General features: G+C 50.4%; 82 protein-coding genes. 36 read left to right on the top strand and 46 right to left on the bottom strand.

Annotated features, from left to right (window positions below; genetic code table 11):
• Window positions 1–546: 546 nt before the first annotated feature.
• The gene (locus H6G21_RS09885) at window positions 547–876 is read left to right on the top strand and encodes a hypothetical protein (RefSeq protein WP_190573226.1); all 330 of its coding nucleotides are present in this window, start codon (window positions 547–549) and stop codon (window positions 874–876) included.
• Window positions 877–951: 75 nt separating this feature from the next.
• Here H6G21_RS09885 and H6G21_RS09880 read toward each other — a convergent pair whose 3' ends face one another.
• A complete protein-coding gene (locus H6G21_RS09880) occupies window positions 952–2,718 on the bottom strand; it encodes a family 10 glycosylhydrolase (RefSeq protein ID WP_190573225.1) in 1,767 nt (588 codons plus the stop codon).
• A 274-nt stretch (window positions 2,719–2,992) separates the two neighbouring features.
• Window positions 2,993–4,543: an AAA family ATPase gene (locus H6G21_RS09875; protein WP_190573242.1), complete on the bottom strand. Its 1,551-nt coding sequence runs from the start codon at window positions 4,541–4,543 to the stop codon at window positions 2,993–2,995.
• Window positions 4,544–5,028: 485 nt separating this feature from the next.
• Between H6G21_RS09875 and H6G21_RS09870 the strand changes: the two genes are divergently transcribed.
• Window positions 5,029–6,093: an Hpt domain-containing protein gene (locus H6G21_RS09870; RefSeq protein ID WP_347278002.1), complete on the top strand. Its 1,065-nt coding sequence runs from the start codon at window positions 5,029–5,031 to the stop codon at window positions 6,091–6,093.
• A 57-nt stretch (window positions 6,094–6,150) separates the two neighbouring features.
• Here the strand turns inward: H6G21_RS09870 and H6G21_RS09865 are convergent, their stop codons facing one another.
• Window positions 6,151–8,187, bottom strand: a complete 2,037-nt coding sequence (locus H6G21_RS09865; RefSeq protein ID WP_190573224.1) for a plasmid pRiA4b ORF-3 family protein — start codon at window positions 8,185–8,187, stop codon at window positions 6,151–6,153.
• A gap of 135 nt (window positions 8,188–8,322) precedes the next feature.
• On the opposite strand from H6G21_RS09865, the gene H6G21_RS09860 reads away from it, so the two are divergent.
• Together H6G21_RS09860 and H6G21_RS09855 are read left to right on the top strand one after the other, a co-directional pair.
• Window positions 8,323–9,657 carry an aromatic amino acid transport family protein gene (locus H6G21_RS09860; RefSeq protein ID WP_190573223.1) on the top strand — a complete coding sequence of 445 codons (1,335 nt, stop codon included), beginning with the start codon at window positions 8,323–8,325 and terminating at the stop codon, window positions 9,655–9,657.
• Window positions 9,658–9,795: 138 nt separating this feature from the next.
• Complete coding sequence (locus H6G21_RS09855; protein ID WP_190573222.1) at window positions 9,796–10,815, top strand: glycosyltransferase; 1,020 nt, start codon at window positions 9,796–9,798, stop codon at window positions 10,813–10,815.
• A gap of 246 nt (window positions 10,816–11,061) precedes the next feature.
• Here the strand turns inward: H6G21_RS09855 and H6G21_RS09850 are convergent, their stop codons facing one another.
• Together H6G21_RS09850 and H6G21_RS09845 are read right to left on the bottom strand one after the other, a co-directional pair.
• A complete protein-coding gene (locus H6G21_RS09850; RefSeq protein WP_190573221.1) occupies window positions 11,062–11,502 on the bottom strand; it encodes a hypothetical protein in 441 nt (146 codons plus the stop codon).
• Window positions 11,503–12,146: 644 nt separating this feature from the next.
• Window positions 12,147–13,379 carry a glycosyltransferase gene (locus tag H6G21_RS09845; protein ID WP_190573219.1) on the bottom strand — a complete coding sequence of 411 codons (1,233 nt, stop codon included), beginning with the start codon at window positions 13,377–13,379 and terminating at the stop codon, window positions 12,147–12,149.
• Between the two features lie 162 nt (window positions 13,380–13,541).
• On the opposite strand from H6G21_RS09845, the gene leuD reads away from it, so the two are divergent.
• A complete protein-coding gene (gene leuD, locus H6G21_RS09840; RefSeq protein ID WP_190573217.1) occupies window positions 13,542–14,141 on the top strand; it encodes a 3-isopropylmalate dehydratase small subunit in 600 nt (199 codons plus the stop codon).
• A gap of 62 nt (window positions 14,142–14,203) precedes the next feature.
• On the opposite strand, the gene H6G21_RS09835 is transcribed toward leuD, so the two are convergent.
• From H6G21_RS09835 to H6G21_RS09825, 3 genes are all read right to left on the bottom strand, one after another.
• A complete protein-coding gene (locus H6G21_RS09835) occupies window positions 14,204–14,884 on the bottom strand; it encodes a CYTH domain-containing protein (RefSeq protein WP_242041742.1) in 681 nt (226 codons plus the stop codon).
• Window positions 14,868–15,866 (bottom strand): carbohydrate kinase, encoded by a 999-nt coding sequence (locus H6G21_RS09830; protein ID WP_190573215.1) that lies wholly within the window; start codon window positions 15,864–15,866, stop codon window positions 14,868–14,870. The genes H6G21_RS09835 and H6G21_RS09830 overlap by 17 nt, the downstream gene beginning before the upstream one ends.
• A 763-nt stretch (window positions 15,867–16,629) precedes the next feature.
• Entirely contained in the window at window positions 16,630–17,019 is a 390-nt protein-coding gene (locus H6G21_RS09825) for an AbrB family transcriptional regulator (RefSeq protein ID WP_190573212.1), read from the bottom strand.
• A gap of 1,082 nt (window positions 17,020–18,101) precedes the next feature.
• Between H6G21_RS09825 and mtnA the strand changes: the two genes are divergently transcribed.
• Window positions 18,102–19,157, top strand: coding sequence for an S-methyl-5-thioribose-1-phosphate isomerase (mtnA, locus tag H6G21_RS09820; RefSeq protein ID WP_190573210.1), 1,056 nt, complete (start codon window positions 18,102–18,104; stop codon window positions 19,155–19,157).
• A 110-nt stretch (window positions 19,158–19,267) separates the two neighbouring features.
• Here the strand turns inward: mtnA and H6G21_RS09815 are convergent, their stop codons facing one another.
• The 3 genes from H6G21_RS09815 to H6G21_RS09805 form a co-directional block, all read right to left on the bottom strand.
• Entirely contained in the window at window positions 19,268–19,714 is a 447-nt protein-coding gene (locus H6G21_RS09815; protein WP_190573208.1) for a CopD family protein, read from the bottom strand.
• A gap of 14 nt (window positions 19,715–19,728) precedes the next feature.
• Entirely contained in the window at window positions 19,729–20,481 is a 753-nt protein-coding gene (locus H6G21_RS09810; protein WP_277875272.1) for a response regulator transcription factor, read from the bottom strand.
• Window positions 20,482–20,639: 158 nt separating this feature from the next.
• A complete protein-coding gene (locus H6G21_RS09805; RefSeq protein WP_190573206.1) occupies window positions 20,640–21,101 on the bottom strand; it encodes a peroxiredoxin in 462 nt (153 codons plus the stop codon).
• A 162-nt stretch (window positions 21,102–21,263) separates the two neighbouring features.
• On the opposite strand from H6G21_RS09805, the gene H6G21_RS09800 reads away from it, so the two are divergent.
• Window positions 21,264–22,028, top strand: a complete 765-nt coding sequence (locus H6G21_RS09800) for a DUF2993 domain-containing protein (RefSeq protein WP_190573204.1) — start codon at window positions 21,264–21,266, stop codon at window positions 22,026–22,028.
• On the opposite strand, the gene H6G21_RS09795 is transcribed toward H6G21_RS09800, so the two are convergent.
• Together H6G21_RS09795 and H6G21_RS09790 are read right to left on the bottom strand one after the other, a co-directional pair.
• Complete coding sequence (locus tag H6G21_RS09795) at window positions 22,025–23,494, bottom strand: PAS domain-containing sensor histidine kinase (RefSeq protein WP_190573202.1); 1,470 nt, start codon at window positions 23,492–23,494, stop codon at window positions 22,025–22,027. The genes H6G21_RS09800 and H6G21_RS09795 overlap by 4 nt on opposite strands.
• 99 nt (window positions 23,495–23,593) lie before the next feature.
• Window positions 23,594–24,088, bottom strand: coding sequence for a hypothetical protein (locus H6G21_RS09790; protein ID WP_190573200.1), 495 nt, complete (start codon window positions 24,086–24,088; stop codon window positions 23,594–23,596).
• 797 nt (window positions 24,089–24,885) lie between these two features.
• On the opposite strand from H6G21_RS09790, the gene H6G21_RS09785 reads away from it, so the two are divergent.
• Window positions 24,886–26,121 (top strand): S-layer homology domain-containing protein, encoded by a 1,236-nt coding sequence (locus H6G21_RS09785; protein ID WP_190573198.1) that lies wholly within the window; start codon window positions 24,886–24,888, stop codon window positions 26,119–26,121.
• A gap of 32 nt (window positions 26,122–26,153) precedes the next feature.
• Here H6G21_RS09785 and H6G21_RS09780 read toward each other — a convergent pair whose 3' ends face one another.
• On the bottom strand, window positions 26,154–27,515 hold the full coding sequence (locus H6G21_RS09780; RefSeq protein ID WP_190573196.1) for a sensor histidine kinase: 1,362 nt from the start codon (window positions 27,513–27,515) through the stop codon (window positions 26,154–26,156).
• 305 nt (window positions 27,516–27,820) lie between these two features.
• Here H6G21_RS09780 and H6G21_RS09775 point away from each other — a divergent pair, with 305 nt between their 5' ends.
• Window positions 27,821–28,135: a DUF3155 domain-containing protein gene (locus tag H6G21_RS09775; RefSeq protein WP_190573193.1), complete on the top strand. Its 315-nt coding sequence runs from the start codon at window positions 27,821–27,823 to the stop codon at window positions 28,133–28,135.
• Window positions 28,136–28,405: 270 nt separating this feature from the next.
• Here the strand turns inward: H6G21_RS09775 and H6G21_RS09770 are convergent, their stop codons facing one another.
• The 3 genes from H6G21_RS09770 to H6G21_RS09760 all read right to left on the bottom strand — a co-directional run bounded on the left by H6G21_RS09770 (window position 28,406) and on the right by H6G21_RS09760 (window position 30,596).
• Window positions 28,406–28,936 (bottom strand): cofactor assembly of complex C subunit B, encoded by a 531-nt coding sequence (locus tag H6G21_RS09770; RefSeq protein ID WP_190573191.1) that lies wholly within the window; start codon window positions 28,934–28,936, stop codon window positions 28,406–28,408.
• 78 nt (window positions 28,937–29,014) lie between these two features.
• A complete protein-coding gene (locus tag H6G21_RS09765; protein ID WP_190573189.1) occupies window positions 29,015–29,377 on the bottom strand; it encodes a PadR family transcriptional regulator in 363 nt (120 codons plus the stop codon).
• A 568-nt stretch (window positions 29,378–29,945) separates the two neighbouring features.
• A complete protein-coding gene (locus tag H6G21_RS09760; protein ID WP_190573187.1) occupies window positions 29,946–30,596 on the bottom strand; it encodes a response regulator transcription factor in 651 nt (216 codons plus the stop codon).
• Window positions 30,597–30,856: 260 nt separating this feature from the next.
• Here H6G21_RS09760 and H6G21_RS09755 point away from each other — a divergent pair, with 260 nt between their 5' ends.
• Window positions 30,857–31,450 (top strand): DUF3611 family protein, encoded by a 594-nt coding sequence (locus tag H6G21_RS09755; protein WP_190573184.1) that lies wholly within the window; start codon window positions 30,857–30,859, stop codon window positions 31,448–31,450.
• 62 nt (window positions 31,451–31,512) lie between these two features.
• Here H6G21_RS09755 and H6G21_RS09750 read toward each other — a convergent pair whose 3' ends face one another.
• A complete protein-coding gene (locus tag H6G21_RS09750; RefSeq protein WP_190573182.1) occupies window positions 31,513–32,736 on the bottom strand; it encodes a glycosyltransferase family 87 protein in 1,224 nt (407 codons plus the stop codon).
• A gap of 411 nt (window positions 32,737–33,147) precedes the next feature.
• Between H6G21_RS09750 and ilvC the strand changes: the two genes are divergently transcribed.
• Complete coding sequence (gene ilvC, locus H6G21_RS09745; RefSeq protein ID WP_190573179.1) at window positions 33,148–34,143, top strand: ketol-acid reductoisomerase; 996 nt, start codon at window positions 33,148–33,150, stop codon at window positions 34,141–34,143.
• 229 nt (window positions 34,144–34,372) lie between these two features.
• Here ilvC and H6G21_RS09740 read toward each other — a convergent pair whose 3' ends face one another.
• The gene (locus tag H6G21_RS09740; RefSeq protein WP_190573177.1) at window positions 34,373–34,585 is read right to left on the bottom strand and encodes a hypothetical protein; all 213 of its coding nucleotides are present in this window, start codon (window positions 34,583–34,585) and stop codon (window positions 34,373–34,375) included.
• Window positions 34,586–34,881: 296 nt separating this feature from the next.
• On the opposite strand from H6G21_RS09740, the gene H6G21_RS09735 reads away from it, so the two are divergent.
• Both H6G21_RS09735 and H6G21_RS09730 read left to right on the top strand, forming a co-directional pair.
• Window positions 34,882–35,385 carry a CGLD27 family protein gene (locus tag H6G21_RS09735; protein WP_190573175.1) on the top strand — a complete coding sequence of 168 codons (504 nt, stop codon included), beginning with the start codon at window positions 34,882–34,884 and terminating at the stop codon, window positions 35,383–35,385.
• Window positions 35,386–35,546: 161 nt separating this feature from the next.
• Window positions 35,547–36,500 (top strand): asparaginase, encoded by a 954-nt coding sequence (locus H6G21_RS09730; RefSeq protein WP_190573173.1) that lies wholly within the window; start codon window positions 35,547–35,549, stop codon window positions 36,498–36,500.
• Between the two features lie 142 nt (window positions 36,501–36,642).
• Here H6G21_RS09730 and H6G21_RS09725 read toward each other — a convergent pair whose 3' ends face one another.
• Both H6G21_RS09725 and H6G21_RS09720 read right to left on the bottom strand, forming a co-directional pair.
• Window positions 36,643–37,422 carry a hypothetical protein gene (locus tag H6G21_RS09725; RefSeq protein ID WP_190573171.1) on the bottom strand — a complete coding sequence of 260 codons (780 nt, stop codon included), beginning with the start codon at window positions 37,420–37,422 and terminating at the stop codon, window positions 36,643–36,645.
• Between the two features lie 135 nt (window positions 37,423–37,557).
• Entirely contained in the window at window positions 37,558–41,217 is a 3,660-nt protein-coding gene (locus H6G21_RS09720) for an NACHT domain-containing protein (protein ID WP_190573169.1), read from the bottom strand.
• Window positions 41,218–41,698: 481 nt separating this feature from the next.
• Here H6G21_RS09720 and H6G21_RS09715 point away from each other — a divergent pair, with 481 nt between their 5' ends.
• The 3 genes from H6G21_RS09715 (at window position 41,699) to H6G21_RS09705 (ending at window position 43,458) form a co-directional block, all read left to right on the top strand.
• A complete protein-coding gene (locus H6G21_RS09715; RefSeq protein ID WP_190573167.1) occupies window positions 41,699–41,917 on the top strand; it encodes a hypothetical protein in 219 nt (72 codons plus the stop codon).
• A 143-nt stretch (window positions 41,918–42,060) separates the two neighbouring features.
• A complete protein-coding gene (locus H6G21_RS09710) occupies window positions 42,061–42,966 on the top strand; it encodes a lysophospholipase (RefSeq protein WP_190573165.1) in 906 nt (301 codons plus the stop codon).
• A gap of 264 nt (window positions 42,967–43,230) precedes the next feature.
• Window positions 43,231–43,458, top strand: coding sequence for an AbrB/MazE/SpoVT family DNA-binding domain-containing protein (locus tag H6G21_RS09705; RefSeq protein ID WP_190573162.1), 228 nt, complete (start codon window positions 43,231–43,233; stop codon window positions 43,456–43,458).
• A gap of 86 nt (window positions 43,459–43,544) precedes the next feature.
• Here H6G21_RS09705 and H6G21_RS09700 read toward each other — a convergent pair whose 3' ends face one another.
• Both H6G21_RS09700 and H6G21_RS09695 read right to left on the bottom strand, forming a co-directional pair.
• A complete protein-coding gene (locus H6G21_RS09700) occupies window positions 43,545–44,276 on the bottom strand; it encodes a phosphoadenylyl-sulfate reductase (RefSeq protein ID WP_190573160.1) in 732 nt (243 codons plus the stop codon).
• Between the two features lie 154 nt (window positions 44,277–44,430).
• Complete coding sequence (locus H6G21_RS09695) at window positions 44,431–45,909, bottom strand: serine hydrolase (RefSeq protein ID WP_190573157.1); 1,479 nt, start codon at window positions 45,907–45,909, stop codon at window positions 44,431–44,433.
• Here H6G21_RS09695 and H6G21_RS09690 point away from each other — a divergent pair.
• On the top strand, window positions 45,908–46,108 hold the full coding sequence (locus tag H6G21_RS09690; protein WP_190573155.1) for a hypothetical protein: 201 nt from the start codon (window positions 45,908–45,910) through the stop codon (window positions 46,106–46,108). The two genes, H6G21_RS09695 and H6G21_RS09690, sit on opposite strands and share 2 nt — an antisense overlap.
• Window positions 46,109–46,398: 290 nt before the next feature.
• Here H6G21_RS09690 and H6G21_RS09685 read toward each other — a convergent pair whose 3' ends face one another.
• Window positions 46,399–47,277 (bottom strand): RNA methyltransferase, encoded by an 879-nt coding sequence (locus H6G21_RS09685; RefSeq protein WP_190573153.1) that lies wholly within the window; start codon window positions 47,275–47,277, stop codon window positions 46,399–46,401.
• A gap of 72 nt (window positions 47,278–47,349) precedes the next feature.
• Between H6G21_RS09685 and H6G21_RS09680 the strand changes: the two genes are divergently transcribed.
• The gene (locus H6G21_RS09680) at window positions 47,350–47,514 is read left to right on the top strand and encodes a DUF2256 domain-containing protein (RefSeq protein WP_190573150.1); all 165 of its coding nucleotides are present in this window, start codon (window positions 47,350–47,352) and stop codon (window positions 47,512–47,514) included.
• Between the two features lie 88 nt (window positions 47,515–47,602).
• Here the strand turns inward: H6G21_RS09680 and glmU are convergent, their stop codons facing one another.
• The 3 genes from glmU to H6G21_RS09665 all read right to left on the bottom strand — a co-directional run bounded on the left by glmU (window position 47,603) and on the right by H6G21_RS09665 (window position 53,412).
• Window positions 47,603–48,976 carry a bifunctional UDP-N-acetylglucosamine diphosphorylase/glucosamine-1-phosphate N-acetyltransferase GlmU gene (gene glmU / locus H6G21_RS09675; protein ID WP_190573147.1) on the bottom strand — a complete coding sequence of 458 codons (1,374 nt, stop codon included), beginning with the start codon at window positions 48,974–48,976 and terminating at the stop codon, window positions 47,603–47,605.
• 114 nt (window positions 48,977–49,090) lie between these two features.
• The gene (locus H6G21_RS09670; protein WP_190573145.1) at window positions 49,091–50,131 is read right to left on the bottom strand and encodes an HD domain-containing phosphohydrolase; all 1,041 of its coding nucleotides are present in this window, start codon (window positions 50,129–50,131) and stop codon (window positions 49,091–49,093) included.
• Window positions 50,132–50,733: 602 nt separating this feature from the next.
• The gene (locus H6G21_RS09665; protein ID WP_190573142.1) at window positions 50,734–53,412 is read right to left on the bottom strand and encodes a DEAD/DEAH box helicase; all 2,679 of its coding nucleotides are present in this window, start codon (window positions 53,410–53,412) and stop codon (window positions 50,734–50,736) included.
• Window positions 53,413–53,618: 206 nt separating this feature from the next.
• Between H6G21_RS09665 and dnaA the strand changes: the two genes are divergently transcribed.
• Window positions 53,619–55,031: a chromosomal replication initiator protein DnaA gene (gene dnaA / locus H6G21_RS09660; RefSeq protein ID WP_190573140.1), complete on the top strand. Its 1,413-nt coding sequence runs from the start codon at window positions 53,619–53,621 to the stop codon at window positions 55,029–55,031.
• Window positions 55,032–55,492: 461 nt separating this feature from the next.
• Window positions 55,493–56,638, top strand: a complete 1,146-nt coding sequence (gene dnaN / locus H6G21_RS09655; protein ID WP_190573138.1) for a DNA polymerase III subunit beta — start codon at window positions 55,493–55,495, stop codon at window positions 56,636–56,638.
• Between the two features lie 216 nt (window positions 56,639–56,854).
• On the opposite strand, the gene H6G21_RS09650 is transcribed toward dnaN, so the two are convergent.
• Complete coding sequence (locus tag H6G21_RS09650) at window positions 56,855–58,732, bottom strand: hypothetical protein (protein WP_190573136.1); 1,878 nt, start codon at window positions 58,730–58,732, stop codon at window positions 56,855–56,857.
• A gap of 217 nt (window positions 58,733–58,949) precedes the next feature.
• Window positions 58,950–60,410 carry a hypothetical protein gene (locus tag H6G21_RS09645; protein WP_190573134.1) on the bottom strand — a complete coding sequence of 487 codons (1,461 nt, stop codon included), beginning with the start codon at window positions 60,408–60,410 and terminating at the stop codon, window positions 58,950–58,952.
• Between the two features lie 354 nt (window positions 60,411–60,764).
• Between H6G21_RS09645 and H6G21_RS09640 the strand changes: the two genes are divergently transcribed.
• On the top strand, window positions 60,765–61,961 hold the full coding sequence (locus tag H6G21_RS09640; protein WP_190573132.1) for a hypothetical protein: 1,197 nt from the start codon (window positions 60,765–60,767) through the stop codon (window positions 61,959–61,961).
• Between the two features lie 115 nt (window positions 61,962–62,076).
• Window positions 62,077–62,445, top strand: a complete 369-nt coding sequence (locus H6G21_RS09635) for a hypothetical protein (RefSeq protein ID WP_190573129.1) — start codon at window positions 62,077–62,079, stop codon at window positions 62,443–62,445.
• Here H6G21_RS09635 and H6G21_RS09630 read toward each other — a convergent pair.
• The gene (locus H6G21_RS09630) at window positions 62,382–63,572 is read right to left on the bottom strand and encodes an ABC transporter substrate-binding protein (RefSeq protein ID WP_347278001.1); all 1,191 of its coding nucleotides are present in this window, start codon (window positions 63,570–63,572) and stop codon (window positions 62,382–62,384) included. The genes H6G21_RS09635 and H6G21_RS09630 overlap by 64 nt on opposite strands.
• Window positions 63,573–64,226: 654 nt before the next feature.
• Between H6G21_RS09630 and H6G21_RS09620 the strand changes: the two genes are divergently transcribed.
• Window positions 64,227–64,409 (top strand): hypothetical protein, encoded by a 183-nt coding sequence (locus tag H6G21_RS09620; protein WP_190573125.1) that lies wholly within the window; start codon window positions 64,227–64,229, stop codon window positions 64,407–64,409.
• A 174-nt stretch (window positions 64,410–64,583) separates the two neighbouring features.
• Here the strand turns inward: H6G21_RS09620 and H6G21_RS09615 are convergent, their stop codons facing one another.
• From H6G21_RS09615 to H6G21_RS09600, 4 genes are all read right to left on the bottom strand, one after another.
• Complete coding sequence (locus H6G21_RS09615; RefSeq protein ID WP_190573123.1) at window positions 64,584–71,423, bottom strand: LamG domain-containing protein; 6,840 nt, start codon at window positions 71,421–71,423, stop codon at window positions 64,584–64,586.
• Window positions 71,424–71,544: 121 nt separating this feature from the next.
• On the bottom strand, window positions 71,545–72,459 hold the full coding sequence (locus H6G21_RS09610) for an HAD-IIB family hydrolase (RefSeq protein WP_190573120.1): 915 nt from the start codon (window positions 72,457–72,459) through the stop codon (window positions 71,545–71,547).
• Window positions 72,460–72,652: 193 nt separating this feature from the next.
• Window positions 72,653–74,794 (bottom strand): HAD-IIB family hydrolase, encoded by a 2,142-nt coding sequence (locus tag H6G21_RS09605; protein ID WP_190573118.1) that lies wholly within the window; start codon window positions 74,792–74,794, stop codon window positions 72,653–72,655.
• A 717-nt stretch (window positions 74,795–75,511) separates the two neighbouring features.
• Entirely contained in the window at window positions 75,512–76,618 is a 1,107-nt protein-coding gene (locus tag H6G21_RS09600) for a two-component regulator propeller domain-containing protein (RefSeq protein WP_190573115.1), read from the bottom strand.
• A gap of 262 nt (window positions 76,619–76,880) precedes the next feature.
• Here H6G21_RS09600 and H6G21_RS09595 point away from each other — a divergent pair, with 262 nt between their 5' ends.
• The 5 genes from H6G21_RS09595 (at window position 76,881) to H6G21_RS09580 (ending at window position 80,524) form a co-directional block, all read left to right on the top strand.
• On the top strand, window positions 76,881–77,471 hold the full coding sequence (locus H6G21_RS09595; protein ID WP_190573113.1) for a Uma2 family endonuclease: 591 nt from the start codon (window positions 76,881–76,883) through the stop codon (window positions 77,469–77,471).
• A gap of 476 nt (window positions 77,472–77,947) precedes the next feature.
• The gene (locus tag H6G21_RS09590; RefSeq protein WP_190573110.1) at window positions 77,948–78,163 is read left to right on the top strand and encodes a hypothetical protein; all 216 of its coding nucleotides are present in this window, start codon (window positions 77,948–77,950) and stop codon (window positions 78,161–78,163) included.
• Window positions 78,164–78,263: 100 nt separating this feature from the next.
• On the top strand, window positions 78,264–78,599 hold the full coding sequence (locus H6G21_RS26185) for a phosphotyrosine protein phosphatase (RefSeq protein ID WP_347278000.1): 336 nt from the start codon (window positions 78,264–78,266) through the stop codon (window positions 78,597–78,599).
• 559 nt (window positions 78,600–79,158) lie between these two features.
• The gene (locus tag H6G21_RS09585; RefSeq protein ID WP_190573108.1) at window positions 79,159–79,749 is read left to right on the top strand and encodes an HXXEE domain-containing protein; all 591 of its coding nucleotides are present in this window, start codon (window positions 79,159–79,161) and stop codon (window positions 79,747–79,749) included.
• A gap of 115 nt (window positions 79,750–79,864) precedes the next feature.
• Window positions 79,865–80,524: a hypothetical protein gene (locus tag H6G21_RS09580; protein WP_190573106.1), complete on the top strand. Its 660-nt coding sequence runs from the start codon at window positions 79,865–79,867 to the stop codon at window positions 80,522–80,524.
• Window positions 80,525–80,583: 59 nt separating this feature from the next.
• Here H6G21_RS09580 and H6G21_RS26180 read toward each other — a convergent pair whose 3' ends face one another.
• Window positions 80,584–80,745 (bottom strand): aldo/keto reductase, encoded by a 162-nt coding sequence (locus H6G21_RS26180; protein ID WP_347278003.1) that lies wholly within the window; start codon window positions 80,743–80,745, stop codon window positions 80,584–80,586.
• A gap of 1 nt (window position 80,746) precedes the next feature.
• On the opposite strand from H6G21_RS26180, the gene H6G21_RS09570 reads away from it, so the two are divergent.
• The 3 genes from H6G21_RS09570 to H6G21_RS09560 are packed head-to-tail and all read left to right on the top strand — an operon-like array spanning window position 80,747 to window position 83,088.
• The gene (locus H6G21_RS09570) at window positions 80,747–81,322 is read left to right on the top strand and encodes a hypothetical protein (RefSeq protein ID WP_190573101.1); all 576 of its coding nucleotides are present in this window, start codon (window positions 80,747–80,749) and stop codon (window positions 81,320–81,322) included.
• 59 nt (window positions 81,323–81,381) lie between these two features.
• Window positions 81,382–82,290 (top strand): nucleotidyltransferase domain-containing protein, encoded by a 909-nt coding sequence (locus H6G21_RS09565; protein ID WP_190573099.1) that lies wholly within the window; start codon window positions 81,382–81,384, stop codon window positions 82,288–82,290.
• A gap of 36 nt (window positions 82,291–82,326) precedes the next feature.
• On the top strand, window positions 82,327–83,088 hold the full coding sequence (locus tag H6G21_RS09560; RefSeq protein WP_190573097.1) for a nucleotidyltransferase domain-containing protein: 762 nt from the start codon (window positions 82,327–82,329) through the stop codon (window positions 83,086–83,088).
• A 109-nt stretch (window positions 83,089–83,197) separates the two neighbouring features.
• Here H6G21_RS09560 and H6G21_RS09555 read toward each other — a convergent pair whose 3' ends face one another.
• The 6 genes from H6G21_RS09555 to acsA form a co-directional block, all read right to left on the bottom strand.
• Complete coding sequence (locus H6G21_RS09555; RefSeq protein ID WP_190573095.1) at window positions 83,198–83,938, bottom strand: Uma2 family endonuclease; 741 nt, start codon at window positions 83,936–83,938, stop codon at window positions 83,198–83,200.
• 179 nt (window positions 83,939–84,117) lie between these two features.
• Complete coding sequence (locus H6G21_RS09550) at window positions 84,118–84,372, bottom strand: acyl carrier protein (protein ID WP_190573093.1); 255 nt, start codon at window positions 84,370–84,372, stop codon at window positions 84,118–84,120.
• 42 nt (window positions 84,373–84,414) lie between these two features.
• Window positions 84,415–85,635, bottom strand: a complete 1,221-nt coding sequence (locus H6G21_RS09545) for a dihydrolipoamide acetyltransferase family protein (RefSeq protein WP_190573091.1) — start codon at window positions 85,633–85,635, stop codon at window positions 84,415–84,417.
• The gene (locus tag H6G21_RS09540; protein WP_190573089.1) at window positions 85,628–86,653 is read right to left on the bottom strand and encodes an alpha-ketoacid dehydrogenase subunit beta; all 1,026 of its coding nucleotides are present in this window, start codon (window positions 86,651–86,653) and stop codon (window positions 85,628–85,630) included. Before H6G21_RS09540 ends, H6G21_RS09545 begins: the two co-directional genes overlap by 8 nt.
• Window positions 86,654–86,662: 9 nt before the next feature.
• Window positions 86,663–87,670, bottom strand: a complete 1,008-nt coding sequence (gene pdhA / locus H6G21_RS09535; protein ID WP_190573087.1) for a pyruvate dehydrogenase (acetyl-transferring) E1 component subunit alpha — start codon at window positions 87,668–87,670, stop codon at window positions 86,663–86,665.
• Window positions 87,670–89,421 carry an acetate--CoA ligase gene (gene acsA, locus H6G21_RS09530; RefSeq protein WP_190573085.1) on the bottom strand — a complete coding sequence of 584 codons (1,752 nt, stop codon included), beginning with the start codon at window positions 89,419–89,421 and terminating at the stop codon, window positions 87,670–87,672. The genes pdhA and acsA overlap by 1 nt, the downstream gene beginning before the upstream one ends.
• Before the next feature lie 213 nt (window positions 89,422–89,634).
• On the opposite strand from acsA, the gene H6G21_RS25665 reads away from it, so the two are divergent.
• The 4 genes from H6G21_RS25665 to H6G21_RS09510 all read left to right on the top strand — a co-directional run bounded on the left by H6G21_RS25665 (window position 89,635) and on the right by H6G21_RS09510 (window position 93,522).
• Complete coding sequence (locus H6G21_RS25665; protein ID WP_190573237.1) at window positions 89,635–89,961, top strand: carboxymuconolactone decarboxylase family protein; 327 nt, start codon at window positions 89,635–89,637, stop codon at window positions 89,959–89,961.
• A 463-nt stretch (window positions 89,962–90,424) separates the two neighbouring features.
• A complete protein-coding gene (locus H6G21_RS09520; RefSeq protein ID WP_190573083.1) occupies window positions 90,425–91,150 on the top strand; it encodes a hypothetical protein in 726 nt (241 codons plus the stop codon).
• Between the two features lie 265 nt (window positions 91,151–91,415).
• Complete coding sequence (locus H6G21_RS09515) at window positions 91,416–91,616, top strand: hypothetical protein (RefSeq protein ID WP_190573081.1); 201 nt, start codon at window positions 91,416–91,418, stop codon at window positions 91,614–91,616.
• Between the two features lie 472 nt (window positions 91,617–92,088).
• The gene (locus H6G21_RS09510; RefSeq protein ID WP_190573236.1) at window positions 92,089–93,522 is read left to right on the top strand and encodes a hypothetical protein; all 1,434 of its coding nucleotides are present in this window, start codon (window positions 92,089–92,091) and stop codon (window positions 93,520–93,522) included.
• A 109-nt stretch (window positions 93,523–93,631) separates the two neighbouring features.
• Here the strand turns inward: H6G21_RS09510 and H6G21_RS09505 are convergent, their stop codons facing one another.
• The 5 genes from H6G21_RS09505 to trxA all read right to left on the bottom strand — a co-directional run bounded on the left by H6G21_RS09505 (window position 93,632) and on the right by trxA (window position 98,389).
• On the bottom strand, window positions 93,632–96,289 hold the full coding sequence (locus tag H6G21_RS09505) for a CHAT domain-containing tetratricopeptide repeat protein (protein WP_190573079.1): 2,658 nt from the start codon (window positions 96,287–96,289) through the stop codon (window positions 93,632–93,634).
• Window positions 96,290–96,585: 296 nt separating this feature from the next.
• The gene (locus H6G21_RS09500) at window positions 96,586–97,041 is read right to left on the bottom strand and encodes a CBS domain-containing protein (protein WP_190573077.1); all 456 of its coding nucleotides are present in this window, start codon (window positions 97,039–97,041) and stop codon (window positions 96,586–96,588) included.
• Between the two features lie 59 nt (window positions 97,042–97,100).
• Window positions 97,101–97,337 (bottom strand): hypothetical protein, encoded by a 237-nt coding sequence (locus H6G21_RS09495; protein WP_190573075.1) that lies wholly within the window; start codon window positions 97,335–97,337, stop codon window positions 97,101–97,103.
• 90 nt (window positions 97,338–97,427) lie between these two features.
• A complete protein-coding gene (locus tag H6G21_RS09490) occupies window positions 97,428–97,985 on the bottom strand; it encodes a CBS domain-containing protein (RefSeq protein WP_190573072.1) in 558 nt (185 codons plus the stop codon).
• 80 nt (window positions 97,986–98,065) lie between these two features.
• Window positions 98,066–98,389 carry a thioredoxin gene (gene trxA, locus H6G21_RS09485; protein ID WP_190573069.1) on the bottom strand — a complete coding sequence of 108 codons (324 nt, stop codon included), beginning with the start codon at window positions 98,387–98,389 and terminating at the stop codon, window positions 98,066–98,068.
• Window positions 98,390–98,919: 530 nt separating this feature from the next.
• Between trxA and H6G21_RS09480 the strand changes: the two genes are divergently transcribed.
• Window positions 98,920–100,080, top strand: a complete 1,161-nt coding sequence (locus H6G21_RS09480) for a CBS domain-containing protein (RefSeq protein ID WP_190573066.1) — start codon at window positions 98,920–98,922, stop codon at window positions 100,078–100,080.
• Window positions 100,081–100,097 lie beyond the last annotated feature (17 nt).

The raw sequence follows: 100,097 nt of genomic DNA, 5'->3' as shown, positions 1-100,097 counted from the left end.
CTCTAGTCCCTAATAGAATGCTAAATTAACTGCTTTTTCTGGATTCTTGTAAAAACTCTCTATTTTTTTAAGCCTGAGTAGTTACGCTTTTTCCTAGTTTATTCCGACTTGTGTGTACACGGTAGCCTGCGGGAGAAGGGCCGGGGATGAGAACGGAAGAAAGCCCAAAAATTTAGAGCCACCCCGTTTGACATCACAAACAAGAGTGGCTCGGTCAGATGCTAAAATCCTCATCAAGCCTCCTTGCTGGTTAGAACAGCGCGGGGGAATAGCTACCCGGAGTTGTTCGCCGCAACAAAGGGTAGTGCCCTAAATTTTTGGATCCCAGCGACCCCATGCTTCATACCAACCCATTGAAAGAAGGATGTCCATGGCGATCGCTCTGAAAAACTACACTACGGACAAAACCACCCCAAGTCAACCGTATAGTGTCAAAAAATATTAACCTTGTTTCCTGGAAGAAAAATAGCCCAGTTTGAAGAACAGTCTGTTAGCTAAGCTAGAGAAACCGACGAATCCTGCAAACTCACGATCGAACTTGTAACCATGGCTGATATCCCTATCCAAGAACTCACCACCCAAATCGGGCAAGCCTTGACGCAATTGGCTGCAACAAAGATTACTAAAAAATACTGGGTGGATTATTACGGAGCCAATGACATTCATCCTGCCAATTTAGTGTTCTGGATTTGCGTGCAAACAGATGCTGAAAAACAGAAACTAATCAACGATCGGGAATTTATGCAGCAACTGCGCAGTATATTGGATGATTACAATTATCCAATAGCAGGCAGAAACCAGGTGGTAATTGGGTTTGAATCCCAGGAAACGGTGAATCGAGAATCTGCTGGCAACTGGTGGCACCACTGGCGCTAAAGCATCACGCTATTGATGGAAAGGCTATAGAATTGTTGTCCACTCCTGCAATCATTTAAAAGCAAATTGAAAATATTAATTACAATTGATTGGTGGGATTTCTAGCAATTCTTTAAAATCAGCTTTACGTTGACTGGCCGATTCTCCAGTCATGTTCCATAGCGTTTCATAGAAAAAGAACGAAACCCCGCCATAGCCCCGATCGCGCGTTGCTTTCACCTGCTGCTGAATTTGCGTCATAGGCACCTTCTTGCCCCGCAATCCTGATAGAATGCCAACCCCAGTAGGAATATGCTTCTGGGCCGCTACGAATTCGGGTTGAGTCAGTTCCCGATCGAACCCTGCAAAACTATCCTTGTAGACCTGCACAATTAACTCTTCAATCAACCCCTGCCGTTCCCAACTACGCCAATCCTGAAGCGACTTGTTGTAGGCAAAACTGTAGGGATTCGGTGAGAGGGAGATTTTGGCTTTGGGATTCTTCGCCTTCACCGCTTTGAAAACCTTCGTCATCACCTGGGTCATTTTATCAGCTCGCCAACGCACCCAGCCAGCATCATTCACAGCTTTGGGCGGTTGCTTGCCACCATTCTCCTTCTGATATAACGCCACCGTCGCAGCCTCATAGCCAAACTCTACAGGTAAACCAAAATGATCATCAAACTGAATCCCATCCACATCGTAACGACCCACAATCTCGGTCACCAGATCAAGAATGAATTGCTGAACCTCCGATCGAAAGGGACTGAGCCAAACCCGCACATCCGAACCTTCCAACCACGTGGTTTCTCCCGTTTGAGTTTGCGCCAGCCAATCCTTCGCCTTTGCCGCCAGTTCCGAATCCGCTGGAGCCATAAAGCCAAATTCAAACCAGGGAACAACCGTCATCCCCAGCCGATGGGCTTCGGTAATCATTTCCTGCAAGACGTCCCGCCCCTGTAATCCTGCGGGACGCGGGTCGATCGCCAAGCCGATTTTGCGCTGCATGACTTCACTGGGATAGAGCGTGTAGCCCCAATTCCACACGGCAGGATAAATCGTATTAAACCCCTGAGCATGCAGTGTTTGAATCGCAAGTTTTAAGCGATCGGCATCAAAAAAAACATCACTATCAATATTCGTCAGCCACACGCTCCGAATTTCTTTGCATTGGGCAGGAGATGAATTCGGAATCGCTGGCAGATAGGTTTTGGCAATCAGTCCGTTCGTGCTGGGTAGTGCTTGGCAGAGAAAGGCAGCGAGTTCTGCACGGGTGGCAACGCGATCGGCGTTGAGCTTCTGGGCTTCGGGATAATTAACAACAACACCTTTCTCCAGCGCAGCAGCGATCGCACCTTCGGCGTAACTGGGAATGGTTTGGGCATCTTTCAGGCTGGCCAGGGTCGCTTTGACCGATCGCTGGGCCTTCCATTGGGAGCCACTGGCTAAGGCTGTTAAGGCTTGGGCACGGGTAATGGCCGCATTGGGCCGAAAGGTACCGTCGGGAAAACCTGAGAAAAATCCGGCGCGGTAGGCTTGCTGGATGGCGGCGGCCCCCCAAAAGGCGGCGGGTACATCGCGAAAGGTTTGGGCCGATCGCACGGGGGCCATCTGGGGAAAGGCTTTGGTCACCATGGCGGCAAAGGCAGCACGGCTCACCTCGGTATCTGGGCGAAAGGTGCGATCGGGATAGCCGCTGATGATGCCCGTTTCGTTGAGGTTGGTAATGCAGGCAGCGGCCCAATGGCCGGAGAGATCGCTGAAGGCGGGGCTTTGGGCGAGGCTGGAGGGACTGAGGAAGAGGCTCAGGCTCAGTTCGCAGGCCATGATTGAGCCCGTGATTGAGCCCGTGATTGAGCCCATGGGTTTGCAGATTCGGCGCAATCTAACCATAGTCCCCTGAATGCTCCTATCCGATCAGCCAAGCATTGACGATTGATGCTGTCTATTGTCAGGGAGAGGTCAGGAGATGCCAAAATTTTGTAATGAAATTCAATGTGAACCTTCGATCGGGTAATCCTGAAGTGAAAGTCCAGCAACGCTTCGTTCAACAATTTTGATTCAATTCGATTCGATTCCAATTACATTCGCCATTGCACTAATGCATATATACATACGATAGATACATTAATCATAGTTATGCATGAATCACAGTAATGACCCGACCTGATTCTGTCCGTTGTTCCTCCGATCTCAACCGCTGTTCGATCGGTAATACTTCCTTGCGTCGATCGAAAATGACCAACCAGCCAAACTCCAACCCTAACCGGGCCAAATATCCCTCAATCTGCGTCAAGCCCCGCGCTAGTTGATCTCGACCATCATCCCGCTGTACTTTAATTTCAATGCCTAAAACAACAGCCCCATAACGCAAACACAAGTCCATCCGATCGCGCCCAATCGCATATTCCCGCTCTAACGTACCACCACCATTGACCACCCGATGTAAAAACGCCATCAGCACCAAATGGGGTGCAATTTCATGGTAGGCCGCACTGTTTAATAACGGTTCTCCATGCTGCAACCAGAAAGCCATAAACGCTTCTCGCAACGCATCCAAATTTAATTCCCCCGTGGTCGTTAGCCAAGTCGGCGAAATTTTGGGTAAGCTGTCCTGTGCACCCTGTGCCAAGACTCGCGGTAGAATCTCCTGATAAATGGGATTTGCAATCACTAATCCCCCCTGATCCTCCCGGCGTAGTAACCCTAAATCCACAAGAAAATCCCGATCGTCGTCATGGGTCAAGGCCAATTCCTGCCCTGCCATGATTGGTTCCAAAATCACCCGCACCCGTTCTTCGCGTAGTCGCTCCGCGAGACTATCCAGGTGTGTATCTTTCCGCCGAATGAGGGTTTCTTTCGCGATTTGCAAATGTTCGATCGTAATTGCCGTTGCTGGGTCAGGAGCAATGACTTCAACAATTTCCTTGGCTAAGGCATTGACGAGCCAAGGCTGGCCCTGGGTCAAGTCAAATGCAAGCTGAATGGCCTCGGGTGTGAATATCTGTCCCGTTGCGACAGTGTGTTGGGCGTAGAGTTCTGCAACTTCTGCCGGATTGAAATTGCGGAGGGTGAATGAACCAACTTTAATATTAAATGGGCTGGAGGTCTGTAAATGATCCCGTCCTCCATTGGAAATTTTGTAGTCCCGGACATCCCGTAAACCAATCAAGCCGATCGACTGGGGGAAGTTCTTGGGCCGATCGGGAAATCCATCCCGCAGTTGCCGCAGCATGGACAACAACGCCTGATCGCGTAATGCATCAATCTCATCAATCAAAATCACAAGGGGGCGGGGGGATGCCTTCGCCCAGGCTCTCAGGGCAGCTTGAATACGTTGTCCGGGGTCTGCCTGTGGCCAAGCGGGTGGGTGCAGTTCCTCGGGTAGGCGATCTTCCGCTGCCCGTCGCCAGGAACCTAGGATGGCCCGTTCTGCTTTGTCGGTGTCCTGGGAAAACGGTTGTCCCACTTCAGCGGACACCATCACGGCGGTAAATTTCCCCGCTGCCGTTAACTGTTCTGCCAGGGCTAACATTGCGGTTGATTTTCCAGTTTGACGGGGCGCATGGATGACAAAATAATTAGCCTGTTCAATCAACCGCACCAAATTTGGCAACCGTACGATCGGCGGTAGCATGTAGTGAAATTCAGGTTTGCAAGGCCCGGTGGTGTTGAAATGACGCGGTATCACAGTGCAGTCCTCGTCTTGCTTTGCAGCTTTTCTACTCTACCGAGTTTTAGGGTACTTGGGGATTAACTTGTAGGTTGTAGGCGACGCGATCGTTCAAAATAGAGACAGCCCACTCCCACGACTTTAAGTTGCCAAACCGCACGGCAAATCTGAATCTGGGACAGTCCATGGTGCTAGATTCAATCCTCCTCAGCAGCGGCTCTAGAGTTATCAAGGGACAACCCGATCGCCTAGCTCCACCAAACGTGATAGGATGCTGCGGATCTGTTTCAGTCAACTGGCTGAAAACCCTACGCAGATCGTGAGTTCCCTAGGGCGCTGGGCATACTCAGCATAAGAGAAGGTTCATCCTCCCAAAGTTATCTCATGCTGGGCTTCTAATTGTTCTCCAATGGTTTGAAGTCACAGCGGTTTCTAAATTTCTGGGATACCTTGGGGTTCAAACGTCGTCACCGTCTACTGATAAACTTGGGAGCCAAGCTGTGGTGCAATCAACCAAACAGCAGCAAATTTTAGGATATTTTATCGAAGAAGCTAAAGAGCACCTCGACACGATCGAACAGGGGTTGCTCAACCTTCAAGCTACGATGGCGGATGCTGAAGAAATGAATCAGCTGTTTCGGGCAGCGCACTCAGTCAAAGGTGGCGCGGCCATGCTGGGGTTCGACAGCATTCAAAAAATCTCTCACCATCTGGAAGATTATTTCAAAATCCTCAAAGAAAATCCGGTCAAAATCGATCGCAAACTTGAAGACCACTTTCTGAAAGGATTTGACGCCCTAAAAGCACTGGTAGAAGCCCTGCAAAGTCCCTTTGGCCTACGGCAGGAAGACGCCGATCGGGCATTGCGCGATTCCGCACCTGCCTTTGCAGCACTGGGTAAACACTTAAATGGCTTGATCTCATCGGAAGCAGCAGCGGCACCTACTAGCACCTTGCCTGCCAATGCAGCCGCTCAGGTGAATCAAATTCTGAAGTTGATGCTGCAACTGTTCAAGCAGGGGGATTCCCCCAAGGGGCGACAACAGTTGATGACGCTCTGTGTCAAGTTAGCGCAGCTCGATAAAACTTCGCAGCCTTGGGTGTTAACCGTACAGACCGCACAACGGGCGATCGCCAATCCCAATGCTAGTTTTGCCCACTTAGCTCCCCTGATCATCAAAGAACTGAAGCAGGCCAGCGACCTCCTCCTGACCGGACGAGCCAGCGAAATTCTGCCCAGCCACGCCTTACAAAAATTTGTGGGTACAGGCGGCCCAACCACGGCCCCCGCTGCAAAGGCTACACCCGCGCCTGCAAGCACCCCAACCCCGGTTCCCGAAACCGTGGCTCCCATGGTAAGTGGCAATGGGGTCGCCAACGGCAATGGAGTTTCTAATGGCAATGGCCCCTCGAACGGCAACGGAGCCTCGGCCCCCGTTGCAACCCGCCAGCGCCAAGTGGCAATTCCCGCCGACCCCAAAGGCGCAGCCCGTGCGCTATTGGATCACTTTAACAAAGGTGAGTTGATCCAAATTGCTGAATTCCTCATGAAGGCCATTCAATAAACTGGCACCTTGTTGCCCCGTTCAAAGCCCTACAGCCCATCACCCTGGACGAATTGCTCACCAAGTTTCATCGTAATCCGGGTACTGCTGTGGGGCTGTTCCTTTTTGTGCGCGAAGTTCTATATAGTTTTCTCCATCTGTAGCGGGTTCGATCGCCTCTAGCAAGATCTGAAATTCCCACCAGTCACCAAAGTCAAAGATGTACTTCATCAATTGCCCTACCCGTAAAGGCAGAGTTCCGATCGCAACCTTCGTGGTCTTGGGACGACCTTCAGCGTAGGGATGGTGCACTCGCTCAGTCATCCCGTAGGGCGTTACGTATTCAAACATGTCTAAATGCATCGTATCGTCAAAATCAAAGGCAGATAGAATAGCCCTGCCTAACTGATATAAAGGCAACCGGCTATCGATCGCCAGCTTGCGCCAAACTTTATCTAGGGAGACCTTGAAAACGTAGACTCCGTCAGAAAATTCGGGTTTATCCACCCACAAAGTTTGTTGCCAGTGAGGGAAATAGCTCTGAAAAGTTGGCTGAAGTTCACCCATTGGCATGTAAGGATCTTGCTCGAACTGCCAGATAAAATCATGGTTGAGCATAGCTTGACCGTAGAGTTGTAAGATACTGTGACCCCAGGGTTGTTGTTCAACTTTTTTGAGGTTCCAACCTTTGCCCTTAGCGGGTTTATCAGAGGTCAGGGTTACGAAGCCAAACAGGGCCATTAGGCTCAAATTATGTAGCCCTAAGTAGTATTTCAACAGAATGGATTCTGCTAAAGGTTCTTGTCTTTTCGTCGTTTTTCTCGTTGTCTGTGGGAGGTTCGGACTGAGGTGTGGCCAGTGGCAAAACACCTTTGCACCTTCGTTGAGAGGCGATCGTGCCTGAGGATCGAGCATCGCTTCGTGGCTACGGACGAGCCAAGCTTCCAGCAACGTGCAGTACTTTTCCGTAGGATTCAGCGTTTGCCAGGATTCCAGAACTTTAGTATTAATCTGTAAGAAGGATTTGCTGCCTTGACTCGCGATCACGGCTAATCCAGTGGCCTTCAGCAACAGATAGAGCCCTTGGATGTTGGGATAGGATTTCTGTTGGGGTCGCGCCAAATCCAATTGCAACGGGGTGGTTAAACGATCGTTGAGGTCTGCCAGGAACTTGAGGGGGAGTTGTTTCTGAGCGGCACTGACCACAATTCCTTGCCCGATCTCATCTAGTAGAGTTTGGAAATCTTGGAGGATCGAACCAGGGTGAGTTGCGTCAATCACTTGAGCCTTGAGTTGTACGATCGAGGCTTCTGAAAAAGGTTGAAATTGACTAATGGTCTCCTCAAAGTTGCGTTGGCGAATTTGTCGCTCAAAGGCTAATTCGTTCGCTACTGCCTCATCCTCATCCTCGCCCCCATTAAACCAATCATCAAGGGGAAATTCTTCGATTTCATCCTCGTCGTCTAAATCGTTCTCAAACTCTTCCTCTAAGTCGGAATCACTCATTAGGATGAGAAGCTGACCGAGCATTGGGGCGATCGAGGGGGGTTGGCCTGCTAGGTGGTTAGCTTGCAACGTTTGATTGAACTCAGTTTGGAACGCTTGTACAGCTTCAGGATCCTCCAGATCTACACCCGCAGCAAATCCCGCTTGCACAAAGGCTTTCGCTGACCCAAATTTACTGGAATCGTTGATGATAGATTTAAAATCTGGCTGTATTTTTTTAAGTGCATTCAGAATCGCACTTGCTTGGCGCAGTTTGTATTGCCGCTGCAGAAATTGCCAAAATGCGATTAATTCTGGAATCGTGGAATCCGCTTCATCGGGATGATGGAGGGACACCTTCTGAGGAAAGAGTTCGGTCAGAAGCGTTTTGACGCTTGTGGTGTTCATTTTAGTCAAGGGCCGTTGGCCGTAGACAAAGCCAAAATACAGAAAATTGTCCACCCAACTCCCCACAGAGTCTTCAGGCATCATGCCTAATTTAATCCAGTCCTGTCCTTCTGGTGAGGCCCGAAATTGCTCAATCAGTTCAATCGTGTAATTTTCCAGCAAGGTCTCTGCTGCGGGATCAGTAGGGCGGAGGCGATCGAGTTGATGAAGATTGAAGGTCATAATAGGACAGGGAAAAAACGATGCTTGTTGTAATGATTCCTAGAAATACCCCCAGAAGACAAGAAGCAAAAGCTTAAAAACAACTAAAACATAACCACAGTAGTCCCCTTTGAGTCCCCATTCCCGTTGATTTACATGGCCCAAACCCGTTTATTTTCCAATTTAGAGCTGACTGAAGGCCGATTGCACCACCAACCCGGCAGCGTTTTGGGAGCCACCGCCTTAGTGGCAGGCACCACGATCGGAGCTGGGATTTTGGCCCTCCCATCCGTAACCTTGCCTGCCGGGGTCATTCCTTCTACGATCGCGCTGCTGTTGGCATGGCTGTATGCCGTCGTTTCGGGGCTGCTCATTGCGGAAGTCAACTTGCACATGATGCGCCAATCGGGGGTGCCAACCCTAGGCTTTTTGTCCATGATTGAATTGACACTGGGCAAAGGGGGATCACGGTTAGCAGGGGCAGCTTACTTATTTCTGCACTATGCGCTACTCGTGGCTTACATTGCCCAGGGTGGTGAGATTTTATTATCCGCGATCGCGAAATTGAGTGCATTCATTCCCATCCCCCCTGTGGCAACCATGGCGACCCACCTAGCCGCAATTCCCTGGGTCGGGACGGCTCTGTTTACGGGACTCTTCGGAGGCATTCTGTATTGGGGACGATCGCAGTTAATCGAACGCTTCAATAACGGTTTAGTCGCGATCGTGGTGATGTCGTTTCTGGGATTACTCATCCTAGCGATCGGTCAAGTCCAGATTGAACAAGCGATTTTCCAGGATTGGACAGCCCTGCCCCCCGCCATTTCAGTAATGTTGGTGGCATTGTTTTTTCACAACGTCATCCCCGTCATTACCACCCAACTGGAAGGAGATGTACAAAAAATCAAGCGCGCAATCGTCGTAGGCTCGGGTCTTCCCCTCCTGATGTTCCTGTTGTGGAACGCGGTCATCCTCTGTAGCCTTTCACCGGACATTCGATTGCATATCCACGATATCCAAGGTCATTTTGATCCCTTAAAACTATTGCGAGAGGGCAGTTCTGGTAATGTCCTAGGAGTCATGGTTGCTATCTTTTCAGAATTTGCGATCGTTACGTCCTTTATTGGATTTGTCTATGGATTAATTGACTTCTTTCAGGATGCTTTCCAGATTCGCACCCATGATTCTAAACAACGACTTTCTCTATATTCCCTAGTGTTGTTTCCTTCCTTGGGCATTTCAACCTTTAATCCTGGCATTTTCCTAACCGCCTTGGACTATACCGGAACGTTCAGCATTTCCGTTTTGGGGGGAATTTTACCGGCGGTAATGGCCTGGAAGCAGCGATCGCTCTCTGTACCACCCCTCGTTCCGGGGGGAACTGCGACCCTGATTGCCATGATGGGAATTGCAGGAATCATTTTCCTGAGACAATGCGTCCAACAACTCCTGCCTGCCATCCTGATTGATACATTAAGCCTCGGATGGTGACGCGCTCAGATCGGGCTGGGAAAAGCAAAACACTATATATCTACATAGCGATAAGCCGGTTATCCATCAACGAGAATTTTGTGGGAAACTACTTCTGTGGTTGCACATGTGCAAGTGTAGGTAGAGGAGTGATCGGCGATGAATGGCAGTACAAAAGCTGAGGATTGGCCCACGTTTTCGATGATCTTGGAAACGGAAAATTTGGCCACGGCTGACCCACAGGGTTTAATGAAGTCCTTGGCATCCCTCGCAGCCCAGCAGCCTTCCCCCAGCTTGGCCAATGAAGTCTTACTGATCGACAGCGGAGATACGCCCCCGGAATTATTGGAAAGCCTGCAACAGCAGCACCCTTGGTTATTGGTAAAAACCGCACCGCCACAGACCGAATACTATGCGGCCAAGATGCTGGGGGCAGAGTGGGCGACGGGGGACATCGTCGTTTACTATGATTCCGATTGTATTTACGATCGCCATTGGTTACGCACATTGCTCCAGAGTTTTCGTCAGCCAGACGTGCAAGTCGTGGCCGGAGAAACCACAACCAACGGGGTTGGCCTCTATGGTACAGCCATGGCTCTCACCTACATTTTTCCCCAATATTCAGGGGAATCAGACCTACAACCAACTTCCCAATACTTTCTAAATAACGTCGCATTTCGCCGATCGTTTCTCCTGCAAAATCCCATTCCGACCGATTTACCGCTCTACCGAGGCAATTGTGTCCTCCATGCCCAAAATTTGTTGGCGGCAGGCCATCAGATTTGGCGACAACCCCAAGCCCGATCGCTCCATGCCCCGCCCAATGGCTGGAACCACTTCTTCTGGCGATTTCTGCTGATTGGGCACGATTTGTATTGGCAAAAGCGTTTATTAGCCAAGACGCCAAAATCACCGATGCCAAAATCGCCACAAGGTCAGCAGAACCCTACACTCACCCATGCCGAGGATCCGACCATTGGCGATCGGGGAAAGTTAGCAATTTTCCGAGACCGAGTCAGCAAAATGGTGCAGCGCGATCGTCGCCATGCCTTTTATTTACCCTTTTGTCTACCGATCGTGATTTTCTCTGCACTACTCATTTATGTCGGCTATCTGATTACCTTGCGGCGGCCCCACTATCTGCTACAAACCTTTGACCGCGTAGCAGAAACCCAGTAACCTCTCCCATCCGATGGGGCTAGATGGAAGACCACCCCCATAGGCTCCAAGTTACGACTTAACTTTTGTTAAATTGGGGAGCTTTCACGCTTAAGTTGCAGATTGATAACTTCTTCTCTGCAACTTGTGGATTTTTGATATGATAAATCCATTCAACTCAAAGTTCCTTTTGATCTCCATGAGCTCATTGATCTGAACAACCTAAAGTAGGTTTTCTCAACCTAAAGTGGGTTCTCTCAACCTAGCTTAAGCAGCGGTTAGGCTACAAATTTTGCACTTGATACGTTGTTTGAGTAAGAGTTCCAGAGGTAACGTTGGCACTTCGTCCAAAGTCACTACTTCCATGTTGTGGAGCAGTCGTGAATGGTAATTGGAGCACTCCTCAACAACATGAAGCTTGATGCTGTATCCAGTGCGAATATCCCAAAAGAGATGGGAATCTACATCAACGATCGTCAGTCGCTGATTGAGCAAGATCTTCTGAATCCGTTGTAAGCCGTCAGGCGTGACCAAAAGATCAATCATCTGCACCCGCTGGCTATAGCCGTAGAGTGCGAGGGCCGCAGCACCAGTTACAACATGATGAATTTCCATCCGGGTGAGGGTTCTGGACAGGAAAATTAAGGCATCCAGTAGATTGCCCTGCTGAACATAGACACTGCGAGGCATCGACAAAAATGCTGTCATGGGCAAAGCCTCCATACTCTAGGTTGGATTGTATAAGGGGAGGGACAAAATGTATCTGAGGGGTTGAACCCCGTAGGTTTACTAATCTAATTCACTAACAATAAACAAAGGTCCTGCAACATCCATCTGGGCGAATGTCAAATCGCAGCGATGCCATGGGGATGCTGTGCAGCTGAATATCGCTCAACGAAGCCATTTCAACTTTCCAGTGAGCAATATCCGCTTGAAAATCTAGTTTTTATCACAAACGTTTTAGGGACGGTGACAAACAAAGATTACTAAATAGATATAGAGATGTATCTAAATTATATTTTAATGTTTTTTTAAACTTTTTGTCTGTATTAGAAAGAACAACCTAGTTTTCCGTAGATATTTTATTAATTTACAGAATAATTTTGAGTCTAATCAAGACTGCCGCCAACTTTAGGTTTGGTCAAAGAAAGATTGAAAACACTAGCGGTGTTTGAATCTAATTTTAATCCTCAACCTATAGTGTATTAAATAGTGTATTAATAGGATATTGTTACAATTTAAAACCAAGCTCCTTCAAACCAAGCTGCAAAACTCAGTAAGCCCCGGAGCTGCGTAAATCAGGATTTAAACAGGCCAGAATTTAGGCAGGCCAGGATTTAAACAGACCAGAATTAGAGTTCACTAATTAAGCCGTCCTTCCGAATTTGTAACTTACGACCTCGCCAAAAGACCTGCTGGCCAAAGCAGCCAGCCAACCAGATGCCGAAGCTCATACAATCTCGTAAGGGCAAAACCCACAGCCAAGGCAATAGCCTGGGGGCTCCCATGGATAACATCGCAATTGCAGCTTGTCCATAGCGCAAAATGAGTGTAGCGATGCTCACTATTATCCCCCAATGGGGTGATCCCGACAATAGTAGGAGTGGGATACAGTAAACGATTCCGTAACAAAAAGCAATTGTGTAATAAATATTACCGCGATTGAAGCGAATTGTCCGTGACCACCGCAGCTCTCGTTGGTAAACCGCCTGCAAAGGTTCGTTGCCAGTATCGGATTCCATAATCAAGTGGGAGAGTTCCACGCGATAGCCTGCTGCTGCGACCCGTTTGCCCAAGTTGTAGTCGGAACCAATTCGGTTAAGGTGTAGTCCGCCCGCTGCTTCCAGCGTCGATCGGTGGAGGGCCATGGTCATCCCGATCGCGAACCGCAGGCCGCCATCCATGGCGCGGGCAATCAGGGCACTGGGAATAAAGTCACAGCAACGGCCCAGGGAGGCGATCGCTGAACCTAAGTGTTGCGGCGATCGGGCAATAAAGGCACAGGTAATCATGCCAATCTGGCCGTTGATTAAAGGCGAAATCACAGTTTGGATATAGTCTGGAGCCACCTGAATGTCGCTGTCTGCCAGAATCAGCCAATCGTATTGGGCTTGTTCGAGGAGATAGCTGAGGGTGCTGTCTTTGTGATTGACACCTCGGGGGGTGAGTCCAGTGAAGATGCGCACGCGATCGGGATAGTGTTTTTGTAATTCGTAAAGTAACGGAACTGCGGGATCATCGGAGTCAACTGCGCCGAACAGAATTTCGTAGCGATCGCACTGTTGATGACAAAGGGAAGTCCAATTCTCCCAGGCTCCGGCATCTAAGCCACAAATGGGAACTAAAATAGAAACTTGATTAGCAACGGAATCGACATGGTGAGAACTATTACTCGCAGCTTTGCGAAAGAAGTTCCAGGTAACTGCAATGCAAGCAAGATAGAAAACAATCGATCCTAAAATCAGAAGCAATAAAATTGCCTGTAGTCCTAACACGACGAGTGTTTCCAGTGGGACAGAACCCAGTGTGACCAATCCCAGTGTGACCAATCCCAGTGTGATAAATCCCAGTGCAACAGAGGCCATGGCCGATCGATTCCCCCCAGAAAACGCCCTTCACTCTACCAAATTTTGGCGTCTCCTTGAGTAGGAAGGCAGCGTTTCAGCCAGTCCCGTGAGCCGATATACTAGAACTTCTGAGAGTTTAAATACTTCTGAGAGTTTAAATCACGTTTGCGGAGAGGTGCTATGGTCAGCGAAGTGAAGTCGGTTACGGGACGAGGCGTTCCGTTGGTGGGCAATGATGTGGACACCGATCGGATTATTCCGGCTCGATTTCTCAAATGTGTCACCTTCGATGGCCTCGGGGAACATGCCTTCGCAGACGATCGGACGCAGTTAAACAGGCAGCATCCCTTTGATTTACCCCAGTACCAAGGAGCCAACATTCTGGTGGTAAATGGCAACTTCGGTTGTGGTTCGTCGCGGGAACACGCACCGCAGGCAATTTCCAAGTGGGGCATTCAGGCGATCGTCGGGGAGAGCTTTGCTGAAATCTTCTTTGGCAACTGTATTGCGTTGGGGGTTCCCTGTGTGACGGTAACACCAGAGGTGGCAAAAACCTTGCAAGCGCAACTACAAGCCGATCCGCAAAGGGCATTGACGGTGAATCTAGAGACGATGCAAGTAACCTGTGGAGATTTGGTTGCACCGATCTCGATGGGAGACGGGCCTCGGCAAATGTTTGTCACAGGCCAGTGGGATGCGACTGGACAACTGGTCGCCCAGGCAGACAGCACCCGTCAAGTGGCCGATCGCCTTCCCTACATTGCTTGGCAGGCCAGTTAATATCGGTCAAGTGCACGGGGCGGATTGTAGCTGGAAGATTGGCTGACCCTTTACCTGCCCTTTTACCAAGTTGTAAAGGGATTTTTGACGAGGTAGGAGTTGTAGTAGCGCCGATCGCCGGAAACTTCAGCCCCAACCCAGTCCGGAAGAACAACCTGCTGAGCTTCATCCTGCAATTCAACTTCCGCCAAAATTAACCCTTGGTTTTCTGCCAGAAATTCATCCACTTCCCAGATCACCTCACCTTGGGGAATTTTGTAGCGGATTTTTTCAATTTGGGGGTGCTCACAGACTCGATCGAGGAGTGCCTTCGCCCGATCGCTGGGAATTTCAAATTCAAACTCCGTCCGAGACAAGCCAACGGTTTTGGTTTTAATCGTCAAGAATCCCCGGTGGCCTGCAAGGCGAAACCGAATTGTATGATCAGCCTCCGTGCTTAAAAAGCCCTCCCGGTAGGTGATCCCTGCCTGCTCCCATTGGCGCGAGTGGATGCAGAGGGTCTCTAGCATCGCGATCGCATCCTGAATGGGAATGGTAAATTCATCCCGCACTTCCGGTAACTCTGCCGGGGCCGATGTGATGGCAATAAAGCCACTGGTACGGGCCGGGGTTCCCATGGTATGAACCCGAACCCCATGGCCCCGCTCACTCCGGAGGTACCCTTGGCGATACAGCACCCCCTCCGCCAAGCCCCGCCAACCTTCATTGCGGGTGAGAAATTTCCGTTCAATCTCCTGTGCCATGGCCGTTCATACGTTCCGTAAGGTGTAAAAAGGCATCGACTTCTGCGGCGGTAGGTTGGGCCGCGATCGCCCCCGCACGGGTCGTGGTTAAGGCTCCCACAGCGGAAGCGTAGACCACCATCTGATGGGCGATCTCCGCATTATCCAAAACCGCATCCCCCAGTTGGCAAAGCTGATGCAGAAATCCTGCCGTAAAACTATCGCCTGCGCCCGTGGTATCCATGACCTCGATTGCAAAGGCGGGAACCTGTCCTGCATGGCCGCGAATCCAGTAGGTACACCCTTTTTCCCCCGCCGTCATCAGAATGGCTTGCAAGTTGGGAAAGCGATCGGCAATCACCTGTAAATCCTGGGTTTGCAATAGCCAGTCCGCTTCCTCGTCGGTGAGCTTGAGGTAATCCGCACGATCGATCAAGTCTACAATCAAGGTGGGGGCAAAGCTGTCATCCTTCCAAAAGACAGGCCGCCAATTCACATCAACAAAAATCCGACGGTTAGCTTGCTGCATGGCTTCGACCGCATGGATAATCGCCGCTGCACTATTCGGTTCTGCGAGGCCCAATGTTCCAGTCACCAGATAATCAGCCGTTGTCAGCCAGTCTAAGGGAATGGCCGTGGCATTTAACTGCGCATCGGCAAACGTGCTGGTGTCAATGTTGTCTCGGAAGGCCGCGAATTGGCGATCTCCGGACTGGGAACGTACAACCATCACCGATCGGGTCGGTGCAGTTGCATGGCGCTGAACAGCGGTGGTATCCACCCCGATCGAATCTAAAAGTTGAACCAAAAGACTGCCTGCATCATCCTGTCCAACACAGCCAATAAATCCAGCCGGGGTTCCTAATTTGACTAACGCGCAGGCAACGTTGGCCGGAGCCCCGCCGGGATAGGATGTCCAGGATTCCACCCGATCGAGGGGCAGACCCGCTTGATCGGCAATGCAGTCCAATAGAATTTCTCCCAGGCAGCAAACACTCGCCATAGACAATTCACCCGAAACTCACAACGTACTGAAGACTCATAATTGACTGAAGACTCACCAAACTAACACTAGCAACCCGTTAATGGCGATCTCGTTCGATCGTCCTGTCACCCAGAAAATGCCAACTAGAAAACGAAATATGCATGTCAAGATCAAACCTGAGTTCGACTTTCAAAAAGTTTCATCAGTAATAGTGTTTTCTCAAACCTTCTGGAAAGTCGCCTGTTTCTAAGCCAGATTTCTAGTTCATGTTTCCAATTCATGTTTCCAATTCACTGGGTAAACGTCAAATGAATGCACCCAGTGAATGGGCTAAGTGAATGAGCTAAGTGAATGCGTCCAGATCAACTGACATTTATGCGGGGTCTACCGGCCTCGCTGAGTCCAGATCCCACTAAACATCATTAACATCCCTCCTAAAAAAATCGCGATCGCAAGTCCTACGGGTAAAGCGATCGACCAATCAATATTTTCCATGGATAACTACTACTATGTTAATCGCGGTACAAATTCTAATGGCGGGACAAAAGAGATACAAAACTGCATGACGAATCCGAAGTTCCTCAGTTGGTTACCTAATTTTAGTTACCTAGCCAATTAATCAAAGGTGGAGCTTGACTTGGATTAACTCATACCACACTGGATTAGGCACAACTAAGGTGAAACCGTAGTAGGTAATAGCCTTTTCATCCTGACTCTTACCTACTACTCCTGGTCACATCATTTCATCACATCATTTAAAACCTTTAGACATCAAACCAGATTACTCTTCGTCTTCCGCATCCACTTGGTGTAGCTTGATGTGCTTCCGTCCCAGGGTGATTTCAAATTCGTCTCCTGGCTTGAGTTGCATCTGTCGGGTGTAAGCCGCACCAATCAGTAAGTTCCCATTGGATTGAACGCTAATGCGATAACTTGCATTGCGGCCACTGCGTCCCGAATTACCCTGTTTACTATCCAAAATAATTCCAGATGCTTCAATCACAGCATTCTGAAATTTCATTAAATTCACCCGTTCCGCACCAGCCTTCGTCAATGTGACATAACCACATTCGCGAGCTTTTTCCTCTTTGCTCAGATTCTCTAACTCCCGCACCCGCTTTAGCAAAGCTTCTCCAGTTAGCGGTTCAGTGTTTTTTTTCTTTCTAACCATTCAATCTCATCTAACCTCACAATACAATTGATCTCAAGTTTGACCTGCCTATTCTGAAGCGTTTTTGATTTCAGAACTTAACAGGAATCAAGATAGAGCAAACATTGATGTCAATCAAAACGAATAGAGAACCTGAAAGTTGAAAACTACAGCTTGTAGAATAGAACTCTCTAGTCTGCTATTAACCCTTGAATAATATTACATTTTCACCCATTCGACACAGAATCAGTAAATTAGGTCAAAAAAATCCTAATCTTCTTAAAATTCTCACTAAAGGAGAATTCAAGCATTCTGGGAGCGGGATGTCAGCTAACTTGGACATAGGGGCTTGCATTGGTCAAGCTTTCGATCGAGTACTCAGATAAGCCAATTCTAACCAAAAAATTCAAGTAGCTTTAGTGGGTTCTTGATGATTCGGCTAACAGGATCTAATGAGTCAGAACTGACCCACGATCGGGGTATTTCAGATAAACGGATACCGACTTTGATTTCTATCACCAATGAAAACGAACTTCTCTGACTACGGTGCCATCTTCTAGGACAGGGCCAATCACGGCACTCATCACAGCGCCAATGAAATCACCAAAAATAGACTGGGAGAACGTTCAGTCAATTGATGCAGGTAGTCAACATGCATAGGGTAGATTCATAGGTAGCTGCTTTGGGGGAGGGGGATGACTCAGGTAGCTTGAAACCATAGGGCAATGCCGGAAGCAGGTTCAATGAGCCATTCTTCAAGTTAACAGGATGCTAAATCTGTGACTCAATTTACTAAATCTGTGGCTCAATTTAATCGTTGTAAGCAGGTTGAGATCCGCTATTGAAAACAGTCTCGTCAATGGGTGATGCTAAAGGTTCACCCCCTTGATTCTGATAGCAATGCGCATCAAGAGATTGGGTTGGATATTGTTTTGCTCAGCTGATGAGCACAATGATTTCTTCTATCGAGTTGCCTATCAACGATCGCGCAATGGGGTTGTATTATCTGAGCAAGCTAGCTTTGATAGCACTGTCGCAAACGTTCGATCTCGCTTCCGATCTTGTAAGATAATTGCCCTGACCTTCTATCGAGCTTGTTTGCTATGGCTGCCCACCCAGTTTATCCCGTGCTTTGGAATGGCGATCGGGTCACCCTGATCGACCAAACCCGTATTCCCAACGAATTTAGCGTCGTTGAAATTAGCCGCTCCGATGACATGGCCCAAGCCATTAAAACCATGATTGTGCGGGGGGCTCCAGCGATCGGCGTGGCGGCGGCCTTTGGCATTTGTTTAGGGGCACGGGAAATTCAAACCCAGGATCGCGATCGCTTTTTGCAAGACCTAGAACAGATTGCGGACACCCTGCGAGCCACGCGACCAACGGCTGTTAACCTGTTTTGGGCGATCGATCGCATGATGAAAACCGCTCGACAAACCTTGGGTTCCGTCGAACATTTGCGGCAAGTTTTGGTGGAAACGGCCCAAGCCATCAACCAAGAAGATTTGGCGACCTGCCAAGCGATCGGTGACCACGGCCTTGCTGTACTGCCCCAAACGCCCCAGAAATTACGCCTGCTCACCCACTGCAATGCGGGAGCCTTGGCGACGGCAGGGTATGGAACGGCCTTAGGGGTTGTGCGATCTGCGTGGCGTGATGGGCGATTGGAACGCTTATATGCTGACGAAACCCGCCCCCGCCTCCAAGGGGCCAAGTTAACAGCTTGGGAATGCGTGCAGGAAGGAATTCCCGTAACTGTGATTACCGATAGTATGGCGGCCCATTGCATGCAGCGGGGCATGATCGATGCCGTCGTGGTTGGAGCCGATCGCATTGCAGCCAATGGCGATGCCGCCAACAAAATTGGCACCTATAGCTTGGCGTTAATTGCCCAAGCCCACCAAGTGCCGTTCTACGTTGCCGCGCCGTTGTCTACCATCGATTTCAAAATTGCCAGTGGCGAAGAAATCCCGATCGAAGAACGGGACCCCAGCGAAATCTATCAGATCGGTGAAACGATCATTTGCACTTCAGGGGTGGAGTATTACAACCCTGCCTTTGATGTGACGCCTGCTCGACTGATTGCGGGCATCATGACCGAATTTGGGGTCTTCGCTCCCGCTGAACTCAAGGATGCCTTACATCAGCGATCGCTGTGAGGATCTGTGTGAGTGTCTATGGGAGGATCTGTGTGAGTGTCTATGGGAGAAGCTGTGTAAGCGTCTTTATGAATGTCTGCTAAGCTCCCGTTGAGGGTCTGACAGGGACGTTAGAGGAGTCCGCCTAGGCGGATTCCTGCACCTAAAACGACAAATAACACCGCTAAGGTTGTGATGCCAACAATGTGGTAGGCAAGGGCATTCAGCGTTGCTTGAGTCAGTTTGGGAATGATGAAAAAGCGGGCATGAATGGCCAAACCTAGTGTTGCCACTAGCAATCCCAATTTTATGGCAATATATTGGGACAAGAATGAATTGAAAGCTCCAAAGTTCTGGAATCCTGGAAAATAGATCCAGGTCAACCACAAACCAGTTAGGACTTGGAGGAACAGTGCGGCGAGTCCAAACCCTTCAAAGTGCGCCTCAAACTGATGGATGCGATCGGGATCTTGATGTTTTAAGGCTTGGGGTAAAACGGTCACCGCGAGAACGAGATGGCCACCGACCCAGACGGTAGCCCCCAAGGTATGCAAAATCACTAAAAGCTTGAATAGCATGGCAGTTGCTAGATTTACCCAAAGCGATAGCCAAAGCCCCGAACCGTTACGAGATACTCGGGATTACTAGGGTCATTTTCCAGTTTTTCTCTCAGCCAGCGAATATGAACATCAACGGTTTTACTATCGCCAATAAAATCATGGCTCCAAATGCGCTCTAACAGTTGATCACGCGACCAAACCCGCTTGGGATGGCGCATAAATAATTCCAACAGCTTAAATTCCTTGGGGGATAAATTGACCTCGTTGCCCTTGACCAAAACGCGGCATTCCTGGGGATACATGACGATGTTCTGAAAGACCAGCGTGGAATCGGGGAGGGCTGGCTGAAATTGCTGTTGCCGCCGCAGTAATGCCCGACACCGCGCCACGAGTTCCCGCATCCCAAAGGGTTTCGTCATGTAGTCATCGGCTCCAATCTCTAGACCGACGACCCGATCGGTTTCCGTGCCCTTTGCGCTCAGCATCAAAATTGGCACACTACTCCCCTGCCGCCGAATCAGCCGACACAAATCCAAGCCACTGATATTAGGCAACATCAAATCTAGGATGATCAAATCCGGCTGTTCGCGGGGAGCGGTTTGGTTAACATTGCTGTAGGCAGAACTCCCACCTGCACCCACTAAGGCTGAAGCCTGAAGAATTTCCAATGCCGCACGGCCATCCGCAGCTACCGTGACTTCATAGCCTTCTTCCGTCAATGCCAGGGCGACGGTCTCACGAATGAGTTCTTCGTCTTCGATAATTAGAACTCGACCCAAACTCATGGGATCACTTCAGCTTAACGCCAGCACAATCCTATCACTCATTTTGGTGGATATTCTGAATTGATAGAGCCCAGCGAGGTAGGATGTTCACGGTCTCAGTCCTACCTCTTGGGGGGCTACCTTAGGGGTTCCTGCTTCAGGGGTTCCTGAGCGGTGCCCTAGGCTTTGGCTAAATCTTGAACGATGGATAATGATTCATCAATGTGACCTTGGAAGTTGAGTTGGGAATTAAAAATGTGCCGCACAATTCCCTGGCGATCGATGACATAGGTCACCCGTCCCGGCAGGAGTCCCAGGGTTGAGGGCACCCCAAAGGCTTTGCGAACCCCATTGCCTTCGTCGCTGAGGAGGGTAAAGGGCAACTGATATTTGTTAGCAAATTGCTGGTGGGAACTGACGCTATCTCCACTAATGCCAATCACCTCGGCTCCAGCCTCTTGGAAGGCGGTATAGCTATCACGAAAGCCGCAGGATTCTTTGGTGCAGCCGGGAGTGTCATCCTTGGGATAGAAGTAGAGCACCACACACTTTTGGCCGATGAAACTTTTGAGATTAACGGTTTCTCCCGTTTGAGCCTTTAAGGTCACGTCGGGAATCGCATCGCCAACTTTGATTGTCATAGGATACTTGAATGCAGAATTTGAATTGCTAAGCTTGAATAGCAGAACTTGCATGAGATAGGTCTTACCTCGCCAAGCATGCTCGCTGTTAATGCTATAGCAATTTGGTAAACCCAACAATTTCGGCAAACCCACCCACCGATCGGGAAGGAGATGAAGCCCATGGAACCTTTTACGATTGTGCTGTCAATTCTGTTAGGGTTGGTGTCCCCGGTGGGGGTCGTGGGCGATCGCTTGGCAGCGCAACAAATTCGTAAACAGTTTAAACAGGTGGAACAGTTGGAAGTGCGGATTGATAATGCACCTAACCACCAAATTTTGCAGGGCAAGGTGAATAAAGTGCGCCTTGCAGGCCGGGGGTTGTTTCCGATCGAGGGTCTGCGCCTGGATACCCTAGAAGTAGAAACGGATCCAATTGTCCTAAAGGGGCTGAAAACGCAATTAGCAAAACCCCTACAAGCGGGTGTCTATTTATTTTTGACGGAGGCGGATTTAAATCGGGCCTTACAATCGCCAACGGTGACCGATCGCATTAAAAACCTCAGTTTTCGCTTTTTGCAACCGGAAGAAGCCGATCAAGTAGCTCGTTACGACTTGGTCAATCCGCAGGTTGATTTCCTACCCAATAGCCGCGTACGGTTGCAAACGGAACTGACAGAACAAGGCTATCCCGATCGCCTCGCCATTGTGGCAGAAACGAAACTCCAAGTCATCGCGGGTAAAAAGCTACAACTGACGCAAATGACCCTGACCCTCAACGGTCAACCGGCTCCTAAGGCCGTGGTTGAGGCGATCGCCCAGGGTATTAGTCAACGCTTGGATCTGCAACGCTTAGAGCAGTCCAACACCACCGCCCGGATTTTGCAACTGCAAACGGACGATCGGGGCTTAGGGCTAACCACTTTTGTGCAAGTGCGCCCCCGTTAACTCTGCTTTTGCGGCAATTTAATCTGAATCCAGGCCCCTCCGTCGGGATGGTTTTGGGCGGTAACCGTGCCATGGTGCATTTCTACAATTTGCCGCACGATCGCGAGGCCGAGGCCGCTGCCACTGCTGGGCTGAAACGGTTGAACCTCCAGCCTGGACGGGGAGGAATAGGACGGGGTGTTCGAAGATTGGCCAAGGGTGGGTGCAATCGCTTCCGAGGCGGAGCTCAGTGAACTGGGAGTACTGGGTTGGAGGGTACTGGGTTGGAGGGTACTGGGCTGGGCGGAATATAGCCCGTGGGGGCCAACGGACTGGCGGGTGCGCGAAGGGTCAGCGCGATAAAACCGTTCAAACACGACCGAGAGATCGATCTCCGCCGGAAACCCTAAGCCCCCATCAATAATGTCAACTTGAACCCAGGGCATTGTTGTGGCGTTAGCGGGGCCCCAGGTCGGGGTGGGAACAGGGTTTTGGATCACATTCACGGTGATGCGAATGGGTCGATCGGGAATTGTGTATTTAATACCGTTGTCTAAAAGATTAATCAAAACACGGTGGAGCCGATTTTCATCGCCTTCTAGAATCAGGCGCTCTGGCCCTTGGTAGCGGAGGTCAATACCTTTAGTCCGGGAAATGGGTTCTAAACTCAGCCAAGCGGATTGAATCAGTTGGGGCAGATCAATACGACTGAGCTTGAGGGGACGATTTTTGCTGGCTTCCAGTTGGCTCAGATCGAGAATTTCTTGAACTAGGGTACTCAGGCGGATCACTTCCTTGAGCAGGCGATCGACCCATTGGCGCGAATCCTCATCGACTCGGTATTGCAGCATTTCCGCGACGAGACGAATTGAAGTCAGTGGGGTGCGTAACTCGTGGGCCACATCCGATGTCCAGCGATCGCGCTGCTGGGCTAAGAGGGTTGCTTCTTCTCGGTTTTCTAAAATCACCGCGACACAATCTTCCTGTAACGGAAATGCATAGCCCCGTAAAGGCCGACTCTGCTTCACTTGCACATTGGCGACATCCACCGATACGGGATTAAACACCCATTCCCGCATACAACTTTTCTGTTTATGTCTGGCCCGATCGATCAAGGCATCCAAATCGTAGGATCGTACAATTTCCAGCAATAGCCGGGGGCTGGAGCTGTCAAAATTTTCAATTTCCAGCAATTGCAACGCTTGGGGATTACACCACGTCAGTTGATTTTCATCGTCTACTTGTAGATATCCAATGGGAAGGGCATCAATAATATGTTGGAGATCTGTGACATTTTGTCGCAGACGATCGCACCGCACATGGGAGCGCTGCATCATTCGAGTGATCTGCGACGTGAGGGATAAGTTGAGATTAGGATCACTTAACTGGTATGCCCGAGTCAACTGAGCCAGCTTGGCCATGAGCCGTGCCCGATAGAGGAGAAGTGCCAGCAGGCCGATCGACAGCCCCAGAAAGAATAAAAACACGTGCAGCAAAGAGGATTAAGAGCAACGAACCAGAATCTAGCCCTCAGTGTAGCTCAGGATGTCCAAGGAACCTAGATGGCTAGAATACCTTCTGGGGGGTCATACCTCGGCTCGCGACGGGAAGGAACTCGGCTGGCTGATCAGCCCTAGTTGCACAGGCATACAGCCCGACAGCCAAGCATCTAACCAAATTGAGGGCAGACGATCGCTAATGACAACGACCTGTTTGGCCGTTAAGTTCATGCAAGCGACGGCCTCCCGTAAGATCCACAACAAAGCACGATTAGCCACATAGACAATTGGCAAATTCAGGGATTGACTCCAATGATCGGTGGTGTCCCCTTCATTCACTAGGACGAACATTTGGAGTCCTGCGGATTGGGCTTTGAGTAACCAGTTTTTGACTTGGGGGGTAAGCTTGCGATCGCTGGGGATAGCTCGATCGCAATCCAGGATTAAGCCCCGAATCCCCAAGGCTTCCAAAACTTCTATATCTAACTCCGCAAGCGTTTCTAGCCGGGTTGGGAGGGGATTAAAGCAGTGACGATCGCTGCCAGAGAGATGAGCGGCGACAGAGCGTGCAGGGTAAAGCATGGGTCTAGCCTAAAAACTGGATGGGGGGAACTCCAAAATGCATCACACAGAAGATGAAGCACAAAACATAAATCACACAACCTCAAAGAACAAAACATAAATCACACAACTCAAGGTGTCATGAACAGCAAAGCACTGATGCTGAATCACTCCCATGGTAAGCACGAAGAACAATTATTTATGCAAGTTAGTTCGAGCCAATTACATGAGTTAATTACATGGATTAACGGTCTGTACAAATTACAGCCAATGGAAAGTATGTGATTTATGGGTGTGGAAGTTCAAATAAAGTGTGACTACAGGATTGTGAACAGATTTGAGTGTAGAAAGTTTTGCGTTGAAATAAATCTGAGTGTAGATCAAGGTCAATTTAAGTGGATAAACAGCTAGTGCTCATTCATCCACGCCCTGACATGAAGAGAACACAAGTCAGAAGCATCTAATTTCGGAGACAGCACTGTCACTCACTCACACTTTTCTCTAAGTAGATCCAGTATAAAGTGACCCGTTCAGGGCGATATCCGTATTTTCATCATCTTTATTAGAGCTTTAATCTATCCTTAACACAGCAACCGGATAACGCTATGTAAACCCTAGGTTGAAGCAACTACGGGATCGTACCCTAGCAGATTGGCAACCATCCAGCCATCTCCTGGAAAACACGTAGATACTGCGGTCATTTTTACACCTCCCAATTGGCCGACTGAACCAGTTGGAAAAGTGGCCTAGGCTGAGCAACCTGGCCAGAGCCCACCCGTCCTAGGGAGTAAATGCAGTGTTCAATGAGTTAACAAAATATGCTTCGCTCTCTTCAATCCGGTATTTCCCTCTCTCTAGCTCTCGGTCTCGTGGCTGGCGCAGCCGCTCCCATGGTTCAGGTTCAGCCAGCCCACGCCCAAAATTCCATTGCATTTTCCGATGTTTCTAGTGATTATTGGGCTTCTGGCTTTATTCAAGAACTGTCTGCCAGAAATGTCATTAAGGGCTTTCCCGATGGGTCTTTCCGTCCCAACGAGCCCGTGACTCGGGCACAATTTGCGGCCATGATTCGCAACGCCTTCAACGCACCTTCTGTACGGGGCACAACCTCCTTTACGGATGTTTCAACCTCCTATTGGGGCTACCAAGCCATTCAAAATGCCTATACAACGGGTTTCTTGGCGGGCTATCCCAGTGGGGAATTCCGTCCGAATGAAAATATTCCCCGGGCCCAAGCGATCGTGTCTCTGTCCAACGGTTTACGCTACACCAGCTCTGAGAACCCTGACACGATTCTAGCAACCTATCGAGATGGCGATAATATTCCTAACTACGCACGATCGAGCGTTGCAGCAGCCACTACCCGGAACATGGTGGTTAACTATCCCGATATCAATCAGCTCAATCCTAACCGCGTTGCAACCCGTGCTGAGGTAGCGGCCTTCATCTATCAAGCCCTGAACACCACGGGCCAAACTGCAACGATTTCCTCGCCTTACATTGTGGGGTATCGCCCCACCCCCCAACAGATTCGGATTGCAGCGGGAACCTCCATTCCTGTGCGCTATGAGCAAGCCGATCGGATTCTCCTCGGCAAGAATGAACCCCAACCGTCTAACTTGACCGTCACCGTTTCACAAAATATTGTGACCAGCAATGGCAAAGTGCTGATTCCGGCGGGTAGCCAAGTGGCCGGTCAACTGGTGGTTGCTGAAGGTGCAGCCCAGTTTGTCGCCCAAGAACTTGTCATGGCCAATGGCAACCGGATGGCGCTGCGGGCGACCTCCGAAAAGATCACCGAAACGGAAGTGATTCGGAAAGGCGCGAGCGCAGGCACGATCGTCAAAGATGCAGCCCTAGGCGCGGCGGCGGCAGCGGGCATTGCGGCTGTGACCGGCGATCGCAACATCAAAGCTTGGGAAGTGCTATCCGGGGCCGGAGCCGGGGCGATCGCAGGGGTTGTCTTTGGAGGGGACAAGGTGGAGTTAATTTCCATCAAGCCCAACACTGACCTCAATCTGGAACTCAACCAGGATTTACTCCTTCCCCAGTAGATTCAATCGTCAGGTGTCTTCAGATTCAGTCTTCAGGCATCTTCCGTTACGATCGGTAAAGTCACTAACAGCGTGGTGCCATGGGTCGGCACCGGATCCAGGTCTTGAGCCATCCAGCCTTCTAGCTGCGGGGGACTAAAGACCTGGATTTCCCCATGCATTTGATGGATTAACTCCCGAGCGATCGCCAGTCCTAACCCCGTTCCCGGCACTTCCGTATGAGCCTGTACCCCCCGATAGTGGCGCTCGAATAACCGGGGCAAATCCTCTCGGGGAATGCCAGGGCCATTGTCGCTCACCCGAAGCGCTAACTGATGGGGCTCCTGAAACACTTGCACCTGGATTGTGCCCCCTGGAGGCGTGTATTTAATGGCATTGTCGATCAGGTTGCTTAACACTTCCCGCAGGGCCGATCGATCGACCTGGATCGCAGCCAATCCCTGGGGAATGGCCACCTGAAAACTTTGATTTTTCTCCTGGGCGATCGCCTGAGCAGAAGCCAGCACCGGTTGCAAAATGTCTTCTAATGCCGAAATTTCCAACTGGAGACCACCGGTACCCAGAACATCGAGCGTGGGAACTGGCCCGTCCTCCCCTGTGGCAGGGCCGAGGGCTAAGGGGGCCATTACCCCAGGCAAGGCTAACTCAACGACCTCTGGGGGGTCTACAGCCCCTTCTAATTGCTTTAAAAGTTCCTGGAGGCGATCGCTCTCCCGGACGATACTGGATGCCACATCCCGATTGGCATCCGTCGTCGCTAGCCGTCTCAGCAAAAGCTTGCCAAAGGTGCGCAGGGCCGTCAGGGGATTGCGAAATTGGTGGATCAGGTTATCCATCACATCTTGGCGATGCTGCCGTTGGTGTACTTGCTGCCGTTGTTGATAATCCAACCATTGGGCCCGTTGATCCACCACACAAGCCAGGGTCAGCGTCTTGGCTACAGGATCCAGTTCCTGCTGTTCAATCTCCAACCAGGGACGATCGTTGCGTTCCGTGACTAGGAAGCCCAAGACAATTTCTTCATGCACCAAGGGGAGAACCAGTTGGTAGGGATGCAAGGTCGTTAAATAGGCCGGACTGGGAAGGGATTCTTCTAGGTGCGGGCGCGGGGGAGGCTGGAGCAGCAGGTTCATTTCGGCGGACAAATCCTGCCCAGACAGCGAAGGGGGTAAGGGTGATCCAGCCTCCCGTGTGGATTGAGCTAACCGCTGCAAAGCGGCGGTGGCAGCTTCCAAGGTCGGAACCGCTGCGATCGCAACCAACTTAGGCGTTTCTCCGCCGGACCATTCCTCCGCCAAGTAGACGGCCCCCAAGGTGATCCGCCAAGACTGGGTCAGCAGCAGCAACTGAGACTGACAAATCGCTACAAATTCCGCGCTGGCTGGCATTAGCATGAAGTTAACCCGATCGAACCTAAATTCTTACAGAAATGGATTGACTTAAGTATTTGTAACCAGTAACTTAAAGGTATTGGCTGAATTCATATTTTGTAACCTCTGTTACACTTCGTATTAGTTCTTAAGAACGGCGCAAGCTTGCAGGGGTGAGATATGTGCCATCGCAACGGCCATTTCGCGAACTATCAGCTTTTGTATAGATGGATTAAAACAAGTTGAAATTTTAGGTTCAAGTCGATATACTTTCGACGGTTTTGTAACAAGTACTACAACTTGGCAGCTAGGATAAGGAGGTAGAGGGTTTGGCAAGGAGACGCAAGCGCAAGAGTCGGCGACGTCAAGAAGGGCGTAGAATCCTGGAAAGTGTGCCTCAATTTAGCATTGACTGTGGTGATGATAAACCAGTCACCGCAGCTCGCAGGTTCATTCATGCTGAAGGCATTCTTCCCCCCGCCCTGCTTTTAGTGAAACGTAACGAGCATACCACCGATCGGTACTTCTGGGCAGAGAAAGGATTATTTGGGGCTCAGTACGTTGAAGAGAACCATTTTCTTTTCCCTAGCTTACGGCAGTCAGAAGATGACGCTGAGCCCGTTGCTGTTGGGGCTCACGGCTAGAGATTATTATTCCGTTTAATCCATCTAACTTCAGGGGAAAGTGATACCTACACTTTTCCCTTTTTTGTTGCATGGGAAAGGTGGCAGGAGACAAGGTGGCAGAGACAAGGGGAAACCCAAATTTTTACCCCCCAGCTGTGATCATCATGGGAGACACGGCTGGGGGGTATTTAGCGTTCATTCCTGTTTAGTCTATTGATGACGTTCGCGAATTGGTGCCATACAAGTTCCAATCCGATCGGCCATGCCATTCCGTGAACCGAGCCATCGTTATCCGAGAGATTTAAGGTTCAGGGTTCGCTGTAACTCTGCCAACTCATCCCGGTGAGCTTTCACAGTAATCAGACTTTTCCCCGATCGAATAGTTTGCTCCGATTCAACCTTTAACGAAACCTGTTCATTCCGACCTGCCTTCCGCCAGTAAAACACACCGGCCAATGGCGAAAAGGCTAATAATCCTATCCATACGCCTGTGAAGTCAGGCAACAAAAATGAGAGCACAAGAACCAAACAGAGTGCACCCAGCGCTGCTAGCAATGACAGAAATCCTGCTAGAAACAAACTTGGGCGAACCCAACCCTCGAAGACAACAGAATTTGCCTGAGCATCAATCTGCGATACACGGTAAGCACGCTCTGCAAAATATTGCTTAAGCTTGGCCAACAATGAATCTTCCGATTCATCGGAAGTTAACTGGACAATCTCTGTACGATCTTTGACTGACGCTCGAATAAAGAAGCCAAGTCCGATCGCCAAGAGGAGCGTGAGCAAAAACGTAGAGATTAAGACTGAATTACTCATGGGCAGGCAACGGACGAAAGTGTTCTCACTCCACTCTACGCTGGGTTTGTCTTCCCCAAGTAATTCGGTTATCCCTACCTATTTTGCTGAAGCATTGGCTTCCCGCTTCACGGCATACCCTTCCCAGAGTTTCGCCAGGTCTTCGGCCTGTGCTACAGCGTCCGGACGGATCTGATACATCCGGCGAGGACGACCGCGCCCCTCAACCTTCTTCCAGTAGCCTGTAACCATTTCGTTATCTTCCAGGAACTTCAGTGCGCTGTAGAGCACGGTGTCCGAAAGACGGTACAGAGGATGGTTTTGCTCTAAGAGTTGAATCAGTTCTGTCCCGTAGGAATCTCCTTTGAGGAGCACCGAAAACACATAGCAAACGGCTAATTCCTTATTGAGATAGAAAGGTGGTGGATCCTTAAAAAACTGGTAGATATCCTCAAATTTCATGGGTTTTACATCCAGATAATAGTGACAAACAAACTCACCCTAAGTTGATTGCGTGGAGGTGAATTGCATGAATCTAGCAGTTGCTCCTTCCACAATACGAAGCTAACAAACCACTTCAGACCTCACGTCCCTCTTAAGAGAGAAATTTACCTCCGACGTAAAATTATGTAAGACAGTGTTTCTTGTAAGTTCAGGTCAGACGCATTGGCAATTAGCGCTTCAGGGTGGAATTTTCCCTAATCTAATCCGATTGGGAGGGGTCCTGTCATTCGTAAAACTCCTGACCGTAGAAAAAGATGTCCCCGATAAATTACTGAACTCTCAACTGCCTTAACTTGGATTGAACATTGGAGTTAACAGAGGATCCCGATACTTTAGAGACTTTTATACTTTAATAGTGTGCTTTTTTTTATGGGAATGTGACACTTTGGCTTACAAGACTTTAAATTTCAGGGTCTACAAAAGATATTGGGGCCAGCGATCGACGCCCGTTACTTTGAGACGTTCAAAGATATGGAACACCGACCAAAAACTGGTCAATCAAGGCGTTGGGGACAAAAAGAAGCACTTAGACTAAACCAGCTCGAAGGGCGACTACGGCGGCCTGCACCCGATCGTCCACGGCCAATTTATTCATGATGCCTCGGATGTGGGTTTTGATCGTATTCGTACTGAGATACAGCGCATTGGCAATTTCCGGATTGCTGTATCCCTCCACCATCAGTTGCAGCACCTCCAACTCTCGTTGTGACAATTGACCAATTTGGGTGGGACGGGTGGGGGGCTTGAGGTGATCAATGACTCGGCGAGCAATTTGCGGATCCAAATAGGTTGCCCCTTCTTGGGCCACGGAAATGGCGGTGACGAGTCGATCGATGTCTGCACCCTTAATACAGTAGGCATCTGCTCCACTGGAGAGGGCTGCGATGATTTCCGTATCGGTGGTATGGGACGTTAGAATCACCACTCGGACATTGGGTAACTTGGCTCGGATTTGCTGCGTGGCGGCAATGCCATCTAGCCGGGGCAAGCCAATATCCATGACGATGATATCCGGCTTAAGGTCTAAGGCCATTTCCACACCGGTATAACCGTCGCTGGCCTGCCCCACGATCGTGTAGTGGGGATTATCGCCTAGGGATTGCTCTAACCCCAACTGCATCATGGGATCATCTTCAACAATCAGAATGCGAAGTTGTTTAGATTCGCTTACAGTCATGGGTTCTGGAGTATGGAGAACTTAAGAGATTTGATTGGATTATGCCTGATCCGACTGGGGATGCTATAGATTCATAGAAGCCTCGTTCAGTTCTTCCCCTAAAATTTGTATTTAAACTCTGAATCCTGCCCTTCTGACTGTTGTTTTTCAATTTCAATACAATTATTAAGGGTTATTCAACAAAGGGGCACACAACAAAGAGGCACACAACAAAGGGTTACTCAAAAACGCTGCTTAGAATCTGCTTAGGAACAGTCGGTATGACGAGCCAACTTGATAATTCGCCTGCGCCCCCCAACCTGAAACAGATTGCCAAGACCTTTCGCCTGGTGGGATGGGTCAGTTTCTGGGCACAGCTCGTCCTCGCAATTATTTCTGGGCTGATTTTTATCTTTGCAGTACTGTCGGCAGCGGCGTTTTCCCGATCGGCAACACCAGGAGCCTCGGCGGCCAATCCGGGAACGGGGGGTGGCATTTTTTTTGCGACCTGTAGTTTATTCGTTCTGGCCTACTGCATCTATCGATCGTTCCAATACGTCCAACTCGGTCGCCGGTTGCAGGAAACCAATCCCAGTTTTCGCCCAAAAAAATCAGAAACCGTGCAGTTCCTCTGGAGGAGCTTGCTAGTGCGGGGGGTGGGCTTGCTGCTAGCAGTCATGGCCGCAGAAGCGATTACCGGAGTGCTCCTGGGCAAAGCCTTTCTCTCCATGGGGGCCATTTTTAACCCCCTGGCGATTAATCAAATTATTCAGCCCCTCGATATTTTTCTAGTGCTAGCCAATACCCATTTGATTACGGCTCACTTTATTGGCAGTGCGGCTTCCCTGTGGTTGCTCAACCGCATTAACCGCTAACCCACAATCTGCTGGCACTAGAGTTTGCAGCAGCAGATGCAACCTAATCCCTTGCTTTGCCATCAGTCCCAAACATCCTTGGAGGTTGGGGGAGTCACCGAAGGCGTTTCGGGGGCTTTGGGGGGCAGCAGTAAATGTTTGCGGGAGCCGGGAATGGCAAAGGCCAGGGTAACGGCATAGGCCAACATGCCATTGCTGTTGGTAAAGGGCGGCATAAAGATGGGCAGCACCAGCCAGAATTTACCCAGGGCCGTCGTCCGCTGGAAATGATGGAAGAGAAAGGGAAAATACCAGACCAATCCCATAATCCAGGTCTGGGGATTGAACAGGTGGATCGTGTTCAATAACGAGAAAAACTGTTCATCTTCTTTGCGGGGGCGCAGAAAGTAGAACAGGATTGCAAAGGCGATCGCGCCCACGGTGAGGGCCAGAAACGGTTTCCCCCGCAAAAACGGGTTCATGTAGCCATGGACAAAATCATGGGTCACCAGGAGCTTGTTGCCTTCGATCGCGAAAACGAGGCGATTCAGCACCGTTTGTCCTAGGGTCTGGGTGGGATAGGGATTGACAATTTGCCCCAGGAGATCCGGGAAGGTGCGTTTGGCAAAGTTGAGGTAGACGGGATAGCCAAAGTAGAACAGGGGCAGGGTGAGGAAAATTAGGATACTGCCGATCGTCGCGGCCACCATGCGAAACTGCCGTTTGACGAGGTAGTAGAGCAGGGCCACAAAGGGAAAGATTTTCGTCAAGCAAGCCATGCCCAGCATCAGCCCCGGTAGGACGGGTGGTTTGTTGGATTGGGAAGCATAGAACGCTGACACCGTTAGACAGCACACCAGGATATCGATCTGCCCCCGTTCAAAGCTGGCCAGGGTGGGAAAGCTCATGAGGGCCAGGACTAAGACTGCGGGAGAGAGGGGCGAGCCCCGATGGCGCAGCAGTTGGAAAAATAAACACCACAAACAGAACAAAATAAAAACGCTATACACCACCTTGGCGGTGCCGTAGGGCATCCAGCTAAAGGCGGTCATGAGCAGGGCTGCAAAGGGGGGATAGATGAACCCTGACCAAGGCCGACTTTCCGCATTCACAGGGGTATAGAGTTCTGGATGCAGACCCACCGGATTGAGGTAAGGATCCAAACCCAGTAAGACCGATCGACCTGCGACATAGTAGGGACGGAAGTCAATCTGGTAGGACTCTAGGACGATGTAGATCAAAATGGCCGAGGGCAGCAGATAGGGAAAATACTCTCGGAAAAAGCGGGCGATCGTAAGACGGGGCATGGCAGAACACACAAAAGCAAAACACAGAAGCAAAACACAGAATTGCAAGATGGGATGGATCGATCGGGGCAAACCGTTCTCAGAACTCGTACAACTCATGCGATTTGCAGAGGTAAAAACGTAGTGCAGCTTTCTAGCAACATTCCATCGTTCCGCAAGATACTGTAGCCCAACTTGTTGCCCTAACCTGGTTTCGCCAAACTTTTTAGTTAAACTTTGCGGAAATTTGTGTGGATTTGTGGAAACTATCGATCCTTTAGGGGTGCAATGCACTGAAATCACCCAAATTCCAGATTCAGATCTCGCAACCCGATCGGCGGATTTCTACCCGTCCCCCCTTCTTGGTAAAATCAGAGCTTGCGAAATTTTCCCCATGCGTGCGGGCAAAGGAATTAAGGAGAGATCCCAACTATGGCGCGGATGTATTACGATGCGGATGCAAATCTTGATTTATTAAACGGTAAAACCGTTGCAATTATTGGCTTTGGTTCCCAAGGTCACGCTCACGCTCAAAACTTAAAAGACAGTGGCGTGAATGTTGTTGTGGGTCTGTACGAAGGCAGCAAATCCGCCGTCAAAGCCAAGGAAGCAGGGCTGGACGTGAAGAGCGTGGCGGATGCAACCAAGGTGGCTGACCTGATCATGATCCTGCTGCCCGATGAAGTGCAGCGATCGATCTACGAAACCCAAATTGCCCCCAACCTGTCTGCGGGTAAAACCTTGGCCTTTGCCCATGGGTTCAACATCAACTACGGTCAAATCGTGCCCCCCGCTGATGTGGATGTGGTGATGATTGCACCGAAGGGGCCGGGACACCTCGTGCGCCGTACCTACACCCAAGGTCAAGGGGTGCCTGCCCTGTTTGCGGTGTACCAAGATGCCTCCGGCCAAGCACGGGACAAGGCCATGGCCTACGCTAAGGGGATTGGTGGAACTCGGGGCGGTATCCTGGAAACCACCTTCCGGGAAGAAACCGAAACCGACCTGTTCGGTGAACAAGTGGTGCTTTGCGGTGGCTTGAGTGCGCTGATCAAGGCTGGGTTTGAAACCCTAGTGGAAGCGGGTTATCAGCCAGAGTTGGCTTACTTTGAGTGCTTGCATGAAGTGAAGCTGATTGTGGATCTGATCGTGGAAGGTGGCTTGGCGACAATGCGTGACAGCATTTCCAACACCGCTGAGTATGGTGACCTGACCCGTGGGCCGCGCATCGTCACCGATGAAACCAAACAGGAAATGAAGAAAATTCTTTCCGAAATCCAAACCGGTCAGTTTGCCCGCGAGTTTGTCCTGGAAAACCAATCGGGTAAGCCTGGGTTCATCGCAATGCGTCGTCGGGAAGCTGAGCACCCGATCGAAGAAGTGGGTAAGGATCTCCGCGCAATGTTTAGCTGGCTGAAGAAAGCCTAAATTACTGGCGGGATTAACGCTCTTGTCTGAAGAACTGTTCTCACCCAGGGGTTTGGTGAATACCAACCCCGCCAAAACCTTGCTTTGTGTCGTGCAGGGCTTTGTGTCGTGCAGGGCTTTGTGTCGTGCAGGCTGGGGTGAGGATAGTTTTTCCAGCATTCGGCCATGAGCACAAGGTGGAACACAGGGTTGAATTCAGGGTTGAACGCAGGATTGAATTGCCGCCCCATTAGCGTTTTTGTTCGGTTTGCTGGAGGGCGTCTTGGGTGCGCGTGTTGGGATTTTTGGGCTTCCAGGTGGGGAAGAGGTTCAGCATCATTTGATCGATCGAGGTGCGAGCTTGGAGACTGTAGCGCCCGATCGGACGGGGGAGCACCTGATCTCCAAAACCAATAAAGGCAAGCACAAGCAGCAAAATTAAAGCGACTGGAATCTTTTTCATGGGGTTACTCTCCAGAGGTAATTTAAGATGGCAGTCCTGACTTATAACCTTCATCAATCACCCTGAACAGGTGAGCCGCCGGTGGCTGCGAGCATACCGCTACACCTTAGGATTGTTCCTGTATTTTTATAATGCCGTTTTTGCCGGGGAAGATGACAGACGGTGAGCTTGTTTTGAGAATGCCCATTCCGCAGACCAGATTTGCAAACCAGATCCGCAGGCCAGAACGGCAAAAGCTTTAAGAGTCCTTCTGCGACCCTCTATACTGCTAGTAGACGTTGATCCTACGGTTGACCATGAAATCTTCTACTTGCCCTGTTCCGGTGGAACAGCGCCCTGTCAACGAGTTTCAGGCATTGTCAGAATCGTGGTTCTTTAAGTGGGCCATGTGTCGGGGCTGGAGCTTTGCCAAACCGTTAGCGATCGCTTTTGTTGCTAATTTAGTCGTCTCAGCGCCGATCGCGGCGGCAAGCTTTCCGTTTCATAAATTTCCGTTGGAATGTTTGTTAGTGGCAGCGGCTGGAGCTTGTTTAATTCCTTGTTTGCTGTTGGTTCGGCTCTATTTGGGTTGGAACTATATCAAATCTCGATTGTTGGATACGAAGATTTTCTATGAAGAGTCTGGATGGTACGATGGCCAAATTTGGCAGAAGACGCCGGAGTTTCTGGATCAAGATCGCTTAATCGTCACCTATGAAGTCCAGCCGGTGTTGCAGCGGTTGCAGCAGGCTCTCGTTTTTGCCATGGGCGTTTTTTTGGGGCTGGTCATTGCTAGTATTGGTTGGGCCATGCTGGGCTAGGCTGTGTCTCGGCTTTTCAACGTTCGATGAAGATTGGTGAACCTAGAAAGGGAAATTAAACCGTAGTTCTGCAGGAAGGTCACGATCTTCGTTTCTAATTTGTAGTGGTGCAGTTTTGTACCACGATCGTCCCACAATTTAGCTGGTTGTAGCTGGTACCGATGACTAGAGGAAGAAAAACAGAAACCGCAGAACTCGACGTTAAGCTGCTGCGGGAGGGCATTGTTGAGTCGGTACACCATGTCCATGCCACGGTCTGTGACGATCGCGGACGGGTGCTGTTGGTGGCGGGCCAATCTGAACTAGAAAGTTTTGTCCGATCGTCTCTGAAACCCTTCCAAGCGCTCTGTGTGACGTCAACGGGTACGGTGGAGCGGTTTGGCTTGAGCGATCGGGATATTGCGGTAATTTGTAGTTCCCATCGGGGGCTGATTGAGCAGACGCGCCAGGTGTTTAATGTGCTGTGGCGGGCGGATATTGACCCTTCGGCGTTGCAATGCCCGATTCCTGCGGGTAAAACGAGTCCACTAGAGTACAATTGTTCTGGCAAACATGCGGGGATGTTGGCGGCGGCGAAGCAGTTGAGTGTGCCGACGTCGGGTTATTTGCAGCGCAACCATCCGGTGCAGCAGTTGATTCTGAATAAGGTGGCGGATTTGCTGAAAATTCCACCTGCGGAGTTTATTGTGGCGCGGGATGACTGTGGGGCTCCGACCTATTTTATGCAGTTGCGGCAGATGGCGTGGCTGTATGCGCAGTTGGCGTCTGGGGAGAGTTTGGAGCTAGAGCGGATCCTGCGGGCGATGACCCATTACCCTGATCTGGTGGCTGGGAGCGGCGAGTTTGATACTGAGCTGATGCGGCTGACGAATGGCGAGTTGGTCAGTAAGTCGGGGGCGGAGGGCGTTCAGTGTGTGGGCCGCATTGGCGAAGGTATGGGTTTAGCAATTAAGGCGATCGATGGGGCTAAGCGGGCCAAGTATGCGGTGGCGATCCATCTGCTGAAGCAAATGGGTTGGATTTCCCCCAGTGTGGCGGATGAATTGTCCGATCGGTTTATTGCGATCGGGGAGTTCAAACGGCTAGAGGTGGATGGCGAGTTATCGATGCTGTAGTGTTTGGGTCGTTGTTCTCATTGTCCTCATTAATTGTTATTTGTTGGATGAAATGCCTTGGGAAGACGGGCGGATGGGTCTGTTTTTTCAGGGTATTTTTGTGTTTGGATGGGCGATCGGGTAGGTGGGGAATTCGGCGGAATTAGGCGGATTTGAAGAAGCGAATGATTTCGCGGATGTGGTCGAGGAATTGGCTGTCTTCGCTGAGTTGGGAGATGGCTTGGCGGGCTTCGCGGGAGAGTCGATCGTGGTCGCGATCGTTGGTGGCTTGGAGGGCTTCAAGGTGCGCGGTGAGGTCTGCGATGCGGCGGGAGAGGGTTTCGAGGCTGTGTTGTTGGTTGGCGGCCCAGGAGTTGGGGGCTTCGAGATCGAGAAATTTGTCGAGGCGTTGGCTGGTTTCTTCGAGTTGGGTGAGGCGCGATCGCAGTTCGGCGACGTCTTCGCGGGGGTAGGCGAGGTTTTTGCGAATGAGGCTGAGGCGGTTGATGAAGTAGCGGTAGGCTTCGATCGCGGGGCGCAGTCCGGTGAGGAGGAGGGCGGCGATGGAGGCGATGTAGCCGATGGCGCTGATGCCGAGGGCGGAGAGGATGTAGAGGCCGAGGGCGGAGGCGATGTGGAGGGCGAGGGCGAGGAGGAGGGCGCGGTGGGCGATGGTTTGGGTGTAGCGGATTTGTTTGGGGTCGATCGGGATGTCGCGTTCTTCGGAGAGGGCGGCTTCGGCGAGGATTTCTTTGGCTTGGAAGTGGATGTTCCAGGGGACGGTGACGATGACGAGCAACCACCAGAAGATGGCACCGCCTAAAACCCAATCGACTAAGCTGCCGATCGGCAGGTTGAGCCATTGGATGCCTGCAAAGCCGAGCAGGGACAGGAGAAGGAGGCCGATTAAGCCGAAGGCAAATCCTAGAAAGCTTGATGCCATTTTAGGGGTGCTCCCAACGCAGAATGGATATTTCTATTTCTGCTGGGAATATAGGCTAACTAGTGGATAGCTTATGCTGCTTTCTGATCTGGCTTGGGAAAGCACTGGGCGCAGAGATAGGCCACGGAACTCAGCCTACTGGGGGCGATAGTGCTCTGGCAAAATGCCTTGGAGGGGATTGCGGGCTTTGCGTTCTTGCCATTTGCCCCACTGCCAAAGCACGGTGCAGACTGCAAAGACGGTGCCCCAGATCAGAGCTATGGTAGGCCAAGGGAACCAGTTGTGAAGCCCCAGGGAACCATAGAGCAGAACCAGTGGCCCTGCACAAAAGAAAGGGTAGGCAAGAATGGCCCAGTAGCGACGGGAATCAGGTTTCTCCTTAGCTCGGAACCAAAAGCCAATACCAGCGCCAGCGATAGCGATAGCGACAGCGACAGCTCCAGCGACAGCGCCAGCGACAGCGAAAGCGCCAGCGACAGCTCCAGCGAAAGCGACTGCGCCAGCAAAAGCGAAAGCAAAAGCAAAAGCGACAGCGACAGCGACAGCGACAGCGCCAGCGCCAGCGACAGCGACAGCGACAGCGACAGCGCCAGCGAAAGCGAAAGCGAAAGCGCCAGCGACAGCGCCAGCGACAGCGACAGCGAAAGCGCCAGCGAAAGCGACAGCGAAAGCGCCAGCGAAAGCGACAGCGAAAGCGAAAGCGAAAGCTTGCTCACTCATTAAAACTTGGCAAAGAGGTTCTATCCCCTCCCAAACAGATCGATCTTTAATCAATTGCCGAAGCTTTTGCCAAAATGTCAGCCAGCCAAATATACCGAATTGCAGTAGAAGATCGTTGTCTAATCTTTGTTGTTCATCAGGAGTTTTTGCGATGCCTTGCCACAGGAAAACCCACGTATCCACAATCACAATGATTGGTAAACCAAGTAACCAGCTTGTCCAAGCTTCTTTATTTTGAAAGGGTAGATAAACACTTTCAGTCATGGCTCCCAAAGATGCTGAAAATGCAATGGCTAATACGACTCGATAATGCCAACTGGTTTGGAAGCGATAGGTCAGCTTCTTGAACGTATCTCGCCAATCCTGAGTTGTGGGCCGACGTTCTTGGTTGAGGCGCTCTACCAACTGTTTTTGGATTTCCGGTTCCAGGCTGTGCAGCAAGGTGTACCAGCCAGACTGGGAGCGGGGCGTTAACGTAATGGGTTTCTGAATCTGATCTGCGAGTGCAATGGTACAAACTGGAATGACCAAGCGCGGGTCAAGTTTGGATAACGTCTGCGGTATGGGCAACTGCGTCATCAGATAGGCCACCCGTCCAGCAATAGCAGGCAACTGCGAATGTTTCGGCTCCAAAAACGGTGCCCACACCCAATCCAACCGCCCCAACTCTGCCGCCGGATGCTCAAAAAAAATCAACTTCATTCGTGCTAGCACAGGTGTGCTCAATATTTCATTCTGCCCATAGTTTCGCAAGGTTTCCTGCACCGATGGTAAAACCATAACCTCAGCCAAATACCAAGTGACCAGTCCTAGGATTGCTTCGTCTTCATGCCAAAGCAACGGGACTAACACCTTGATCGCATCCGTTGTATTGATCAGGATTAAACAATGTACTGCTGAAATGGCATCCCTTCCCGTAGCCGCTGCCGCAAATTTGACAATTTCGGGTACTGCAACATCGCCCATCCGCACCAAAGGAACCCAAATGCTATCGGTTCTCTCCACTTGGTCTAGTAAAACACGGGTTGCTTTGGGCAAATTGGTAAACGATAATGCATTCGCAGTCGCCTGCCACTGAGTCCCTTGGGCAGGAGTATTGGCAAGTTGTTGCTGAAAAAACTCAAATACTGCCAAGCCACGAGGTCGTGTATCTGCTGCTACAGCTCCAAAAGCTCGTTCGATCTCCGCATCCCCTTGTCCTAAAGCTCCCTTCAAGTTAGTGATGATCTCATCTGCCAACATTGCTTCCACATTTTGGGCATCTGCCAAACACTCCAAGGCCATCACGGGTTGCAAAGCATAAACCCGCCGAATCACCTCCGTACTTTCATTGGCCAGCCCACACCACAGCTTCACCACCTCTCGCCAAGCCACCATATCCGCCTCAAACCGCCGCACTAGCTCCTGGGGCTTATCCACCAGTTCCGCTGCCGCAAAATACTCCTGCAACGTCAAATGGCTAAACTGATAGCGTGCTCCCCCATCAATCCGCAACAGCAGGCCACTCCGCTCCACAATCTCATCCAAAATTGCAGTGGCATCTTTCTCCCCATCGAGATTCAATCCCGGCAGCACAGCCTTAATCTGCGCCATCACGGCCCGAAAATCCAAGGTCTTACGATCGCCCTGGGTTCCCGTCTGATCCTGGGCAAACAGCGCTAGATGCTGCAACACCAATCCTTTGGTAAACCCCTTGTAATGATTGGGCGTTTGCCGCGACCCATCCCACAGTTCCAATAACCAGCGTGTCGATTCCCGATAAAACTCCGATCGGGAATGGGGTAACACAAACGGGGTATCGCAGTACAAATAGGCAATCATCGTCAGCAGCAACGGATTGCGCGCTAGTTCCTTGATTCGCGGTCGATCGGTCAATGCTTGTAACAACTGCTCCACCGACTTTTCTGGGGGCATTTCCGATCGCCAAGGCCGCAAAAACTGCTGAATCTGCGCATCGGTAAACTCCACCACCTCAAGGGTGCGATTCACCACCGGATCGAACTCATTCTGATAGATCTGTGTGCGACAGGTAATCACCACGCCACACTGTTCATGCTGATCCAGAAAATCCCGAATCCGCTGAACAACCGACACCCGATTGGAACTATTTACCTCATCCAACCCATCCAGCAGCAGCAAGACATTGCCTTTTTCCAAAGCCTGCTGCAAAAATTTCTCCCCATTGGGAAAATCGTCCCGCTTCAATGCCTCCAGCAACAGCGGTAACATTTCTGCCCCACTGTTCAGCCGATACAGCTCCAACAAAATCACGATCGGATTCCCCGACAACCGCAGCCGTCCTTCGGCATAACTCAGGGCTAAATACTTCAGCAACATCGTTTTTCCGGAGCCGGGTGCCCCTTTCACCATCAGCCGTCGATGCTCTCGCACAGCCTGCAAAGCTTCAACTTTCTCATTGCTGCGATCGCCCGCCACTTTGAGCGGCACATAGATTTCTCCCAGTTGCAGCGGTCGATTAGGCCGAAAGGGAATCTTCAGTTCCCGGTGCTTCACTAACAGCGCCTTGCGGTACTTTTCCAACGCTACATTCCAAAACAGCCGCGTCCCTGAAAACCGTTGATAAATCCAGGTGTTGATTGCTGTTGAAATCTTTTTGATGGTTTCAGTTACTGTATCCTTAAACGATGCGAAAACAGCAGACAGAACAACAACCGCTAACCAACCCCGCCAATCTTTCAAAACTTTGGTGACTTCGTTGGGATCTGTTTCCTTCTCATCCTTGGCTTTGGCGTAGGCTTCATCATAGGTCTTATCAATTTCGTTAGTCGGCAGTCCAGCTTGTTTCGCTTCCTCCGCAAAGAGCTTCCGCACATCCTCCGGACGCTGGGTACGCCCCACCTCCAAATCTCGCTTCGCTTGGTCTTGAATGCGTTGAATCAGTGCCTCACGGGATTGCGGCGCAGGGGATTGAGCTACGATCGGCCCTGCAACGAGAACCACCAACAGCCCACTCAGAACCCACTGAACCATGACTCGTTGCCAGCGCTGCAATGTCCAAGGGTTCCTCAGACTCTGTTTTGCCCCGCGCCCCATTACCCCTTGTTCTTGCTTCATTGCCGCATTTCCAGCCAACCCATTCATTCAGTTTGGCAAATTTTCCTAATGCCTAAACTATAACCAAGGAAATATTAATTTCTCCATTCCCGATCGAGACGAATAAACCGTACTGGAACGATCGATGCGATGTCTGTAAACCTAGGTTGTGTTTCGTAAAGTTTTCCCAATGGGCTTGACTTTACCTGGGTTTCTCCGTAGGCTGTTCTGTCATAGCGAATCCGTGGACATCCTTCTTTCAGTTGGGCTTACGATTGACGGTACGGCATGAAGCACGGAGTCGCTGGGATCCAAAAATTTAGGGCACTACCCTTTGTTGCGGCAAACAACTCTGGGTAGCTATTCCCCCTCGCTGAGTAAGCAGCAAGGAGGCTTGTTGAGAATTTTAACATTCGATCGAGCCACTCTTGTTTGTGATGTCAAACGGGGTGGCTCTAAATTTTTGGGCTTCTTACCCACTCACAACAGGAGAAGCTCAATTATGGCGAAAGGGTCTAGCGATCGCAGCGATCGTGAAGTTCAACATGAGAAACAACGCTTACAGATCCACTTAATCGGTCACAAAGAATTCGTACAGGATACAATTAATCAATTCCATGCGCATCGGATCGCCGATCGAATTCACTGGAGTCAACCGATGAAGATCGTGCATTCCGACGGGCAATACATCAGCATTCTTAGTCGCGAACGGCAGCGGTAATGGTTTAAGCGTAAGAGTCCTGTAGCTTTGGTTAGTTGTCTAACAGCAAGCTTCAGGACATCTACTCAATCAAGGGGATATACGGAAACTTTTCGTATAATTTCGTTGCTAGGATTGTGTGTTAAGTAACATAAAGTCCAATTATGGCCTCATCGAATCACATCAAGCTCATATTGTTTTCTCAACATGGAATGACAGACAACAACAGAGCGATGGGAAGCTTAGCCCACACAGTAGCTCCACCGCAGTCTTACGTGGTTGCCCCAAGCCTTGGTTTCATTCAAACTCACTTTGAAATTGAACCTCTGATTGGCAAACTTGAGCAAATTGCCGAACAAGCATTGCTACAATATCCGGGCATCCCTATTCGAATCATTGCAACCTCTCTCGGTGGTGTGCTTTGGGTAGAAGTATTATCCAGACATCCAGATTGGTGGGAACGCTGTGAATCTCTAGTGTTATTAGGTTCCCCTATTGGCGGAGCAGACTTAGCAAGAATTATTGATCCCTTTGGCTGGGGAATTGGTATGGCAAAGTATTTGGGTCAAAATCGCCGCATTCTAGCCGAGCAGATTACCGCTCAAATTCCTACATTAGTGATTGCTGGAAATACCAGTGGAGGAGATGACGGCACCGTCACAATTGAGTCTACTAAGCTTAAACATGCGCATTTCATTCGTTTAGATGGGGTCAGTCATCCTGCACTGAGAACCCACGCCGCAGTTGTTAAAGTGATTCAAGAATTTTGGTCACAACCCAGACAACCACTCCCTGCACCAGAAGACAATTTGATCTCAAAGTTGATCGAACATTTTAGATCCGTACCCGGAATTACGGATGCTAGTGAAAAAGACTTTCCCAGATCAAAACCTATTTTTTCTTTCACTGATGGCACTAGCATCCGAACTTGGACTAATGTCGTCGGTGTCAATCATGTTTTTATTGCTAATCACTACGGCAAGTGTGAATATGCTGCTTTTGTTGGCTGGATCCATTCTAGCGATCTTCAACAGGCTATAGCCGTAGCAATACAGTCTTTTCGAGGATAAGATATCAAGCTAATAATTGGAACTAACAACTGGAAAAATGATGATTCGTAAGAGTCAAGCAAGTCGCTACGACTAACAGACGAGATCAATATTAATAAGCCAACTCTACAACGGGTAATCACATCATGTTACAGACCACACTCAATGGCTGTATTAAGCTCTTACAAGCATTTCTCCCTCATCCGAAATTTACAGCCGAGCATATTGAAAAAACAGCTAATTTTTCAATGTTCCTTGATCCATTTTCTTGAAGGGATCTGCCCCGTGAATACCGCAAAAATTAGTACCGACGGCACTCACCAAATTGTCAGACTTCCCGCAGACTTTCAAAGTACAGGCAGCAAAATCTATATTAAAAAAGTTGGGAATGCGATCGTTCTTATGGCCCAAACTCCGCCATGGCAATCTTTATTTGAACGCTTAGAGCAATTCTCAGAAGACTTTATGACAACTAGAAAGCAACCACCCTTTGAGATTCGCAAAGCTTTCTAGATGCAAATACCCGATCAAACAAACCCGCCAAGATTAGGCAGCTAACCCAGCCGCCTAACCCGAGATTGACTTAACCCAACAAGCCCTTAACCCTGTTGGTTAATCGCATGTAAGCCACATTCCTTCTTACCCGCATCTTCCCACCACCAGCGGCCTTCCCGCTCATGCTGGTTCGGCAGCACCGGACGGGTACAAGGCTCACAACCAATACTGACAAACCCCCGCTCATGCAGCGGATTAAACGGCACATCATAGGTCCGGATATACATCCACACATCCGCCGAAGACCAATAGGACAACGGATTGAACTTAATCAACTGATTATCCGGCGTCGAAAACCCATTATCCACCTGCACCACAGGCACCTTGCCCCGCGTCGCCGGGTTCTGATCCTGCCGTTGCCCCGTAATCCACGCTTCCACCGTGCTCAGCTTGCGACGCAGCGGCTCCACCTTGCGGATATCGCAGCACTCCTTATGCCCATCTTCATAAAAGCTAAACAGCCCCTTCTCCCGCACAAACTCCTCTAACTTCGCAGTCTCAGGAGCCATGATTTCGATCGTAATTCCGTAATGCTTCCGCACCCGATCGATAAACTGATAGGTCTCAGGATGCAGCCGCCCCGTATCCAGGCTAAAAACCTTCACATCCTTCTTGATCTTGTGGGCCATGTCAATCAGGACAACATCCTCCGCCCCACTAAAGGAAATATAAATGTTGTCAAACAAACCCAGGGCGCGCTCCAGAATTTTTTGAGGACTTTGTTGGGATAGCTCCGCCTCAAGACTGGCAATATCCAGCCCAGTTGCCTGTGCCATGGTGTGTTCTCCAGAAACGATCGTTCAATTAGCAGGATCCCATTCTACCAAGCAGAATTACCTACTAACTTGGCCGCCCAGAGATCTTGCTAACGCTACGATAGAGAATGGCCGCGATCGCGCCACACCCCAAATTCAACACACTCCCATCCCATTACGGCTGAGCAATCCGCGATCGACCAATATTGTTATTTTGGTTATTGGGAGTCGGGCGATTCTCGGAATCCGGCGCATCCGGCGCACCCGGCGTATCCGAATTTTCAGGAGCCGGAACCACCGCCTGAGATTGATTAAACGCCTGATAACTCAGCTTCGACACTTGCTGAATCAGCGTCTCCGCCCGATCGTCATCCCGAGGCCGCTTCACCAACACCGCCGCCACATAACGATTGCCATTCGCCGTATCAATCAACCCCACATCGGCCAACATCTCCCCGATCGTCCCCGTCTTATGGGCGATCGACGCCCCTTCCCCCAACCCCTTCGGCAGCAAACTTTGGGCCTGACTCTTGCGCATGATGTCCAAAATGCGATCGCGGGACTTCATCGACACCAACTTACCCTCATGCACCAACGCAAACAACGTCGCCATATCCTTGGCGCTGGTCGTATTCGTCCCCTTCACATCCGGCAACCAATTGCGGATCTGAGTATTCACCAACCCCCAACTCACAAACCGTTGATTGAGCTCCGCCGCTCCCCCCAACCGATTAATAATCAGGTTCGTCGCCGTATTATCACTAATCACCATCATTTCAGTCACAGTTTTGATGGCCGAGAACTTAGTCCCCACAGGCTGGAACTGCATCTCCCCCGCTTCATCCGCCACCAAGTCCTTCGTCATCGTCAGCATTTCATTCAGTGTCGCCCGTCCCGCATCCACCTCCTGGAAAAAGGCAACCAACACCGGAAACTTAATCGTACTAGCCGCCGCAAAGGACTCCGACGCATTGATATCTACATAGGCTTTGGTATCCAAATCCGCCAGCATCACCCCAGCAGTGAGTTTGTCATTCTGGGCCAAGACCGATTGAATTTGCGCCTTCAAGGGAGCCGCTTCCTGGGCTAGGGGCAAGGCAGGGGGTTCCTGGGGCTTCTCCGGTTGACTCGCCGCCTGATCCCCAGCACTCGCTCCAGCCATATGGGCCGTGGGATCCCAAACCGAGAACACCGTCCCAACAATCACCCCCAAGCCCACCCCCAGGATTAACAACCGCACCCCCACCAGTAACGCTTTTCCCGATCGCGATCGCGGCGTTGGCAACGGAATCGGGTTTTCCGGCGGATTAAACATCGACGGACGAGCCACCCGTTGACGATCGCCCGTCGATCGCCCCTCCGCCGATCCCCGACGAGAGCGACGACGACTGCGTAATTCTTCCAAGCTTGGGCGACCGGAGTTCGATCGATTCGATCCCGATGAGTAATGGCTAGAAGCGTTGGGAACAGAAGGATTAGACACGGCTGAAGAGGTAGACACGGCTTGATTGGACAGCTTCGCTCCCAGCTTAGCCCCCTGGGGAGGACGCAAGGGAACGACGGAACCTTGACGGTGAGCTTTTGATGTTTCCGATCGACGGTCGCGGGAACTCTCCTTAGGCTGACCCACCGCTTGGCTCCGCGTCCCTTTCATGGTCGAGGATTGGAACCAAGGCAGCCAGTCCAAGGATGACGATTTTGCAGAAGCCGACGATTTCGTCCTATCTCGAAGCTTCCGGCGACCCGAAAGTTCCCGAGCAGTGCGATCGTCGATCGGCCCCGCCGAGGCGGTTGATTTGGGTAATGGGGATTTGGGTGATGGGGATTTGGACAAGTCCGTCCGAGGGGGTTGAGTGGCAGAACGCTGGCGCTGAGCGTCTCGGGCTGAACGAGATTGTTCGCGAGGTTTTTGAAAACCAGTCAGAAACGTAAACCCAAATAAACCACGCGATTTCTTCATACCCTTATCCGTATTAAACCGTCATCCAAGCGACTCAAACCCTTTGCTCTAGCACCGACGGAGAACCCACACGATTCATCAACTAATGACTCCTACAACGTGGAGTTCCAGGGATTTTACCCCAAACTTCTCCCAATGAAAGATAGATTCTTGCATAAGTTTGCGATGCATGGGGCTGAGGGATCACTCCATCCCGTCAGACATCTTGCGATCGATACAATCCAACTCGATTGCTCGATCGGATTTTCCTTCAATCATAGCGTCATCATTCGGTTGACCCGTCGTCGATCGCCCTTGCCCCAACGCCCAATGGGCCTGCCGTAGAATCCCCCGCAGCATCGCCACTTCCGCCGCCGAGGGTTGCGATCGGTTCAGCAACCGACGGAACTTTTGCATCCGACTGAAGGCGGTTTTAGGGTAGAGATAGCCAATCTGGAGCAGGAGCACTTCCAAGCCCTGATAGAACGCCTCCAACGCCTGGAACGGAGCCGGAGGGTCCCCCGACAACGGCCCCTCCGATCCTCGGCTAGGATCCCCCAGCTTGGACTCCTGCCCCTGGACTTGGAACAGCTCATAACAGACAATCCCAACCGCCTGGGCCAGGTTGAGCGATGGATAGGCGGGATGGGTTGGAATCGTCACCAGCCGCTGGGCATACTGCAACTCTTCGTTACTCAACCCATGATCCTCACGACCAAAAATGATCGCAACATCGCCGCCGAGGGCGTGATCGCCAACCTTCGCAGAGTCCCGATCGAGCAACCAAGGCAACACCGATCGCAGCGGTTCCACCGATCGCGGCGTCTCCCGCCCCACGGTCGCAATCGATCGACCACAGCCCTGGAGCGCCGCTGGCAAGCTGTCCACGATGCGCGCCGAGGCCAAAATTTCCTTCGCATGAACGGCCATATGCTGCGCCTCCAGCCCCAGGGGATCGCACTCTGGCTTGACGATCCAAAGCTGTTGTAGCCCCATATTCTTCATCACCCGCGCGATCGACCCCACGTTGCGCGCCCCCGCCGGTTCCACCAAAACAATCCGGATACAATTTAAAAGGGTCATGCTTCTTCTATCCCGACTGTTATCTATCCTGGGTTCTCCGACCCGGTTGCTTATCTTTCTCGATCGAACCCCATGGCTAAACAGCGTAAGAAATCCGACTTTCCCAGCAAACCTTGTGCCGTCTGTGGCCTCCCCATGACCTGGCGCAAAAAGTGGGCAGACTGCTGGGACGAGGTGAAGTATTGCTCCGATCGCTGCCGCCGCCGCAAATCCCAAGCCACGCCAGCCTCCGAGTAATGAAGCCTCCGAGGAATCTTGCACCCGCCCCAGCTCTTGTCGGGTTTCCCCTTAGAACACGCCAGAACACGCCGACGCAGAACCGACCTTATTCCGCCGAAGTCGCCCCCTGACGCAGCCACTTGGGTCGCCAACCGGGCTTCACCACCTGTTTTACCCGAGCGATCGCCAGACAGTCATTGGGCAAATCTTCCACAATTGTGGAACCCGCCGCCGTTGTGACATCCGAACCGATCGTCAAGGGAGCCACGAGGGAACAGTTAGAACCAATCCGGGTGCGATCGCCAATCACAGTGCGGTGCTTGTATTTACCGTCGTAGTTCACCGTAATCGTCCCCGCACCCACGTTAACCTGCTGCCCCAGGGTTGCATCCCCGATGTAGGACAGGTGAGAAACATTCGTGCGATCGCCAATTTGGGAATTCTTCACTTCCACAAAGTTACCAATCCGGCAGCCAGAACCAACCGATGCCTGCGCCTTGAGGTGAGCATAGGGGCCCACACAGGTTCCAGAAGCAACGGTGCTATCGGTCACGACGGAATAGAGAACCGTGGTGTTTTCGCCGATCGTGCTGTTTTCAATTAGGCTCCCCGGGCCAATCCGACAGCCTGCACTAATTTTTGTGTTACCCCGTAGGTGGGTTTGCGGCTCGATTACTGCATTCGGTTGCAGTTCCACCGTGTCATCGATCGTCACACTGGCCGGATCAACGATCGTCACGCCCTGGAGCATCCAATTAGTTTTGATCCGGGTTTGCAAAATCTGATAGGCATTAGTCAACTGGCGGCGATCGTTAATACCCCAGATTTCCTGATAGTCCGGTACATCCATGACCATCACTGGCTTGAGGAAATTCACTGCATCCGTGAGGTAATACTCGTTTTGATCATTCTCCGCCGTCAGCTTGGGCAACACCGCTGCCAAATCCGGCCAACGGAAGCAATAAATCCCCGCATTGACCCGGCAATTTTGCCGCTGTTCCGGCGTACAGTCCCGATCTTCAATAATCGCGGTCAAGTAGCCCGCCTCATCGCAAAACACCCGACCATAACCTTTGGGGTTAGGCAACTGTGCCGTCAGAATCGTGGCCGCATTTTGGTGATCCTGATGGGTTTTCAAGAGATTTTGCAGCGTTTCTGGCCGTAGCAATGGCACATCCCCATTCAGCACCAGCAAATCACCTTGAAAATCCGTGAGGTATGGCAACAGTTGCTGCACCGCATGGCCCGTGCCCAATTGCTCCGTCTGCTCCACAAATTCCACCGATCGATGACCCAGGGCTTCCCGCACTAGCTCACTGCGGTATCCCACGATCGCAATTTGGCGCTCTGGATTCAACGTAGCCCCCGTATCCAGTACCCGCTCTACTAAAGATCGATTCCCCAACGAATGCAGCACCTTCGGCAAATCCGACTTCATCCTGGTTCCTTTGCCTGCTGCCAAAATTGCGATCGCAACCATGAACTCTACTCCGCCAAATTCCATAAGGGAGTATAGAGGAGCAAGGGGACACCCAAGCAAGGGCAGAAGTCGGAAAATTTCCAGAACCGTCCCATTTCAGCAGAACGGTACCCACTAAGACACACTGCGGTGGAAGGAAGACCGTTTCACGTATCGCCCCATCCAGACATCCCGCGAAGGCTTGTGAATCTCGGTGGTGTAAATAAACTCAGAAAATAACTTGACCAAATCAGGATTGCGCCACCCTTTGGCCGTTTCCTGTTGGAGAATGCCCAGCGCCTCTTCGGGGGTAAACGCATGTTTATAGGGGCGTTCGCTGGTCAGCGCATCGTAGATATCAATAATCTGGAACACCTGAGCCAGAAAGGGAATCTCCCCTCCCTTGAGGCGATCGGGATAGCCGGAACCATCCCAGCGCTCATGGTGATGGCGAATAATCGGGATGACACCTCGCATGGTTCGCAGGGGTTGGCAAATGCGCTCCCCAATCAGCACATGCTGCTTCATAATTTCCACTTCCTCCGGCGTAAACTTGCCCGGTTTCAGCAAGATCGCGTCCGGAATGCCCACTTTGCCAATGTCATGGAGGTAGCCGCCCCACATCAGATCGCGAATCTCCGATCGCGACATTTTCAGGAACTCCCCAAAGGCGTTGCCCCGCTGCACTAACCGCTCACAATGATCCCCTGTATTGGGATCCCGGCTTTCCACAGTGCGGGCGATGGAAAACAGCACCTTCTCCGCATGATCCAAATCTTGATTGAGCCGCCGCTGCCGCACAAGAGAACGAACCCGCGCCGAAAGTTCCAACTGGTCGAAGGGTTTGGTAATAAAATCATCGCCCCCGGCCTCAATCCCCCGCAGACGCGCTCGACGATCGTCCAAGGCAGTCACAAACACGATCGGGATCAGTCTTGTATGCTCATCGGACTTAAGCCGCCGACACACCTCATAGCCATCCATTCCCGGCATCATCACATCCAATAGGATGAGATCGGGATCTTCCTCCAACACTTTATTGATGGCCACAGGGCCACTCTCCGCTTGTAATAGTTCATATCCCTCAACCGCTAGTAACGAAACAGCGGCCATGCGGCTAGATGGATGATCATCTACAACAAGAACTTTGGGGCGTTCCAGATCCAGGCTATTCACGGCAAGCAAAAAACCTATACAACCGATTGAGACAATTTAGACAACACAACTTCCTGACAACTGAGCAACGGACAAGACATTGAAGACATTCTTGGCGAGGGGCTTAACCATGACGAAAGCAAGAGAGCCTATATCTTTTGCATGGACGATCCTCCCTATAGTCACAACTTCAAGCGCGCAGAATTTAAACCAGTGAAAATTTAAAACACTGTCATCTAATCCTTCGAGTCCGACCACTTGTCCCACAGGGAACAGCGCCAAGACTGCAACTAGATCAGCAATTTATCGCTTATCCAGTGAAAAAGTTGGGAATCCACTTGAGTCCCTTACAAAAGTTTAATTTCAACCTTCAATCAATCTCAGTTCCGCTCAAGAACCACAGCAAAACTACAACTAAAGCGCAATCTCTTTGCGACTAAAGCGCCATGTTCTGTAAAGTTCCTAGAGAACTGTTCTCAGTATGGGCAATGCCCAGCAGGAATCAATCAGGTTTTTTACGGATCTGTTGCTCCCTTAGCCCAAGTTTTACCGTTTTAGTCCAGCACGCTAATGTACGGGCATTGACAAAGGCGATCGAGCCGTGGCTACCCCCAAGGCTTTGCCTACTCAATATCCTCACTCACTGGGAAGCGATCGATCAGCTGCTTCGCCCGCAGGGCATTGGCAATCAAGGAAGAAGAGGCATGGGGCACATGGGGAATCTGGGACAGAAGATCAAGCGTACGCCGCAACATTCTCACCATATCCCCTTCATCCAAACTGGTATTGCCACACAGATCGGACCACTCAGTCCCCAGGGCCCACTGCTCCACCAAGGCCACTAAATCCCCCTCCAGCCAGACCGGCAGCATGATGCCATGGCGACGCTGTTGTTGAAATAGTTGTCGGCGAGTGCTGCGCAACGCAGCCAGCGCTTCTGCCACGGCCTCAGATAGCCCATAGCGCACCCAGCTATCGGGGCGAGACACATCGGTCACCAACCCAGCACATACCGTCGCCAAATGGTGGGGATCTAGATCATTCAGTTCCCCAGACATCACCGCTAGTCCAAGCCACAGTTCGTTTTCCCCCCGAATTGCAGCCGTCGCTTGGCCCAAGACCGTTGGCGTCACCCCTTCCAATGCCCCGAAGTATTGCAAAATGCTAATGAGACTCAAGAATTCTTCCCAGTGGCGTTGCACGTGGCGACCCATCTTCTCCCGCCGATCGCGCAGTTCCTCTTCCAGGGATTCAATGCGCTGCTGGAACTTGAGAATTTTGCTGCGATCGCCCCACTCATGCACCGGATGTTGATCCCGCTGGGCTTGCACGGCCTGCATCCGCTGCAACTGGGCATACACCTCCGGCGACAAAATCTCTTCATCTTCCGGTTCAACAATCTGCGCCGCAATCTTAGCGGTCATCTCATCGCCCTTGCGCATCTGCCCCAACTTGGGAGGCGGATCGGGAGGAGCCAAGCGATCGACCGCTTCAATGCGGGGTAAATCCGTGCGTAGCGCAACCACATCCGCTAAATTCACGACGGCCCAGCGATTGCTTTCCGTTAAGCACAGCAGATAGGGAAACTGCCCCGAGCCTTGAATTTTGCTAACCAGCACCGCCCCCATGGGCGCACCAATTTTCAGATGTTCTCCCTTGAGGGTCAGAATGGAACCCGTGAGGGCATAGGCCAGCATCATTGACAATTCTTCTGCCCGCGATCGGGCTGCCTGCTGTTGCAAGGTTTTCAGCAAGCGCCGCTCTTCCCGCAGGCGTTCCTGCAACTTTTCATACTGGTTCAACAGCTTCCAGTCCACCGCCGCCACCGTTTCCCGCAGCAATTCCAAATCGGCCTCGAGGCGATCGATCTCCGACTGTTGCGGACGCAGCACCAAGGTCGCCAAATACTGGGCAAAACTACGTTCCACCAATTCCTTAGCCTGATCAAGGCTATGGGTTTGCAGCAAATTGAGCACCATCCCGTAGGTCGGGGTGAACTGGCTAACCAGCGGATCGGCCCCACTAGTGGCCAGATAAGCCGCTTCCCGTGCCCCTTCGTAGGGAGATTGCACAGTGACAACGTAGCCCTTTTCATCCATGCCTCGGCGTCCGGCCCGCCCTGCCATTTGCAGAAATTCCGAGGCATTCAAGAGCCGGTGACCTGCATCTGTCCGCTTTGACAGACTCGAAATCACGGTGGTTCGGGCAGGCATGTTAATCCCAGCAGCCAGCGTTTCCGTCGCAAACACAACCTTAATCAAGCCCGCTTGGAACAACTCTTCAACCAATACCTTCCAGGCTGGCAAAATTCCCGCATGGTGGGCCGCAATGCCCCGTAGGAGCGGATCGACCTGCTTCTCTCGAATGGCTTCCGGGTTGCGGGACATCAATTCGTCCAGTTGAGCTTTGATCCGAGCCGATTCCTCTGGAGTCACTAGGGTCAGATCCCCCAGTTCTTCCACCGCCCGATCGCACCCCTTACGACTAAAGATGAAGTAGATCGCTGGCAGCATATTGTAGTGACGCAGCTTGCCGATCGTGAAGCCCAGAGCCGGAGGTTCGGCCCGTTTCACCCCGCGCTGATTGGCCCCTCGGGGGCGCTGCCGTCCGCCTTTCGGTTTTAGCCGGGGATTGAGGCGAGTGCCTGAGTCATCGAGTAAGGGAAAAACTCCATTGGGGTTGGCAAAGAAAAACTGCAAGGGCACCGGGCGAAAGTCAGAATAGATGCGCCGGGTCGTTCCATGGATCTGGTCAATCCAGTCAGTCAACTGTTCACTATTGGCAACGGTTGCAGAGAGGGCGACAATCTGAATCGTGGCAGGGCAGTAAATGATCGATTCCTCCCAGACGGTGCCCCGTTGGCTATCGTTCATGTAGTGGCATTCATCCAGTACCACCGTTTCTACACCCACCATCGAGACACCTACTTCGCCGATCGGGGTGCCGTAGAGCATGTTGCGGAAAATCTCCGTCGTCATCACAACGATCGGGGCATCGCGGTTAATGGAAATATCGCCCGTCAGCAGCCCCACTTGATCCTGGCCAAACTGGCTGCGAAAGTCGCGAAATTTCTGGTTAGATAATGCTTTGAGGGGAGTGGTGTAAAAAACCCGACGGTTACGAGCCAAAGCCCGGTAAATGGCATATTCCCCAATCAGTGTTTTTCCAGAACCCGTGGGAGCACAGACCACGACCGATTCCCCCGCATCCAGAGCCTGAATTGCCTCCTGCTGGAACCCATCCAAAGCAAATGGAAATACTTTTTCAGGGTCAATACCAAAATGTTGCAAAGAAGTAGACACGTAGAAGCCAGGGGGTAATCGAAAATTTGCTTCTCTAGTCTAAGTCGGAATTCGGGTGCTCGATACACTCTCTCGATATCTGGATCTGTAAATTCTCGATCGTCTGGGTTTTAGCGGTTTCAAGACTAAATGTCTAAATCCCGATCGTGTGATCCATTAAGACCAAGGTAGATTAGTCTATACTTTGTATTTTCCGTTCCTGGATCATGGCCGTAGACTCTAACGCTGACAGCCTTTGGGCACAGGTTCTCGAACATCTGCGGTTCAAGATGAATCCCACTACATTTGATACATGGGTGGGGAAAACGGTTGCAGAAAGTTTAGAGAACGACTGCTTAACGATTCAAACCCGCCATCCCTTTGCTCGGCGTTGGTTGATGCGTTACTACATGGCAACAATCTTGCAGGTTGTCCAGGAGGTAGCGGGACGCCCGATCGAGGTGCAATTTACCAGTCCAGCGGATTCCGAGGAGTTAATGGGCGGGGGAAGTGAAGAAGCCAGTCCATCAACCAGTCTGTCTGACCTAGCACCGAGCATTGCCTCAGCGGCAGATTCCTTCCAGGTTTTGCGATCGACCAGTTCCCCGCGATCGGATCTGAACCCGAAATATATCTTTTCCCGTTTGGTGGTGGGGCCGAGTAACCAAATGGCCCATGCGGCCTCCTTGGCTGTGGCGGAGTCGCCGGGGCGAGAGTTTAACCCATTGTTTCTCTGTGGTGGGGTTGGACTGGGCAAAACTCACTTGATGCAAGCGATCGGGCATTATCGGCTGGAAATTGATCCCTTGGCCCGGATTCACTACGTTTCCACAGAACGCTTTACCAACGATTTGGTGGCGGCAATCCGGAAGGATAATATGCAAGCCTTTCGCGAACAGTACCGGGAAGTGGATGTTTTGTTGGTGGATGACATCCAGTTTATTGAAGGCAAGGAATATACCCAGGAAGAATTTTTCCACACGTTCAATTCGCTCCACGAGGCAGGCAAGCAGGTGGTCTTGGCCTCCGATCGACCGCCTAATCAAATTCCCCGCTTGCAGGAGCGCCTCTGCTCTCGCTTTTCCATGGGGCTGATTGCGGATATTCAGCCGCCAGATTTTGAAACGCGGATGGCCATTTTGCAAAAGAAAGCCGAGTACGCAGATCTACGCTTGCCTCGCAACGTAATTGAGTACATTGCTTCCACCTATACCTCCAATATTCGGGAACTGGAAGGAGCCCTGACCCGAGCGGTGGCCTATATTACGATTGCTGGGTTGTCCATGACGGTGGAAAATATTGCCCCGGTGCTTAATCCGCCTGCGGAAAATGTTCAAGCGTCGGCTGAGATCGTCATTACGATCGTTTCAGAACATTTCAAGGTTCCGATCGAGGATCTGAAGGGCAATTCCCGGCGGCGGGAAATCAGTGTGGCGCGGCAGATTGGCATGTACCTGATGCGCCAACATACGGATTTAAGTTTGCCGAAGATTGGCGATGAGTTTGGGGGCAAGGATCATACTACGGTGCTCTATAGCTACGAGAAGATCGACAATCTTAAAGGATCCGATCGGGACTTGGCTCAAACCTTGCGTCAGTTGAGCGATCGGATTAACCTTGCCAGCCAAAGTCGCAAGTAAGACCGTGCACAGAATTAACTTGTTGATAAATCTTGATTATATTTTGACTAAAATCTGATATAAATTTCAAATGCTGTGACAGCTGTTCTTGCAGGCTTGTGGAAAACATTGAGGCTTCTGTGGAAAACCCTGTGGAAACGCTGTGAAAAGTCCTGTCAAATATTGGAAAATTCTCGGTTATGGGTTGGGTGCCCCTTCAGAAAAGCGTTGATTTTATCAATTTTTCGTCAGAATACGCTGATTTTCAGCTTAGTCGATCGAGGATCTGAGTTTTCCACAACCACTTTGCGGGCAGACGTTTTACAGTAAAGTCTTTCTGAATTGATTTAGAATCTAAGGCCGGATGGATTTCAGCCCCTGAATCCCCAGCCAGGAACATTAAGAGATCCTTGCTTTGGGCTGCCTCTGTTTGGGCGACCCTCCATCACAACTTCTTTCAACCTGTCATCCGAGTTACTGCCATGAAACTGGTTTGTCCCCAAAGTGAACTGAGTACCCACTTGTCGCTGGTGAGCCGTGCGGTGTCTTCTCGCCCCAGCCACCCAGTGTTAGCCAATGTGCTGCTGAATGCCGATGAAGAAAAACAGTTGGTCAGTCTGTCGGCATTTGATCTGAGTTTGGGCATTCAAACGAGCTTTCCGGCCCAGGTGGAGGTGGGGGGACGGCTGACGCTACCGGCCAAACTGTTGGGGGACATTGTGTCGCGTTTGCCCAGTGGGGACATCGTGTTAGACGATGCGGCGGGGGATCCGGAAGCAGGGATCCTCACGACCCTGACCTATGCATCGGGGAAGTATCAAATGCGGGGGTTGGCGGCGGATGACTTTCCGGAGTTGCCGATCGTGGAAGAGGGGGATGTGGCCCAGTTGTCCGCTGAGGCGTTGATCGAAGGGTTGCGCAGTTCCTTGTTTTCAGCCAGCAGCGACGAAACGAAGCAGGTGTTAACGGGGGTTCACCTGAGCTTGCAGGCGGAGGGGCTGGAGTTTGCCTCGACGGATGGTCACCGGCTGGCGGTGGTGCAAACGGTGAACCAACAGGACAGCGGCGAAGACACTCCGAAGATTGATGTGACGATTCCGGCGAAGGCGCTGCAAGAATTGATCAAAATGCTGGAGCGAGGCAGCAGTGCCACGGTGACGGTGAAGTTTGATCAAGGGCAAGTGGTGTTTGAATGGGCCGATCAACGGCTGACCAGTCGGTTGCTGGAGGCGCAGTACCCAAATTATCGCCAGCTGATTCCCCGATCGTTTAGTCATCAAATGACGATCGATCGGCGATCGTTGTTAGGTGGGCTGGAGCGGATTTCAGTGATTGCGGATCAGCGCAATAACATTGTCAAATTGAGTATCAATAGCCATCAACAATCTGTGACGCTTTCCGTTGATGCCCAGGATGTGGGCAGTGGTCGCGAAACCATTGCAGCCCAGATCACGGGTGAAGATTTGGAAGTGGCATTTAATGTGAAATATCTGATCGATGGCCTCAAGGTCTTGAACACAACGGATGTTCAAATGCAGTTGAACACGTCCACGAGTCCTGTGATTCTGTCGCCTCTAGGTAATCTCAAGATGACCTATCTCGTCATGCCTGTGCAGGTGAGAGGGTAGGCTGCGATCGTAGCTACGGTCAAAGTTCTGAGCCCGTTTCTGACTCTAGGCGTTCGTTCATTCAGATGCTTACTGCGCTAGAAGTTTATTCAAGTGTGCTTCTCTGATGGATGCCCCGCAAGGGGCTTTTTCGTGCTAATCCCCCGATCGCGTCTCGTGCAGAAATACGATCGGGGGATTTCGAACAGTTGAATTGACCGAAGGGGGTGCCTCTGGCTACCAATGCAAATTGGGATCGGGATTGGGGGCCTTGGGTAACTTCTCGCAGATAAAGGCAATCAACTGCATATCCACAATGGCCTCAACGATCGGCGGCGTGGGTGTTGGGGGCGGTGACGGTGGGGGATTGTCGGTAGGTGGAGCCACCACGATCGGCGGCAAAGGCCGGATGGGGGGCCGTCGGAATACCTCACCAGGACGACGGGCTATATCTTCATTGGCCATATCCCCCAGGTCTCTGAGCAGCTTGCTCTTGTCCACTTGGGCCGTTAAATCTGACCGCACGGGCACCGATTGCACTTGCTTAAACAAGCGGGCATCCATGGCTTGGAACTTTTGGCTACTGGCTGCTGGAGCCTCCATCCGCACTGCGCGAATTCCGCCCAAATCCATCCGCTTGAGTACACCGGGATTAACCGCCATATCCGCGCGATCGAGCTTGGGTTGAACCTGCTGGACTGCGGGTTGATCTATCACTTGCGCCCCTTTCGGTTGAACAGTGGCACCTTCCGCAGGGATGGTGGAAATGCCTTTCTTCGCTGCCACCACGTCAATTTCCGCAGAACTAATTTTGAGTTCCCGTTTGACGGCAATCACCTGCTGTACTAGTTGGGGATCGGCGGATTTGAGCGAAATTGCACCGGCTTCTAAGCTACGAATTGCCTTGGGGTTGACCGTTTTGGGAATCGGTTTCAGGGGCAATGGCCCCAATAGGCGTAATTTCCCAGACTGCAAATCGCTAATTACCTGCGCGTTTTTTGCGGAATCGGGCTTGAGTTCGATCGTCAGATTGCGGGCAAAAATCATAGAAGTTGTGTAGGCCGAGAGTTGCCCCTGGGGTGGGTTTTGGCCATCGGAGAGGACTGGACGCCCATCCGTCCATCGCCAAAACGGACTGGTGAACAAACTGGGATCTAACCACGATCGTAGAATGGGAATCCGCGTCAGTTCCACAGAGAGTTTCGTAATTTCCAAATCAACGGCTTGGGCCGTGGTGCCACCCGCCTGATCCGCCACGCGGCGAATGCCCTCCGGTGCTTTGCTGCTCAAGGCGGCAATCTCGTTGGCGTCCAGTGTTAATTTTGTCCAAGTACTTTGCCGATCGGGCCGGAAAAAATCCTCAGGATAGAACGCAGTCAGATAGAAATCCTGGTTTTCTAAATCCGTTTTATAGGATTGCTGAAACTTTTGTTGCCATTCCTCCCAAGCTACTTGGGGGCGTCGCCGCATCAGCCGTGAGACATCTCGCAGGGCTTCTTCAATTTCCAGCTTAGCGCCTTTAATCGTCCACTCATTCAACGCCCGATCGACCTTGGCTTTATACAGCGGTTCCTCAACGGCAAGCCAGGTTTGCTTGACTGCCGGATCAGTAGAATGATCTGCGGTTAATTTATGCTCTAGATATTCCGTTTGGGCGGCGATGTGTGCCTGTTGATAGGTGGAATAGGTATCAAACTTCGGAGAATCCAGTAAGGCTCTGGCCTGTTGATATTCCGCTGCTTCCGCTGGAGTCCACACTTCATCCACTACCGCTGCCTGGGTCAGGACTTGGTTATACACACTCCACAGCGATCGTTGATCCGATGACCAGACTTGGCTCACCGCAGGAATCAGATTCACCAAGCGGGCAAAATTTGCAGCGAGTTCCTGTTGTTCTTGAATAGTGAGTTTAGCGGCCTCTTCGGGAATCGCAAAACTTAAATCACGGTTAGATAACGGAATTGCGGGGAATTGGAAGGACAAAAAACTATTATTACTCGCCAAGCCGCCACTCGCATTGGCTTTGCCATAGAGTAATTCTAATTTCGTTAATAATGCAGCGACAACGTTACTCGTCACTGAGCTAGCGGCTGCACTGGTGACTGAATTGACCATAAACACCTCAACAAACCCACATAACGGGTAAAACTCGATCGATTAAGAAAACCATCACAGAAGTCGTCAAAATTGGATGCTCAGGACTTTGAAAAGAGAAGACCCCAGCTCTGCATGCAATCACTGGGGTACATCACTGGAGTACATCACTGGGGTCATCATCTGGGAGAAAGCTAGCGGTTAACCATTAAGACCCTGAGAGAATCCAGAGCAGAATTTAATTGAACTCTGCGTTCTTCAATTCCGGGAGTGGATTGGGAGACTTCGGAATGAGATGATTGACGAAACCGATAATTTGCATTCCCGGAACCTTTAGCGTTGCGCCCTTGGCATCGCTGTTGTAGTCGTGACCTTTGCTGCCGTGGGAATAGCCCCCGCTGAGACGAATCGGCCCCCAACCCACACTGCCGCCGCCACTAACCTGCTTGCTAAATTCGCGATAGGCTGAGACAAATTCCGCAGACTCGATCGAAATATTGCGGGCGAACAGGATCGTTGTGGGGTAACCCACCAAGTTGCCCTTGGGTGGTGCTGCACCATCCGATGGCATATCGCCATAGGTCCAGCCTTCCCCTTTACGCAGTGTCCAACCACGATTCATGAAGAACTCAGGATAGAACCAAGGCCGTGAAATCACAACCTGTGCCAGTTCAAAACTGAGCTTGAAGCTAGAAAGCCCAAAGTTGCTGGAATATTTCTGCGAAGAACCACTCGCGCCACCGCCGACACTGAATAGACCAAAGTTTACCCGTGCCCCAGCATTCCACGATGAAGTAGACGATCGGGAGGAACTATTGACTGCTGAATGACTGACGGAATAGTTTGTCCAACCGCCGCTGGACGCGAAATTGCCGGGAATCAGCGTGGTGTATTTAAAGGTTTGTCCGGCACCCAATCCGTTTTGATCTGCATCTTCGTAGAATTCCAATAACCGTTGTTTCCACAGTAGGAGATCCCGTTGTGTAACCTGGTTGATATAAGCATTCATCTGATCGACTTCATTACGATAGCCACCAGACACCCAGGCATCCATCGCAGCTTTAACCCGCAGACGGTACAGTTGCGCGTTATTCGTCCAATCGGCCACTGCCTGCTTGCCGTCTGCCCCGGTCGCACTTTGGGCCGCGATGCGTTTTGCGTTGTATTCCGTGGCTGCTGCAATGTACTCTGCCATCTTGGCATCGTAGGCTTTCTTGACGGGGCCGTCGTCCGTAACTTCCTTATCTTCGTCGGTGATGATATCCTTCACCACTTTCGTAGTCCGGAGCAAATTCCGGAATTTTTCCAGCTTGGCTTTTTCTTTATCGCTCAATTCATAGGAAACCACTTTGGAAAAGCGTAAGATTTCACCATAAAGATGACTCAGACGGGCTTCGGAAGTGCTGAAAATCGTTTGTTGCTGATCGTTATTGTAAGTCCGGCGAGGATCGGGAATAAAATCGATTAAATTGGCCAGATTAAATGCCTGTTGTACTAGCAATTTATCTTCTTCCGCATCCTTACCGCCGCCCATCCCCTTGGCACAAAAGAGGAAATCTTCTGGCATAAAGGGAATGCCGGGTTCGCACCAGGAAATAAACGTATCTTTCGAGGGCGGAACGGTTTGATCGCCGCCCGTTGTAATTTGATGTAACTGACTCAGAAAGACTTGGCCGAGATCATTCAATGTATACGCCATGAGGAACTCCTTAGCAGAGAACTGATGTGTAGTGGTGTAGCGATATCTCAATTTTGTCTAGGGAACTTGCCAATGGCGGTACCCTAGGGGGTAATCTTTCGATCGCACGATCCAACCCATAAAGGTGAGAGATTATCCCTCAATAGGGCAATAATAGGCGCGATCTACGATCGGGCAGAGGCACGCACCTCAGGGATTGGCGACAAAAATTCTCTGTATCAAGTTCAGTAACAACAACCGGAGCAAAAAATAGCGTTGCTAGAGTATTGGGTAAAGCACTGTACGTGACTTGTCCACAGTGACTTGTGTGCAGTGACTTGTGCGTAACTATACTCAATTATCTGGTGAAGCTTTATGACACGTCCCCATTTTGCTCTTTCGTCTCCAACTTTGTTCCGCAGTGGTTTGGCGCTGATCGGGTCTAGCGTTGTTTGCTCCAGTTTGGTGCTTCTGGGTGCCGTGCAGCCCACGCTAGCGCAGACTAATGCTACGCCGATAAAAGCCACGCAGACCCATGTAACCAATGCTCTATCGCCAGAAACCCTGCTGGGTCTAACTCCGATCGCGACTTCGATCGCTCAGTCAAAATTACCGAATGAAGTCATCTCTGCTATTCAAACAGATCTTCAGCAGCGTTTCGGCGTTGAAAAAATTCAGGTTGTTAGTTATTCCGAACAGCAATGGCCCGATGGTTGTTTAGGTTTAGCTAAGATGGAACCTTGTACGTTGGCGACGGTACTGGGTTGGCAGGTGACGGTGAGTCATGGAACCGAGCAAAATTGGGTGTATCGCACCGATCGTACCGGAAATATTGTGCGCCTCGAAGACCCGATGCAAACCACGAAACCTGCGATTCCCCAACCCACTGGCCTATCCAAACAGGTGGCTGCTAAGCTATTGCGCCAGGTTTCCCGCGATACCCGCATTCCCAGAGGCAAACTGAAAATTGCAGAGGTGAAAGAAGCTGGATTTGATGGGTGTTTAGGGATTTATCGTCCCAATCAAGCTTGTACTAAAATTTTCATTCAGGGTTGGCAAGCGATCGTCACCGGCCCCAATCGTAGTTTTGTCTATCATTTGGATCAATCCGGCGATCGGATTGCCCAAAATTCTACGGCCAGCGGTGCAATGACCCCTCCTGTGCGGGTTTCCTTTGAACTGTTGGGTGGTGATCAGGCTCCCACGGTAGAATCTAACGTGGTTTTCCGAAGCACGGTATCCGGTGGCCTTGCAGGTATGGTGACGACGGTAACCCTAACGGAAGATGGCAAAGTGACTGAATGGACGGTAGGGCCAACGATTAAATCTCGGCCTGTGGTGCGCAAAACTTTGACCCCTAAACAGGTTGCAGAGTTTAAACAGAGTTTGGAGCAAGCCCGTTTCCCGAACCTAAATGGTCTGAGCTACCTCACGTCCGCTGCCCTAGCCGACTACCCGACAACGACTTATCAAACCCAATACGCAATGGTTCAGCTAATTGATCTGGAAGTCAAGAGTATGCCCCGATCGCTACAACAAGTGTATAAGCGATGGGAAACGCTGGTTAAGTAAATTGAACAATGAAAAGATGACCATAATGGGGAATGATTTTCGAATAACTATCATTCCCCCCGAAAAATGCTGTAGTGTTCCCATTTTCATGGAGTGTTCCCATTTTCATAGAGTCATGGCACCAATGACATTGCAAGGTTGGATTGCGGAATACAGTGCCCAAGGGATGGAAGGCGAGGTGTGGCGGATTTTCCAAGATCGTAATCATGCCCAAAGCCGGGAAGGTGGATGGGCGTTAACGGGAATGCATTGCCTGCAAACGGGGCAGGAATTAACGATTTTGGCGGAGGATGGAGCCATTCTCTGGACAGGCTCGATCGCTCCGACTCGATCGGGGTGGTTGGGGTGGCGAACGCTGCACCCTAGGGATCCCAACTGGACACCGCCCGAAATCCCTCTAGAACAGTGGCAAAGCTGGTTTCAGGCATCTCCACCCTTGGCGGCTGTGTTGAAATATCCTGATGCTGCGGTTAATTCTATGTGATGTTGTGCAGTGTTTAGAGCGGTTTCTGGTGCTAATCGTCCTAGTAATACGGCTTCAATCGCCCGTCCAATTTCTTCAGAAAGGCGATTGTACCCCAGGAAAATAGGCCGAGATCGACCGGCCCCTGCTTGGGATAGGAAAATATCTACAGCAGGCTCCTGCGATCGAAATTGTTGATAGGCTGGATTGTCCCGTGCCGTTAAATTCACGGGTAAATAGCCTGTTTGCACGCCCCAAGTGGTTTGAAATGCTTCGCTGAGGACGTATTGGGCAAATTGTAAGGCTGCCTGCTCTCGATCGGGGGTGGATTTGATCACGAATAGATTTTCGCCACCGATGGCCGTTGCCGATCGGGTTTGCCGTGGAAAGGGCATCACTGCAAAATCGATGCCCGTTTTTTGCAACTGTCCCAAGGTCCAAGGCCCGGTTAATTGCATCGCGACTTTCCCTGCTAGAAATTGATCGAGTTCGTAGCCCCGCTCTGGTTGTGACAAGATTGCAGAGCCATCCTGAATGAGATCCTGCCAAAATTGCAGTGCGGCGATCTCGCCCGATGAGTTGACCGTCACTTTACCGTTATCAATCAATTCACCACCAGCGCTCCAGAAAAATGGTAGCCACATAAAGACTGACCATTCTCCTTTTCCCAACGGTAGCAATATACCATGGCGGTCGAGTTGACCGTCTCCGTTGGTATCTTGCGTTAGCTGCTGTGCGACTGATCGTAGTTCTTGCCACGTAGTCGGCAGCGTTGTAATTCCCGCCGCTTTAAATAAGCTAGGACGATAAAATAAGCCTACATTATTGGTGCCAAAGGGAATTGACCAGGTTTTTCCTTCCAGTTCCATGCTGTCCCGCAGTGCCGGGTCGATCGCTTGATTTTCCGGAATTGTCGGTAACCACTCATCGAGCGATCGTAGAACATCCAGTTCCACCAACTGGCCAGTCAGGGTTGGCGCATACCACAACAGATCCGGTAATGCATTACCTACTGCTGCTGCAAAAATTTTGGGTAACTGTTGATCTCCCTGGCCCACATAACGGGGTTCAATGTGAATCTCTGGATGGGTTTGGTTAAAGCGATCGACCAGGTTATCCAAGACCGATCGGTTCGCTGGGGGATTCACCCCATGCCACAGGCTTAAGGTAATGGGGGGGGCAATGTTCTGTGGAACTGTTTGGCATCCCAGTAATAGACCAGAGAGTATACAGCACAGGGTGAAAAGGATAATTCTGCTAATCCTTGAACTAATGATTGACTCAATCGTTGGATCAATTTCTGTGCACATACATCTTTCCATCTCATTTTGTCTCCACATCTTGCTTCTTTTACTCTACAAAAAAGAGGCTCAATCTCCTCTTTGAAACATTAGGAATTCAGAAAACTCAGGGCAGTCTCATCATGGGAAAAGGCTTCGTAATATTCGGAATAATATAACTGGAGAGATTAATCGACTCCCTAAATACAATCACTCCAGTGCTGCCAGATGCGCAGCCAGTGGTGAAGTCGTTGCAACACGATCGGAGGGTCAACTATTCGATTATGGAAATGATTTACAAGAAGCCTATAGAGCCTATTTGAGATCTATGACTAGAACCTTGACTTTACCAAGCTTGCAGCGTAATTCGAGATGAATGATCTAGGTTTATTTAGTGCAGGTAATCCGCCTATCTAATGAATAGTACTCAATATTGCGATTGGCTGAAGTCTTGCATTTACCTATGATGCCTTTGGTAAGCTGGTGAGTGAGTCTGGCAATGCTGGGGTGAATATGTGATGCGTGAGTCCGTTACCTATCAATCCGTCTTGGAAGAAGGCCGTGAAGAAGGCAGGCCGCGAGGAAGGTCGCCGATCGCTGGTCATCAGCCTATTACGGGAAGGCGCAGAGATTGATCTGATTGTCCGGGCAACGGGCTGGTCAATTGAGCAAATTCAGCAATTACAGCAGGACAATGCTCACTAACGATCGCCCAACCCATAGAGCTATCCCCCCTTCAGTGCCTTAAAGAAACTGGGCGTTACCAGAAATTGGTAACGCCCAGACCATAATTCAAATCAAGTACAACTTGCTATTCAGAATGAGACTACGCGGATAATGTTCCGTAGTAATTCATCATGTACTGCACAACCAATGAGACTACGCGGATAATGTGCCGTAGTAATTCATCATGTACTGCACAACCTCAGATTCATGGGGAAGTAGCTCCGGTAAATAGCGGTTCAGCGCCTCGTGAACAGCCGTTGCAAGCAGTCCTACACTGTCCTTCTGGCTCCGCACCAGAGGATCTAATCGACGAATTAACTCATAATTACTACTCACATCGATCGCGACCAAGGTTTTTTCCAAGGAGGGTTGAGGCTGGCTGGGGATGGTTTCCAGCACACGGCTGACGTAGGTCACTCGGTGCATCACTCGCCAGCAGGCAGGCTTAGCAGCAACTTGATTGGCCTGTCGCAGCGCGATCGCATTGGGATCATGACTTTGATTCAACCACAGGGGATCAACCACACGGTGGAAAAACTCATCAAAGTGATTGGTTTTCGGTTCTAGGTAGAACGTCATAAACCGATAGGCATCCACCTTACCCGGTTGTTTTTGGGGCATGGGTTGCCGTGGATTGCTCCGATCGACCACCAGGTTGCCTGCCCCATCCCGTTGCATAATATCGCGTTCCACATCCAGTTCAATATTGACCCCAAATGCAGTCTGTGACTCAGCACTCTTCGCCACCGTCAGATTCAAATGCCCACCAAATAAGGCTTGCAGTTCAACTCCCATTGCGACCTTACTCACCGCAACTTCTGCGGAAAAGGCCAACCCTGCCATGCCTTTAAAGGCGTAGGAGCCGCCCATGGTTTCCTGCTGAATGTCTAGGGTTTCCTCCGATTCTGCAAAGAAGCCACCATCCGCAGTCCAGACATAGGTATTGACCAGATTGCGTTTGTGCCGTTGGGGCAGTTTATCCAGCGATCGGCCCTGGGCCAAATCGGCGGAGGAAAAATGGGTCACTGATTGCCGACGCCCCAATCCCCCAGCATCAAACTGATCGAATTCAGCTTTGAGTTGTTCCTGTTCCCGCTGAATTTTATTTTTGATCTGGTAAGCTTCGATCGGCTTGAAGTAACTACTATCAGAACTGTAGTTCAATGCATTGGGATAATCTAAATCTGCTTGTAGTCCAACCTTTCCATCCAGCGTTCCCTGTTTTGTGTAGGCAGCATTGATAGGAAATGTAATAATGTTCCAATCCCGAGGAATATCTGGGTTCGGACGCATTTGATAGGATACGAGGGCATTATTGTGCTGTAACCGTAGGGCAAAGACATCCGCCGTTTCCGACTGTACCAGAGCAAACCCGACATTATTGGGCGTAAAGCGTCCATCGATCGTATTGCCTTGCAGGGTCATTTTGCTTGCTTTCGTGGTGGTTCTGCCTGTCCCAGAACTGGCATCCTCCAACCAGCCCAGCGAATTCTCAAAACTCGTTTTGACCCCGATTTGCACGTCCGTATCTTCCATGGAAGTCTCAACCCCGACCCCCGCAGTGGTTTCAGACTTCACCCCAAAGGTCACCGAACCTTCGATCGCCATGTCAAATCCAGTATCCCGCGAGGATGTGTAGGTATAGGTCGTGCTTTGAGCTTCGGTGAGCTCTACTGAACTTGCTGCACTGTAATCCTCCCGCAGGGTCAAGTTTTCACTGGGTACCGGCGGCGCACCCTCGATAAATCCAATTAACTGCGGATCGGATTGCACTTGCCCCACCCATTCAGTCACTAAATTGCCCACCTTAAAGCCTGTGATAATTTGCCATTGCTGGTTTTTGATCACGCTATAGCAACGTTTGAGCACCCCAAAGAGATTCCCTGCACTATCCCGCTGCATTTCTCCGTATTCCTGCACACTGGGCTGGCTGTGCAAGATATCGTGATAAACCGTTCTTTCGTTACTGAGGGCGCTTTGGATTTGGGGGATATCCAAACTAATCGGAGCCTTGGAAAGGCGGAATGGCGGTGTGATGGGCTGATCAGCTTTGATAAACGTTAGGTGGTTACGATGGAAGGATTGATCCAATACTTGGGTTTCGCTTTCTGCATCACAGGAATAGTAGGCGATTAAGTCTTCCCGTTCGTTGAGCAATGGCGTAAACATATTATCTTGCAACTGCTCTAACGTGCGTACAGTCTTCCAGATTCGTAGATCTTTCAGAATTCCCTTAAATGCTTCCTGTACCGCTGTTCCGTTTAAGGCAGCCCCGATCGTGAATTGATTGGTCGTTACGGTTGTATTACTAATCAATTCCGTGGCGATCGGCATTCCTTCCCGGTACAACAGCAACGTGGAGCCATTGGGATTCGGCGTTTTTATCCAGGTACAGCCGCCTTTCAGTTTCGCGGTATGGTTGCCCTTCGCATCCTGGGCGATCGTGCCTTCCGCTTCCGCAAATGTCCACCAAGCGACCATCCCCTTTTCGGTTCCGGTGATGGGATTGCCCAGATCCGATCGCGCGACATTCCACAGCCGAACTTCACTCATGCTGCCATTGAAAAAGCTGGGTGTGCCCTCGAAGGATGCAGCTCGACCGATGATTAACGCACTATCGTTAGATCCCACCTCCTTAAAGGCTTCCTTCAGTCTCTCATCCGGGAATTGAGAGGCATCTGTACGGACAGAATTGATGTAGAACTGGATGTCGTACCATTGTCTAGAGATTGGCTGTTTATTGGCATCCAACTCGGTGCTGGAGTTATATTTACGAGTGACCCCAATCTTGGTAAATTTGCCCAGGGGCAGGGGTGCCGCCGTGGTAAACGTCTTGAGGGTACCATCCGCCGTTTCAAAGGCAAAGCCCACCTTGCCATCGAGCAGATAGAGCAGATAGGGAACCTTTTGTTCGGTGCCCGTGTTCAGTGTACCTTTGCTGAGAATCGGTTGAAACCCCGTGCCCTCGGGTTTGAGGAACACTTCGATCGTCAAGTCTCGATTGAGATCCAACGTTTGCTGATTGCTACAATCCAGGTAGCCCGTTTTGCCATCAAATTGCACTGCGTAGGCTTGGCAGAAAGTGGCAGCAACATGATTCCATTCCCCGGTTGGCAGGGTCGTTTTGGCCCGCAGCGTTTGATTGCCCACATTGGCGACTAGGGTGTAGGGGCTCAGGGGCGAAGTTTCTAGTTTCGGTGTACCGACAATCGCCCGATCGCGGCGATTAATTGAGTAATCCTTGGCCAGACCATTCTCAAAATGCCAGTACCGCACCAATCCAGCTTCATTGCCCTCTAACCGACGGTTATAATCCGCTTTGATTTGGGCATTCGATCGGGGTTGTGACCAGATGCGGACATCATCGATCGCGCCTTCTAGGGGAAAGCCATTACCGCCGAGGAAGTCGCCACTGGAACGGGTTAATTTAACCATCCCTTTACCTTGAAAAGCGGCATGTTTCTGCGTTGCCGTATCCAATTCCCCATTGACGAAAATCGCCTGTTCTCCGGTAGCTTTCGTGTATCGAAAGGCCAAGTGATACCAAGTATTAGGATTAATTACCGTTTGACCTGCGGTATCGTTGCCAAAGAAGCCGAAATAGGGTTTCCCGTTGCGAATGATCAAATGCAATCCTTCATTGGCTTTAAGAATATCGGTGCCTAGGAGACTGCGATCCCCCACCGTCGAAGGTAGATTAACCCAGACTTCCACCAAGAAATCCCGATCGCGTAACCCTAACTCTTCCGCTAAACCCAGTTCGATCAAATCCGTTGTCGCAAACCGCAGCGCCGACGGAATGGGTTCAATCCCAAGGGCATATTGTGCTGTGTCTGAGGCGCGGTATTGCAGAATGCGGCCTCGCTGCACATTGGGTGTGGGTTTAATCCAAGCTTCGATCGAGAGCTTCCGTTCCGCTGTCAGTTGGGGCAGCAAACTCGGATCACTCAGCTTGCCGTACTCCGTTCCGCTGAAGGCGAGGGTATTGCCCGGTGCCGCACCGACCCAACGGCAGACTGGCGTGGCCGATTGGGGTTGGAACGTGCCATTGGCTAGCAAATCCGCTGCGTTGGCTTGCCCACCGACTCCATCCACAATGCGCAGGAGCAAGGAACCTTGACGCAAATCGGCAAGGATATGGTTACTGCTGGCGTTGTTGTAATCGTATTCAATCAGGTTAATGGGGGTTGTGGCTGGCAGTGCTGTCTCAACGATCGCAGGTAAGACGGGCACCACCTCACAAGTGCGATCGCTGTTCTGCGCCACTGTAAACACCCTTTCTCCCACTTGAAGCAAATCGCCTGCGGTTAAGCTCCGGGTGAGTTTATCCGCAATGGTGAGGGCGGTCACCTGTCCCGGCGCGATCGCTTGGCCTAAGGTCGCCACATTCAAGGGTTCTGCCACCATGCCATTCAACACCGCTGCAAATTGTTTGGGCATCCGGGGCACATTGCGCCACACTTCCTGCAATGACTCTGCGCCACCCACGGTTACGGTACAGGTTTGGGCATCCTCACCGGTAATGGTGACTGTTAACCGATCCAATTCTGTTTCTGTAGATTTCGCGATTGCAATCACCGGACTATTGCCAGCACCCAAGGGGAATTTGGCCCGAGCCGTTAAGGTGTCATAGTAGGCAGCCCGGAATTGATCCTCCGTCCCTCGGAAATAGAGGGCCAGTTGGCCGGTGGCACTATCGAATAACAACGGCGTATCTTGGGCTGTGATGTTTTGTAGAACGCCTCCCGCGATCGTCAATCCGGACTGGTCGATCGCTAGGAGTTTCATCGGTACAGATTGTTCCCCCTGCAATTTGCTCAGTTCTCCTGCGAGCAGGGCTTCCTGATTTTGAATTTGTTGCTGAACTTGATCGATTTTCTGTTGTAAACTGGCCCGTCGATTGCGATTGTCAGCAGATTCATCAACTTTGACACCATTAAACATGCCGCTTAAATCAGAATTGATGTTGCCCGATTCCTTGTCGTTAAACACGATCGGTTGGCCGCCGGTCAACGTGACGATCGCGCCGGGATTAATCCGAATAGAATTAATGAATCGCAAATTTCGGAAATTCGATTGATTCCCTGCGGCTAGGGTGAAGGAATCCCCCTGAAAATTAAATCCACCATAAAACGTCGCTGTGGGAGCCACCATGGACTTGAGGGTGCTCTCCACTTGCTGGAGCTCTTGCTGGAGTTGGGCGATTTTCGCGCGGCGAGTATCGATAGCGGTTTTCAGGGCAGCGTTATCGGATTGGATAGAGAGCAAGGGCAACTGTACAAGGGTGGAAACCTGCGCCAATTGGCCCGCCCGAGACACAGCAAAATCCAGGATAGACACTTCGGGGGTTTGCGTGCCTTGCTGGGTATTGACCGCCAACATGACCCGCGCATTTTGTTTGAAGGGTTTACTGCTTTGCTGATAGCCTCCGATCGCATTTTCCTGTTGGTAATAGAGGATGGCGGAGAAGCCCGACGTAATCGATCGGCCCTCCAGTTGGAAACTATCCCGACGGAGACTGGTGCTGCTTTGGACGGGGGCACTTGACTTCACCCAAGTGGCATTGCCACGAATCGCGCCGTGTTGGGCAGAATCCGTGTGATCGAACAGGGTACGACCCGCTGCTTCATCAAACTGCCAATAGGCGACTAGACCGGGTTCATTGCCCATTAACCGCTGATTGAGGCTTTCAGCAATTTCAAAGGCCGATCGCGCCCGATTCCAAACGCGCACTTCATCGATCGTTCCGGTGAATAAATCCCGGCCTGCGATCGCGCCAATTTGGGCCATTGCGCTGTTTTGAACAGGGAAGGTTTGAACAGAGGAATTCCCCGGCTGATCCTGACTGACTTCCACACCGTCCACATAAAGTCTGCGGGCGCGACCATCAAAGGTTGCAGCGACATGGTGCCATGCAGAATTTTGGGCAATTTTTGCGGCTAGGACCTTCGGCTTGGCAACGGCATCCGACCAGGTATCCAGCAATTCCGTTGCGGTTAATTGCAGGGAATAGCGGCCTTGGTTGCCCCAGCTAATAATCGTGCCCTGCCCCTGTACCCAAGCTTCGATCGTATAGTTCGCGGTTCCACAGGGCAATTGGGGTTGGGAGATTTCAATATAATTATCTTGACCATTCAACATCAGAGCAGATTCTGAAGTTGTTTGAATTTCTAGCAGAGAACTTCCCTGGAGATTGAAGAGGCCATCGGGAGATTGCTCCAGATTGTAGGCATCAATCATTTGGGTTTTGCGGTTATAAGCAAAGATCTGCCATTGTTTAATCGTTGCAATTTCGGTGGGTAAAACTAATGCCGTAAAGCGCCCTTGGCTGAGGTTCTGAATAAATTCTAATTCCTGGGTGGGTTCCATGAAGGGATTGCCTTCGAGATCCACTGCATTCAAGCTATCTTTATCACTTTGAGGGCGGGTTTTATGGCGACTGCGTTGGTAGCGAACTTCTTGCTTTAAGCTGAGGCGATTGCCAACTAGGATAAAGCGATCGAGTAATAGGGTGGAATTTACGATCGGTGTTTTTCCATTGGTATAGATCATATCGGGATGTTCCGATGCGATCGCTTGGCGTAAAACATAGAGGGCTTTGCCATCGGAAATTACCTGAAAGGGGGCATCAGCGGATAAGCGAGCCGTAGAAGATAAAAATTCATCCAGTTCGCCTGCCCGCAGTTGCATGTTCGCTGCAACAGGCGTGCGATCGCCCTGTTTAACCTGGGGCATGACTGTGGCATCTGCAATCCCAAAACCCACTTGGGTGATTTCCTTCGGGAAAGGCAACAACTGGGGCTGTTCTAGCCAACATTCCCCATCAAATCCGGTCTGACTGGCGGCCCCCTGGCTCAAATCCAGCACACTATAATAAATTCGCCGCTTGTCGTCCATGGCAAAGGCAATGACCGTGCCTTGGTGGCGCACCGTGGTGGTGTATTGATAGCGGGAATAATTGTAGGTTTTGACAAAGTTGTCCGTAATTCGCATTGGATAGAGCTCCTGTGTTAGTTTCGATGAGCCAGACCCGACGGTATGGCAAAGGATGAAACCTTACACAGGCCACGATCGGCGTTTATGCAGGGGCTCGAGCCAGAACCCAAAATTGCACTCAATCTTGCGGTGTGTGGGCTGATCCCGCTTGCTCTCCCGACTCCATCCAACCCGACTCCATCCAACCCGACTCCATCCAAGGTTTAGTCTGGGGATGGTAATGGGCGATTCCTTCCAAAATGCCTGCACTATAGTGACCATTCATGCCCAAAAAATTCCCCTGGGCCAGATAGAAACGATCGAGGGTGGCCTGTTGTTGGGCTTGCCGTCGCGCCTGGTCGATCACATCCTGCGTTGCGTTCGCCACCAGCACCGACGGCACTGCACTGGCCAATACGGGTAAATCATTGCCACTATCCCCAGCAAACACCGTATTGGCGTAATCAAATCCTTGGTGCCGCATCAAAAATTCCACTGCATGTAACTTAGTGGCACGGGCAGGCAGGATATCCAATAGGCCAATTTCTAAAGCCTCATCGATGCTGTAGATCAAACTAGCGGCAATGGTCTGCTCTGCCAAGTGCGCACTGATCCGGTGTTGCAATGCCTCAATGTCCGCATCTACGGGGACGTAATAGCTCAATTTGTAGCGATTTTGTTTTTCCGCTTCTTGTGGGGTTAACTCGGGCAGGCTCAAGGCGTCTAGGAATGGCTGAATGTCTGCGGCGATTAAGCCCCGCCAGTCACCTGCAATTTCCTGTTCCCAGAGATGGGACGGTTCCCAACGATCGGCCTGCACATGGTACAACGTACTGCCCACATCGCCCACCACCCAATTAGGCACCGGGAGTTGATACCGCTCGATCGCAGTGGCGACGGAATCGCGGTGTCTACCACTGACATAGGCTAGGAACACGTCGGGACGGCTGACCAGACGGGCAAAGCGTTCCCGTGCGGTGGGAGATTCAGCCTGCTTGCCATTGGGCAGTAACGTGCGATCGAGATCAGTGCAAATTAATAATCGTTGCATCATGTATATCCTTGCTAATCATCCAACATCAACGCTATCAGTAAACGCTATAAATTAGAAATGCTGTGAATTAGAAACGCTGTGAATTAGAAACGCGATGAATTAGAAATACTACTGCTGAAAATACTATGGGTTAAAAGCTATGGGTTAAAAGCTATGGGTTAAAAGCTATGGGTTAAAAGCTATGGGTTAAAAGCTATAGGTTGAAAAAGTCATAATGCTCGATCGCTTCTAAAATGCCCCAGGCATGTTCACCCTCTGCGAAATAAACGCGATCGGTCTCGTTTAAGAGGGATAACTCTTCCCAATGGCGATTGGCGACGACAACGCCCAAGGTATCGCCCCGTAGCATGTCTTCATCCCCGCCCGATCCCCCATTCACCAAAACCCGCTCCAACGGAATATTCCATTGCCTTGCCACGTAGCGCACTGCCAGCCCTTTGGACGCCCTCGCAGGCACAAAATCCAGGTATTGCCCAAAGGACAGCGTGGTATTGACGGAGAGTTCCTGTTGCCGCAGTAGCGTCAAGATTTCTTCGAGCGGGGGGGCGATATTGGCGTCGTAATAGTAGGACACCTTAAAGCGACTCTGCTCCGTTTTGGGTTGCAGGGCCACGCCCGGTAAGGGGTCAATAATGCGACGGAGGACTTTGGGTGTCCACCAGTGATCGATATGGTGGTTCCAGGCCACATCCGCCTTGAGCTGAGGGGGATAGTAAATCTCGGTGCCTAAACTGGTAATTAAAATGTCAGGAATCGGAATTCCCTGGGTTTTCAGCACTTTCAGAACAGAATCCAAACGCCGCCCAGTGGCAATGCCAAACAAAAACTTACGGTGTTGTTGGCGAACCACTTTGACAAATTCCGCCAGTGCTTCCCCATTACCCACAAGTGTATTGTCGATCGCGGTGAAAATAGCCCGTTTGCGGTATTGACTGCCTTTGGGAATGGCTGGTGATTTGGAGAGGGGCTTGTGCTGAAGAATCAGGGGTTGGATTTTGCTGAGGTAGGCGCGGGCATGGGCATCCCAGGAATAGAATTGAGCCACATTTTTGAGGCCGTTCTGGGAAAACGTTTGCCAGAGTTCCGGGTCTTCTAGGATGGTTAATAACGCTTCCGCGATCGCCTTCTCATTCAACGGGTCAACCAAGAGCCCATTCTGACAATTCCCAATAATATCAACAGGGCCACCATTTTCCGTTGCAACCAAGGGTAAACCGCTGGCCGCTGCTTCCAAGAGCGTTAACCCAAAGGGTTCCGTTAACGCTGGGTTAACAAATATCCCCCCCGAAGCTGCCGCCAATCGGTAAATTTCAGCCACTTCGCCAGGGGCATGGTGTTTGGGCAAGGCCACGCGCCCGTATAGGTTATGACAGTCAATCACTAACAATAATTCGGTTAAAACGTTTTGTGCCCCTTCGTTTAATTCGCGAATATCCTCCCGATTACCTGCAACAATGACTAAATTGGCTAATTCCTGTAACCGGGGCGATTGCCCATAGGCTTCTAATAGGGAAACAATATTTTTACGTTCATCGGGGCGAGAGAGGGCAAGAATAATCGGCTTTTCCGGATGGCTTAGAAATTGCTTGAGAGTTTTCTTGAATTTAACATTAATTGAAGTTTGAGTGCTGGGTGGATAAAACTGTTCTAAGTCAGTCCCTGGTGGAATAATCGCCATTTTATCCGGTGTGTAATAGTCATAGAGTTCATATTGATCTTCAATTTCATTATGGGTACTTGTAATGACTAATTCTGCATTCCCTAAGGTATCTTCCTCGGCACTAATGCGTTGGGGCATATGGTAGCGTTGTTCAATGTCTTCCATGGTCATCCCCAAGGCCAAGAGCCGTCGGCATTTATCCCGCCCCAGGGAATGCCCTGTATGAATCAGGGGTAAGCCGGTTAAATGGGTGAGCCGCACTCCCACGTATCCGGCATCGGCGTAATGGCTATGAATCACGTCTGGCATGCGGGGTTGCTCGTGCAGCCAGGTGAAGAGTCGATCGGCAAAACCATCCAGGTGAGGCCATAGTTCTTCTTTGGGGAGATAGAGATCTGGCCCTGCTTCAATCCGAACAATCTGGGCTTTGTCGGTGAGGGGTTCTAGCTCTTTGGCGTAATCGGGATCAATTGCATCATCTATGATTCGTCGAGTCACTAAATCAACCCGCTCGACATTCGGTTGATTGGCCAGGGCTTTTGCTAATTCAACGACGTATTTTGTTTGTCCTCCAGTATCTGCATCGCGGCCTAATTCCAAATCATGACTCCTAATGAGGCCATGAATACTGATGAGTACAATATAGAGCGGCTTGGCGGAGGTGTATTGAATCATAGGGTATTCTATTCAAGTTTTGAAAGAAAAAAGCGATGCTTCGAGTGCATTATAATTTGACTACACTATAAGTTATTTAAGCCATTTTGAAATGATAACAATATTGTCGGGTTACTATTATTGTTGCGAGATTAAATTGCAATTCAGCTTGAAAAAGCTTGCTCAGAGAAGCTTTCAGCGATTTGTTAAATGATTATTAGCTGGCATCAATCTACTTCTGATGGGATGGAAAAATATTTCTTTAGTATTAAAAGGTTCTCGTAGTAAGTATATTTTTTGACAATTCAGATCACTCACGTTGGAGATTCAGATCTATCTTTGTGGGTACACTTTTTTAAGCTTTTGTTCGGTTTTAATGTGATTTTCTTGATTTTCTTCGGATTAAGTCTAGTCACTCCTGTCCCAGTGATTGACTGATCATTTAGACAAATCACTGACTTTTTTATGATCTCTAATCAAAAATAATTAAAAAAATTGCCGGATGAACGCCCGATCGAATTCTGATCAAACCCCGATCGAATCCCGATCGAATTCTGATCCCCTTGGAATTTGGAGTTCAGCCCTATCTGTTCAGTCCCTATCCGTTTAGCTCTACCCATAGGGCACTGCAAAGCAGAGCGATCCCGCTCTCAGGTCGCTGTCATCCAAGCTGTATGGCTCAGTTTGATCCCTCCGCTGAGGGAGTGTAAGTGAAGGAGCACAAGGCCGAGTTCCGATTTAGCGCAGTCGGATGGGGGTGGGAGATGGGGTCGATCCCTTGGCAAATAAAGCATCATAGGCGCGAGCCCGAAAATCTTTCATACTGACCCAAGCAAGCCCCTCGGTCGTCCCAGCCCAAAGCTTATTGCCTGTATTGGTGACGACAATCAAAACCCGATCGCTGGGCAACCCGGCAATTTGACCTAAAATTTTGCCGTTGTAGGGATTGAGCCGAAATAGCCCACTGCCACTGCCGACCCAGATGGTGCCCCGCTCGTCAAACCGCAGCGATACAATTTCTTTCCCGCGCAGTTGGGTGACCGATCGTAGTATTCGACCTGGCTGCGCTTTGACTTCTAGCAAGCCACTGGGGGTTCCAGCCCAAATTGAGCCATGGTTGTCTGCGGCAACGGTCTGTACGACGCCACCGGGAATTTCTGCGACCGTTTTGATGATTTTGCCCTTGGCGGTATTGATCTGCACCAAGCTTTCTAACGTCCCAACCCAGAGATGCCCGTCTTTGTCCAAGGTCATAGCGTTGGCGCTGACGCCGGGTAAGTCTTGTAGGGTGGTCATGAGGAGCCCTTGGTCAGGACTGATGAGCGCAAGCCCCCGATCGGTGCCGACCCACAGGTAGCCCCGTTTATCCAATTGCAGGGAGAGAACACGGTTGGACGGTAGGGTGATATTTTGGGCGGTGACTTCTTTGGTGCGGGCGTCGATGCGAAATAGCCCTTCTGCGGTTCCCACCCAAATCCGTCCTACTTTGTCTTGGGCGAGGGCTCCGGTGATGGGGTTGGGGATTGAGACGCGGGCCAGAATCCGGCCTGTGTTGGGGTCAATCTGAGTCAGTCCTCCCCAGGTGCCCACCCACAGGAAGCCGCTGTAGTCTCTGAGTAGGGCGGGAACCCGATAGTCGATCGTGGTGGGTTGTTGTTTGGGGACGGGGTTGGGTTTGTCGGCGGGGGGTGGGGCGTCGGGGGGATAGGTGATGATGGGGCGCTGGTCTGCGACCGACCGTCGGTCATCGGTGGGGGCAGCAAGGCCGATCGGGGGGAGTAATAGGAGTGAGAGCGCCCACAGGCTCAGGCCACTGCGTAGGCGTTTGAAGATGAGAGATCCCATAGCTGCCAATCCTCTTTGCACCAAATCACCGTCAAGGATTCTTTATGATACTTGCCAGTCCCGCAGGGGTGACATCAATTCTGGGGAATTCTGGAAAATTTTGGGGTGGGGTGAGGGACGATCGGGGCAAGAAGGGGGTGGGCGCTCAGGGGACTGGACGGTGTTTCTGAAGTCCCCATGGGTGAGAAAACTAGCGATAATGGAATTTAAGTGCGAATGTGACCATAATGTGAGTCCATAGAGGGCGCGACGGTGGCAAGTGATGGCAATTACCCTTCCTCTCCAGCTCGATCTCACCGATGTTCATCTGACGGATGAGCAGTTTTATCAGTTGTGTTTGACGAATCCAGTGTTGAATCTTGAACGGACGGCCCAAGGAGCATTAATTGTTATGTCACCCGTCGGCGGCGATAGCGGCAACCGAGAGGCAGATTACATTATCGATTTGGGGGTGTGGAACCGTCAAACGAAGTTGGGGAAGGTGTTTAGTTCTTCGACGTTGTTTAAGTTGCCGGGTGGGGGCGATCGGTCTCCCGATGCGGCTTGGGTGGAGTTATCACGCTGGCAGGCATTGACGCCGGAACAACGGCAAAAATTTCCACCGATCGCGCCGGATTTTGTAATTGAACTGCGATCGCGGACGGATGATGTGGGGTTGTTGCGGGAGAAGATGGCGGAATATTTGGCGAGTGGGGTGAGGTTGGGTTGGTTAATTAATCCCCAGGAGCAGCAGGTGGAAATTTATCGGTTGGGGGCTGCGGTGGAGGTGCGATCGTTGCCGACGGTGTTGTCGGGGGAATCGGTTTTGCCGGGGTTTGAGTTGGCGGTGGAAATGTTTACCGATGAGGTGTGATTGCAGGGAGTTTGGATTCGACTGTTTGCCTGGGGGCAGAGGACAATTAGAGAGTTTGTACTAAAATTCTACGGACAACAGAAGGTTAATATTTTTTTGCCCGATTACGGTTGACTTGGAGATAGGTTTCTTCGTAAGGTTGTCTTCCATGACGGTTCCATGAACATCCTTCTTTCAATTGGCCTAACGATTGACGATATGGCATGAAGCATGGGGTCGTCGGGATCCTAAAAATTTAGGGCACTACCCACAATTGCGCCAACAACTATGGGTAGCTATTCCCCCTCGCTGAAAACAGCAGCAAGGAGGCTTGATGAGGATTTTAACATCTGACCGAGCCACTCTTGTTTGTGATGTCAAACGGGGTGGCTCTAAATTTTTGGGCTTTCTTCCGCCCTCATCCCCGGCCCTTCTCCCGCAGGAGAAGACAGCAAGATTGTAGTGGGGATGGGATTCACTACAAGGAGAAGCTCAATATGTGTTTTACAGGTTCTAGCGATCGCGGCGATCACTCGATCGAACAGTTGCATCCATACTATCGGTTACAGCTTTTCGGTACTAAGGAAACGGTAGAGTCAATCATTAACCGATTGCATTCGATCGGATTTGTAGACAGGGTGTATTGGGGAAAACCCATGCCTGTACCCGGTGTGGAAGGGGAATGGGTGAGTGTGTTACAGCGGCGTTGGTAAAGGCTGAGGCGTAGGTGTCCCGCAGGTTTGCTGGGGTCGAGTGGACTGCGGACACCGCTGTTACAAGCTTTATGATGACTAGAAAGGTTGTGTATAAAACATGAATCTGCTTTTTGTTTGTAGTGCCAATCAATTGAGAAGTCCAACGGGGGAAGAGGTCTTTAGTCAGTACAAGGGAATCGAGGCAATTGGCTGTGGAACCAATCGCGATTCGGCGACGCCGCTCAGTGGAGATCTGATTGAGTGGGCCGATATTATTTTCGTTATGGAACCGTATCACCGTAATCAGGTGTCGAAGAAGTTCAAGTCATTGCTGAAGGGCAAAAAATTGGTCTGCTTAGACATCCCAGATCATTACCAAAGAATGGACCCAGCTTTAATTAGGCTGCTAGAATCCAAAGTCTCTAAGCACGTACGACTAGAGCGTCATCTATAAATAGCATGCACTTGATGCCCCATTACGTTTTTTTCATGTACGTTGAATGGGAAAGCGTTTGGGACCAAACGTTATACTGACTGCACAGAGAGAAAAGAGCCATCCCAGTCTTCGTATTTCCAGTATTTCAGTTCACGGTTCAGAATTGTGATTATCATAAACACCTTATTGATCTCGTCACCATTGCTTTTATAAATTCGACGCGGACTCATCGATCGAGGCTTTCGCGACATTAATCTGTTCATTTTCCCAGCCTTCGATCGATCGAGATTTCAGCAAAAGTAACTGGCTCATTGCCCCAGAAACCCGTCCACGGAAGCAGCGATAGTGGTCATTGAGAGCGATCGTGCATTTTCTCCCTCATTTGTGTGATGCAAAGTTCGATCGGCTTTTCAGATTGTTTCGTGGGCAGTCGTTTTTCGGCAAAAATCTAGAAAGACTTTATCATTGGCCTAGTGTGACCGATCGTCGCACCTGACTGGCAATGCTAAACTGGTTTCAGCAAAGTCAACTCGTAGCAGGTAAACTTTGCGTTAGGTGTCCCAACCAAGGCACATTCATGCTCAACCGCCTTGTTTCATTCTGGGTCTATGGCGGGGCATTAGCAGCCATACTTCTTTTGCTGCTTTCTCCGCTTCTAGCAAGGAACTGGTCAATGCTGATGCTAGCAACGTTCCTGCATCTGCCCATCTACATGATCCATCAACTCGAGGAACATGATCAGGATCGGTTTAGAACGTTCTTCAACCAGACGATCTGCCAGGGACACGACGCGCTATCCAAAACCGCAGTCTTCGTCACAAATGTGCCTGGTGTGTGGTTGGTGATCACGGCTGCTCTTTACGCTGCGAGTGCAGCACATCCTGGTTGGTGCTTGGTTGCCGTCTACCTCGTTCTGGTCAACGCATTCGTTCACATCGCACATGCCATACTTTTTCGCCGGTATAACCCTGGCCTCGGCACCGCACTCCTTCTCTTCTTGCCTTTGGGATGCTACACCCTTTGGCTCGTCCATCACACCCAATCTGCCACGCTCTTGCACCATGCTGCGGGAGTGACATCGGCTGTCCTAATTCATCTGGCAATACTGCTCCATGTGCAGCGCAGAGTCCGCGACCTCCAACGCCAACAGTCGATAAGCGCTCAGTGACGCCTAACCCCTCGCTCAAGCTGACCCGCTACGGCATGCGCTGTAAGCCCGACAGCTGAGCTCGAACGTTCTACGTTTTTGATTTAAGGTAAGAGCGAAAGGAAAGTTTTTTTACATGCGTTTTTATCAATTGATTTCATTCTGTTTATTGTTCACACAAGTAATTACTTGTAGCTATCCTTCTTCTCAAGGAAATTCAGCTAATCCTGCTCAAAAAGGTGCGGTAATGGCTTCTCAGGAAAAAACTGTGACTCCGTTGTCACCAGCACAAGTCAGTTTTTCTGAGAAAGCTGTTGAACAGAAAGCAATGACTTGGCGGGTTTTACAAAGTTTTGATACTGGTCAAAAGCGTTATGTTTTATTTGGTTCTGATCAATTAACCGATCCATATCAAGGTGATACTAATATTCAAGAATCTCGCGCACTTCTCTGCCTTAAGAAACTCAATCTACCTTTACCTTCAGAGCTACCCCCAACAACAAAAACTCCTGGTGGCGCATTACGGGGTTCTTGGTCTGGTGCAAGAGTAGTGATTATTCCCAAAGTCAAAGGCTCAGAACTCACTTCCCTCGAAATCGCCAATGAACGGTGTCGCTTGGCAGGCTTAAAAACTTGGAAAGAAGATGGTTTTAGGATGGCAGAGTTTCATGATGGCGATCAGGAAGCAGGTTGGGCTGGTTGGGATTTTTGGGCAGAGATTCCGCCTTCACAATGTATTGATAATAGGCGCTATTGGGTATGGATCAATGACCAGCCACCTGCGAATCCTTGGTAATTGAGTGGCATCTTAGTTTTTTCACGTTTCAAGAAGGGGAGCCTTGATTTCACTCAGCGTTAGTCGTCATTTTCAAATGCTTCAGCCCGTTTGACTCGTCCTGTTAGCAATCCTCGACCCAGAGGACAGTAGGGAACAAAACCAATTCCGAATTCTCGCAACGTAGGCAAAACCTTGGTTGCAACCATGCGTTCCCCAAGCGGAGACTCGGACTGAAAGATCGTGCATAACTTCCCGATCGTGGAGCCTAAAGGAAATCAGTCCAACCTTGCCCAGCCGTCCCTCGTTGATATGTTCAAGCCCCACCCGATCCTCAGTCTTGTCACGATCGCGCTCACCCTGTCCCCACTCCCCACCCCGGCGGCAGAAATGACCGATCGGCCCCAACCTCCATCTCCTCCCAGCATCCCTAGCAACGTGCTCCAGACGCCAGACCAACTCCCCACCATCCACACCCGTGCTGAAGTTGAACAATATCAACAGCAACGGGTCAAACTGATCGGGCAATATATCGCAACTCGCCGCAAACCGAATCCCATGAATACCGGGATTGTGGGATTTAAAGGTGATTACATCACTGCAAAAATCATGCTGCAAGATGGCACAGACATTGCAATCAATTCTCCAATGCTAAAACAATCACTGCGATCGGAAAAAGAAGCGCAGCAATACGATCAAAAACAAGTTGAAGTGATTGGTCGCCTGGAAATGCTGGAAAATTCAACGGAAAATCGTCGATCGCAGCTGTATATTGTCCTAGAGAGCATCCATCTACCCCCTGACCAACCTGATTACTAGCCCAATGACGCACCCAATTACTAACTCAATTACGAAACAGTCAGCGGAGGTACTCGCCTATGACCCAAAACCTGACAGGTGTAACCCTCATTGTTCCAGCGGGAACTCAAGTGGTTAGCCAAGTTGCCATTGCCAACCATTGCCTCCGGGGGACAGTCGGCGTCATCACCCAAGTCCCGACCGATGGCAACCATACCTATCGCATCAAATTACCCACCGGTGCAGAAATCAATCTGAAACGCCATGAATTTAGCATTCGCAAACAATTTCAATCCGTAGGCATGACTGATCGCGTTGCTGACTCCGACCTGATGCAATTTGTGATTTATCGCTGTATCATCGGTTCCCGCGCCTACGGTTTGGATGATGAGGCTTCTGATGTCGATCGCCGGGGAATTTATCTCCCCCCTGCCGATTTGCACTGGGCCATGTATGGTGTGCCAGAACAATTGGAAAACAAAGCGAATGAGGAATGCTATTGGGAATTGCAAAAGTTTCTAGTTCTCGCCCTCAAAGCTAATCCCAATGTATTGGAGTGTTTATACTCTCCCCTGGTTGAAACCTGTAACCCGATCGCCGCAGAGTTGTTGGAAATGCGATCGATCTTTCTTTCGCAACTGATTTACCAAACCTACAATAGCTACGTTCTGTCCCAATTTAAAAAGATGGAACAGGACTTACGTAATCAAGGAATGGTGCGGCCTAAACATGCCATGCATTTAATCCGACTGCTGCTTTCAGGCATTACGATTCTGCGAGAAGGTTTTGTTCCGGTGCAAGTGGCCGATCACCGGGAGGCATTGTTGGCGATTAAATACCAGCAAATGTCCTGGGATGCTGTCAATGCATGGCGGTTACAATTGCATGGGGAATTTGATCGGGCCTTTCGCCAAACCCAGCTACCCGAACGGCCAGACTACGATCGGGCCAATGCATTTCTCATCCAAGCACGACGATCGCGGGTTTAAGTTCATAGCAATTAGGTGTTGATCTAGGAGGTTACGATGATCTCGATCGAGGTTCAAGAAAAACTCACCCAAATCGTGGCTTCCCAACCCTATCCCTTGGTGTTCGCCACCGTGAGCGGTGCCCATCTCTATGGCTTTCCTTCCCCGGATTCTGACTACGATCTACGCGGGGTGCATCTGTTGCCCTTGCGGGAACTGGTTGGCTTGCATACAGGCCAAGAAACGATCGAAGTCTCGCAACAGTTGCCCGATTTGGAATTGGATCTTGTGACCCATGAGTTGAAAAAATTTATGGGATTGCTGCTGCGGCGCAATGGCTATGTGTTGGAGCAGTTGCTGTCGCCGTTGGTGATCCATAGTTCCTCAGTGCATGAAGAATTATGTGAGATCGCGCCGGATTGCATCACTCGGCACCACAGTCACCACTACCTCGGATTTGCCCAAACCCAATGGCGACTGTTTAGCCAAGGCAATCCGCTGAAGGTGAAACCTTTGCTGTATGTCTATCGCGTCTTGCTCACGGGAATTCATCTGATGCAAACGGGAGTCGTGGAAGCCAATTTGGTGACTCTGAATCAGCAGTTTCAGTTGGCTTACTTGGATGACTTAATTGCTCAGAAAGTGACGGGCACCGAGAAAGGTGAACTGTCCGCTACCGATTTGGAATTTCACCACCAGGAATTTACGCGATTATTGGCTGAACTGGAAAGTGCCCGCGATCGGAGTCACTTGGCCAATGAACCCACCGCAGAAGCGGAATTAAATGATTTACTGTTACGGGTGCGTTTAGGTTCCTAAATAGAAGCCGTGGATTGCTAGGCAAGAACAATGCTTGGTAATCCACAAAAATGATTTAAGACGAATTTCAAGTTTCAAGAAATCTGTTGTTTTATACGAAATCAGCAGGCTAAACGTCTGATGGGTCAACGCCTAGCTCGCGCAGTTTAGCTGCTAAGCGCTCTGCCCGTTGGTGCTCCTGGTCTGCTCGTTCATCTCCGGTCAAAAGTAAATTTCCAGCACTATCCCACCACCGCAGCCAAGGCAAATTCTGATTGAAAAACACACCCTGCCAAATGCCTAATTCAACGCCTAAATTGGGAATCGGATAATGCCCCCGATCGTTGGGCGACAATTGTTGATAGCGATTACCAATCAGTTCATAGACCTCAACCGACGCCCGATCGACCTCATAAATGGCATAGAACGGAATCCGAATGGCCTGCTCATAGACCCAAAACTTACCCGCTTGCGCTTCGTTATTGTCAAAGGGGGAAGTCCTATCGCGTTCTTCGGTTCCGTCTCCAGACACAAACTGGATCGCGATTAGCGGCGCAATAATTTCCTTCCACATGACATAGGAGCGTCGCCGTTCCCCATCCAGCAAGGGCGCGACATTGGGCACATAAAACCAATCCGGGGCTTCTGCGCCTCGCTCCGGTGGGTCAACCAAGCGCCAATAAATCCCGCAATCCTGACCGATCGCATATTGCCCATCTGGGTGCAATGCCTGCAATACGGGCTGAATGGAACTGGTGAGTAACAAACTCTGAGGATGTTCTTGAAAGTTCTTCACAAAGGTTCCATCGGATTCAGGTAGCTGCTTGTGATCCGGCAGAGACAGTTGGGGTGGTGAGTTGGCGATCGTCATAGCTGTGACTCCACACAAGACAATCCACAGGAATTGTGTTTATTTTAGCGCATTCTTCTCAGTAGGCAGGTATGTCGATCGAGGCCATTCAACCAGACAGCACACTCCATCCCTGGAATTGCGCCTGAAAATGAGCTGTGATACAAAGAGCGATAATTAAACACACGAAATTAAATACACTATGATTGAGCGTGGGCTAAGATGTATTGAGTCATATCATTTAACGTGATCAACTTCCCATAAGCGGTCTCTGGAATCTCAACACCAAATTCCTCATTTACCCCAATCATAAAATTGAGAAAATCGTAGGAATCAATTCCTAGCGTTTCTCGAACATCATCCTCCTGGCCTAAAGCTTCCGGGGAAGAATCCGGAGCAATATTCTTCAAGAGCTTGAAGATGGTTTCCTTAATTTGAATTTCAGTAATGGCCATTTTTTCACCACTCATTTATTAAACAATTATCAATCTGTGTTCTTACAGTTTCTCAACCGCTTGCAGATGTGTGTTGATTGCTTGTAAAAATCTTGCACCAATCATGCCATCGGTTGCACGATGATCCCCTGCCAACGTTGCAGTTAGAACCGGACGAACATCGAGCATGCCTCGTTCTGCCCAAGGCTGCTCAGCAATTTTGCCGAAACCGACTAACGCAACTTGGGGTGGATAGATCACACCGTAGACCTTTTCAACGCCAATATCTCCCAGGCTCGTCAGCGTTATTGTCGCATCAGAGAGTTCTGAACTGCGCAGATGTCCGCCTCTGGTTCGTTCGATCAAGTCGCGCAGGGCTGCCATCAATTCATCAAGGCTTTTGAGATCCGCATGGTGGATTGCAGGTGTGACTAAACCCCCTTGCCGTAAGGAAATCGCAAAACCGATGTGAATGGCTTCTTGGACTTGAAGCTGATCATCTATCCAATATCCATTCAATTCTGGAACGTCGGTTAATGCCTTTGCGACTGCTTTGATCAGCAGAACGACAGGTAAGATACGTTCTTTGATCGATCGCTTCTGATTCTCTGTCTCTAACCATTGCAGTGCATGGCTCATGTCGATCCGAGTTTCTAGATAGTAATGTGGAATCTCACGATTGGAGCGGGACATGGCAGCCGCGATCGCGCGTCGCATTCCGGCCTGAAAATCAGTGGTCGTCGGTTTTGCTTCCGGCGATTTTGCTTCAGGTGGTAGAGCGACTACTTTTTCTGCTGGCTTTGGTTTTGGTTGCAGTTTTTTTGCAGCTTCTTCCACATCCATTTGGTGAATCGCACCATCGGCTCCAGTACCTTTCACTTGGGTTAAGTCCACACCCAATTCAGTTGCTAGCTTACGAGCCAGGGGCGAAACACGCAGGCGTTCTTCTTGGGGGAGTTCCGGTACCGGAATTGTCGGAACTTCGATTGCAGGAGGTGGGCTAGGTTGTTCGCGATCGGTGACCGCGATCGTTTCTTTTTCTGCACCGTCTTCTAATTTCAGTTTCGCCATTGGCGTTCCTACGGGCACTTTAGTATCCGGTGCGAGTAGAAGCTCTTCAACGATGCAGTTTTCAAAGACTTCAATTTCCATGATACCTTTGTCGGTTTCCACATCTGCAATGATGTCACCATGTTTGAGATGATCGCCGGGTTTGACTTTCCATGCGACTAAGGTGCCAGTTCTCATATCTGCCCCTAAACTGGGCATCCGAAATTCAGCCATGTCTCGTCACCATCCTCCGTACTGTATTGACGATCGTGGTTGGTTGGGGCAGTGCAGCTTGTTCTAAATGATTGGCATAGGGAATAGGTACTTCAGCCGCACAGATCCGTTCTACAGGGGCATCTAGGTCATAAAATGCTTTTTCCATAATGCGAGCGCTAATTTCGGCGGAGATGCTGCCACTGCGCCAGCCTTCATCAATAATGACGGCTCGATGGGTTTTAGCAACAGAGTTGAGAAACGTAGTCTCATCGAGGGGACGAAGCACCCGCAAATCAATCACTTCTGCTTCGATCCCTTCTTGGGCGAGAGTTTCTGTGGCTTCGAGGGCTTTAAATAAACTGGCACTGTAGCTGATGAGTGTCACATCCCGACCGACTCGACGAATACAGGCGCGATCGATATCCACTGCGCCCGCAGTGGCAGGCAGTTCGCCTTCCATGTTATAGAGCAAAGTGTTCTCAAAAATCAGCACTGGATCGGGATCTTCCAGGGCGCTCCAAAGCATTCCACGGGCATCTTCGAGAACCGCAGGCGTCAGGACTTTAATTCCAGGAATGTGCGCATACCACCCTTCTAAACTATGGGAGTGCTGTGCTGCTAATTGCTTGCCGCCTCCGGTTCCCATGCGAATGACAAGCGGAATATTAAACAAACCACCGGACATATGCAGATAGGTTGCTGCCGTATTGAGAATTTGATCCGCAGCAAGTAAGCTAAAGTTAACCGTCATCACTTCGACGATCGGACGCATTCCGCCCAGTGCTGCGCCAATTCCGGCTCCAGTAAACCCAGACTCACACAGCGGCGTATCCATAATCTTGTCAGGCCCCAATTCTTGTAACAGCCCTTTTGTCACGCCAAATGCTCCACCATAGCGTCCGACATCTTCCCCCATCAAGAACACGCGATCGTCCTTCAGAATTGACTCTCGAATTGCGTCTCGCACCGCTTCTCGATAGGTTGTCCGAATCATCAGCGGTGAATTATCTGTACTGGTATCAATCCCATAGTTCATGGTGCCCCCCTAGATACTTGGCTCCGAGTAGACAAAGCGAGTTAATTCTTCCACAGGTTCCCAAGTTCCGGCTTCTGCAAACGCGATCGCATGATTGATTTCTTGATGAATTAATTGTTCCATTGCTTCTAAATCCGCATCGCTAATTTTTTCCTGTTCCTTAAGCTGTTGCGTTAGTGTTGCAATTGGACAGCGTTGCTTCCACTGTTCCACTTCTGCCTTTTCTCGATAGAGTTCTGCATCGAACATCGAATGGGCCCGGAACCGATAGGTGGTACATTCTAAGAAGAACGGTTTTCCAGTTTCTCGGATAGCAGTTGCTGCTTTTTGAGCAACTTCCTCAACGGCTAAAACATCCATTCCATCCACTGCCGCGTGATCAATGCCATAACTGGCTGCTTTCTGCACTAGATTCGTGACAGCGTGGGAGTACTTCAGTGCAGTGCCCATCGCATATTGATTGTTTTCGCAAACGAACAGGACAGGAACCTGCCACAATGCGGCTAAATTCATCGATTCATGAAACTCTCCTTCCGCCATTGCACCATCGCCCAAAAAACAGCAGGTAAGCCGTTTTCGATCGAGCTTTTTATCCGCTAAAGCCAGTCCGACAGCTAACGGCAAACCACCCCCAACGATCGCATTCCCACCGTAGAAGCGATGCTCTTTATCAAATAAATGCATTGACCCACCGCGACCGCGACAACAGCCTTCCTGCTTGCCAAACATCTCCGCCATGATGGTGTTCATTGGAATTCCGCGTGCCAGTGCTTGACCATGTTCCCGATAGGTTGCCACGATCGCATCCTCCGGGTTCAAGGCTTGCATCACGCCCACTGCAACTGCTTCTTCGCCGTTGTAGAGATGCAAAAAACCGCGAATTTTCATGTCGCTGTAGAGTTCTGCACACTTGTCCTCAAAGCGGCGAATCCGTAGCATTTGATAGAGAAGGTCGCGCAAGTGTTGATGAGAATTAACCGCAGCAGGTGCTTGTGTCGTCCCATGTTTCTTCTTCATCAGCCCGTCTCCAATGTCGATAGATCGCCTTCGGGTAAACCTAATTCCCGTGCTTTGAGTAATCGGCGCATAATTTTGCCGCTGCGAGTTTTGGGCAACGATTCTTGAAATTCCAACTCCTTTGGCGCAACGGCTGCGCCTAATCTTTGCCGAGCGAATCCTAGGAGTTCTAGTCTGAGCGCTTCACTGGGTTCATGTCCGGGTTTGAGGGCAACAAAGGCTTTGACTAACTCGCCAATCATCGGATTCGGTTTGCCAATCACACCCGCTTCCGCCACGGCGGGATGCTCCATCAAAGCGCTTTCAACCTCAAAAGGCCCCACCATGTGTCCGGAGGTTTTAATGATGTCGTCTTCGCGTCCCACAAACCAGAAGTAGCCATCCTGATCTCGCATGGCTAAATCACCCGTAATGTACCAACCCCCAACAAAGCATTTGCGGTAGCGTTTCTCATCATGGAGATAGCCGCGAAAGATCGAGGGGAAATCCGGTTTTAGAGCTAAGTCTCCATCCACGCCCGGTTGGGTAATTTGCTCGATCGTGCCGTCTTCGTGCCGCCGAACGATCGCGGCTTCTACCCCAGGAATGGGACGACCCATTGAACCCGGACGGATGGGCATAGTGGCATAGTTGGCGATCATGATGCCACCCGTTTCTGTTTGCCACCAGTTATCGTGAATTGGTAAGTCTAACTTTTCCTGTCCCCAAACCACGGCTTCGGGGTTGAGCGGTTCTCCCACACTATGCACGAGTCGCAGATGGCTCAAATCGTATTGCGTTTTCGGGTCTATGTCCAATCGCATCAATCGCCGAATTGCCGTTGGAGCGGTGTACCAAACCGTTACTTTTTGCGTTTCGAGAATGCGATACCAACGATCGGCATCAAACTCTGCTTCGTCAATAATGCTAGTCACGCCGTGGGTCAGCGGTGCAATGATGCCGTAAGATGTTCCCGTGACCCATCCCGGATCAGCCGTACACCAAAAGATGTCGTCAGGGTGTAAATCGAGCACATATTTTGCCGTCATGTAATGGGCATATACCGCTTTGTGAACGTGAATCGCTCCCTTTGGCATTCCGGTGGTACCACTGGTGAAGTGCAACAGTGCCATCTCTTCTGGCTGAGTGGGTGCGATCGCACAATCATCTGCTGCCGCTTGCATCAACTTGGGAAGCGACCAAATTCCCGCTTCTAAATGGTCTTCGATATCGACTAAAAGAATGTGCTGTAACTTCGGCAACTGATCGCGCAATGCAGCTACCTTCTGTTGATAGAGTGCTGCGGTCGTCACTAAGACGGTGGCATCTCCCCGGTTCATGCGTTGATAAATCGGCTCTGGCCCAAAGGCAGAAAAGAGCGGACAAAAAACACTGCCATTTTTCAACGTGCCCAGGGCTGCAATGTAGAGCGCGGGAATGCGTCCTGAGAGGACAAAAACGCGATCGCCTTTGGCCATTCCTAGCGTTTTGAGAACATTCGCGAATTGATTCGTTTGTCTGTTGAGATCGCGATAAGTAAAATCTTGAACGTCCCAGTTCTTTCTCAGAAAGCGCAGGGCAATGTGATTGGCTCGCTGGCCCTTGGCATGACGATCGACGGCAATATCAGCAATATTCAGTCCCTCAATGGTTCCTTTGAGTTCAGCGTCGATCGCGCTCCAGGAAAATGTGTGTCGATTTTCCTCATAGTCTTGTAGATTCGGTTCTACCAACCAATTTTTGAAGGACTTCTCGATCGGACTCCAGCCCATTGTTTCACCTCACTTGTAGGATGAGGGACAGTCATAGCAGTAGATTACTGGGTAATGATGAGGAAGTTGTGAGGATGGGATCGTTAAGTTCTTTGAGGACATTGGATTTTGTCTTCGGTTTCTCCTTACGATGAAATGGGTAAAGACTCGATCGTTGGGGAATTCACTATGACTACAAACGAACCGAGCACTGGGCATTCTTGTACCGAACAAATGAAGCACATCCGGAGCTATACCGGCAAACTCTCCACCGCAATCCCGGATGTTATGAAGAGTTTTTATGCGCTGAGTAAAGCATCCTCCGCTGCTGGTGCCCTAGACTCAAAAACGAAAGAACTGATTGCCTTAGCCATCTCTGTAGCAATTCACTGCGATGACTGTATTGCCTTCCATACCCATTCGACGCTGCAAGCGGGAGCGACCAAAGAAGAAATTCTGGAGATGTTAGGAGTTGCAGTCTTTATGGGAGGGGGGCCATCGCTGATGTATGCAACGCATGTAATGGAAGCCGTTGAAGAATTACAAAAAGAGTCCACCTAAAAATTCTCAAGAAGCCTCAGCACAGAGCTTTTAAAGCCGCAAACACTCCGTTCATTGCCGCCATACACTGGTGAATTGGCCGTCTGGGGTGAGTGTAGCATCGCGGCTATTCATCCAGACAGCATACTACACCCGGGAAATTATGCCTGAAATAGAGGCATGATGAGAGAGGCGTGTTTTTTTGAGAAATTTATCCTAGAAAAGTCTTGACGCTTTGTATTACGTGTACTACATTGGTGATGTCAGCCTATTTAGGCTCTCAAATCATTGAACCAAATCGATTTAATAACAGTCGATTCAAAGACGATCGATTCAAATAACCGATTCAAAAATCGAAGGAGATTCCCATGTCCTGCACTTTGCGAATGTCCGTTGCTGTCACAGTATTCCAAATCCACTACCCGCAGGGAGAAAACGCTCAACCTCCCTGAATCTCAACCCTTGAAATTGTAAAGGTTTAAGCATGAGTGAACATCGCTTAAGTGAAATTGTCATTGAGCGACCTCGACGAGGAATGCGGATTCCCAGCCGGAAGATTACGGGTACCAAGAAGTTCCTCGATCGACTCACCCAAGAAGCGACAAATGATGGACTCTTAACGCCCTATCTAATCAAACCCACCCAGAAAACGAAATACCTCAGCGATCACTTGGGGCCACTGAAGCGATTGCTACGATCGAAGGTGGGGCAGCCATGGAATCAAGTGAAAAGCGAACTTCACGATCGCCTAGATGCCAGTACGATGGTTGGTAGACATGTTCTCGATCACGTTGAAGATTACGTTGCGGAAAAAGTAGAGTTTATTGAGGGTCAGCCCTACGGGAAAGAAGGGAGACGCTGGTTCCGTGCTCGGTTAATTTGCGCGTTCCACGAACCTCAATTCTATGTGCATCCTGAAACGGGGTTACTCTGCCTTGCGGAGAAATGTCCACCCTTACCCTCTCGCAGTCAAGCATCAACGATTCCCGCTGATACTATTCCCATCGATCGTGACCATCGCTATCAAAAAATTAATGGCATTTGGTATTGGGTCACGGTGGCGCAATTGCCGCCTAATTTACCAGTTTGGGATGTGGTAGAGAAAGCGATCGTGCAATCGCGTTATTCCGGTACGGATTATGCAATCCACAAACGCCAATGTAGTAAGCAGGAATTGAAAAAACTACGGCAACGATACCCTCAGGTTTAGTTGCACTCTTTGGAACAGGAAACTCTTCGTACCCCAACTGAAAAAGCCTACAGACTCGTCTAGCGGCCTAAGACACTTGTTTTTCCAACAAGCTCCACAGGTTTCTCCACAGGAGACGTTTCACGAACAAATCCTGTGTATGAATCAACCGCTTTTTCAACTTGTACGAAGAGATGATTCCCAAGCTGCACAGACTCTCACTGCACAGACTCCAATTGCATAAGTTCCCAACTTCCAATATTACAGAGGAGAGGAGGACAAAACCATGGTTCATGTTCGATTTGAAGGTCGATCGTTCGACATCGCTGAAGCCAAGCTCGGCATTACCTCCAGCACCAGCAGCACCGCTGTCAAAGAACGCCTCGGCCAATATTTAGAAGTTGCTCAGGAACGCCTGAGAGATTACGTGGTCGATCGTCGCCCGAGTGGTGACGTGATCATCCGTCCCGAAGCCGTTTACGGTTAATGCATCACTCATTAATGCATTTATTAATCTAGCTGATGCACCATTAATCGTCGCGCCCCAACCCAAACAGCATACACACTACCCTTTTAAGGTAAATCCTGTGAAAACGGCTGTTTTAACTTGCGCGATGACCTCATTATTGCTGGTTTAATTACTAAAGCATTGCTGGTAATTACTGGATAGTGAATTGCAGGTCATCGCCTCCTTTGCCCATCATAATAGGAGGCTAACCATGCTCAGTATTTTTCTCACCCTCAAGCAACTGTGGCAGGTCTTAAATACCCCGATCGGAGTTGAAACTCATCCCGAGACCCAGCCAGAATCGGTTGAAATGCCAACGTCTACGCCAACCCCTAACGTATCGGAAGTTGCTGTTAACGTAGTAGCTCCAACTCCGAACGAAACTACAGATCCTACAACACCTGCCCAGTTGCCAGAGGAAACACAGATGGTTACGGCTGTCTCTACCCCCATGAATGCCCGCGAGCGGGACTTGCGCCTGGAAATCCTCAATACCTTGCTAACCACGCCCCACCGTCAACTGGATGCGGTGGCCGAAACCCACCAACTGATCAGCGAAGTTGATCCCCTCTTCTACGGTCACTTGGCGGTCTGGTACAACCGTCATGGCGATGTGCGTGACCACAAGGAAGTGTTTATTGCCTACTTGCTGGCCAGCGGCTTGACGGAACACCGTAGCGCGGGTTTTGTCATGCTCCAGGAATTGCCTCCCTACCAAGTGGCGCGGGTGGTGGACTTTATGAAGCAAAAGCTGGGTAAACTACCCCGATCGACCCGTACCGCTGTGTTGCAATACCTGCGCAGCCGAGAAGCCAATCCTGCCCAGTTCGATCGGGCGACGCTGCGGGCACGCAAAGCCATGAAGCACCTGTACGCCAGCTTGCACATCAAGCCCAGCGAACGGGCCAATGCTATCCTCTTTGCTGACCAACCTCCGGCAGATTCCCTGGCGTTTGTGCTGAAGCGATTGGCTAAGGCAGAAACGGCGTTGGAACAGGCGCAAATCATTGTGGAGTACAAACTGCCCTACACCACGGCTGTGGGTGCAATTAAGCAGTTGACGCCTACGGTTTTGGTAGCGCTGATTGACGCGATGTCGCCCCAGGAAGTCATCAACAACCTCAAGTCCCTCAAGGCGCGGGGTGCGATGGATAATCCCGATGTGAAGGCGTTGATTGATACCAAGTTAGAAGCGGCTGCTTCCAACGATCGAGTGTCGGCAATGAAATCGACCAGCGCGATCGACCTGACGGACTTGGACAACGAAACGGTCGCTCGATTGGAAGCGGTGACGAACCAGCAGATTAAGCGGCGTGGCTGCATTACCCGATCGACAGGTTTGTTGGTGGACAAGTCGGGTTCCATGACCCAAGCGATCGAAGTGGGTAAACGGCTAGCAGCGTTGATTTCCGGCATTACCGAAGCGGACTTATACGTCTACGCCTTCGATACGGTGCCCTACGAAATCAAAGCGACTGGCAAAGAGCTGACGGATTGGGATAAAGCGTTTCAACACATTCGCGCGGATGGCTGCACTAGCATTGGTTGTAGTGTTGCAGCAATGCAAAAACGTAAGCAAATGGTTGATCAGTTCATCATTGTCACGGATGAAGGCGACAACACGAATCCTTACTTTGCCGAAGCCTACGAAGCCTACTGTAAGGCGTTGGCGGTCAAGCCCGATGTGTTGATCGTGCGAGTCGGCGGTTACTGCGACTACGTGGAACGGGCTCTGCGCGAAAAGAAAATTGCCGTTGATACGCTGGTATTTTCCGGTGACTACTACTCGCTGCCGAACCTAGTGCCCATGTTGGCACGGCCTTCGCGACTAGAGTTGTTAATGGAAATTCTGGAAACAGAACTCCCTCGACGACAAGCTGCTTAATGGCGTAAGTTTTCGCATAGAGATTGGGGTTTGGATGGATGGTGTAAAAATCGTCGTTCAAACCCCAATTTTGATCTAGGCCATTTCTATCAATCTTCTGATACTTCTCCTAGGGTGAACCCATTAACAGAAACGAGGCCCAATCCTTGGGATCGGGATATTGCTGTTTGGCCTGTAGCATTGCCTTTCGGAGCGCTCTCGCTTTATTCGGTTCTGCTTTCAGCGTTTCGTAAAAGGCTGTCATTAGCGTTGAAGTGGGGGCATCCGGCACAGCCCACAGCGAAGCTAAGACGGTAGGGACTCCTGCCGCAAACAACGATCGGGATAATCCAATCACCCCATCCCCCGTGATCCGTCCCCGTCCCGTATTACAGGCACTCAGCACCACCAATTCTGCTTGCAATTTTAGATTCAACAGTTCATCAGCAGTCAAAAACCCATCGGTGCTATTGGTGGGTGCCAGGGCGATCGCGCCGGGAAAACCGGAACTTTGAAAATCATCGAGTAAACCATGGGTCGCTAAGTGAATTAAGCTGGCGTTGGACATTTGCTGCACTACAGTGTATTCCGTCGCCTGTTCGCCTAACAGTGGCTGGGTTTGTAAAAGTTGCCCGATCGACTTCGCTTCCGTTTCCGCACCGGGTAGCGATTCCAAGACCTCTGGCGTTTCGTCCGCTACGCTGGGGAGGGTCGGCATTTTAGGATTGCCGACGATCAACGGTTGGGCGAATAAATGACGTTGTGGTAAGCGTTGTCGCTGTTGTTGAGCGAGATCGAAAACTTGAATCGAGGGTGCTGTCACGATCGTATGTTTCTCAATCAAATAGGTGCCGTCTTTGTCTTGCAGCGCTGCAAACGGTACCAGAAATAATGACTGTTGTGGGAGAAGCACCACTAAATCATCGGGCTTCTGGGGCAATAGATCCGCGATCGGTTGAATTAACAAACGATGTAACTGCTGGAGCGGCGGATCGTTCTCCGGTGTGATTTGTTTCGCCACTATCCGAATGCCCCGTCCCCGCACCCCGATCGCCGATCGACTATCTGCCACCAAATCCGACAGGGAATGGGCCTGTTGCTGCCAATTTGGGCTGGCTAAAAACTGGGATTTGCGCAGAAACACCTCTCCCGTTGGTTTAATTACCCAAATCAACAGTTCGGATTCTTGATGCTTGAGTGCTGGATCATTGCCCTGGGCCTTGGATTTATGGATTTCCGCCAGCATGGAATACTGGACTAACGTTGCGTTATTTTGCTTGGCAATTTGTTTGATGCGTTCGAGGTTGGGGGGCTTGTCGGTAACCTTTTGTTTGAGCGGCTGCGATCGCCGTTGTAAGAGTTCGGCAAAAGCTCGCGATCGGCCCTGTTCCGAAACTTCCAACGCTGATCCGATCTGATTTTTCTGGATTAACAACGACTGTAAATTGACATAGGGGACTGTTTGCGTATCAAATAGAGAAATTTTAAAAGCATCCTGATTGCCTAGACGATCGCGAAGATTATCCCATCGTTGAATGCCATCCCGTAACGTTTTTTCAGCATTGGTCAAATTGCCATCCTGCATTCGCAGAACGCCCACATTATTTTTGACCAAGCCTTCCCCGCGCCGATTGTTCCGGGAGGAAATGTAGCGAAAATATTGCTGATACAATTCCATGGCTTTGGCATAGTCGCCCTTTTGGAAGTAGGCCAACCCCTCATTGCCCCGAATTCCATAGAGAATATCCGCATCCTGAAGTTTATTCCAAGCGATCGTCCAAGCTTGCTCATACAATGCAATGGCCCGATCGTAATTGCCTAGGAAATACTGGGCTCCGGCAATGTTGGCTAGGGCTTCCGCTTCGGTGCGGGGATCCTGGGTTTGTTGCGCTAATTTGAGCCGTTGGGTTTGATAGTCGATCGCTTTGGCATAATCTTCTAACCCATGGGCGGCAATCCCCAAATTGGCCAAAGCCATTTTTTGTCCGACAATATCTTGCCCTTGCTGGACAATGTCCCATTGTTGTTGGTGCAGTGCCAACGCTTTGTCAAAGTTACCCAACGCCTGTTGCACCATACCCAAATTTCCCAGGGCACGGCCCATGCCCGCCCGATCGCCCAATTTTCGCCCAAGGGCTAAGCGTTTTTGGTGGAACTCGATCGCCTTGAGATATAAATCGGACGCGAAATAGGCATTGCCTAAATTACTGAGCGCGATCGCCTCTGCTTTTGGATTCTGTTGTTCCCTTGTCCAACGCCAATATGCCGTTAGGATCTCGATCGTGTCAACGTCGTAAAACCCCTTCTGTGCCCGCAGTAGCCCCATTCCCCCTAGGGCCAGCCCTTCCAACTCGTGATCGCCGATTTCCTTGGCAATCTGCAAGCTGCGTTTATAGGCATTCATCGCCCGATCGAACTGATTATCCAACCCCGCCGCGATCGCGTAATTGACCAATTCCCACCCTGTTTTTTTCGGATCAAGCATCCTATGAACGGGTAGGGGTTGGGCTGCCAGTGTGGGTGCACTGAGTTCGTCTAACTCAGGACGCTGGATAAAGTTGGTTCTCAGCGGTTCTGTGGCGAAATAAGCCACCCCAATTTTGGTGAAATAAAAGCCCTCCCAGGGAATGGTGTGCAAGGGCTGGTAAATCGATAGGGGCTGCCGTTGGGCTGTTGTTGTGGTTGGGATTGCGGTTGGGATTGTGGTTGGGATTGCGGGGGCGTTAGGGGTTGCAGCGAGGGGCGGCGGCGTTGCCCCGGTGGGTCGATGAGGAAATGCACTGCTCATAATCAGCGTACTGGTCAGTGCAAAAGCGAAACGACAGAACAAGGACGATCGGTTCATGGCGATAGGTAAGGGGAAATCAGAAGCAGTCTCTAGGGAGAATAGGTTCCGAGGCTGGGCTAGTCATGCAGGCCCAATCCTCTTTTACCAAAATGCCCTAGGGACTCCTTTCAATCTTCTAATCCCCTACAAAAAATCCGTAGAATGCCTTGCTCAAATCAATCATTCGTTGTGATGGAACAGTCCGGAGTGCCAAATTCACCAAAATCCTAGCCTACACGCAAAGCCTAGTCGCTACATTAATCTTCATAGATCCGGGCTTCTGGTGCACTGGGGTTCTCTTCGCAGTAACGTTCAAAATTAGTCTTCGGCTTCTCGACAAAGTCACTTTTTCGCAAAATGTCACTGACGGAAATAATCCCGAGCAGTCCATTTTTAATCACAGGTGCCCGCCGAATTCTGGTTTGAGCAAAGAGCCGCGCCACGTACTCCACCCCTAACTCTGGATTGACCACTACACAGGGCTTTGTCATGATTTCGTAAACGTGCATGGCTTTGGGATCATGGCCATGGGCCGCGACTTTATAAACGATATCCGTTTCCGTCACCATGCCATAGGGATCGGTTTCGCTGCGGGGTTCCACAACTAAAGCCCGCAGGCATTTCTCCTTCATTAAAGCTACTGCTTCTGCAACCGTTGCAGATCCGCGAATGGTAATGACCTGTTTGGTCATAATTTCGTCTGCCCGCATCATAGCGATCTCTCTCCTCATTACAAAATTGGAACATTCAGACAAATCTAAGGAATCAAAGGCTAAGCCAAGGGAGACATAATTTCGTAAACACGAACAGTGTTGGGATCGCGGGCAAAAGCAGTCACTTTATAGACAATGTCTGCCTCCGTCACAATGCAATAGGGATCGTTAGCGTGACAGGGTTCGACGAGTAACGCTCGCACACCAAATTCCTTCATGAGCGCGATCGCATCGAGCACTGTCGCAAATCGTTCAACCATGACGGCTTGCTTTGTCAAAGCTACCTCTACTTCCATCAAAGTTGCTCCTCTACAACTTGGTCACCGACTACCCTGTATTTGACTTCGTTTGCCTCCGTTGAACTAAGGTTGACTAAGTAAGGTTGACTAACGAGTTATGGGTTGCTTTTGTCTACGTTGATCCGCCGCGATCGCTTTTAATTCCTCGACTGTGTCCCAAGCAACGGCACAATCCCGTGAGGTTTCGCCTTTCTCTTTACAAATTGCTCGCGCTTCTTCCCGTGCCACTTCAATGCGATCTTCAAGGAACAGTTGCTTAGGGATTTCAACAAAGTCACTTTTGCGCAGGATATCGCTGACGGAAATCACCCCCAGCAAGCCGTTTTGAATAACGGGGGCTCGCCGAATCCGCGTTTGAGCAAAAAGTCGTGCGACGTATTCCACGCCTAACTCTGGGTTGACCACTACACAGGGCTTCGTCATGATTTCGTAAACGCGCATGACTTTGGGATCATGGCCATGGGCAACCACTTTGTAAACCACGTCCGTCTCCGTCACCATGCCGTAGGGATCGGTCTCACTACGGGGTTCTACAATTAATGCCCGTAAACCTTTATCCTTCATCAATTTCACGGCTTCTGCGACGGTGGCAGAGCCGGAAATGGTGACCACTTCACGGGTCATAATATCGGCTGCATTCATCATACAAATAGCATTCACATACACAACATTTACACACAGAATTCACACACAGAATTCACAACCACAGCATTGACTCAGAACGCTTACAATAACTGCTGTACTGCTTGACTAAATTCCTCGTAGGGCTTTACACCCACTAGAGTTTCTACCAGTTGGCCTTGTTTAAAAAACATTACTGCTGGAATACTGCGAATGCCAAATCGCTTTGCAACACCTGGATTGCTATCAAGATCCAATTTCAGAACCTTGGCTCGATCGAGGTATTCCTCCGCCAGTTGATCCATTAAGGGCGCAACCAATTTGCAAGGCCCACACCAAGATGCCGTGCAATCAACCACCAGCACCGATTCTGCACTGACCAATCCATCAAATTCGGCTTCATTGTTAATAAACGTCGCAGTTCCCATCGCTTTATCCTCAAACAATAATCAATTTCAAGCCGATAGAATCGATGCCAGATTTCGAGTCAGTCAATAGTCAACTGGCTTTATGGTCCTGGGTATCACACACACAGCGAGGATAATTTTGGCGCAGACATCTGTGGTGCAGACATCTGTGGTGTAGACAACTTGAAATAGCACATTCCAGACAATCAGCGCATGGATACTTCGCCATCTATGGAAAAAACGCTAGACTAGTTGAAGACCCCAAATTAGCCAAAACTGGGCCAGTACCATCCCCTTTCTAGTCGGTCGTTAGCTGAAAACCATAAAACTCTCAATCCCCTTTTGGATAAAGATTACAGCTTTTTAGCTGTAACATTCCTCTATAATACACCTAAGTCTTCCCCAAGGCTTGAACAACCTGCTGTTATTTGCAATTAAATGTTACATTTCTCTGGCAGGGCAACCTGAGTCCCAGAGATTGGAATGAGTGATGCAAACTAGCAGCGGGTTGAGAGGTTCTAAACTCCATTTGCAACGATAGGATTGGGAGTATGGCCTTTTCCTCTTTCATAAATTGGGTCCCTGATTTGACAGCGGCGATCGATCCCCACACCCTAACAGTCCCGCCAGAAACCCGTTTAGGAGACGCGATCGCACTCATTAGCCAAGCACACCATCCCCCTGAATGGCTGCTGCGCGAAATGGACGAAGAGTATGCGACGGCTCCAATGCTGGAATCTCACCCGAGTCCTCGCAACAGTTGTATGCTGATCGTGCAAGGAAAAGAGTTGTTAGGTATCTTGACTGAACGGGATATCGTCCGGCTCACTGCTCAAGTCGTTGACTTGCAGAATGTGACGGTTGCCGAAGTGATGATACAGCCCGTGATTACCTTATCCCGGCAAGCTGTACAAGACATTTTTGCGGTTTTATTCCTCTTTCGTCGCTACCGCATTCGCCATTTACCGATCGTGGACGAACAGGAGCACCTGGTTGGGGTGATTTCCCATGCCAGTATTCTTCAGCTTCTACGACCGGCGAATTTATTGCGATTTCGTCGAGTGGCGGATGTTATGACCCGCCAGGTGATTCAAGCCCCCCTCCATGCCCCTGTGCTGCAATTGGCCCAACTGATGGCAGACCATCGCGTCAGTTGTGTGGTGATTACTCAACGCAATGAAGAAGATAACCTTGATCCCGTAGGTATTGTGACGGAACGGGATATTGTGCAATTTCAAGCATTACAAATGAATCTCCTCACCACGCCTGCGGGAGATGTCATGAGTACACCGCTTTTTCTCCTCAGCCCAGAAGATTCTCTATGGATGGCTCACCAGGAAATGCAAAAACGGCGGGTGGGTCGCTTGGTGGTGTCTTGGAATTGGGGGATGGGGATGGGAATTGTGACGCAAACGAGTTTATTACGGGTGTTTGACCCCATGGAACTGTATGGAGTGATTGAAAATTTACAAACCATGATGGCATCGGGAGAGCTGATGCGATCGCCCCTCATGTCGGCGGAAAATAGTCCTGAGAATCTTAGGGATCCAGTCCGAGCCCTTGTGTTATCTCAACTCCAGACTGTGCAGCAGGGATTGGAGTCACTTTTGCATCCCCCTCCCTTACCCCCCGCAGCCCAGCGATCGCGGTTAAAAGCAATCTTAAACATCCTGGAACAGATGAGACAGACGATCGCTGCCAATCCGCCTTAACAGCAAAATTTGGGATA

It is taken from the genome of Alkalinema sp. FACHB-956 (assembly GCF_014697025.1).
In the GTDB taxonomy this organism is placed as follows: domain Bacteria; phylum Cyanobacteriota; class Cyanobacteriia; order Leptolyngbyales; family Leptolyngbyaceae; genus Alkalinema.
Note: the sequence above shows the minus strand (reverse complement) of the source record. Positions and strands in the feature narration are given on the sequence as shown.

Bases quoted from the DNA above. Each gene is read 5' to 3' on its own strand.
- H6G21_RS09765 (WP_190573189.1), bottom strand. From the start codon at position 29,377: ATGAAATTTGAGGATATCTACCAGTTTTTTAAGGATCCACCACCTTTC.
- H6G21_RS09560 (WP_190573097.1), top strand. From the start codon at position 82,327: ATGATCTCGATCGAGGTTCAAGAAAAACTCACCCAAATCGTGGCTTCC.
- H6G21_RS09600 (WP_190573115.1), bottom strand. From the start codon at position 76,618: ATGGGATCTCTCATCTTCAAACGCCTACGCAGTGGCCTGAGCCTGTGG.
- H6G21_RS09715 (WP_190573167.1), top strand. From the start codon at position 41,699: ATGGCGAAAGGGTCTAGCGATCGCAGCGATCGTGAAGTTCAACATGAG.
- H6G21_RS09585 (WP_190573108.1), top strand. From the start codon at position 79,159: ATGCTCAACCGCCTTGTTTCATTCTGGGTCTATGGCGGGGCATTAGCA.
- H6G21_RS09645 (WP_190573134.1), bottom strand. From the start codon at position 60,410: ATGGCGTATACATTGAATGATCTCGGCCAAGTCTTTCTGAGTCAGTTA.
- H6G21_RS09495 (WP_190573075.1), bottom strand. From the start codon at position 97,337: ATGGAAGTAGAGGTAGCTTTGACAAAGCAAGCCGTCATGGTTGAACGA.
- H6G21_RS09520 (WP_190573083.1), top strand. From the start codon at position 90,425: ATGAGTGAACATCGCTTAAGTGAAATTGTCATTGAGCGACCTCGACGA.
- H6G21_RS09640 (WP_190573132.1), top strand. From the start codon at position 60,765: ATGACACGTCCCCATTTTGCTCTTTCGTCTCCAACTTTGTTCCGCAGT.
- H6G21_RS09700 (WP_190573160.1), bottom strand. From the start codon at position 44,276: ATGGCACAGGCAACTGGGCTGGATATTGCCAGTCTTGAGGCGGAGCTA.
- H6G21_RS09780 (WP_190573196.1), bottom strand. From the start codon at position 27,515: ATGCTAATGCCAGCCAGCGCGGAATTTGTAGCGATTTGTCAGTCTCAG.
- H6G21_RS09815 (WP_190573208.1), bottom strand. From the start codon at position 19,714: ATGCTATTCAAGCTTTTAGTGATTTTGCATACCTTGGGGGCTACCGTC.
- H6G21_RS09810 (WP_277875272.1), bottom strand. From the start codon at position 20,481: ATGAGTTTGGGTCGAGTTCTAATTATCGAAGACGAAGAACTCATTCGT.
- H6G21_RS09830 (WP_190573215.1), bottom strand. From the start codon at position 15,866: ATGGCGAGTGTTTGCTGCCTGGGAGAAATTCTATTGGACTGCATTGCC.
- H6G21_RS09845 (WP_190573219.1), bottom strand. From the start codon at position 13,379: ATGGCCTCTGTTGCACTGGGATTTATCACACTGGGATTGGTCACACTG.
- H6G21_RS09850 (WP_190573221.1), bottom strand. From the start codon at position 11,502: ATGACAGCATTTTTGTCGATGCCTCGCAGTGTCTATGTTCAGCAGGGC.
- H6G21_RS09605 (WP_190573118.1), bottom strand. From the start codon at position 74,794: ATGATTCAATACACCTCCGCCAAGCCGCTCTATATTGTACTCATCAGT.
- mtnA (WP_190573210.1), top strand. From the start codon at position 18,102: ATGGCTGCCCACCCAGTTTATCCCGTGCTTTGGAATGGCGATCGGGTC.
- H6G21_RS09615 (WP_190573123.1), bottom strand. From the start codon at position 71,423: ATGCGAATTACGGACAACTTTGTCAAAACCTACAATTATTCCCGCTAT.
- ilvC (WP_190573179.1), top strand. From the start codon at position 33,148: ATGGCGCGGATGTATTACGATGCGGATGCAAATCTTGATTTATTAAAC.
- dnaA (WP_190573140.1), top strand. From the start codon at position 53,619: ATGGCCGTAGACTCTAACGCTGACAGCCTTTGGGCACAGGTTCTCGAA.
- H6G21_RS09755 (WP_190573184.1), top strand. From the start codon at position 30,857: ATGACGAGCCAACTTGATAATTCGCCTGCGCCCCCCAACCTGAAACAG.
- H6G21_RS09540 (WP_190573089.1), bottom strand. From the start codon at position 86,653: ATGAACTATGGGATTGATACCAGTACAGATAATTCACCGCTGATGATT.
- H6G21_RS09610 (WP_190573120.1), bottom strand. From the start codon at position 72,459: ATGATGCAACGATTATTAATTTGCACTGATCTCGATCGCACGTTACTG.
- H6G21_RS09500 (WP_190573077.1), bottom strand. From the start codon at position 97,041: ATGATGCGGGCAGACGAAATTATGACCAAACAGGTCATTACCATTCGC.
- H6G21_RS09835 (WP_242041742.1), bottom strand. From the start codon at position 14,884: ATGGCACAGGAGATTGAACGGAAATTTCTCACCCGCAATGAAGGTTGG.
- H6G21_RS09480 (WP_190573066.1), top strand. From the start codon at position 98,920: ATGGCCTTTTCCTCTTTCATAAATTGGGTCCCTGATTTGACAGCGGCG.
- H6G21_RS09680 (WP_190573150.1), top strand. From the start codon at position 47,350: ATGGCTAAACAGCGTAAGAAATCCGACTTTCCCAGCAAACCTTGTGCC.
- H6G21_RS09770 (WP_190573191.1), bottom strand. From the start codon at position 28,936: ATGAGTAATTCAGTCTTAATCTCTACGTTTTTGCTCACGCTCCTCTTG.
- H6G21_RS09595 (WP_190573113.1), top strand. From the start codon at position 76,881: ATGGCAATTACCCTTCCTCTCCAGCTCGATCTCACCGATGTTCATCTG.
- H6G21_RS09740 (WP_190573177.1), bottom strand. From the start codon at position 34,585: ATGAAAAAGATTCCAGTCGCTTTAATTTTGCTGCTTGTGCTTGCCTTT.
- H6G21_RS09550 (WP_190573093.1), bottom strand. From the start codon at position 84,372: ATGGCCATTACTGAAATTCAAATTAAGGAAACCATCTTCAAGCTCTTG.
- H6G21_RS09750 (WP_190573182.1), bottom strand. From the start codon at position 32,736: ATGCCCCGTCTTACGATCGCCCGCTTTTTCCGAGAGTATTTTCCCTAT.
- H6G21_RS09580 (WP_190573106.1), top strand. From the start codon at position 79,865: ATGCGTTTTTATCAATTGATTTCATTCTGTTTATTGTTCACACAAGTA.
- acsA (WP_190573085.1), bottom strand. From the start codon at position 89,421: ATGGGCTGGAGTCCGATCGAGAAGTCCTTCAAAAATTGGTTGGTAGAA.
- H6G21_RS09685 (WP_190573153.1), bottom strand. From the start codon at position 47,277: ATGACCCTTTTAAATTGTATCCGGATTGTTTTGGTGGAACCGGCGGGG.
- H6G21_RS09885 (WP_190573226.1), top strand. From the start codon at position 547: ATGGCTGATATCCCTATCCAAGAACTCACCACCCAAATCGGGCAAGCC.
- H6G21_RS09650 (WP_190573136.1), bottom strand. From the start codon at position 58,732: ATGGTCAATTCAGTCACCAGTGCAGCCGCTAGCTCAGTGACGAGTAAC.
- H6G21_RS09730 (WP_190573173.1), top strand. From the start codon at position 35,547: ATGACTAGAGGAAGAAAAACAGAAACCGCAGAACTCGACGTTAAGCTG.
- H6G21_RS09865 (WP_190573224.1), bottom strand. From the start codon at position 8,187: ATGACCTTCAATCTTCATCAACTCGATCGCCTCCGCCCTACTGATCCC.
- H6G21_RS09725 (WP_190573171.1), bottom strand. From the start codon at position 37,422: ATGGCATCAAGCTTTCTAGGATTTGCCTTCGGCTTAATCGGCCTCCTT.
- H6G21_RS26185 (WP_347278000.1), top strand. From the start codon at position 78,264: ATGAATCTGCTTTTTGTTTGTAGTGCCAATCAATTGAGAAGTCCAACG.
- leuD (WP_190573217.1), top strand. From the start codon at position 13,542: ATGGTCAGCGAAGTGAAGTCGGTTACGGGACGAGGCGTTCCGTTGGTG.
- trxA (WP_190573069.1), bottom strand. From the start codon at position 98,389: ATGGGAACTGCGACGTTTATTAACAATGAAGCCGAATTTGATGGATTG.
- H6G21_RS09805 (WP_190573206.1), bottom strand. From the start codon at position 21,101: ATGACAATCAAAGTTGGCGATGCGATTCCCGACGTGACCTTAAAGGCT.
- pdhA (WP_190573087.1), bottom strand. From the start codon at position 87,670: ATGAAGAAGAAACATGGGACGACACAAGCACCTGCTGCGGTTAATTCT.
- H6G21_RS09565 (WP_190573099.1), top strand. From the start codon at position 81,382: ATGACCCAAAACCTGACAGGTGTAACCCTCATTGTTCCAGCGGGAACT.
- H6G21_RS09590 (WP_190573110.1), top strand. From the start codon at position 77,948: ATGTGTTTTACAGGTTCTAGCGATCGCGGCGATCACTCGATCGAACAG.
- H6G21_RS09555 (WP_190573095.1), bottom strand. From the start codon at position 83,938: ATGACGATCGCCAACTCACCACCCCAACTGTCTCTGCCGGATCACAAG.
- H6G21_RS09545 (WP_190573091.1), bottom strand. From the start codon at position 85,635: ATGGCTGAATTTCGGATGCCCAGTTTAGGGGCAGATATGAGAACTGGC.
- H6G21_RS09510 (WP_190573236.1), top strand. From the start codon at position 92,089: ATGAATGCCCGCGAGCGGGACTTGCGCCTGGAAATCCTCAATACCTTG.
- H6G21_RS09720 (WP_190573169.1), bottom strand. From the start codon at position 41,217: ATGAAGCAAGAACAAGGGGTAATGGGGCGCGGGGCAAAACAGAGTCTG.
- H6G21_RS09760 (WP_190573187.1), bottom strand. From the start codon at position 30,596: ATGACTGTAAGCGAATCTAAACAACTTCGCATTCTGATTGTTGAAGAT.
- H6G21_RS09695 (WP_190573157.1), bottom strand. From the start codon at position 45,909: ATGAAAGGGACGCGGAGCCAAGCGGTGGGTCAGCCTAAGGAGAGTTCC.
- H6G21_RS09855 (WP_190573222.1), top strand. From the start codon at position 9,796: ATGAATGGCAGTACAAAAGCTGAGGATTGGCCCACGTTTTCGATGATC.
- H6G21_RS09515 (WP_190573081.1), top strand. From the start codon at position 91,416: ATGGTTCATGTTCGATTTGAAGGTCGATCGTTCGACATCGCTGAAGCC.
- H6G21_RS09800 (WP_190573204.1), top strand. From the start codon at position 21,264: ATGGAACCTTTTACGATTGTGCTGTCAATTCTGTTAGGGTTGGTGTCC.
- H6G21_RS09505 (WP_190573079.1), bottom strand. From the start codon at position 96,289: ATGAGCAGTGCATTTCCTCATCGACCCACCGGGGCAACGCCGCCGCCC.
- H6G21_RS09635 (WP_190573129.1), top strand. From the start codon at position 62,077: ATGGCACCAATGACATTGCAAGGTTGGATTGCGGAATACAGTGCCCAA.
- H6G21_RS09490 (WP_190573072.1), bottom strand. From the start codon at position 97,985: ATGATGAATGCAGCCGATATTATGACCCGTGAAGTGGTCACCATTTCC.
- H6G21_RS09690 (WP_190573155.1), top strand. From the start codon at position 45,908: ATGGTCGAGGATTGGAACCAAGGCAGCCAGTCCAAGGATGACGATTTT.
- H6G21_RS09785 (WP_190573198.1), top strand. From the start codon at position 24,886: ATGCTTCGCTCTCTTCAATCCGGTATTTCCCTCTCTCTAGCTCTCGGT.
- H6G21_RS09825 (WP_190573212.1), bottom strand. From the start codon at position 17,019: ATGGTTAGAAAGAAAAAAAACACTGAACCGCTAACTGGAGAAGCTTTG.
- H6G21_RS09735 (WP_190573175.1), top strand. From the start codon at position 34,882: ATGAAATCTTCTACTTGCCCTGTTCCGGTGGAACAGCGCCCTGTCAAC.
- glmU (WP_190573147.1), bottom strand. From the start codon at position 48,976: ATGGTTGCGATCGCAATTTTGGCAGCAGGCAAAGGAACCAGGATGAAG.
- H6G21_RS09710 (WP_190573165.1), top strand. From the start codon at position 42,061: ATGGCCTCATCGAATCACATCAAGCTCATATTGTTTTCTCAACATGGA.
- H6G21_RS25665 (WP_190573237.1), top strand. From the start codon at position 89,635: ATGAAGCACATCCGGAGCTATACCGGCAAACTCTCCACCGCAATCCCG.
- dnaN (WP_190573138.1), top strand. From the start codon at position 55,493: ATGAAACTGGTTTGTCCCCAAAGTGAACTGAGTACCCACTTGTCGCTG.
- H6G21_RS09790 (WP_190573200.1), bottom strand. From the start codon at position 24,088: ATGCTTTACCCTGCACGCTCTGTCGCCGCTCATCTCTCTGGCAGCGAT.
- H6G21_RS09860 (WP_190573223.1), top strand. From the start codon at position 8,323: ATGGCCCAAACCCGTTTATTTTCCAATTTAGAGCTGACTGAAGGCCGA.
- H6G21_RS09880 (WP_190573225.1), bottom strand. From the start codon at position 2,718: ATGGGCTCAATCACGGGCTCAATCACGGGCTCAATCATGGCCTGCGAA.